Genomic DNA, 115,343 nt, shown 5'->3' with positions numbered 1-115,343 from the left:
ACCTGGACACCGGTCAGGGGGTGCTGCACGGCAGCTTGCTGTTGCCGCAACAGGATACCCCGCCTCCGGTGGTGCTGATCATCGCCGGCTCCGGCCCTACCGACCGCGATGGCAACAACCCCGCCTCCGGGCGCATCGACAACCTCAAGCGCCTGGCCCTGCTGCTGGCCGGCGAGCACATCGCCAGTGTGCGCTACGACAAGCGCGGCGTGGCCGCCAGCCAACCGGCCACGCCCGACGAGCGCGACCTCAGCGTCGAACGCTACGTGGCCGACGTCGTCGCCTGGGGCCAGGCATTGCGCCATGACCCTCGCTTTGGCCCGTTGATCCTGGTCGGCCATAGCGAAGGCGCACTGATCGCCAGCCTGGCCGCCGAGCAGGCCGGCGCCAGCGCAGTGATCACCCTGGCCGGTAGTGGCCGCCCGGTGGCGCAGGTGTTGCGCGAGCAACTGGCCCAACGCTTGCCCCCTGCGCAACTGAACGCCGCCGTGGCGCTGATCGACAGGTTGCAGGCGGGGCAGACCAGCCTGGACGTGCCGGCGCCCCTGCGCCAGGTATTCCGCCCCAGCGTGCAGCCGTACCTGATCTCGCTGCTGCGCCAGGACCCGGCGGCAGCCTTTGCCCACCTCAAGGTGCCCGCGCTGATCGTCCAGGGCCGCAATGACGTGCAAGTCGAAGTGGCCGACGCCGAGCGCCTCAAGGCCGCCAAGCCCGATGCCGAGCTGGCGCTGATCGACGGCATGAACCACGTGTTGCGCATCAGCCCCCGAGATATCCGCCAGCAACGCGACAGCTACCTCAACCCGGAACTGCCCCTGGCGCGCGAGCTGGGTGAACGGATCGTCGCCTTCATCCACCAGTTGCCACCGACCTGAGGGTTCGATCACCGACAATACTCAGGTCTTGGCCCGAGCTGCCGATAATGCAGCTATGAAGGTCGTGATCACGGCGCCAAGGCCCGCTGAACACCTGGCCGCCGTGCACTTGAGGATTGTCCCGATGACCGATGCCCCCGCCGCCGAGGCGACAGAAGAACAAGCCCCGGACAGCGCTCCCCAGCCCTGGGCGGACCTTGCCGCCGAACACTTCCAGCTGCTGCGCCTGGCGCCGCTGCCGACCGACCGCAACAGCGGCGCACGGCCCCTGCGCTTCGTCCAGTTCGGCTACGCCGAGCGTCACGACAAGGCCCACAGCCTGCTGCGCATGGAAATCCGCCTGCCCGGGCAGAAAGTGCGCAAGGAACAGAACCAGCTGGACATCCGCGTCGACCACGAACAGCGCCTGGTGCGCATCGGCAGCGACAGTGGCCTGCAACTCGAACCGCTGAACCGCGGTCTCGGCCGCTTCCTGCTGGCCCAGGCGGTGCAGTGGTTGCAACAACGTTGCTCGCACTACCGGGTCGAAGGCATGAGCTTGCCGAACAAGGATGCGCTCAACGAGGACACTCGCCTGCGCCGCGACCACGTGCTGGCCAGCGTCGGCCTGGCCGTGGAATACGCCGATGGCCAGTTGCTCAAGGGGCGAGTGGTGGAAACCGCGGTGGGCCAGCTCAAGGGTGGCTGGAACACCGAGAAGGTCCAGCGCGTCGATATCATCGAGGCGGCCGGCATGCTGCAGCAGGCCGAGCAGAACCTGATGGAGAAGGAAGCCCAGTTGCGCGAGCGTGACGAGCGCGTGGCCAAGTACCGTCGCGAGGACAGCGGCTTGCGCTTCACCATCACCTGCCTGGTGGCCTTCGCGGTGTTCCAGGCGGGGCTATTGATCTGGATCGCCACCCGCTGATTGTTCGCCGGCAAGCCGGCTCCTACAGAAAATACCGCGTAGGAGCCGGCTTGCCGGCGAAAGGGCTGCAAAGCAGCCCCATTCAAATCACACCCGCGACTTGAACAGATCCTGGTGCTTCCGGCACTGCTCGGCGGTCAGCATGAACACCCCGTGGCCGCCACGCTCGAACTCCAGCCAGGCGAAGTCCACTTCAGGGTACAGCGCCTCGACGTGCACCTGGCTGTTGCCCACCTCGACGATCAGCAGGCCCTTCTCGGTCAGGTGCTCGGCCGCTTCGGCCAGCATCCGCCGCACCAGGTCCAGGCCATCATTGCCGCAGGCCAGGCCCAGCTCGGGCTCATGGTGGTACTCGGCCGGCATGTCGTCGAAATCCTCGGCGTCGACATAGGGCGGGTTGGACAGGATCAGGTCGAAGCGCTGCCCCGGCAAGCCGCCGAAACCATCGCCCTGCACGGTGTAGACACGTTGTTCCAGGCCATGGCGCTCGATGTTCTGGTTGGCCACTTCCAGCGCATCGAAGGACAGGTCGGCCAGCACCACCTCGGCGTCCTGGAACACATCGGCGGCGACGATGCCGATGCAACCGGAACCGGTGCACAGGTCGAGAATGCGCGCCGGCTCCGCCGCCAGCCACGGCTCGAAACGCTTTTCGATCAACTCGCCAATGGGTGAGCGAGGCACCAGCACGCGCTCGTCGACGATGAACGACATGCCGCAGAACCACGCCTCGCCCAGCAGGTAGGCGGTGGGCACGCGCTCTTCGATGCGGCGCTTGAGCAGGTGCTGCAGGCGTACCCGTTCATCGTCCTCCAGCTGGCAGTCCAGGTAGCTGTCGGCCACCTCCCACGGCAGGTGCACCGAACCGAGCACCAGCAGCCGGGCCTCGTCCCAGGCATTGTCGGCGCCGTGGCCGAAGAACAGCTCGTGCTCATGGAAGCGGCTGACCGCCCAGCGGATATGGTCGCGCAGGGTGCGCAGGCGGGATGTGATCACGGGGTACTCCTTTTCAGACAGGACAAAAGTCTAACAGCCCACACCACACATTTGTTTTCTCCGATGGCCGAATGGATAGCCCCAGGCCAGTAACCATGCCGCCTGCAATGTCAACCATTCACATTGACGCCAAGGCGAGGGAGAATAGGTATACAAAAGCCCTATCCAAGGAGCCCTTGATGTCCTCCGTTCCAACCACGATGTTCCGCCTCACTGGCCGCGATTACCCGCCGGCCAAGCTGGGCCAAGCCAGCCTGATCGTCATCGATGCGCAAAAGGAGTACCTGAGCGGTCCGCTGGCGCTGTCGGGCATGGACGAGGCCGTGGCGAACATCGCCAGGTTGCTCGACGCCGCCCGCAAGGCCAACCGTCCGATCATCCACGTCCGCCACCTCGGTACCGTCGGCGGTCGCTTCGACCCGCAGGGCCCGGGGGGTGAGTTCATCCCCGGCCTGGAGCCGCTGGAGGGCGAAGTCGTCATTGAAAAACGCATGCCCAACGCGTTCAAGAACACCAAGCTGCATGAAACGCTGCAGGCGTTCGGCCCGCTTGACCTGATCGTCTGCGGCTTCATGAGCCACTCGAGCGTCAGCACCACCGTGCGCCGCGCCAAGGACTATGGTTATCGCTGCACCCTGGTGGAAGATGCCTCGGCAACCCGTGACCTTGCCCTCAAGGATACGGTGATCCCCGCTGCGCAGATCCACCAGTGCGAAATGGCCGTGATGGCCGACAACTTCGCCTGCGTCGCCCCCACCGCCAGCCTGGTCTGACCGAGACCGTCCGGCGGACGGGCGGAACCCAAGGACAGCCCGCAGGTCGAAATCCGGATCAGCGTTACAAAGATCCAGAGGACTTCGAATGAAGCTCAAAGGCCGTTTCGATGCCAAGCGCCTGCGCCAGCGCGAACCGAGCAACTGGGGCGCGCGCCTGGGCGCCGCCTTCTCGGTGCTGCTCGCGACACTGGGCATCCTCCTCGCCATGGCCGGCGTCGCCGGCCTGCTGGGCAACTACCCCGCCCTTGCCGAACTCAATGCCAACCGACCGCTGGCGGCGACGCTCGCGGTGGTCGGCATCGTGCTGCTGTACTTCGGTGTACGCGGCTGGCGGCGCAGCCGCATTCGCCTGCGCCGCGGGCACGGGTTGAACCTGGCGCCACACTTGATGAAAAAGCACGACTGACCTGTTGAGCATCAGGGCCCTCTGTAGGAGCGGCTTCAGCCGCGATGCAGCCAGCGCTGTGTCCGGCACCCGCTTCGCGGGTGATCGCGGCTAAAGCCGCTCCTACAGAGGCGTGGAAACTCAATAGATTGTGTTTGCCCGCACGAGCAACCCAAGGCTTCACTCCGACGGCCAGTCGCGTAAACTACGCCGCCCACGTGGAGGCACCATGCAAGACGACGATTTTTCCCTCTTCCGCAGTGAAGTGCGCGGGGTCAAACCGATCCAGCACGATCGCGCCGAGGTCGGCAAACCCAAGGCCGACCGCAAGCAGTTGGCCGGCCTGCGCCAGGCAGCAACCATCCGCAGCGATCAGCCATTGGTCGTCGACGGCCTGTCCGACCAGTTCATCATCGATGTCGGCGCCGAAGACGAACTGATGTGGCGCCGCGACGGCGTGCAGGAAGGCCAGATCCGCAAGCTCAAGCTCGGCCAGATCGCCTTCGAGGGCAGCCTCGACCTGCACGGCATGAGCGTCGAGAAGGCGCGCGAAACCCTGTGGGACTTCATCGCCGAAGCCAACAAGCTCGAAGTGCGCTGCGTGCGCGTGACCCACGGCAAGGCCGCGCGCATCGATGGCAAGCGCCCGATGATCAAGAGCCACGTCAACACCTGGCTGCGCCAACACCCGCAAGTGCTCGGCTTCGCCTCCTGCCAGGCCCGCCACGGCGGCACCGGCGCGCTGTACGTCATGCTCAAGCGAACCATGCTCGAAGGCCGCGACGAATGACATCGCGCTTGCAGCGCCGTGCTTGGCGCCGTACCCTTCGTCTTTGCGAAATTTTCCACAGGTAGATCCATGTCCCTGGAACAGAACTACACCGAGATCCTCAGCCAGCTGGGCGAGGACGTCTCCCGCGAAGGCCTGCTCGACACGCCGAAACGGGCTGCGAAGGCCATGAAATACCTTTGCCGCGGTTATGAACAGACCCTGGAAGAAGTGACCAACGGCGCGCTGTTCAGCTCCGACAACAGCGAAATGGTGCTGGTCCGCGACATCGAGCTTTACTCGATGTGCGAACACCACATGCTGCCGTTCATCGGCAAGGCCCATGTCGCCTACCTCCCCCAGGGCAAGGTGCTCGGCCTGTCGAAGGTCGCGCGGATCGTCGACATGTTCGCCCGTCGCCTGCAGATCCAGGAAAACCTCAGCCGCCAGATCGCCGAGGCCGTCCAGCAGGTGACCGGCGCCGCGGGCGTGGCCGTGGTCATCGAAGCCAAGCACATGTGCATGATGATGCGCGGCGTCGAGAAGCAGAACTCGACCATGCTCACCTCGGTGATGCTCGGCGAGTTCCGCGAGAATGCCTCCACCCGCGGCGAGTTCCTCAGCCTGATCAAGTGATCGGCCTGTGATCCGGAGCCGACCCATTGGGGTCGGCTTTTTCTTTTCAGGAGTTGCCCATGATCGTCAAAGCCCTGCGGGTCGGCCTCGGCCAGCTCATCGTGTTCGCTGACTGGATCAGCCGCCCGGCCAAGAAAAAGCGCGATGCCACGGCCCAGGCCGGTGTCGAACAGCAGGCCAAAGGCCTCGCGCTGTACCAGTTCCATGCCTGCCCGTTCTGCGTCAAGACCCGCCGCACCCTGCACCGGCTCAATGTGCCGGTGACGCTGCGTGATGCGAAGAACGACCCGCAGCACCGCCAGGCGCTGCTCGAAGGCGGTGGCCGGGTGAAAGTGCCGTGCCTGCGCATCGAGGAAGGCGACAAAGTCACCTGGATGTACGAGTCCAAGGACATCATCGCCTACCTGGACAAACGCTTCGCCGCGATCTGACAACACGTTGGCCCTGTTCGCCGGCAAGCCGACTCCTACAGATATCGTGTAGGAGCCGGCTTGCCGGCGAACAGGGCCCGTGCTCAACTCACCAGAGGCACATGCCGCGGATGGCTCGCCACCCGCTCCAGCCAGGCTCTCACCGCCGGGTAATCCGCCAGGTCGAACCCGCCCTGATGTGCCACATGGGTGTAGGCGTACAACGCCACATCGGCAATCGAATACTGGTCCCCGACCAGGTAGGGCGTCATCTGCAACTGCCGCTCCATCACCTTGAGCGCCTTGTACCCGCCCTTGTGCAGCTTGCGATACTCCTCGATGCGCTCGTCCGGCAGCCCCAGGTAGAACTGGATGAAACGCGCCACGGCAATATACGGCTCATGGCTGTACTGCTCGAAGAACTGCCACTGCAGCACCTGGGTACGCAAGCGCGGTTCGCTGGGCAGGAACTCGCTGCCGTCGGCCAGGAAGTTGAGAATCGCGTTGGACTCCCACAAGCAGGTGCCATCCTCCAGTTGCAGCACCGGCACCTTGCCGTTGGGGTTCATGGCCAGGAACTCGGGGGTCTCGGTCTCGCCCTTGAGAATATCCACCGAATGCCACTCACACGGGCGGTCAAGCAGGCTGAGCATCAGCTTGACCTTGTAGCAGTTGCCCGACTGGTAATCCCCATAGACCTTGTACATCGCCCCCTCCCCTTTCACGCAGTTGCCTATCCGAGACCAATAGTTGGCGACTGTACGGTTAAATGCAATGGCTGCTGTATGGCAAGAATCGCCCCATGACGCGGTAGCCTGCAAAAAATGCTTACACCTGTACAAGGAATTACTCCATGACCGATGCTACCTCCGCGCGCCTGCGGCCGCTGGCGGACAGCTCTCCGTCGGCGGTGGTCGCCGGCTTCATCGCCATGCTCACCGGCTACACCAGCTCGCTGGTGCTGATGTTCCAGGCCGGCCAGGCGGCGGGGCTCACCAGCGCGCAGATCTCATCGTGGATCTGGGCACTGTCGATCGGCATGGCGGCGTGCAGCATCGGCCTGTCGCTGCGTTATCGCACACCTATCACGGTGGCCTGGTCGACGCCCGGCGCGGCGCTGCTGATCACCAGCCTGGGTGGGGTCAGCTACAGCGAGGCCATCGGCGCCTACATCACCTGCGCCGTGCTGGTGCTGATCTGTGGACTGACCGGCAGCTTCGAGCGCCTGGTCAGGCGAATCCCCGCCTCGCTGGCCTCGGCATTGCTGGCCGGCATCCTGTTCAAGATCGGCAGCGAGATCTTCGTCGCCGCGCAGCACCGCACCCTGCTGGTGCTGGGCATGTTCTTCAGTTACCTGCTGGTCAAACGCCTGTCGCCACGCTATTGCGTGCTCGCCGCGCTGCTGGTCGGCACGGCGCTGTCCGGTGCCCTGGGGTTGCTGGACTTCAGCGGTTTCCAACTGGAAATCGCCACGCCGGTGTGGACGGCCCCGAGCTTCTCGCTGGCGGCGACCATCAGCATCGGCATCCCGCTGTTCGTCGTGGCCATGACCTCGCAGAACATGCCAGGGGTCGCCGTGCTGCGCGCCGACGGTTACCAGGTGCCCGCATCGCCCCTGATCTCGGCCACCGGATTCGCCTCGTTGCTGCTGGCACCGTTCGGCTCCCACGGCATCAACCTGGCGGCGATCAGCGCGGCGATCTGCACCGGCCCGCATGCCCATGAAGACCCGGCCAAGCGCTATACCGCGGCGGTCTGGTGCGGGATCTTCTATGGCGTGGCCGGCACCTTTGGCGCCACCCTGGCGGCGCTGTTCGGCGCGCTGCCCAAGGAGCTGGTGCTGTCGATCGCCGCCCTGGCGCTGTTCGGCTCGATCATGAACGGCCTGAGCGTGGCCATGGGCGAGGCCCGGGAACGTGAGGCGGCGCTGATCACGTTCATGGTAACGGCGTCGGGCTTCACCCTGTTCTCGATCGGCTCGGCGTTCTGGGGGATCGTGGCGGGGGTGTTGACCCTGCTGATCCTGAGCCCGCGCAAGGGTTGAAGCAGCAGTTCGCCGGCAAGCCGGCTCCTACGGGCCTGGGACACGCCCCCCCAATGTTGGACCTCTTGTCCAACGATTTGTAGGAGCCGGCTTGCCGGCGAACCGTGCCTTGCGAGACCTCACAAGCGAAAATGCCCCACCATCCCCTTCAAGTCATCCCCCAGCCGGGCCAGCGCGACACTTGACCGGGCGTTGTCCTCCATGGCCAAGGCCGCCTGATCGGCACTCCCTCGAATCTGCGTGACACTGCGGCTGATCTCCTCGGCCACCGAACTCTGCTGCTCGGCGGCCGCGGCAATCTGCTGGTTCATCTGCTGGATCAGCGACACCGCCGCGGCGATGCTGCCAAGGGCACTCTCGGTCTGCAGCGTATCGACCACCGCCAGACGCACCAGCTCGGTGCTGCCACGAATCTGCGCCACCGACTGCTGGGCGTTGCCGCGCAGGCTGGCCACCAGGCGCTCGATCTCCTCGGTGGATTGCTGCGTGCGCCGGGCCAACGCCCGCACTTCGTCAGCCACAACGGCAAAACCGCGGCCCTGCTCACCCGCCCTGGCCGCCTCGATGGCGGCGTTCAGCGCCAACAGGTTGGTCTGTTCGGCGACACTCTTGATCACCTCCAGCACATTACCGATGGTGTGAATCTCGGCACTGAGGCTGTCAATGCCGTTGCTGGCCGTTTCAGCCGCCGCCGCCAACTGCTCGATTCGCTGCATGCTCTGGCGCACCACCTGCTGCCCTGAGCCGACTTTGTCATCAGCGGCCTGCGCGGCTTGCGCCGCTTGCTCGGCATTGCGCGCCACATCGTGCACCGTGGCGGTCATCTGCTGCATGGCAGTGGCCACCTGCTCGGTTTCGTCCTTCTGGCTGCCGACCTCGCGGTTGGTCTGCTCGGTGACCGCCGACAATGCCTGGGCGCTGCCGGCCAGTTGCTCGATCCCCTGCTGCAAGCCACTCACCACGCCAGACAAGCCTTCGGCCATCTGTTGCATGGCCTGCAACAGTTGCCCCACTTCATCCTTGCGCGGCGGCTCCGCTTCGATGCCCAGCTCACCTGAGGCAATACGCCGGGCCCGGGCGATCACCCGCTTGAGCGGTGCGACCACGGCACGGGTAATCAACCAGGCGGCCAGCACCCCAACCAGCAACGCCAGGGCGGTGGCGACCGCGATGGCCACGACATTGCGCGCCAGCTCGCCCTGCATCGCCTGCTCCTGGGCCGCGTACGCCTGGTCGACCTGCGCCGTGGCCTGCTCGGCCCTGGCTTGCAACTGGGCCTTGATGCCCTGCTCCTGGCTCAACAGGTCGGTGTACTCGTTGAGTTTCTCGGAAAAACTGGCGATATGCCCGGCCACTTCGCCGAGCACGCTCTGGTAACCCGCGTCACTGACCGCGCCCTTGAGCTGCGCGACCAGGCTTGCCGCCTCGACCGTCTGGGCAATTCGCCCCTGGCCAGCCTCGACGCCTTTGCGGCTCTGGTCCAGGCGTACCCGGGCTTCGTCCATGGCCTGCAACATCAACCGTGAGACCTGCCCCACCTGGCTCGCCTGCTCGAGAAATTCCGCCCCTTGCTGCCCTTGGGACTGCTTGAGGGTGTAGCTGCCGTCATCGGCCAGGCCCGCCTGAAGCACATCGAGGTTGTTGGCCACGCTGGACACCGACCAACTGGCCATGTCCAGCGCCAGTTCCTTGGCCTGCACCGCCTGGACGAATTGATCGAACACCTGGCCGTAGGCGGACAGGTCTGCTTGCGCAGACGCCAGTGCTGGCACGCCCTGGGCCCGCTCCAGCAGGTTTTTCAGCCCGCCGCGCAAGGCCTCGGCCTCCTTGATGTCCGAACGCAGGGCAAATGCTTGCTCATGCTGGCGCAGCCTCGACAGCTCGGCGTTGAACTGCGCCATCTGCCGAAGCCCGTCGAAGCGCTGGCCGATACTGGTCAGCGCATACACGCCGATCACCGCCACCACCAGCGTCAGCAGCAGAACCAACGCGAAACCCAGGCCAAGCTTGCGGGCCATGCCCAGGTTGGCCAGTACACCGTGCCTGGTTGCCACCATCACCGTTACCTCTCGCATTGCCGGACTGTTCCGAACGACAAGAGTGACAATGGCATCGACGCCCTCACAAGAGCTGAGCGACGCAATGGTGTCAAATAGCTATGAACGTGTCGTTTTCAGATTGCTGAAGGTCGCCCGGCGTGCCGGAAGAAGCGCTGGGCGCGGACATCCTGCCCATAGGCGACATTGATCCGTAACCAGTCGCTTGCACGCCCTTGCGGATCGAAGGCACTGCCCGGCGTCAACAGCACGCCCTGCTTCAGCGCCAGTTGCTCCAGCTCGGCGAAATCGCGTCCGGGCGAGCGAGCCCAGACGAACATGCCGCCGAAAGGCTCGCAGAACAGCTCCCAGCCACAGGCCTCCAGTTGCCCAAGCGTCTTCGCCATGTGCTGCCCGAGGCGCACGCGCAAACGCTGGATGCTCTTGCGATAGCTGCCATTGGCAAGCATCTGCCCGACCACCTGCTCGGCGAAGCGCGAGGTACCGATGCTGCTGACCATTTTCAGTTCGGCCAGGCGAGCCACCAGTGGCTCTTCAGCCACCAGGTAACCGACCCGCAGCGAGCTGCTGAGGGTCTTGGAAAAACTGCCCAGGTAAATGACCCGCTGCTCACTGTCGAGGGTCGCCAGGCGCGTCGCCGCGCCATCCTGGAAGTCGGCGTAGAGGTCGTCCTCGATGATCCTTACATCATGCTCGCGCGCCAGTTCCAGCAGGCGGTAGGCCACTTTGGGAGTCAGGCTGGACCCTGTGGGGTTCTGGTACAGACTGTTGGTGAACAGGCATCGCGGCCGGTGTTCGGCCAGTAGGCGCTCGAGCACCGCCAGGTCAGGCCCAGTGGCCGTGCGCGGCACTTCGAGCATATTGACCTGATGCAGACGCAGCAGGTTATACAGGTTGTAATAGCCGGGACGCTCCACCAGCACCGTATCACCGGGTGCCAGCAGGGTGCGCACCAGCAGGTCGAGGGCATGACTGGCCCCCTGGGTGGTCAGGATATGCTCAGGTGAAGCCGCAATGTCGAGCTTCGCCAAGCCTTTATGCAACTGCAAGCGCAGACTGGCCAGCCCCAACGGCGGGCAGTAGTCGAACAAGGCCTCCGGCGCGCCACGGCTAACCTGGCGCACCGCCTGGGACAGTTCAGCCTCGGCACGCCAGGCCACCGGCAGCCAGCCACATCCCAGCTTGAGCAATTCGTCGTGCCCCTCACGAAACTGCCGCCAGCGACCGTCGATGCCCTCGCCCCAGGCCACACCCACATCTGCCTGCAGTCCCGGCTTGCGCTCGGCCACAAAAAAGCCGGTTCCGTGGCGCGCTTCCAGCCAGCCGCCGGCGACCAACCGATCGTAAGCCTCTATCACGCAGGACGCGCTCACCCCATGGTCCCGTGCCAGGGCACGGATCGAGGGTAGACGCGCGCCGGGACGCAGGCGCTGCTGCTCGACCCAGGCCTGCAATTGCTCGGTCAGTTGCTGGACCAACGGCGAAGGGTGAAGCCGGTCGAGTTCGAGGCGCATGGCAAGTGTTCGCTATTTTCAAGCAAACAGTTAATCACAAATGCGCCGCGTGTGTGCCTTGTCGAAGACAGGCCACGACCTCGAAGCTGCACCGGACACTCCCCCACGGATGCTTGCGATGCCCTCTCGTCATGCCCCGGCCTTGCTGGCCTTTGCCCTTTGCCTGATCACCCTTGCGGTGAACCTTCAGGCCCCCCTGTACATCGCCTACGCCGACTTGTCCGGACGAGGCGCGGCCGCCACCGCCATGGCCTTTTCTGGCTATGTGCTCGGCGTGCTGCCGGTTTTACTGGCCCTTGGCGGCCTCGCCGACCGGGTCGGCCGACGCCCGCTGATTCTCGTGGCCCTGGGGCTTTCGATGATTGCCACCCTGATCATGCTGCTGGCACCCGGCCTGGAAACCTTGGGCGTCGCGCGCCTGTTCCTGGGGCTGGGTACCGGCCTGGCCTCGGCCACGGCGACCGCCTACATGGGCGAGTTGATGGCGCCCGAGCTCGGCAGCCGCGCGGCCAACTGGGTCACCGCCAGCACATCCCTGGGCTTTGGCCTGGGGGCGGCACTGACCAGCCTGTTCCTGTTGCACGGCCCCACGCTCAAGCCTGGCAGCTTCCACCTGCAACTGGTACTGGCTGCAGTCGCCCTGCTACTGGTCTGGCGTCTGCCTGACCCTCGCCCGGCGCAGCGCGGCGCCATGCTGCGCCTACCCTTCTACCCCACAGGGAGCCTGGCCTATGGCTTTGCGATCCTGCTGGCCTGGGCCTGTGTCGGCCTGGTCATCGCCTTGCTGCCGGGCATCCTGCGCGCGCATGGCCTGAGCGCCTGGTCGGGCTTCTCGACGTTCTGCGTGATCAGCTGCGGCCTGTTGTTCCAGCCCATCGCCCGCCGCCTTTCCAGCACTCGGGCGACGCTGCTGGGGTTGTCGATCCTGCCATGCAGCTATGGGTTGCTAGCCTGGGGCGCGGCAAGCGGTAACCTGGCCGGCGTACTGATCGGCGCGGTCACCGCCAGCAGTGCTTGCTACGGCTTCATCTATCTGGGCGGACTGGCCGCAGTGAATCAGCTGGCGGGCCAGGAAAAGACCCGTGCCAGCGCCGGATTCTTCCTGCTGGCCTACCTGGGCTTCAGCCTGCCGGTGATCCTCACGGGCCTGCTAAGCGACCACCTGGGGGCCAACAGCGCATTGCTACTGTTTGGCATTGGCTTGGCCAGCGGCTGCCTGCTGGTTGCCCTGCAACTCCATAAAAGCTTGCGCATGCCAAGGCAATTGCAGGCCTGAATTCAGATGGCCAATGCCCCACCATCGACCGTCAAGCTATGCCCGGTCGTGAACGCGGCACCATCGCTGCATAGATAGAGCACTGCACTGGCGATCTCCTCGACCTTGCCGATGCGCCCGACCGGGTGCATCGCCGCAGCGAACTCGGCCTTGCGCGGGTCCGCTTCATAGGCACGGCGGAACATGTCGGTGTCGATGACCGCCGGGCATACCGCGTTGACCCTGATGCCTTTCTTGGCGTACTCGATGGCTGCCGACTTGGTCAGGCCGATCACCGCGTGCTTGGAGGCCGCATAGATGCTCATCTTCGGCGCCGCCGACAACCCCGCCACCGACGCGGTGTTCACGATCGCCCCACCGCCTTGGGCCAACAACAGGGGCAACTGGTACTTCATGCACAACCAGACGCCCTTGACGTTGACCCCCATGATCGCGTCGAACTCCGCCTCGCTGCCTTCGGCCAGCCGGCCTTTCTCGATCTCGATGCCAGCGTTGTTGAAGGCATAGTCAAGCCGACCGTAGGCCGCGACAATCCTTTCATGCAGCTGCCGCACGTCGCTGTCGCGGGTCACGTCACAGGCCACGAACAGCGCCTCACCGCCCGCCTGGCGAATCTGCGCCACCGTGGCCTCGCCACCCACCGCATCGAGATCGGCTACCACCACCTTCAGGCCTTCTGCCGCAAAAGCCTGGGCGGTCGCCCGGCCAATACCCGCAGCACCGCCGGTAACCAGTGCGACCTGGCCGGAGAACGTCATGCCCATCATTGGCTCCTTCTGGAAACTGGATTCGAGCCTGAGTCTAGTCAGCCTGCCGACCGGCAGGGCAGCATCATCAGGGCTACGGTTGGACTACTATCGTTCGCGGTGATCTTGCGTGACGCAGGACAGGATCGCAGCCGATCATCCTGCCCCGACTACCCCACTTCAGGAGATATCGTCATGTCCACCAGCAACCGCCGTTTCCTGCTAGCCAAGCGCCCGGTCGGCGCCGTGCGTCGCGAAGACTTCACCTATGAGGAGGTCGCCACCGAGCAACCCGCCGAGGGCGAGGTACTGGTGAAGAACCTGTACTTGTCACTGGACCCCGCGATGCGCGGCTGGATGAACGAGGGCAAGTCCTATATCGCACCCGTGGCCCTTGGCCAGGTGATGCGTGCCCTGGGGGTCGGCGAGGTGGTTGCCTCCAGGCATCCGGACTTCAAGGTCGGCGACCATGTGAACGGTGCGCTGGGCGTGCAGGACTACTACACCGGTAATCCTCAGGGCCTGTACAAGATCGACCCCAGGCTCGCCCCCCTGCCCCGCTATCTCTCCGCGTTGGGCATGACCGGCATGACCGCTTACTTCGCCCTGCTCGATGTCGGCCAGCCCAAGGCCGGCGAGACGGTGGTGATTTCAGGCGCCGCCGGCGCAGTCGGCAGTATTGCCGGGCAGATTGCCAAGCTGAAGGGTTGCCGGGTGATCGGGATTGCCGGCGGTGCGCAGAAATGCCAATACCTCAAGGATGAGCTGGGCTTCGACGGTGTCATCGACTACAAGGCCGAAGACGTGCTGTCCGGCCTCAAGCGCGAATGCCCCGACGGCGTGGATGTGTACTTCGACAACGTCGGCGGCGATATTCTGGATGCCGTGCTTTCGCGCCTGAATTTCAAGGCCCGGGTGGTGATCTGCGGCGCCATCAGCCAATACAACAACAAGGAGGCGGTGAAGGGGCCGGCAAACTACCTGTCGCTTCTGGTGAACCGTGCACGCATGGAAGGCTTCGTGGTCATGGACTACGTCAAGGAGTATGGCAAGGCTGCGCAGGAGATGGCCGGGTGGCTGGCCAACGGCAAGGTCAAGAGCAAGGAGGACGTGGTAGAGGGGCTGGAGACCTTCCCGGAAACCCTGCTCAAGCTGTTCAGCGGAGAGAATTTCGGCAAGTTGGTGCTGAAGGTCTGAGGGCTTCGGGGCTGCGAGCACTCTGTAGGAGCGGCTTTAGCCGCGATTCAGGCAACGCGGTGTCTGGCACCCGCTTCGCGGTTGATCGCGGCTAAAGCCGCTCCTACAGAGCTCGTGACAAATCAATGGGTTCTGTTTGGCCCCGGCCCTTTCGGATCAGCCGCGGATCTCGGCCACCACGGCAGCCAAAGCTTTGGCCGGATCCGCCGCCTGGCTGATCGGGCGGCCGATCACCAGGTAATCGGAACCGGCATCCAGAGCCTGGCGTGGGGTCAGAATGCGACGCTGATCATCCTGGGCACTGCCCGCCGGACGAATACCAGGCGTAACCAGTTGCAACGAAGGATGTGCAGCCTTCAACGCCGGAGCTTCCAGCGCAGAGCACACCAGACCGTCCATGCCAGCCTTCTGTGCCAGCGCCGCCAGGCGCAGGACCTGCTCCTGCGGGTCGACATCCAGGCCAATACCGGCCAGGTCCTCGCGCTCCATGCTGGTCAGCACGGTCACGCCAATCAGCAGCGGCTGTGGGCCGCTACGCTTGGCCAGCTCCTCACGGCAAGCCGACATCATGCGCAGGCCGCCGGAGCAATGCACGTTGACCATCCATACACCCATCTCCGCCGCAGCCTTTACCGCCATGGCCGTGGTGTTGGGGATGTCGTGGAACTTGAGGTCGAGGAACACTTCAAAACCCTTGGCGCAGAGGGTTTCGACGATTCCAGATGCGCTGCTGGTGAACAGCTCCTTGCCGACCTTGACCCGGCACAGCGCCGGATCGAGCTGGTCAGCCAACTTCAGGGCGGCGTCACGGGTGGGGAAATCCAGGGCGACGATAAGGGGCGTCTGGCAGGCGGACATGGGCAGGGTCTCTTGGCAAGTCTTGAACGGCGCGCATTGTAAACGAAGTGGCGGGGCCTTTGGGGGCCATGGATCAGACGATTTGGCCCACAGCCCGCACCACACCTATAATTGATTCCAGCGCTTCGCTCCGGGGCGATGGGTTCCACGAGAGCAAGGAGAATGTCCATGCCTTGGTATGCCTGGTTGATTCTGATCATAGCCCTTGGCTCGATCATTGGTGGTTTGCTGCTGCTGCGGGATACGGCAAAGAAATTACCTCTCACCGAAGAGCAGTTGAAAAAAATCCACGAACGTAATGCAGAAATGGACGCGAAGGACGCTCAGGACCGCTAACGGTGACGACACCGGCGAACAAGCAGCCGGTGTCGGACCTGGTTATTCCACCATCATCTTGTCGCGATTGCGCTCAAGCAGTGCCTTGCCGATACCCTTGATCTCCAGCAATTCGTCCACTGATGTGAACGGCCCGTTGGCCTCGCGATATTCGACGATGGCCTGGGCTTTGTCCTTGCCGATCCCTGAGAGCTGGCGTTGCAATGTCTCACGATCAGCCTGGTTAAGATCAACTCGAGCCATTTGCTCGATGCTTGGTGTCGTTAACGACACCGTGGGCAGCGGATCAGTCGAGATAACGGGAGCGGCGTTCGAGGATAATGACCAGCCCGCGAGCAGGGGCAGTAGCAAGTAGGTCAGGACGGTATTGCGCATATGGGTATTTCTCCTGGTAGACAACATTCAGATGCAGCGTTTCCCTCGCTGCAAGCTGAACGTTAGTCAGCGCACGAGCACCTGACAAACCAACAAATGCTTGGAAATATTGCAAAACGGCCACCTCAAGGGTGGCCGCTTGTCGCGCATGCTTCAGGAGCGCGGATCCAACCGCTGTTGCTGGTAGATCCAGTCGACAATGTCACCATCCGGCGAATAACCACTGACCGTTTCACGCAACAACTGCCGAACCCGCCCATAATCGTCTTGAGCCATGGCGTCGAGCAACTCGCTCAGACGCTCCTTGAGTACGTCCCATGGCAGGAAATCCTCTTCGGCGCTCATGATCATTGGATGGCGAGTAGCAATGACATTGTCGCCGATCAGCAACTCCTCGTATAACTTCTCACCCGGGCGCAAGCCTGTGAACTCGATCGCGATATCACCATGCGGGTTGCGCTCGGAGCGCGCGCTCAACCCCGACAGGTGAATCATCTTCTCCGCCAGCTCGACTATCTTCACCGGCTCCCCCATGTCCAGCACAAACACATCCCCCCCTCGCCCCATCGAACCCGCCTGGATCACCAGTTGCGCCGCCTCGGGAATGGTCATGAAATAACGAGTGATCTTTGGATGGGTCACCGTCAGCGGGCCACCGCTCTTGATCTGCTTGTGGAACAGCGGAATCACCGAGCCGGAAGAACCCAGCACATTGCCGAAGCGCACCATAGTGAAACGCGTCTTGTTTACCCGCGAGACATTCCCCGCCTCACCGAACATCACGGGCGCCATTTCACGGCTCAGGGCCTGCAAAACCATTTCCGAGAGGCGCTTGGTGCTACCCATGACGTTGGTAGGGCGCACCGCCTTGTCTGTGGAAATCAACACAAAGTTGGCGACACCGGCCTGGAGTGCAGCCTGAGCGGTATTGAGCGTACCGATGACATTGTTGATCACGCCTTCGGCGATGTTGTGCTCGACCATCGGCACGTGCTTGTAGGCCGCGGCATGGTAAACGGTGTCCACGCGCCAGGTCTTCATGACATCGAACAGCTGGGCCTGATTGCGTACGGAGCCCAGGATCGGTAGCAGACTTATGGACAACGCCTCGCGACTTACTCGCTGTTCGAGCTCCGACATGATGCTGTAGAGGTTGAACTCACTGTGTTCCAACAACAGCAATACCTTGGGCGACTGCATCAGGATCTGCCGACATAGCTCCGACCCGATCGAGCCTCCGGCACCGGTAACCAGCACCACCTGCCCCCTGATGCAATGCTCCAGCAGGTCATCCTGAGCGGGTACCGGATCACGGCCCAGCAGGTCGGCGATGTCGACTTCCTGAATATCGTCTACCTTGACCCGGCCACTGGCCAAATCCATGAATCCAGGGACACTGCGCACATGCAACGGGAAGCCTTCGAGATAACCAAGAATTTCCCGGCGCCGGGCGCGAGTCGCCGATGGAATCGCCAACAGTATCTCCTGGGCTCCTGTCACATCGATCATTTTCTGGATATGACGTGGTTTGTAGACCTGCAGCCCGGAAATAATGCGATCAGCGATAGTCTCGTCATCATCGATGAACGCCACGGGACGCATCAACTTGCCAATTCTCAGAGCCGCAATCAGCTGGTTGCCCGCAGCGCCAGCACCGTAGACAGCGACCCTTGGCAGCCCATCGTCGCGGTTGGCGAACGGCACGTGTTGAGCGGCGGAGAACCAGTCACCGAGAAAATACTGACGCATGGCCAAGCGAAGCCCACCCACCATGATCAGGCTCAACCACCAATAGTTGAAAATGACCGAGCGTGGTACAAGGTTCTGGTGATTGCTGTACCAATAGACGAACAACCCCAGGATCAACGCAGACAGGCTGACCGCCTTGATGATCGTAACCAGGGCATCGTTGCCAAAATAGCGCATCACTGCCCGGTACATACCGAATCGAATAAACAGGGGAATCGCCACGACAGGGGCTGCGACGAACAGCCAGCCATGATCCAGCAACGGGTTGGCAAGGTCGTCGATTCCCAACCGCACCAGAAATGCCAACCACAGCGCCCCCCAGACGAGGATGATGTCTGTCAGCACCTGAAGCAGGCGTTTCTGCCGACGGGGAAGCCCCAGCAGCCCTCTGCGCAACGTGTCAATCATCCCTTCAACCCCACCAGAATCCCTGAGTCTGCTTTTCCTGAGTACATACTTACGGCTACGCCTTCACAGCGCAGGCCATGACCTCGCGCAGTACGCTGCAGCTCTTCTCAACTTCCGCCTCAGTCAATGTCGGATGCACCAGGAACATCACACTGGTCTCTCCCAGCTCGCGAGCCATCGGCAGTGGCTGCTCCGGTCGCCAGCCAGTGCCATCGAAGGCTTTTTCGAGATAGACCTCTGAGCAGGACCCGGAGTAGCACGGCACACCGCGGGCGACAATCTCGTTGATGATGCGGTCGCGCGACCAGTCAAAACGTAGCGCCTCAGGTTCTACAAAGACATAGCATTTGTAGGCAGCATGGACGATGCCGTCACCAGGGGACGGCACCCGCAGGCCTGGCAGATCACGGGCCGTATTCCAGATCGCGTCGGCATTGCGCAGCCGCGCCTGATGCCAGGCCTGCATGTGGCGCAGTTGGATACGACCGATTGCCCCCTGCATCTCGAGCATGCGCCAGTTAGTACCAAAGCTCTCGTGCAGCCAGCGGAAGCCCGGCGCATGCTCACGCTCATAGACCGCTGCCCAGCTCTTGCCGTGATCCTTGAAGGCCCACATGTCGGCCCACAGTGTGCGGTCGTTGGTGGTGACCATGCCACCCTCGCCCCCGGTGGTCATGATCTTGTCCTGGCAGAAAGACCAGGCGCCAACGTGGCCAATCGAGCCAACCGAACGCCCTTTGTAGGTCGCTCCATGGGCCTGGGCACAATCTTCGATCACCTTGATATCGTGACGCTCAGCCAGCGCCATGATCGGATCCATATCGCAAGGCCAGCCTGCCAAGTGCACACAGATGACGCCGCGCGTGCGCGGGGTCAACACGCGCTCGATGGTTTCGGCAGTGATGTTCTGGGTATTGCGGTCGACCTCGGCGAACACCGGTATCGCACCGGCGTTGACAATACTCGAGACCGAGGCGAGGAAAGTGCGTGGGGTAACGATGACTTCGTCACCCTTGCCGATGCCCAGGGCTTTCAGGGCCAGATCCAGAGCCACCGTACCGTTGGCCAGGGCAATGGCATACTCGGTACCTGCCCAGGTGGCGAATTCCTTCTCGAACTCGCGGCACTCCTGGCCAGTCCAGTAGTTGACCTTGTTGGAGAGCACCACGCTGCGAACAGCCTCGGCCTCTTCTTCACTGAACGATGGCCAAGGAGAAAATGGAGTATTCAACACGGCTTATACCTGCTATCCAGAATTTTTTATCGATGCCGCCCGAGAACGCCCGAGGACGCCAGTTTCCCTGCATCCGGCATCACTGCTCACTACTTGCTGACGAGCGCGCGCGCGGGAACGCCGGCGACTGTCATGTTATCAGAGATATCGTCCACTACAGCGGCCCCGGCTGCGATCATGACCTGAGCGCCGATGCGAATCTGCTGGCGAACACAGGCACCGATGCCAATCCAGCTTTCGTCCCCGACACTCACTGTACCGGCCAACCTGGCTCCGGGGCTGACATGTACGCAATGCCCCAGCCGGCAGTCATGGTCGATGCTGCAACCGGTGTTGAGGATAGCGCCTTCACCCACCTCGGCGAACGGATTGACCACCGCCGTGGCAAGCACCACGCTGCCGGCACCAACGCTGGCATGCCGGCTGACTACGGCCGCAGGGTGAATGATGGTGGCGAGCACCGCACCGGCATCCTGGAGTTTCGTCATTTTCTGCCGTCGCACCGCATTATTGCCAATAGCGACCACTACACCTGTGAACTCGGCGGCACAAGCAAGCAGCCGCGCGCTATCGCCCACCACCGGCCAGGCCCCATTGACCGTGACATGCGGCCAGGCATCGTCGAAGAACTCGATGCAGCTCCAGCCCGAGAGCTGCGCCGCATCGGCCACTACCTTGCCATGGCCACTGGCCCCCAGAATCGCCAGGCGGCTCATTTTCGCGATCCGGTGAATTTAGACATGGTCACTTCGCCTTCAGCACTGATGCCGTCGCGCACCACCACTTTCCTGATCGTAAGGAAGATGATCTTCAAATCGAGCCATAATGAGCGGTTGTCGACATACCACACATCGAGCTTGAACTTCTCTTCCCAGCTCAACGCATTACGTCCGTTGATCTGCGCCCACCCGGTAACACCTGGGCGCACTTCGTGGCGGCGAACCTGTTCGTCGTCATACAGTGGCACATACTCCATCAACAGCGGCCGCGGTCCGACCAGGCTCATATCTCCCTTGATCACGTTCCAGAGCTCCGGAAGCTCATCAAGGCTGCTTGAGCGCAGAAAGGTGCCGAACGGTGTCATGCGCTGGTCGTCGGGTAGCGGGTTGCCTTGGCTATCCATGGCATCGCGCATGGTACGGAACTTGACCATCTCGAACGGCTTTCCGTCGAGCCCCGGGCGTACCTGGCGAAACAACACTGGGGACCCCAGGCGGCGTCGGATCAACAGCGCCACTATGGCAATCACTGGCGACAGGATGAGTAATCCCAGACTGGCAGCCACTACATCAAACAATCGCTTCAAAATTGCAGTTCCTAACTCGGGTTTACCATTGCTACGCGGGCAATGCCTACTGTTTGCCCAGACGACGGAAGTGCTCGCCAAAACGCGCCACTCCCACCTTCAGCGACAGATGTTGCTGGTAGTAAGCCCTCCCCTTCTCCCCCATCTGCAGACGTGCATCGGCATCCAGGCTCGCCAGCTCAAGCATTGCGTCGGCCAGCGATTGTGCATTCTCCCATTGCGCGACCACACCACAGCCAGAATCGCGCACCAGATCCGCCGCATCCCCTTCGACAGCCATCAGCATAGGCTTGCCTGCGGCCATGTAAGCCTGGGTCTTGGACGGAATGGTGATACTGAACAATGGATCTCGCTTGAGGTGCACCATCAATGCATCGGCGTTGGCCAGGTAGGCCCCAACCTCTGTCATCGGCACGCCCGGCAGGAACACGACATTGTCCAGCAGACGCTCTCGAACCAGTGCCTGCAGGCGCGGAACCTCGACACCTCCACCAAGGAACACAAGGGTGACATTGGCAGCCCTGGCCTGGAGCAGGCTTGCTGCCTCGATCACTGCGTCCAGCGCCTGGGCCTTGCCCATGTTGCCGGCGAACAATACGCGAAAACTGCCGTCGTCCGGGAAACCTGCCGGCCGGGGGGCTTGCGGCGTGCTGATAGTGTCTTCGGCACACCAGTTGTAGATGATGTCGATTTTCTGTGCCGGCACGCCACGCTCGATCAGCAGACGCTTGAACCCTGGCGACAACACCACGACTTGATCAACCCGGCGATAAACCCAGTCGCAAATTCGGCTGACCAGCGCCAACGCCTTCTCATTGGAGAACATGCCGGTCGCCCGCAACGTATCAGGCCACATGTCCTGAATGTCGTAGACCACCGGAACACGACGAAACAGTCGAATGAGCGCAGCGCTCATGCCCACGGTCAGCGGCGGGTGGTAGGCATAGATCACGTCGGGACGACGCGCACCGAACAGTCCATAGAACAGGCTCGTCGCCGCGAAGCTGGCATAGTTCAGTATTCGACCGATACCGCTCTGCCCATGGCTGGGGTAGAGCGGCAGCCGGGTGACCTTGACACCATCGATCACCTCCCGCTGCAGCAGCCGTACCTTGTAACCCGGGTACAACTTACCCCCCGGATAGTTCGGGAAGCCAGTCACCACTTCCACATCGAAGCCCTGGGCCAGCAGTTCACGGGCAAAGACGATACCCTTGAAAGTCGGCTCGGGATCGAACCATTGGGTCAGCAGAAGGACACGAACAGTCATGGCCGATCAGTACCTTCTCCAGACAGTCCGCATCACGTAGTCACGGTAGCTGTGGATAATCCGTACCACCTTTTCCGAGACGTTCGGCATGCTGTAGTCCTCGACCAGGCGCAGGCCACGGACTTGGCCGCGCGGCTGGCTTTCCAGCAGTGCCAGCCCCTGGAGCACGCGCTCGATGTCCAGACCAGCCATCATCACAGCGGCTTCCTCCATACCCTCAGGACGCTCATGGGCCTCACGCAGGTTCAACGCCGGGAAGTTCAGGATCGACGATTCTTCATTGATGGTACCGCTGTCGGACAACACCGCCTTCGACTCCAGTTGCAGCTTGTTGTAGTCGGTAAACCCGAGCGGCTTGAGCAGGCGAACGTTGCCGTGGAACGTGATACCCAATGCGTCGACGCGCTTCTGGGTGCGCGGATGGGTCGAAACGATTACCGGCATGTCGTACTTCTCGGCCACGGTGTTGAGCACATCCACCAGCTTGAGGAAGTTATTGTCGGAGTCGATGTTCTCTTCGCGGTGGGCACTGACCACGAAGAAACGACCAGCCTCCAGGCCGAGACGCTGCAATACGTCGGAGGCATCGATGGACGGGCGATAGTGATTGAGCACTTCGAACATCGGGCTGCCGGTCTTGATTACCATGTCTGGCGACAATCCTTCGCGCAGCAGGTAGTCGCGGGCAATGGTGCTGTAGGTCAGGTTGATATCAGCGGTATGATCGACGATGCGACGATTGATCTCCTCAGGCACTCGCATGTCGAAGCAGCGGTTTCCAGCTTCCATATGGAAGGTCGGAATCTTTCGACGCTTGGCCGGAATCACCGCCATGCAACTGTTGGTATCGCCCAGTACCAGCAAAGCCTCTGGCGAGACTTCGGCCAGCACTTTGTCAACCGCGATGATCACATTCCCGATGGTCTCGGCACCGGTGGCACCGGCTGCATTGAGGAAGTGGTCCGGTTTGCGAATGCCGAGGTCCTGAAAGAATATCTCGTTCAATTCGTAGTCATAATTCTGCCCGGTGTGGACCAGGACGTGCTCACAATGCTGGTCCAGAGCCGCCATCACACGCGACAGACGGATGATTTCCGGACGGGTGCCAACGACCGTGACAACCTTCAACTTTTTCATTTCGATTCCTTGTGCGCTGGACGTTCAGGCATTCAACGGCTTGGCGTAGGTGTCGGGAAGCTCGCGATCAAAGATCTCGTTGGCCCACAGCATGACAACCATTTCCTCGTCACCAACGTTGGTGATGTCGTGGGTCCAACCGGGAACCGTTTCGACGATGACCGGTTTTGCACCGCAGGTCTGCAGTTCGTAGAACTCGCCGGACACCATGTGCCGGAAGCGGAAGTTCGCCGTACCCTTGATGACCAGGAATTTTTCGGTCTTGGTGTGGTGGTAGTGCCCGCCACGGGTCACGCCAGGGTGAGCGGTGAAGTACGAGAACTGGCCGCTGTCGCCCGTCTTGAGCATTTCGACGAACACACCACGCTCATCACCGTACCTGGGCACTTCGTAGGTGAAGCGCTCCTGCGGAAGATAGCTGACATAGGTGGAGTACAACGCGCGGATGAATCCGGTACCCACCGGCTCGGTGATCAGGCTCTTGCGGCTGTCACGGAACGCGTGCAGGTGCTCGGCGATTTCGCCAACACTGGCAGTGTACTGCGGCTGTACCTCAACGAATGCTTCGCCTGCATGTTCACCACGCATTACTTCAAGGAAACAGCGAACCACGTCGTCAATGTAAACCAGGTTGATACGCGCAGCTGGGTCGTTGACCTGGATCGGCAGGTCGCGGGCGATGTTGTGACAGAAAGTGGCTACCGCCGAGTTGTAATTCGGGCGCGCCCACTTGCCGAACACGTTCGGCAGGCGGAACAGGTATACCGGCGAGCCGGTCTGTGCCTGCAACTCCTGCAACAGGCCCTCGGCACCTCGCTTGCTGACGCCATAAACATTGTCAGCTGCGGCCTGGGTCGACGAGGTATACAGCAACGGAACATGGCGACCAGCGACGCGCACGGCATCAGCCAGCGCACGGGTGAGATCGACGTTGCCGGTGGTGAATTCCTGCGGATCCTGCGGGCGATTGATACCGGCCAAGTGAAAGATGAAGTCGGCCTTGCCGACTTTTTCAGCCAGCGTGGCCACATCGTCGTTGCGGATGAACGTATCGATGACGATACCCTTGAGCTCGCGCAGGTGTACCAGCAGGTTCTTGCCAATGAAGCCATCAGCACCGGTGATCAGGACATTCATCGATCACTCCTCCGGAACAGCGTGTTCACCACGCTGGATAGCCTGCATGAACTCCAGCTTGAGCAGCAGGCGCTGCATGCCCTCGACGTCGAGACGCTCGGTGTTGTGGGAGTTGTAATCTTCGGTACGGGAGATCTTCTCCTCGCCCTGCTCGACGAACTTGGCGTAGTTCAGGTCGCGCAGGTCTGGCGGTATGCGGAAGTAGTCGCCCATGTCTTCGGCACAGGCCATCTCTTCACGGCTGAGCAGGGCCTCGTACAGCTTCTCGCCGTGTCGGGTGCCAATGACTTGAATCGGATGCTCCGGTTTACCGACCAGGCGAGTAAGTGCTTCGGCCAGGGTTTGCACAGTGGCGGCGGGTGCTTTTTGCACGAACAGGTCACCGTTTTCACCATGCTCGAAGGCAAACAGCACCAGGTCGACAGCGTCGGACAGCGTCATCATGAACCGGGTCATGCTCGGGTCGGTCAGTGTCAGTGCCTTGCCTGCACGGATCTGGTCGATGAACAAAGGAATCACCGAGCCACGTGAAGCCATGACATTGCCATAGCGAGTACCACAAATGACGGTACGGCTGCTGTCGACGTTACGCGACTTGGCGACCATCACCTTTTCCATCATCGCTTTGGAAATACCCATGGCATTGATGGGATAGACGGCCTTGTCAGTGCTCAGGCAGACCACGCGCTTGACACCATTCTGGATGGCGGCCTCAAGCACGTTCTCGGTACCCAGCACGTTGGTTTTCACCGCTTCGAGAGGGTGAAACTCGCACGAAGGCACTTGCTTGAGCGCCGCGGCGTGGTAGATGTAGTCAACACCGCGAGTGGCATTCAGGATGCTCTGGTAATCACGCACATCACCAATGTAGAACTTCAGCTTGCTACTGGCATAGCGCTTGCGCATGTCGTCCTGTTTTTTCTCATCACGACTGAAGATGCGAATTTCGCCGATATCGGTATTGAGAAAACGCTTGAGCACGGCGTTGCCAAATGAACCCGTACCGCCAGTGATGAGGAGTGTTTTGCCGGTAAACATAAGAAATCCTAAGGTCGGAGCCCTACACCTTCAACGAGGCTGCAGTGCCGAAAAGATGATGTCGTCCTTTTGCTGGGTGCTCGGGTAGCTGATCAGGACTGCCCGATACGGCCCCTTGAAGACGAAGAAGCTACCTGCTGAGACGCCAACAACGCCACACTTCGCGATGACCTTGTGCATGTCGTCGAGCGAGCCGCCACCGCCCAGGATAGTGATCGGAATTTTCACAGACTGACGCAATTTGGCCGCCAGCTCCACGTCGTAGCCCTTCATCCGACCATCGTTGTCGATCGAGTTGATGACGATCTCGCCGGCACCCAACTCCGCCATTTGCACGGCAACGTCCAGCACCGAGCGCTTGGTATTACGCGTACCATTATGAGTCCAGACGTCCTGGGTGCTCCCCAGCAAGCGCTTCTTGTGATCCAGCACGACTACCACGCTTTGCCGTCCAACCTCCTCGGCAATACGCGTTACCAACAGCGGATCCTCCAGTGCTGCCGAACTGATCGCGACTTTCTCCACCCCGAGGCTGATAATCCTTCTCGCCTGCTCGGGCGTACGAACCCCTCCCCCATAGCAAAGCGGCATACGGCACTCGGCGGCCAGGTTCGCAATCTGCTTGTAATTGGGCTCCACGCCATTCATGGAAGCATCTATGTCAAGCACTATGAGTTCGTCAGCTTCCTTCTCATTAAAAATCTTGACGGCATTGATTGGATCGCCAACGTACTTTGCGTCCTTGAAACGCACAGTCTTGACCAAACCACTGTCTTGGATCAAAAGGCAAGGGATTATTCTCGGCCTGAGCATGTCATATTTCCGCGAAGTTCTTCAGAAGATTGGAGCCGTAGTGATGGCTCTTCTCTGGATGGAACTGGACTCCCATGATGTTTCCTTGTGCGACCGCACAATGGAAGTCCTGGCCATAGGAGGCAGAAGCAGCAACGCTGCTTGTCTCCATGCATTCGAAGTAGAAGGAATGCAGGAAGTAGAACCTGGCGTCATTCTCCATTCCCTTGAACAATCCGACACCCGGTCTCGGCCGGACATCATTCCAGCCCATGTGCGGCAACGGTAGATCCTTCAGGCCTGCTGCTGACGAAAAGGATTTCACGGTACCATCGATCCAGCCAAGGCCGGGCAATGTGCCCTCATCACTGCTTTTCGCCAATATCTGCATGCCCACACAGATCCCCAACACCGGCACTTTTCGTTCGGTAACCATTTCTTCCAGTGCGGGCCTCATGCCAGAAGCATTCAAACGCTCCATGGCATGATCAAATGCACCCACGCCCGGCAGGATCAAACGTTCGGCGCCGCGCAGGCCATCTGCACTGCTGGCCACATTCACCGGTATATGCAGACGCTTGTACATGTTGACGAAGGCATGGATATTGCCCAGTCCGTAATCGATGATAGTGATCATCTGAAAAGCCTTCTCTCCAAGCCCAGTGCGCTCATGACCCTTGAACCAACGCCTATCAGGAAACGCTTGTTGCGGTAGTCGTGATACGTCTTGTTGGTGCCGTTGAAGATTTCTTGCAACTGCTCGACCGTCAAGTCCAGCTTGTTGGCAACGTACTCAAATTCACTGGTAAGGAATTTCTCGTCCAGTTCCGGCTTGGAAATACGCTCGAGTGCGGCGTCCCGAGTCATTTGCCCCGTCATGATCAGGCTGGAAAAATGTGCACGACGCTTCTCGTACCCAAATTTGCGCGGCATCCAGTAGTCTTCGTAAAAGCGAGTGAAGCGTGACTCGTGGTGCTTGTGCTGGAAGCGCTTCCAGCCAAACCGCTGTTCCAGCGTGTCTTCGGCTTCTTTCTTGATGTACGGTACCAGGTTCAACGGTTTGACCACTTGCATCCCCAGCAGACGCTGGTAAAGCACCTTGTAGACCAGAATATCGGTCAACGGGAATGATTTCAGTGGGCGAGAGCCGAAACGGGTGTGAATATCCTTGAACAGCGTCTTGTCGATCCCTGGGTAACCGCCCCACTCCTCCGGTTCCCGGCAGCACTCAGTAGAGTAGTTAGCGCCCGTCAGGACGTACTTGATACGGTGCTGGCGGGCAAATTTGTAAAGCCCCGAGAAGAAGGCCGCATCCTGCGGCAGATCCTGGTCGGCAATCTGGGAACGAAGAAACGCGACCTGAAGGTCCTTCATCTCCTCCCAGTTGACTACCTCGGTATACAGGTCCAGGCCAAGCCCATCGACCAGCTTCTCGATGTTGCCAACCGCCTGGTCGGTGTTCCAACCCGCATCCACATGGAAAAGCAACGGGCGCAGCCCCATCTTCTCCTTGGCGACATAAGCCGCATAGGAGCTGTCCAGCCCTCCACTCAGACCGATGATGCAGTCGAAGTCCTTCCCTCGACCATGTGCCTTGATTTTCTCGGCCATCGCCATGAGCTCGGCTTCCCCACGCTGGTCGGTGTGCCAGTTTGGCTTGATCGTGCTCTGAAAGTTGTTGCAATAGTCGCAGACCCCATGCGCATCGAACGTGATCCTGGGGTCACGCGTGTCCATGATGCACTGGGTACAAATCTGGTAGTGGGCCATATCAATTCCGTGGTTAAACCAAGAGGCGCTTCGCCATGCGGCGATAGTCTAAAAGGTCCGATGCGATTTCCAAAGAACGCTGTGACATTTGGCGCAGAATCAGCGGGTCCGTCTCGATCGCGATGAATGCCTCCTGCAGCTGGGCCTGCCCCGTGACAGCCCAGCCGTTACCCTTAACAAAGGGCTCATGGCTGGGGACGTCGGCGACGATGACCGGCCTGCGGGCGCAAAGGCTCATCTGCATGGTTGCAGACTGACTCCCCGGCTGAACGTAGACATCAGCGGCGCACAATAGCCGATACAGCTCATCAGCGGTTTTCCAACCCAGTGCCTGAACCCTTGGATCCGCAGCCGAGAGTGCAGCCACCTCGTTCGCGACGGAGTCATGCACTTTACCGACGATGAAGAAACGAAAATCCTCGTTCCGGGTAGAGGCAAACGCGGTAAGGCTCTCGACGAGCTTCTTCTTGGCGTCAAACTTACCCGATTGCAGGAATACAATATTCTGCGCGCTCAAGCCCAGCGCAGCCCTGGCCTCACTGCGGTTGGCCCCATATTCCTCATCGCTGGCAATATGCCCACCCAGTGGGAAGAATTCCATCTCCTGGACTGGTATACCGTACTGATTGCGGCAAAACTCGATTGTCTCAAGCGAGATGCACAGGACCTTGTCGATCCAGGGCAAGGCACGTCGAATAATCGGCCGGTAGTAGTAGCGATGTAGCAGTTTAGACAGCGCCCCTACGGCGCTGTTGTTGGCATCCTCATGACTGTCGACATACAGACGGACATGAGGGTTGGCCCGTTTATAACGCGCGACTGTATGAAGCTCCCATCCACAGAGCCCGTGAAAAACCATGACATCGGGGGCGAACTTTTCCAGAAGGCTGGCAAGCGCGGTGTGTATCCTCAGTTTTTTCTTGACAAAAAACGGGAACGGCCCGGCATACGGAAGCCGGATAACAGTAGCCCCATCAGTCCCCACGTACTCTCCTGGGTTGATATAACCCAGTGACAAGTTATCAACGTAAGTCTCGGTGGACGCGACGACGAGAACGTCATGCCCTGCTGCCACATGCTCGCGCACCAATTCATTCTCTTGGTAACGATAGCCGTCAATATAAAAGCAGGACAGGCAAAGGTGCAGAATCTTCATAGTAACCCTTGACTTTTCAAAAACCCTTCAGGGTCGGTGAATAACGCAGCACTTTCTGTCAACTTCTCGTCCGAGTATTCCCACCAACGGCTCGCCAACAAGCCCTCGATGATCGCCTCCGGGAAACGATATCGTATCAGCCGAGCAGGGTTTCCCGCATAGATCGCGTAAGGCGGTACATCTTTTGTAACTACACTGCCCATACCAATGACAGCACCGGTTCCGATCGTCACGCCGCCCTTGATGTAAACCCCTTCACCGATCCACACATCATCCCCAATGGTGGTCACCGGTTCCCAACGATAGTCATGGCGAGAGAACTTTTTCTTGATGCTTTCCTTATGCGCAAGAAATACCGGACTGGTCGAGACGTATTCAATCGGATGGCGCGCACCACCAACCACAACGCGACTAGCAATGGAACAGAAACTTCCGACAGACACGCGTATAAACGAGCAGTCATAACCACAAAATGAGTGATTACCGAAATTACTTGCAATCACGGTACATCCCGACTCGATTTTGGAGGTACTCGGAATTTCCGAGTCAACTCGCGCAACCCCTCTCGCCTTCTTGACGAGCCTCGAGTAGATATATCCAATCATTGAACCCTCCCCCCGGCAAAGCGAAATCTGTATTTATCCACCCACAGAAGCAACACCCACAATGCGCCACCAAAGGAGGTCATCATGGTAAAAAGTGAACCGTTTGCACTAATAAAGGCCAGCGGAAACAAGGCGGTGAGCAGAAACAATCTGTTCCACCCCCTGGACACCTTGTCAAGCACCAGCAACCAGGCGCTATAGAGCATGCACACCAGGAAAACACCCGCACTTCCCCACGCCGCAACACCGTCGGTGGCAATGAACCCCGCATTGGACTGGCTCTCGATGCCCAACACTCGCTCTGCCAAAATCTTGCCCAGCGCAGGCCATTTCTCATCTGCCGCATAGGCTGCAGGGACATCGATCATGCTGCCGATCACGGACACGTGTGACCAGTGGGTGAAGCCTTGCTCTGAAAACAGATCAAAGTACTGAGTCACGAACAACCCTGGAATCGCGATGAGCCGCATGAAAATGTACAAGCCTAACTGGGACAGAACACCAACATCCTGGAAAAACAACGAAATCATCGTCACCAACAACGCCCCGAGCAGAAAGAGCCCGGATGCGCTCGCCACCCCATACCCGAACGTACGAAAGGCTCTGGCCACACCCCAGAGCATTACAGGTAACAAGATGACCGTCCGTTCAGCCGTGATCATGTAAGTAAAAACAAATCCAACCAAGCCCAACGCAAATAAAAAATATTTTCGATACAACAATCCATAGACAAACAAGATCGGCGAGAAGAAGTACGCCAAGTACACTTGGCAATAGCCAATGAACAATGATGTCGCCGCCCCCTTCTCGCGCTGAGCATAAATCTCATTCAGGCCAGAAAAATAAATGACGTCTCGATAGACACTGTACAGGCTCACAAAGCAAACCAGGCCACCTACGACAGCGATAGAAATCATGAGACGGGAGGGTGGCATACTCGTATCGGGGAGTGCCTTGCCCGACCGGACAAGCAATGAACATATAAATACACCCAGCGCAAACGAGAGAAACAGGAAAAAATACCGATCTAACGCGTCAGCCCTATTCAGCGTGCCAATCACCAACGCCGGCACATAAACAAAAAACATCAAGGCATATATAAATAACGATGATACCCTATTGAAACGAAGCGGCATCGAGGTAGCAGGCAACACCAACAGCCCCACCATCACCATTATGCTCAAAGGATCATAAGATGGGGCATTAAAACCCCAAAAAGCATGTTCAACCGACAGGTAGCACTCTTGCCCAAGCATGATCGACAAGGCATATAACAGAATGGAGGAGATCAAGATCAAGCGCGCCATCGGCACTCGATAGAGACCACGCAACGAGTCCAGTTTTTGACGCATAACATTCATGTCCTACCTACCCCAATATGCGACTGTAGAGCCTGCGCTCTTCAACACTTTGAAGATTGGAGTTATGCCAGAGCAAGGTGAAATTACCACCCACTGCCTTGCAGGCGTCCCGCAACCCCATACTTAACTGGTAAGCCTCTTCTTCCGCCAATCCCAGGTAGCTGCTACTGAGCAACGTAACATCCATGACAATCAGCGGACGAATGCGCAGGTTCAAAGGCCGCAGCGCGACCGGATCAAAGGCCTGATATTCGTGGCATGTCCCGCAGCGGAAACCTGGCAGCTCTGCATAGCCCAACGTGCTGTCATAGGCCATTCCCGCTTGCTCCCAGGCATTCAAGGTAATCGGATGCCGCCAGCGGAGGAAGTGCATACGCCCACCCCATTGCGCTTGGAGGACGCCCTCCTCAGCACAGACCTGCCGCAGGCGAGCAGCTTCCAACTCAAGCGCATCAGGCGAAAGGAACGTGCCATAACTAGGGTGCAACCCTATTTCATGCCCACGCCCATGAATCTCCCGTAACAATGAACGCATGGCGGGATGCTCGATCTCGTAATCGGCATCTTTCCCTGGGTCGGTTCGCCCACAAATAAAATAGAACGCACTGACCATGCCGCGCCGTTCCGACTCGGCCATTAACCAGTCAAACGTATTGCTCGGATCCAGGGTGCTGATACGTCGTCGGCTGGCCAACTTCAGCCATGGCGCTCTCAGGGCAGCGAGCGGGTTTTTACGCCGCAGCAGGTCCCCCCCCATGGCCCTGATCAACCCCTTGAAGGAACGAAAAGCATAACGACTGGGCTCGTCCACATCATGCGAGACAAGCACCGTGAACGGACGCTGGCTGACCGTAACGTCCCATTGCCGGCAAATCATCTGCCCGAGCAGCGCCAACCACTCATCAACGATCGGGCGATCATGATAACCCTGCTGAAATGCGTGAGATGCGCGTGCAGGAAATCGACCATGCTCATCCATCACGCCAGACGTCACTTCCTCGCACCGCGCAAGCATCCAATAGACGAAACCCAACACGTCATAATCGACGTCCATTCCTTCCGGAGTCTGGACGATCAGCGGCGAACGCAAGGACGATACGCCGGGCGCTTTCAACTCATCGAGCCAGACAGGTTGCCAACCTTCTTCTTTGGCAGGCCAAGAGGCCACCGGAATACTGCCCGCAAGGTCCGAATCATTGACCGCAAAATCAATGCAACCTGGCCGCCCCGGCAGGGACAGGTGGAGCCTGCCTCCCTGCCGCGTCAACACTACCTCCAGGCCAAAACGCTCACCGAGCAGTGACTCCAGCCATCGCAAGATCGCCAGATTCGGCCAACCATGGCCGGCCATCACGTGCGCGCCCTCAAGTCCTGAAGGAAGAAATACCCCTTCAGCAGCCACGAGTTGGTCTTGGTGACGGAGAAGTATGGCACTTGGGTTGCGCCAAAGCCGCGAAAGAACCGCTCAACAGGCTCGATCATCGAACCTTCAAAATCGAACGCTTTCGTCACGGCGCTGGCCCTCTTGATGGCTTCCCACATGCAAAGACTGGTCGCGCCACTATTGCGCAACTCCGGGTCACCGCCCCCCATCAGGTAATAGGCACTGTGCTCATCCCAGACGATATACACACCCGCATGCCGTCGCCCCTCTGCATCTTCAGCAATCAGAATAGTCCTGCAGCCTCGCTCAGCGCATGCAGCATCAATACGTCTGACCAAGTCCTCGGTATAGGGGAGTTGCATGCCTTGGCGCTGGAACACGAGATTGTTCAGTTTTAGGAACTCATCGACCCCTAGATCATCTCGCACACGAAGATTGAACCGTCCTTCTGCTTTCCTGACTTCTCTGCGCACGTTTTCCTGAAGATGATCCCATAAAACATCAGTACTCGAAAGATCTTCCAGCACATAGGTGTAACGGGTTGTTTGCTTGAAACCAGCCCAATAGAAGGGAAGCCAGTTTGTCTTGGCATGTGACCAATTGGAGTCAAAATAGGCGAAGCGCCGCGCAAGAATTGTTTCCGCCAAATCCGCCAGGACATCCTTTTCGTAGGCCAAGCGTTTTGACATCTTGCCTTCGACTGGTCGAATCCAAGGCCCCAGATGCTGAGTCAACGAAGGCATAGCCAACAAGGTGAAAATGCCTTTCTTCTTCAAAACAAAAGGCATACTCCCTAGCACGACACCTTTCTTTTCACAAAAAACAACATCCCAGGCATCCCCTGCGACAGCATCAAGCCACCACGACTGGCTGAATAATGGAACAGTGGATTCAGCCTCACAAAGTTGACGATACCGCTCTCGCAAAGATGTCACTTATTGTCTCCAAGACTGCAAACCATGTAATGGTTCTCAACATTATTCGATGCGTGGGTTTCTACGATTTCGAATCCAGATTTCAACGCAGACAGAAGCGACGCGGGATTGTCCTGAGCAATCCTGGTCGAAATACCGGCCAACCCATTGCGCTTGAAGTGCCCCTTGGCGGCAATACGCATTTTGGTTGCCAACCCCAAACCGCGGCAGGCTTCGGAAACGCCTATAAACCCCTCATGCACCGTTGCCTCTGAAACGTCCCGAGCATTGAAATAGAAAAGTTCAATACCCACGATCTCACGATGGGCGTTTTCGATAACGAGAAGCAATTTGCGGTAGGATAAGAGCCCGATAACCAGACGCAGCCAAGACAACCGCCCCTCTGGATTGAGCTCACGATAGATTCGGCGCACGCTGGAAAAATCACGCCACTTGAATCCCCTCAGAATAAACGGGCCTTCCACCGAAGCAGGGATCGCCCTGAATGCCACGGCAGCTCGCAGTTCCGCAAACAAAGAAATACAAAGTTCCTTAACGTTCTTAATATTCATGCCTCCACCTCAGTGCCAGCCCTTGGCCAGTCGATAGGACAAAACACCATTGACGGCGTACATGAAGCTATAGCTGGCGGAGTAGCAATACAAGCCAACTTCAACGCTATCAAACACAAAGGCCATGACGAACGAAAGCCCTGTCAATAGAAAGAGCCCACTCTGCCAAAGCAAGTCGAGGCGCTGCCGCTGAGCCAGCATATACATTGAACTCAACGGACTGGTTATAAACTGAAAGAAAAACATAGGCGTGAGGACTCTAGCATAATCCCCCGACACCCTCCATTGCTCGCCAAACACAAGCGCAAACAAACTAGGTGCAACGAGGAAAAACACAATGAACGCGGGAACAGCGATGCTCAACAATCGCTTGAATGTGCCTACGTAAATCTCTCGACACTGCCCATGCTCAGCATACATCCGCCCAGCCTGCTGCCTGAATACATCGCCAATCGCACTTGCCACAATGCTCATGGGCGCCCCCACAACACGTTGTGTCAACATGAAAAACCCAGAGACGCTACTGGTAAAAAGTGCACCCAGGACGATAACCGGCGCCTGGAAGGATGCCATATTCAAACTGTGGGCAACAATGAGGTATTTCGGAAAGTCGACATAGCGCCTTGCGACCGCTCGCAAAAGAGGAGCGCGGCAGCGCCGGAACACGCGCCCGTCTGAACGCCGGACCCTCAAAAGGAGAAAAGCAAACGCAGAAAAATGCCCGACAACACCTCCACCCAACAGCCCAAATACTCCGCCTCCCAGAGGTCCGGCACCGACCTGAACAGTGGACATCGAGATACTTTGTGAAATACGCGCCATCGCCATCGGACGATAGTAACCGATTCGATTGCACCAATAATTGAGCGCTTGATAGCCGGCCATGAACGCGACACTCACAGGCACCCAATAAAATATCTGATAGTGATCAGACATATTACAGAGTTTTGCAATATCACGCCCAAACAGCAAAACAACCAGGAAAATGACTACGCAAAAAACCAATGACACGGCAAGCGCCAAAAGGGTTATAGCCGCGCCACTTCTATCACGCCTGGGCACCATAATTGCCAGCTCATAGCGCCCCGTGGCGAGCACCGCCAGGATGGACACGAGCGCCAGATAAAATGCAAAAACACCAAACTCCTGAGGTGAGTACATGCGCGTCAGCACTGGGCTAACCAGAACGGGCACCGCTTGCGCAAAGGTGGTGCCCGTCATCAAGGTAAGCACATTACGAGCAAACGAGGACTTGGGAATAAGCGCCTTGATCACTGAAGGCTTTTCCCAACCTGTTCCACGATGAAATCCTGCTGTTCCTGACTCAGGTATGGGTGCATCGGCAAGCTCACAACTTGCTCTGCAATCTGATCCCCGACCGGCAGCGACTTACTGGTGTCAGCGACGGCAGGCTGGCGATTCAGAGGGATAGGATAATGCACTACAGTTGGGACACCCAATGCTTTCATATTGCACTGGAAGGCATCACGATTTTCAACTCGAAGTGTATATTGAGCATAAGCGCTCTGGCACCGAGGGTCGACGAAAGGAATATTCATCCCCATGGACTCAAAGCGCCGATCATATTCACGAGCCACTCGCAGGCGATGATCGAGTTCCTCATCGAAAATTGCGAGTTTCTCGAGCAGAATCGCAGCCTGGAGAGTATCCAGGCGACTATTTACGCCGACCCGGACATGGTGATATCGCCGATCCTGACCGTGCCGGGCAATTTGACGAATAATCAGCGCCAAATCGTCATCGTTGGTGAATATCGCACCACCATCACCATAGCAACCCAACGGCTTACTTGGGAAGAAACTGGTACAGGCGATGGTACTCAAGTTACAGGAGCGTACACCATTATAAACCCCACCAAAGCTCTGGGCGGCGTCCTCAATTACGGGCAAGCCATACTTCTCGGCAATCGCGTTAATCGCTTCGAAATCTGCACACTGCCCATACAACGAAACGGGGATGATTGCCTTAGTGCGCGGTGTAATCGCAGCCTCTAGCAACGCCGGGGCCAAGTTGTAAGTTTTCGGATCGACGTCAACATATACTGGTTTTGCCCCCAGGAGCGCCACAGTCTCGGCAGTAGCGATGTAAGTAAAACCAGGAGTGATAACCTCATCGCCAGGCCCGATACCCAACGCCATCTGGGCAATTTGCAGCGCGTCCGTGCCATTGGCACAGGTGATGCAGTGCTTCGCACCCACATACTGCGCCAATGCTGACTCCAACTCGGAAACTTCAGGCCCCAGAATATATTGCCCATGAGCAAGGACCCGCTGGATTGCCAAGTCCAAGGCAGGCTGCAAACGCTGCTGTTGAGCCTTCAGGTCGATAAACTCAATCATGCTGCTCTCCTTGTTTAATTACACGCCCATTAGAAAGAACATAGCGCATGCCAGAGTGTATACACTGAACCTGACCCTCACCGGTCAAGGGCAGGTTCAACTGCTCTCCGTACTCACTCATCCAGCCAATCTGCCGAGCGGGCACTCCGACCATCAGGGCATAGGGCGGCACATCCTTATTAACTACCGCCCCCGCCCCGACAAAGGCGAACTCACCAATAGTTACACCACACACGATCGTGCAGTTGGCACCGAGCGTTGCCCCACGCATGACCAGCGTATTACGGTACTCATTTTTTCGCTCAATCAGGGAACGAGGGTTGTAGACATTGGTAAACACCATGCTCGGCCCGCAAAACACGCCTTCTTCAAGCGTCACATTATCATAGACCGAGACATTGTTTTGTATCTTGCAGTTATCACCAATGATCACTTTGTTCCCAACGAACACGTTTTGCCCGAGAGAGACACCCTTGCCAATAACAGCGCCAGCACAAACATGAACGAAGTGCCAAATCCTTGAGCCTTCACCAATCTGCGCACCAGGATCAACTATTGCGCTCGGATGCTTGTCGTACATAAGCTTTTCCATCATTTGATAGGCCCAATCAGCTTTGCCAGGGTTGGACCGGCCATTTCTCCATAACGAAACGCACCGACCTCATTTAGGTGATGATTATCCAGATACATCAGCACGCCATGCTCATAGGGTGCATCCTTAAAAAATCCTGAATCTGAGAAGTCCAGAAACTCTGCGCCCGCGACTTGCCCCACCACGCCCGCAATAGTCCGATTGGAGGACCGCCAGCTTCTTTCCTGTTCAGGCGCCAGCTCCAAACCCAAGGCCGCAAAGCGCTTCATCCGCTGGACATTAACCTCGAACATTGGAATTTGAGCCAGGACGACCACGCGCTTGCCCTGGCCAGACATTGCACTCAAAAACCGGGAAAGAGCGTCCACAAATGCCTGGCTCTGGGACTGCCATTGCCACATGCCCGCGACAAAAATCGTATCCACTTGATCCAGAAGTGGCAGGACCGCCTGAATTTGAGTTTCACAATCATGCTGGGAATAACTGGGGATGCGCTCAACATCGAAACCCGGAATGGGCACACAGTTGCTGGCACTGACAACTTTTACTGAAAAGCCCTGCTGCTTGCCCGCTGCATCGAAGAAGTAGTTCAACTGTGCCGCATGGCTATCACCAATGACCAAAGCCTGCACTGCTCGCGCCGGGTCACCGCGAGTGCACAGGCCAACCATCTGTCCGTGGCAGATTTGCTCCGCTGGCGCGTAACGAGTCAACGCCACAGGCAATGGTTTATCGATCTGACTATTCAATACCGGCGCGAAGCCAAACATTGCGATCACGGCTACCACCGCAACAGCGCAGATACGCTGCCACGCTCCCGGCCTGCGCAGCGGAACTTCAATAAAGTAGTAAGACAGGCAAGCAAGCCACAGCGTCAAGACGAAAAACAAGAGCAGTTGCAGCATGCTCAAGTGATAGTTGCCGCTCCAGTATCGAATGAAGGCCAGAACCGGCCAATGCCACAGATACAGGGAGTATGAAATGGCCCCCAACCAGACCAGTACAGGTGCAGATATCCAAGCAGAAACGCGACTTTTTCTGGCGGCAATCAACATGGCGGTAGCAACGCATGGCAACAGCGCAAGCCCTCCTGGAAAATGTCCGGCCTCCAATAAAAAGAAGCAACAGAACAATGAGAGCAAGGCGAGCCCCGCAATCACATTGGCTTTCCGCACCGTCCAAGCCTCACCCAGCGAGGAAATTGCCAGACAAGCCCCCACCATGAATTCGGGGACCCTGGATAGCAGTGAGAAATAAACACGCGCCTGCTCACCCGGCAGACTCAATCGATACTCAGCCTGCAGCGTGAACCCCAATGCAATCGCGGCCAGTGCCGGCAACCACCAGCGGCGCGGGATGAGCACGATCAAGCATGGCATCAACAGATAGAATTGCATCTCGATGGCCAGTGACCACGTATGCAAGAGCGGAAGTTCGTGCGCCGCCGGAGCGAAATAGCTGCCGAACTCGGAGAAATAGTGATTGGAAGAAAACAATAGCGCGTATTTCAGACTTTCTGAAAAGACTTTGAAATCTTGGCCAATAAAAAATACAGCGGCCGTCACACCCACCAGCATCGCCATCGCCAGAAAGGCTGGCACGATACGACGGACTCGTCCCCAATAGAAATCGAGCCAGAAGCGCTTGCCTTCATGACGCATTATGATCGGCGTAATAATAAACCCAGAGATGACAAAAAACATGTCAACGCCTAGGAAACCGGCAGGCAGCCACTGTTTATCAACATGGAACAATATCACGGCAAGCACGGCGATCGCGCGCAGCCCCTGCACATCATAGCGATAGCTGCCATGCAGGATTGCATTGATTGGCTGTGCGGTCCGAAGCTGACCATTGCTGAACACGTTTATATTCACCACTCAAACCCACAGCCAATCACTATACATTACCGACCTTCAACCAAACGTGCCGAGCATTCGCCTCAGCCTCTCAGCGAGGCCAGCATCGGATGAGCCTGATCCGCAGACGCGACTTGAATTGGCGCAGAACGAATATATTCCACGGTTTCAACGCAATGCCGTGCGTCCTCGATCCCATAGCCCCGCCCCGCCAGAATTTCTTTATAGCTGGTGGTATGCAAGTCAGTGAAACCTTCGGAAAACTCGATTTCCTGCCCGTCCACGGTGATCGAGCGATAGGTCGGCTTCTTGCCTTTCACCGAGTCAGGAAGGTCATTGGCATCGATCGAAAGGAACCACTTTACCCGCGCCTTTTCATACTCGAGGTAGCCCGCCGCCTTGTAATCATTTGCATAGTGAACAACATTATTCACCAGCCGCCCGAATACAAAGTGCAACATATCGTAGAAGTGAACGCCGATATTGGTGGCCACGCCAAACGATTTACGCGGATCGCCTTTCCAGCTTTCCATGTACCATTTGCCGCGCGACGTAATATAGGTCAGCTCGACTTCATGCTTAGCTGCCTGTTTCTGCTCGGCCACCTTTTCCTTAAGATCGAGTATCGCCTGATGATGCCGCAACTGCAGAATATTAAACACCCGCCTACCCGTTTCCCGCTCAACTTCAGCGAGTTCATCAAGCGCCGCGGCACTGGGCACCAACGGCTTCTCGCATATCACGTCACACCCCAGGCGCAAACCAGCGGCGATATGGGATTGATGGAGGTAGTTTGGCGAGCACACAGCCACGTAGTCCAAGGCTGTCGCCGGATCGCGGCGCAGACGGTAAGCATGCTCGAGGAACCGCTCGAACTCGGTAAAGAATTCACTTTGTGGGGAGATGCTATCAATGATCCCGACAGAATCATTGATATCATAGCCCGAAACCAGTTCGTTCCCGGTGTCTTTGATTGCACGCATATGTCGAGGCGCGATGTAACCGGCCGCACCAATCAACGCAAACTTCTTCATCATTCTATCCTTGGCAACTGGGCGGAAACCCGCCCAGAAACATTGTCAGGCTTTAATAATATGAGCTGCTGGCTGCCGATACTTGCCACGGCTATCCACGATCAACTTGCAGTTGTCACTGATCAGTTTGTAATCAAACTTATCGTGATCTGTAGCAAGCACGACGGCATCGAAGCGCGCCAAATTCTGTGCCGTTACTGGCTCACTGCTCAATGTAAAATGATGCTCCCGCATTTTCGGGAAAACGGGAACATGGGGGTCGCTATAGGCGATATCGCAACCTTTGGCTTCCAACAGCTCCATGATCTCCACAGAGGGAGACTCTCGCATGTCATCCACGTTTTTTTTGTAAGCGATGCCAAGCACAAGCACCTTGCTTCCCTTGAGCGGCTTGCCTTGATCATTGAGGCCATCCATGAGCTTGCCGACAACGTACTCAGGCATCGCCTGGTTGACCTCACCGGAAAGTTCGATGAAACGAGTGTGCAACCCATACTCACGAGCCTTCCATGTCAGGTAGAAGGGATCGATAGGAATGCAGTGACCGCCCAACCCCGGGCCAGGGTAGTATGCGGTGAAGCCAAAGGGCTTGGTCGCCGCAGCATCGACAACTTCGAAGATGTCGATACCCATGCGGTCAGCGACAATCTTCATTTCGTTGACCAGGCCGATGTTCACCGCACGGTGGATATTCTCCAGCAGCTTGGTCATCTCCGCTGCCTTCGTGGAACTGACTGGAACCACGCGATCAATCGCCTGTTCGTACAGCGCGATACCCACTTCAAGGCAGGCAGGCGTATGGCCACCAATCACCTTGGGGATCGTCCTCGTTTCAAAATCAGGATTACCTGGATCTTCACGCTCAGGTGAGTAGACGAGGAAAATGTCTTCACCAACGACCAGCCCACTTTCCTGAATACGCGGGAGCAACTCTTCTTCCGTGGTACCTGGATAAGTAGTGCTTTCCAGAGAAATCACTTGCCCGCTACGGACATAAGGTTTCAGTGCATCAGTGGTGTTGATGACGAAACTCATATCGGGTTCGCGATATTTATTCAGCGGCGTCGGAACGCAGAGAATTAACGCATCGCACTCAGAAGCGCGAGAGAAGTCTGTGGTCGCCTCGAAGCCCGACTGGCGCGCGGCAAGTACTTTCTCGGCAGCGATATGCTCAATGTAACTCTGCCCGGCATTGAGGCGCTCTACCTTGCTTTCATCAATATCGATACCCAGCACATTGTAGCCGATAGCGTTATAACGAAGCATCAGCGGCAAGCCAACGTAACCGAGCCCAACAATTCCGAGCTTCGCTCGCTTACTTTTAAACTTCTCTACGCTGACCTGCTTCTGCAGCGACATCCTTATTCTCCAAAGTTAAGAACCGACCCAATTTTAAGCATCGACTTCCAGCACCAAAATCACTCAAAGGCCTCTGAAAATCCGCAAGACGGGAACGCACCGCCCCCTGTGCACCAGTGATGCGATCATACCCGCTGCCTGCTCAAGTAGCTACATTCGGCTAGGGCAACGCAAACCACTCCACTTGATGGCAATATGAGGTCACCCGCCCCCGCCACACACATCAACGGCTCACGCCAAGCGCCTGCGTGCCACCTGGCGATATCGTACTACGCCTACTTTCCTACACAGCTCTCGCCAACAGTGGACGCAAGACCAACATGTAACGCAAAGCCGCAATCAGAAGCCCTAGCACAAAGCCCGCCACCGCCCCCATCATGACGAACACCTTGAAGTCCGGCTTGACGGGACGTAACGGCTCTACTGCCAGACGATCTACACTGACGAGCTGCAAGGCGCTCATATCCGTGCGAATAAGACTCAGCCTACTTCGCTCAGCCCGCACCTGCTCGACATCCCTTAGAAACAGCTCTTCGTTCTCACGCCCCTTGAGAATCTGAACCTTCCGGTTAGTTTCCAGGATGGCAAGCTTTTCTCGAATCTGTGCAATACGAGGTTCACTGAAGTCGTCAGAGGTGCGCTTGCTGAGCGCTCGCTGCTCCGCCTCCAGCGCGTCCGTACCCATGAAATATAGCGGGATGAGCTGATTATTGATTTCCGTGCGAATGACATTCCCCCCGGCACCCACACTGCCCTCCTCCAGGCTAGAAGGTGTTGAGGGTCGCTTCAGCCCCAACGAGCGCGCAATAGAAATCGCTTCACCGAGCTCGGCGATACGATTCTCACGACGCAACTTCAGCTGGAGGCGCAAGCCTCGCAACTCATCGGAGAGCTGAGCGCGGCTGAGCGCATCGGCCTCGAGTAACACAGCGATCTGCTGCTGCTTGTCAGTCGAATACATTTCCCGTGCGTTTTCCAACTTCGCGTCCGCTACTTGAATACGGTTCTGCACAAGAGTCTGTAAATCTTCAGCAATCCGCCGCCGTTCACGATCAATGGCGTATTGCACCAAACCATTGAGAACAGACTTACCATCCAGACCGGCTGGATATTGCATATCCATGCGAATGAATGCCTTGGAAGCATCCCCCTCCTTAATGACTGGTGCCGTTAGCTGAAGGGCATTGGAATTAAACTTCTCAAAGGCCTGCTCAAGCGTAAAGCCAGGCTCCATCATGGATGCCTGCAACGCTGAATTAGAGCGAAAATAGCCCAGTCGCGTGTCATACGACTCCAGCGACACCGCCAGCCGTTTCAATGCCTCATCCGGTGGTAAATGGTATATTTTTGTTAGATTTAACTCGTCCAGGCCATTCAAGGAGGCCGGGCGCAAAACCGTGCTGACTTGATACACAGGTGTCATTTTGAGCGAGTAGATGCCGGCGATCAGCGCACAAAGGACTGTAACAACTCCGATCAATTTCGCCTGGCGCCAGAACGACTGGAGCAACGCAAGTAAATCGACGTCATCATGATTGGCTGAGGATGGAATAGGGACGATGCTGGTCACGGCACACCTGCCTGCTGGAGAGGGGGGGAGGGAACAGGAAAGGCAGCCACGTCATCTGGCCACCCCCACTCAGTGGAACTTCCATGCCCCGGCACACACTGAAAAAGGCAGTATTGTGACAGCTGCCTTATCAAAGTGCCAGCACCCCCTCCGCCCGACTAGCGCCGACGAAGGCCTCGCAAATTCCGCAACAAGGCGAGCATAACGCCCAATGCGATACCAGCGACCACCCCAAATGCCACAATGACCCCCTTTCTGGGCTTCACAGCCCGATCCGGAGACTCGACGGGGCCGTCCTGCCGGTAAACCCGCACTCGGTCAGTGTCAACATGAACCGAACGGTAGAAATCCAGGAACTGTTGACGCTGACGAAGGCCAGGTACAAACGGATCATCGCTCACCCTGTCGCGCAAGTTCTCGATTTCAGCGAGCAGCGCCTTGCTCCCCCGCATATAGGTAAGCGAGTCCTTCATATTGGCGGAAAACTCACCGGACAAGGCATTCGAAATGATCGGCGGCCGCTCCAAACCGATTGATCGAGCTATTCGCAAGGCTTCAGTCAATTGAATGATCCTATCCTCGCGCTGTTTGCGTGCTTCATCACGCGCCGCAGCGATTTCACGCTCGAGATTACTGGACTTCATCGCGGCTTCAGCCTTGAGGTCCTCGGTGATTTCATGCGTCCCTAGCTGCCCAGCCATCTCAATGTAACGAACCGCCCAATCCGCCGCCAACCGAGGATCTGGCAGGTCAACCTTCACAAAGAATCGAGGCAAAGCATCCTTGGAGAGCCCCCCCAGCGTGAGCAGGCCTTCAAAACGAGCATAGAGCTCATCCTGCGACCCTTTGCGCTCCCCCGGAGACAAGCTTGGGAGATAGACACCCTGGAAAAACTCCCGACGCAACGACTCCGACTGCAGGTGATGCAGATAAACGCCATACACCTCTTTGACAGTAAGCATATTGAGCCCGGAGTCCCCTCCTCGCCCATAGTTGAGTGGAGAAATGTCATTTTGCGCGGGCGGTTGCACGATCACCCTGGCCTCGTAAACAGGTGTCGCACGCAGGGCGTAGGCCAGCGCTAGACCGATGACCACAATCATCACAACGACAATCAACAACCTCTGCTTCCACAACCCTTCCACTAGTTCAAACAGATCAATCTCATCACCAGCACTCAGGCGCTCACGTTCACTGCGCATTTATTCTATTTTTCCTTGGGTCTGATTTTTAGCCTAGCCCCCGAGAGCCCAACAAGACTTAAGCTCTCTTCGCTCAACCCGAAGAGTAGCCAGCATTCCCCAGCCTCGGGTAGAGGCAACGCTCAATTGGCACCAGGCGAGTGTAGAAAGCACCCAGTTGTATTGGTTCCCCTACAACGACCAGCGGTACAAATCCCACCAGATATTTGTTGCTCAATTGCGGCAATCCCTGAAAAAGGCCTCCGCCCCTCCCCTGAACACCACGCACTCGTAATCGGAGTCGCCAGAGGGAGTGCTGACGCCCACTTTCTACCCCCTAGACAAGCCCCTCCCCACATGAGCCACCACGACCGCTTAGGCCCGCGCACTCATTACTCACCCACTGACAATCCAAAGGCAATAGGGCAATATGGACTTCAAGAAGTACCAAAGGGCGCCCAGGAGGGTACGCAGCCAATCTGGACAGGAAACCTCTGCGCACCAGCAAAAACGCCTGCAAGAAAGCCGAGCAGTAAAAACGGGATCGCGAACACCACACCGCACAATAAAGGGGTGCGGCCGAACCCATCAGAAGAGACAGTAAGCTCGAGCAACATTGACACCGAAAAGCCCCCTCGCGCCGGCCGCCCGAGCGATAAACGCCCCTCGACTCACCCGCCCACTGAAACAGAGGACAAGGGCATCGCCCAGAAACCTTCTTTAACGGGCGGACGCACGGAGCTTGTGCCTACCAGATAGCACTCCATAAACACCCAGCAGCGGGCCTACAGCCAGCCCGAAAACCAATGCCGCAAGAACCAGCACTGCAATCGGCATTGTCGGTGCAGCCCAACCAAAAATCTTCAGCGAAACAGCCTGTTGGTTCTCCAGGACGAAGAACAACACCAACGCCGCCAACAACAGCACGAACAGCACTACCAGGGCGCGCTTGAGGTTACGCATCAGGATGGACCCTCTCTCGTTCAGATAGGCGCATCTTCTTCCTCATTGACCCGATCACGCAACTCCTTGCCGGGTTTGAAGTGAGGCACATACTTGCCCTCAAGACTGACCGACTGTCCAGTCTTGGGGTTTCGCCCCACCCGCGGCGCACGATAGTGCAATGAAAAACTGCCAAAACCGCGAATTTCGATACGATCTCCAGTCGCCAAGCACTGCGACATCTGCTCAAGCATGGTCTTGATGGCCAACTCCACATCCTTGGACGAGAGCAGCCCCTGATGGGTGACAATTCGTTCGATCAGCTCCGACTTCGTCATATTTTTCCCTTCGTTATCAAGCAGCTAGATCATTGCTTAATCAGTTTGTAGCACGCCCCGGGAGATTTGAACAGGGCGGTTCTTGACTTAACAAAAAAATTCAAGAAGAGGACTACAAGCCTGAAGGAATGCTCCTGCCTAGGCCGAGAGTTTTTCGACACAAACACATGACAACCACCAAAACGAAGCAACAGCTCTAAAGAGCGACTCCCCCCCCTCTCGAGGCAAGAGCCGCCTCGAAACAAGGGAGCATCGGGCCCTGCAAGTCAAAAAAAAGGGCGACCCGAGGGTCGCCCTTTTTACCGATCAAACAGAACTCAGTTCTGCTTGGCCATTGCTTCGCGCAGCAGCGCAGCCATGGTGGTATCGGCAGCCGCTTCCGGAGCGTTTTTCAGGCTCTGGATGGCTTCACGCTCTTCAGCGTCGTCCTTCGATTTGATGGACAGGCTGATGACGCGGGACTTGCGGTCGACGCTGATGATCTTGGCTTCGATCTCTTCGCCTTCCTTCAGCACGTTGCGAGCGTCTTCAACGCGGTCACGGCTGATTTCGGAAGCTTTCAGAGTAGCCTCGATGTCGTCGCCCAGGGTAACGATGGCGCCTTTGGCGTCAACTTCCTTGACGATACCTTTGACGATCGCGCCCTTGTCGTTCAGAGCAACGAAGTTGGAGAACGGATCGTCTTCCAGTTGCTTGATACCCAGGGAGATACGCTCGCGCTCTGGGTCAACCGACAGGATGACGGTTTCCAGCTCGTCGCCCTTCTTGAAGCGACGCACGGCTTCTTCGCCAGCTTCGTTCCAGGAGATGTCCGACAGGTGAACCAGACCGTCGATACCGCCGTCCAGGCCAATGAAGATACCGAAGTCGGTGATCGACTTGATGGTACCGGTGATCTTGTCACCCTTGTTGAACTGGCCGGAGAAGTCTTCCCATGGGTTCGATTTGCACTGCTTGATACCCAGGGAGATACGACGACGCTCTTCGTCGATGTCCAGAACCATGACTTCCACTTCGTCGCCAACCTGAACGACTTTCGACGGGTGGATGTTCTTGTTGGTCCAGTCCATTTCGGAAACGTGCACCAGGCCTTCAACGCCTTCTTCCAGCTCAGCGAAGCAGCCGTAGTCGGTCAGGTTGGTGACGCGCGCCATGACGCGAGTGCTCTCTGGGTAGCGGGCTTTGATAGCAACCCATGGGTCTTCGCCCAGTTGCTTCAGACCCAGCGAAACGCGGTTGCGCTCGCGATCGTACTTCAGGACCTTGACGTCGATCTCGTCACCAACGTTGACGATCTCGGACGGGTGCTTGATACGCTTCCAGGCCATGTCGGTGATGTGCAGCAGACCATCGACGCCGCCCAGGTCGACGAACGCACCGTAGTCGGTGAGGTTCTTGACGATACCCTTGACCTGCTGGCCTTCCTGCAGCGATTCCAGCAGAGCTTCGCGCTCGGCGCTGTTTTCGGCTTCCAGGACGCTGCGACGGGAAACGACAACGTTGTTGCGCTTCTGGTCCAGCTTGATGACCTTGAATTCCAGCTCTTTGCCTTCCAGGTGGGTGGTGTCGCGCACTGGGCGGACATCAACCAGGGAGCCCGGCAGGAACGCACGGATGCCGTTAACGTCGACAGTGAAGCCGCCCTTAACCTTACCGTTGATAACGCCCTTGACCACTTCTTCGGCAGCGAAAGCAGCTTCCAGAACAATCCAGCACTCGGCGCGCTTGGCTTTTTCACGGGACAGCTTGGTTTCGCCAAAGCCGTCTTCGACCGCATCCAGCGCAACGTGAACTTCGTCACCGACCTTGATGGACAGCTCGCCAGCTTCGTTGATGAACTGCTCGAGCGGGATGACGCCCTCGGACTTCAGGCCAGCGTGAACGGTAACCCAGTCGCCGTCGATGTCGACAACGATACCGGTGATGATGGCACCCGGCTGAAGATTGAGGGTTTTCAGGCTTTCTTCAAAGAGTTCTGCAAAGCTTTCGCTCATTTTAATTCCTGTAGATTCGGGCGAAACAGACGCCCATAGCCACATTCCAGACAATGTGGGTTTCGTTTAAGTAAAGAAAAGCCGGCAGGACGTTGACTGGTGCCCCTGCCTGCTCTCCTCTCCATCAGATGAGGTCGCGCAGCGCGAGCTCGCTTCTGATGCGTTGCAGCACCTGCTCGATGGACAGCTCCGTGGAATCCAGCTGAATCGCATCGGCCGCCGGCTTGAGCGGGGCCACTGCGCGCTGGGTGTCACGCTCATCGCGCGCACGGATCTCATCTAGCAGACTTGACAGACTAACATCTTCCCCCTTCCCCTTCAACTGCAGGTAGCGTCGGCGAGCACGCTCCTCTGCGCTGGCGGTGAGGAAGACTTTCAAGGGGGCGTCCGGGAACACCACAGTCCCCATATCACGGCCATCGGCAATCAGACCGGGCGCCTCACGGAAGGCGCGCTGGCGTTGCAGCAATGCTTCGCGGACCGCAGGCAACGAGGCGACCATCGAAGCGCCGGCACCTACAGTCTCGGTGCGGATGACATTGCTGACATCCTCGCCTTCAAGAATGATCTGCTGCAGCTTGCCCGGCTCGGCGGCGATGAACTGCACATCCAGATGAGCGGCCAGGGCCTTGAGCAACTCTTCGTTGGTCAGGTCGACACCGTGGTTACTGGCGTTGAACGCCAGCAACCGGTACAGGGCGCCGGAGTCGAGCAAACGCCAACCCAGCTCACGGGCCAGCAGGCCCGCGACAGTGCCTTTGCCCGAGCCGCTAGGCCCGTCAATGGTGATGACCGGTGCTTGCGAACTCACGACTTGCCCTCTTCGGCAACACGAATACCGACTTCGGCGCACAGCGCCAGGAAATTCGGGAACGATGTGGCGACGTTGGCGCAATCATGAATGACAATCGGCGCACTGGCGCGCAGAGAAGCAATGCTGAAGGCCATGGCGATACGGTGATCACCGTGACCGTGCACTTCACCGCCACCGATCTGGCCACCATCGATGATGATGCCATCCGGGGTCGGCTCGCACTTCACGCCCAAGGCGATCAGACCATCCGCCATCACCTGGATGCGGTCCGACTCCTTCACCCGCAGCTCTTCAGCACCACGCAGCACGGTACGCCCTTCGGCGCAGGCCGCGGCGACGAACAGCACTGGGAACTCATCGATGGCCAGTGGCACCAGGTGCTCGGGGATCTCGATACCCTTGAGCTTCGCCCCGCGCACGCGCAGGTCCGCCACAGGCTCGCCACCGACTTCACGCTGGTTTTCCAGGGTAATGTCGCCGCCCATCAGGCGCAGGATGTCGATCACGCCGGTGCGGGTCGGGTTGATACCGACGTGCTCCAGGACCAGTTCGGAACCTTCGGCGATGGACGCTGCCACCAGGAAGAATGCCGAGGAGGAAATGTCCGCCGGCACTTCGATGCGGGTGGCGGTCAGCTTACCGCCGGACTGCAAGGAAGCGACCGGACCATTCGACTCAACCGCATAGCCGAAGCCACGCAGCATGCGCTCGGTATGGTCGCGGGTCGGCGCAGGCTCGGTGACGGTGGTGGTGCCCTCGGCGTACAGGCCGGCGAGCAACAGGCAGGATTTGACCTGGGCACTGGCCATCGGCAGCGTGTAGTTCAGCGCCTTGAGCTTGTGGCCACCACGAATGGTCAGTGGCGGACGGCCTTCAGGACCGGTCTCGACCACCGCGCCCATTTCACGCAGCGGATTGGCTACGCGGTTCATCGGGCGCTTGGACAGCGAGGCATCGCCGGTCATGGTGGTGTCGAACGGCTGCGCCGCCAGCAGGCCGGACAGCAGGCGCATCGAGGTGCCGGAATTGCCGACGTACAGCGGCCCGGGTGGCGGCTTGAGGCCGTGCAGACCAACACCATGAATGGTCACGCGACCATGGTGCGGGCCTTCGATGACCACGCCCATGTCGCGGAAGGCCTGCAGGGTAGCCAGGGCGTCCTCGCCCTCAAGGAAACCTTCCACCTCGGTGGTGCCTTCGGCCAGCGAGCCGAGCATGATCGAGCGATGCGAGATCGATTTGTCGCCTGGTACGCGAATCCGTCCGGACACGCGGCCACCAGGTTGGGCCAGGAAAATCAGGTCGTTGGCGTTCATAGCGTCCACATAGGCCCGGCGGGCCAGGATTTTACTGAAATGCTCGCGGGCAACCCGGGCGCGGGTGAAAACACCCAGCAGCTGGTGCCCGTCCCCAGCATCGACCGCGTCGCGCAAGGCGCCGAGGTCGCTGCGAAATGTATCGAGGGTGCGCAGGACAGCCTCGCGGTTGGCGAGGAAGATGTCGTGCCACATGATCGGGTCGCTGCCGGCGATTCTCGTGAAATCGCGGAAGCCCCCCGCAGCGTACCGGAAGATCTCCAGGTTTTCATTGCGCTTGGCCAGCGAGTCGACCAGACCGAAGGCCAACAGGTGCGGCAAGTGACTGGTCGCGGCCAACACTTCGTCGTGGCGTTCGACCGACATATGCTCGACGTCGGCATCCAGCGCGCGCCACAAACGATCGACCAGGGCCAATGCCTGCGGGTCGGTTTCCGGCAACGGCGTGAGGATCACCTTGTGGCGGCGGAACAATGCCGCATTGGAAGCTTCCACGCCACTCTGCTCGGAACCCGCGATCGGATGTCCCGGCACGAAGCGCAGCAGCCGCTCGGCGAAGGACTCGCGAGCAGCACGCACCACGTTGCCCTTGGCACTGCCCACATCAGTGACCACCGCGCCGCCCAGGTCAAGCTGAGCCAGGCGAGCCAGAAGTTTCTCCATGGCCAGGATCGGTACTGCCAACTGAATGACATCGGCGCCGACACAGGCGGCTGCGAGGTCTTCCTCGCAGCGATCGACCACGCCCAGCGCTACGGCCTGCTTGCGCGACTCGGCATCGAGATCGACACCAACCACTTCGCGGCACAGGCCGCTTTCGCGCAGGCCCTTGGCGAACGAGCCGCCGATCAGACCGAGGCCGACCACGACCAGGCGACCGATAAGCGGTGCGGATTGTTTTGTTACAACATCAACCACGAGTGCGAACCCTGTTCAGAAATCTAGGCAATCTGCGAGACCCATTGGGGCTGCCTTGCAGCCCATCGCCGGCAAGCCGGCTCCTACAGAGACAGCGCAGATCCGTAGGAGCCGGCTTGCCGGCGATGGGCCGCAAAGCGGCCCCCACAGACAAGATCAAAGCACCGCCTTCGGATAGGAGCCCAGCACCTTCAGCGCCACGGCCTCCTGGCTGATCTGCTCCAGGACCGCCTTGATCAACGGATCGCGGTGGTGACCGACGAAGTCGATGAAGAACACGTAGGTCCATTTACCACTACGCGACGGACGGGTTTCGATGCGAGTGAGGTCGATGCCGTTTTCATGGAACGGCACGAGCAGCTCATGCAGCGCCCCCGGCTTGTTGCTCATGGAGACGATGATCGAGGTCTTGTCGTCGCCGGTCGGCGGCACTTCCTGGCTGCCGATCATGAGGAAGCGCGTGGAGTTGTCCGGGCGGTCCTCGATCTTCTCGGCCAGACGGGTCAGGCCATACAGGTTGGCCGCCATGTCGCCGGCGATCGCCGCCGAGTTCCACTCGCCCTTGACCCGCTTGGCCGCCTCGGCGTTGCTGGACACCGCCACGCGCTCGACGTTCGGATAGTGGGCGTCCAGCCACTTGCGGCACTGGGCCAGCGACTGGGCATGGGAGTAGATGCGGGTGATGCTGTCGGTCTTGGTGTTCTCACCCACCAACAGGTGGTGGTGGATACGCAGCTCGACTTCGCCACAGATCACCATGTCGTGCTCGAGGAAGCTGTCCAGCGTATGGCTGACCGCACCCTCGGTGGAGTTCTCCACCGGCACCACGCCGAAGTTGACGGCACCGGCCGCCACCTCGCGGAACACCTCGTCGATGGCCGCCATCGGGCGGCTGACCACGGCATGGCCGAAATGCTTCATGGCCGCCGCCTGGGTGAAGGTGCCCTCGGGGCCGAGGTAGGCGATCTTGAGCGGCTCTTCCAGGGCCAGGCAGGAAGACATGATTTCACGGAACAGCCGCGCCATCTCTTCGTTGTCCAACGGCCCCTTGTTGCGCTCCATGACGCGCTTGAGCACCGCTGCCTCGCGCTCGGGGCGGTAGAACACCGGCTTCTCGCCTTCGGCGAGGGTGGCGGTCTTGACCTTGGCGACTTCCTGGGCGCAACGGGCGCGCTCGCTGATCAGCTCGAGGATCTTCTCGTCGAGGCTGTCGATGCGAACGCGCAGCGCCTTGAGTTCCTGATCGGACATCAAGCGTGCTCCTTCTCGAACTCGGCCATGTAGCCGACCAGGGCTTCGACAGCCTCCAGACCCAAGGCGTTGTAGATCGAGGCGCGCATGCCGCCAACCGAACGATGCCCCTTGAGGTTCAGCAGGCCGCGGGCATCAGCGCCCGCGAGGAAGGCCTTGTCCAGGCGCTCGTCGGCCAGGCGGAACGGCACGTTCATCCACGAACGGGCGTTGTGGCTGATCGGGTTGGTGTAGAACTCGCTGGCGTCGATGAAACCGTACAGGCGGTCTTTCTTCGCGCGGTTGCGCTGCTCCATCGCCTCGACGCCACCCTGCTCCTTGAGCCACTCGAACACCAGGCCCGAGAGGTACCAGGAGTAGGTGGCCGGGGTGTTGTACATCGAGCCGTTGTCAGCCGAGACCTTGTAGTCGAGCATGGTCGGGCAACTGCTGCGGGCGCGCCCCAGCAGGTCTTCGCGCACGATCACCACCACCAGGCCGCTGGGGCCGATGTTCTTCTGCGCACCGGCGTAGATCAGGCCGTACTGGGAGACGTCGATCGGGCGCGAGAGGATGTCCGAGGACATATCGACCACCAGCGGTACGTCACCGGCCTCGGGCACCCAGTCGAACTGCAGGCCGCCGATGGTCTCGTTGGACGCATAGTGCAGGTAGGCGGCGTTCTTGCTCAGCTGCCATTCGTTCTGGCCAGGGATCGCCAGGTAATCGTATGCCTTGGCGCTGGCAGCAACGTTGACGCTACCGAAGCGACGTGCTTCCTCGATGGCTTTTTTCGACCAGATACCGGTCTCGACGTAATCAGCGACGCCGTTTTCCGGCAGCAGGTTCAGCGGAATCTCGGCGAACTGCTGGCTGGCACCACCCTGCAGGAACAGCACCTTGTAGTTGGAGGGGACGGACAGCAGATCGCGCAGGTCCTGTTCGGCCTTTTCGGCGATGGCCACGTAGTCGTCGCTGCGATGGCTCATTTCCATCACCGACAGACCCTTGCCGCGCCAGTCCAGCATTTCGGCCTGGGCACGCTGCAGGACAGCATCAGGAAGCGCGGCCGGGCCTGCGCAGAAGTTAAAGGCTCGTTTGCTCACATCCACTCTCGCTCTGCCAAATAGAACAAATCGTAACTTGCAGGCTCGCCAAGCCCTGTAGGAGCGGCCTTGCGCCGCGAAAGGGCTGCGAAGCAGCCCCCAGATCATACTGTGCCGCTAATATTCCGGGGCCGCCACGCGGCCCTTTCGCGGCACAAGGCCGCTCCTACAAAGGGCCGGCGTTGCCTGTTCCAATCAGTCAAACGGGGCGACCTTGGTCGCCCCGCTCGGGTTGTTGCTTCACTTATTCCTGAGGCGCCTCTTCAGCACCCGCGTCGTCCTCGCCCACCGCATCGAGCGGGGCGCCCTCCTCGTCCGTTTCGATCAGCTCGTCGAGCTCTTCCTCGGATGGCTCCTGGACACGCTCCACGCCGACCAATGTCTCGTCGGTGGCCAGCTTGATCAGCGTAACACCCTGGGTGTTACGGCCCAGGCTGGACACTTCGCCAACCCGCGTGCGCACCAAAGTACCCTGATCGGAGATCAGCATGATCTCTTCGCCTTCCTGCACCTGGATAGCGCCGGTCAGCAGGCCGTTGCGCCCCTTGGTGCCCATGGCGATCACACCTTGGCCACCACGACCACGACGCGGGAACTTCGACAGCGGAGTACGCTTGCCGAAGCCGCGCTCGGAGGCGGTAAGGATTTGCGCGCCAGACTCCGGAATCAGCATGGAAATGATGCGCTGCCCCTTGCCCAGCTTCATGCCACGCACGCCACGGGCGGTACGGCCCATTTCGCGCACCACGCTCTCGGCGAAGCGGATCACCTTGCCGGCGTCGGAGAACATCATGACTTCCTTGGCACCGTCGGTGATAGCAGCGGCGATCAAGGTGTCACCCTCCTTGAGCTTCAAGGCGATCAGGCCATTGGAGCGCGGACGAGCGAACTGCACCAGCGGGGTCTTCTTGACGGTACCGGAGGCAGTGGCCATGAAGATGTAGGCGCCGGTAGGCTCGGCAGCCCACTCTGGCGTGTCGCCGTCTTCCTCGTCGACTTCCTCGACCTCGACCAGCTCACCCTCGATCACACCGTCGTCACCGTCTTCCAGCTCTTCTTCCGGATCGGCGTGCTGCTGCAGGGCTTCCAGGTCGATCTGCAGCATGGCGGTGATGCGCTCACCCTCCTCCAGCGGCAGCAGGTTGACCAGCGGACGGCCACGGGCGGCGCGGGAGGCCTCGGGAATGTCATACGTCTTGAGCCAGTACACCTTACCCTTGCTGGAGAACAGCAGGAGCGTCGCATGGCTGTTGGCGACCAGCAGGTGTTCGATGTAGTCCTCGTCCTTCACGCCGGTCGCCGACTTGCCCTTGCCGCCACGGCGCTGGGCCTGGTAGGCGGACAACGGTTGCGTCTTGGCGTAGCCGCCGTGGGAGATGGTCACCACGCGCTCTTCTTCGGGGATCATGTCCCCGTAGTTGAGGTCGTGACGGGCATCGAGGATTTCGGTGCGACGGGCATCGCCGTACTCGGCACGGATCGCTTCGAGCTCTTCGCGGATCACTTCCATCAGGCGCTCGGCGCTGCTGAGGATGCGGATCAGTTCACCGATCTGCTCCAGGATTTCCTGGTACTCAGCCAGCAGCTTCTCATGCTCCAGGCCGGTCAGGCGGTGCAGACGCAGGTCGAGGATGGCCTGGGCCTGTTCCGGCGACAGGTAGTACTTGCCTTCACGCAGACCATACTGCTCCGGCAGGTCTTCCGGGCGGCAGGAGTCGGCGCCAGCGCGCTCGACCATCACCTGCACGGCGCTGGATTCCCAGGCGGTGCTGACCAGGGCTTCCTTGGCCTCGGACGGCGTCGGCGAAGCCTTGATCAGGGCGATGACCGGATCGATGTTGGACAGCGCAACGGCCTGACCTTCGAGAATGTGACCGCGCTCACGGGCCTTGCGCAGCTCGAACACGGTACGACGCGTCACTACCTCACGGCGGTGACGGACGAACGCTTCGAGCAAGTCCTTCAGGTTCAGCAGGCGCGGACGACCGTCGATCAGGGCGACGATGTTGATGCCGAACACGCTCTGCAGCTGAGTCTGCTGGTAGAGGTTGTTGAGCACCACCTCCGGCACCTCGCCGCGACGCAGCTCGATGACGATGCGCATGCCGTCCTTGTCGGACTCATCGCGCAGCTCGGTGATGCCTTCGATCTTCTTCTCCTTGACCAGCTCGGCGATCTTCTCGATCAGACGCGCCTTGTTCAGCTGGTAAGGGAGCTCGGTAACGACGATCTGCTGGCGGCCACCGACCTTGTCGATGTCTTCGATTTCCGAACGGGCGCGCATATAAATGCGGCCACGGCCGGTGCGATAGGCCTCGATGATGCCCTGACGACCGTTGATCAGGCCTGCTGTCGGGAAGTCCGGGCCCGGGATGAACTGCATCAGCTCATCGACCGTGATGTCGGAATTATCGATCAGCGCCAGGCAACCATCGATCACTTCGCCCAGGTTGTGCGGCGGGATGTTGGTGGCCATGCCCACGGCGATACCGCTGGAACCGTTGACCAGCAGGTTGGGGATCTTGGTCGGCATGACCGCCGGGATCTGCTCGGTACCGTCGTAGTTGGGCACCCAGTCGACGGTTTCTTTATGCAGGTCGGCCAGCAGCTCGTGGGCCAGCTTGGACATGCGCACTTCGGTGTATCGCATGGCCGCGGCGTTGTCGCCGTCCACCGAACCGAAGTTGCCCTGGCCATCGACCAGCAGGTAGCGCAGCGAGAACGGCTGCGCCATGCGCACGATGGTGTCGTACACGGCAGTGTCGCCGTGCGGGTGGTACTTACCGATCACGTCACCGACCACACGGGCGGATTTCTTGTACGGCTTGTTCCAGTCGTTGCCCAGCTCGCTCATCGCATAGAGAACGCGACGATGCACGGGCTTCAAGCCGTCACGCGCATCGGGCAGCGCTCGCCCGACAATCACGCTCATCGCGTAGTCGAGGTAAGACTGTCTCAGTTCGTCTTCGATATTGACCGGGAGGATTTCTTTGGCCAGTTCGCCCATGAGAAGCCTGATTCCTTTTTCTGGTGAAACTTCGCCTGGTCCCTCGTAGGACGAACGAAGCTCGCCGCCGCTGCGTGAAGGGAAGCGACGACATACGACAAATCAATGAGTTGTGCCATGGATCTGCGCAATGAAGGCCGCTGCAAAGAACGGCCTTGGAAACTGCCGGATGGTATCACAAACGCTGGACGCATGGGAGATGCGGCAGGTTGCCATGCAGCACCATCCGAATGAATTGAAAAACGCCTCAGTGGAGGCGTTTGCGACACATCAGCTGGGCGATTTTCGCCGCATCCGGGCGTTCGACCACGCCCTTTTCGGTAACGATCACGTCGATCAGGTCGGCTGGCGTGACATCGACCACCGGGTTGTACACCTCGACATCGGCCGTGACTTGGATACCCGCCACTTCCAGCAACTCTTCCACGCCGCGCGTCTCCAGCGGGATATCCTCGCCCGTGGCCAGGTTCAGGTCGATGCTGCTGCTGGGCGCCACCACCATGAAGCGCAGCCCGTGATGCATGGCCGCCACCGCTATCTGGTAGGTGCCGATCTTCGCCGCCACGTCGCCATTGGCGGCGATGCAGTCGGCGCCGACCACCACCCAACTGATGCCCTTGGTTTTCATCAGGTGCCCTGCCGCCGCATCGGCAACCACGGTCACTGGCACGCCGTCGGCGGCCAGCTCCCACGCGGTCAGCCGCGACCCTTGCAGCCACGGACGGGATTCACAGGCATAAACCTGCTCGACCATCCCCTCCAGCGTGGCGGCGCGAATCACCCCCAAGGCGGTGCCAAAGCCACCGGTAGCCAGTGCCCCGGCGTTGCCATGGGTGAGCAGGGCCTGCTCGCTGCCTTGGTGCTTGCGGATCTGCTCCACACCGAACTGGGCCATGGTCAGGTTGGCTTCACGATCACTTTCATGGATGGCGATCGCCTCGGCCTCCATGACTGCCAGCACATCCTCGCCTGGACGCAGGCGCTGCAGGCGCTCACGCATGCGATTGAGCGCCCAGAACAGGTTGGCAGGCGTGGGGCGCGCCTCGCCCAGCGCCAGGAAGTCCTCTTCCAGGGACTCCTCCCACCCCTCGCCTTCGGCCAGGCGCTGACGCAACGCCAGCACCAGCCCATAGGCGGCGCTAATGCCGATTGCCGGAGCGCCGCGCACCACCATGTCGCTGATCGCCTCGGCCACCTGCGCCACACTGGTGCAAGTCAGCCAGCACTGCTCCAATGGCAGCAGGCGCTGGTCGAGCAGGTGCAGCGCGCCATCGTGCCATTCGATGCCCGTCACCGTCTCCGCCGCCATCAGTTGCTCGCGCATCGCCTCTCCCCGTCGCCCTGGCATCAAAAGGCGGCGATTATAGCGACCCTCAGCCGCGGCCGCTCGGGTATACTGCGCGTTTAACCGAACCGACCCTGGTATATACCGCGCATGTCTTCCTCCATGCCCCCCCTTGACCTGTTGCTGGCACCGCGCTGGCTGGTACCCGTGGAGCCGGCTGGCGTGGTGCTGGAACATCATGCGCTGGGCATCCGCGATGGCCAGATCGCCTGGCTCGGGCCGCGTGAGCGCGCCCCATTGGCAAAACAGGTGCGGGAGCTCCCCGATTGCCTGCTCACCCCCGGCCTGGTCAATGCTCACGGCCATGCCGCCATGTCGTTGTTCCGGGGGCTGGCCGACGACCTGCCGCTGATGACCTGGCTCGAGGAGCACATCTGGCCGGCCGAAGGGCGCTGGGTCGATGAAGCCTTCGTGCGCGACGGCACGGACCTTGCCATTGCTGAACAGCTCAAGGGCGGCATCACCTGTTTCGCCGACATGTACTTCTTCCCCCGCGAAGCCTGCGACCGCGTGCACCGCAGTGGCATCCGCGCGCAAATCGACGCCCCCCTGCTGGACTTCCCCATCCCCGGCGCCCGCACACCGGAAGAAGGCCTGCACCTGGCCATCGAGCTGTTCGGCGACCTGCGCCACCACCCGCGTATCACTGTCGCCCTTGGCCCGCATGCCCCCTATACCGTCAGTGACGCGAACCTGGAGAAGATACGCATCATCGCCGACCAGCTCGACGCGCCCGTGCACATGCATATCCACGAGACCGCCAGCGAAATCGAGCAGGCCCTCAAGGATAACGGCGAGCGCCCACTGGCCCGCCTCGCCCGCCTGGGCCTGCTCGGCCCCAACCTGCAGGCGGTGCACATGACCCAGGTCAGCGACGAGGATCTGGCGCTGCTGGTAGAAAGCAACACCAGCGTGGTCCACTGCCCCGAATCCAACCTCAAGCTGGCCAGCGGCTTCTGCCCGGTGGAGCGCCTGTGGCAGGCCGGTGTGAATGTGGCGGTCGGCACCGACGGCGCCGCCAGCAACAACGACCTCGACCTGCTCGGCGAGACCCGTACCGCCGCCCTGCTGGCCAAGGCGGTCGCAGGTACGGCCACGGCGCTGGACGCCCATCGCGCCCTGCGCATGGCCACGCTCAATGGCGCCCGGGCACTGGGATTGGAGGCCATCACCGGCTCGCTGGAAGTAGGCAAGGCCGCCGACCTGGTCGCCTTCGACCTCTCCGGCCTGCAGCAGCAACCGGTGCACGACCCGGTCTCGCAACTGATCTACGCCACCGGCCGCGATTGCGTGAAAGACGTCTGGGTCGCCGGCCATGTTCTGGTTCAAGACCGCCGCCTGACGCAGATGGACGAAGCCGCGCTGGCCAGCACGGCCCGCGCCTGGGGAGCCCGCATCGGCGGGCGCAACGAATAACCGGCCGGCAGCCACGGCTGCCGCCCTGTAGCACTTTCATCGAAGATTCAGAGGACTGTTCACATGAGCAACGTCGACCACGCCGAAATCGCCAAGTTCGAGGCCCTGGCCCATCGCTGGTGGGACCGCGAGAGCGAGTTCAAGCCGCTGCACGACATCAACCCGCTGCGGGTCAACTGGATCGACGAGCGCGTGAGCCTGGCCGGCAAGAAGGTCCTGGACGTCGGTTGCGGCGGCGGCATCCTCAGCGAGGCGATGGCCCAGCGCGGCGCCACCGTCACCGGCATCGACATGGGCGAGGCGCCGCTGGCAGTAGCCCAACTGCACCAGCTGGAATCCGGCGTGGACGTCGAATACCGGCAGATCACCGCCGAGGCCCTGGCCGAGGAGATGCCCGAACAGTTCGACGTGGTCACCTGCCTGGAAATGCTCGAACACGTGCCCGACCCGTCGTCGGTGATCCGCGCCTGCTACCGCATGGTCAAGCCGGGCGGCCAGGTGTTCTTCTCGACCATCAACCGCAATCCGAAAGCCTACCTGCTGGCCATCATCGGCGCCGAGTACATCCTCAAGATGCTGCCGCGCGGCACCCATGACTTCAAGAAATTCATCCGCCCTTCGGAGCTGGGCGCCTGGAGCCGCGTCGCCGGGCTTGAAGTGAAGGACATCATCGGCCTCACGTACAACCCGTTGACCAAGCACTACAAGCTGAGCAACGACGTCGACGTCAACTACATGATCCAGACCCTGCGCGAGGAATGAGCATGCGCCTGCGAGCAGTACTCTTCGACATGGACGGCACCCTGCTGGACACGGCGCCGGACTTTATCGCCATCTGCCAGGCAATGCTCACCGACCGCGGCCTGCCGACCATCGACGATGCACGCATCCGTGACGTGATTTCCGGTGGTGCCCGGGCCATGGTCGCCGCGACCTTCGCCATGGACCCGGACGCGGAAGGCTTCGAGGCCCTGCGCCTGGAGTTCCTCGAGCGCTATCAGCGTGATTGTGCGGTGCACAGCAAACTGTTCGACGGCATGCCGGAACTGCTGGCCGACATCGAGAAAGGCAACCTGCTGTGGGGCGTGGTCACCAACAAGCCGGTGCGCTTTGCCGAGCCGATCATGCAACGCCTGGGCCTGGCCGAGCGCTCGGCACTGCTGATCTGCCCCGACCACGTGAAAAACAGCAAGCCCGACCCCGAGCCGTTGATCCTGGCCTGCAAGACCCTCGACCTCGACCCGGCCAGCGTGCTGTTCGTCGGTGACGATCTGCGTGATATCGAGTCCGGCCGCGACGCCGGCACCCGCACCGCAGCCGTGCGCTATGGCTATATTCATCCAGAGGACAACCCCAACAACTGGGGCGCCGACGTGGTGGTGGACCACCCGCTGGAACTGCGCAAGGTGATCGACAGCGCGCTGTGTGGCTGCTGACTTTCAGCGGCAAGCTACATGCTTCAAGCTGCAAGAGCCGACAGGCATCACGCCAACTCACTCTTGTTGCTTGTAGCTTGTAGCTTGCAGCTCTCACTCAAGGATCTGACATGTTCGACTACACCGCCCGCCCCGACCTGCTAAAGGGCCGGATCATCCTCGTCACCGGCGCCGGCCGCGGCATCGGCGCCGCCGCTGCCAAAGCCTATGCAACATTGGGCGCCACCGTGCTGCTACTGGGCAAGACCGAGGCCAACCTCAACGAGGTGTACGACCAGATCGAAGCCGCCGGCCACCCGCAGCCCGTGGTGATCCCGTTCAACCTGGAAACCGCCCTGCCCCACCAGTACGACGAACTGGCGGTGATGATCGAGGAGCAGTTCGGGCGCCTCGACGGCTTGCTCAACAACGCGTCGATCATCGGCCCCCGTACACCGCTGGAGCAGTTGTCCGGCGACAATTTCATGCGTGTGATGCATATCAACGTCAACGCCACCTTCATGCTCACCAGCACCCTGCTGCCGCTGCTCAAGCTGTCGGAGGACGCCTCGGTGGTGTTCACCTCCAGCAGCGTCGGGCGCAAGGGCCGGGCCTACTGGGGCGCCTATGGCGTTTCGAAGTTCGCCACCGAAGGGCTGATGCAGACCCTCGCCGATGAGCTCGAAGGTGTCGCGCCGGTACGCGCCAACAGCATCAACCCGGGCGCCACGCGCACGGCGATGCGGGCCCAGGCGTATCCGAGCGAAAACCCGCAGAACAACCCGCTACCCGAAGAGATCATGCCGGTGTACCTGTACCTGATGGGGCCGGACAGCAAGGATGTGAACGGGCAGGCGCTGAACGCGCAATAAGGGCCTGTTCGCCGGCAAGCCGGCTCCTACGAGATTGACCTTGCAGGAGCCGGCTTGCCGGCGAACGTTCTCAGCCTGCCGCCAGTGCCGGGCGCACCCGCCCCTGCTGACGCCCTTCCAGCTGCATGCAACGCTCCAGGAACAGGAACATGCAGTCGTAGCTCTTGCAGATCGACCTGCGCAGCTCGGTGCGCAACCCCAGCGTGGGGTTCTCGCCGGCCAGGGTGCAGATGATCTCCAACGCCTCCCACGGGTGGGCATCGTCGTACTGGGCGTGCATCTTCAGCCACTTCATCGCGCGCTTGCGGGTTTCCTCGGGGAAGCCTTGGGCGTAGGTATCAGTCGAGCAGACCACCGCCGACCATTCGCCCGTGGCGCCTTCGATGGCGTAGTTGGTGGCCGCCATCGAGATGGCCAGCGACTCGGTGGCGCATACCCGCCAGCACCAGTCGTTCAGGCCATTGAGCTCGGGCGGCACTTCCTGGGCCTGCAGCTCGTGCAGGTGAATGCCATGGGCCTGGCACCAGTGCACCCAGTAGTCGGCATGGTTGAGTTCGACGCGGATGTTGCGCATCAGCCAGCGCCGCGCCATATCCTCTCCAGGATGGCGGGCATAACGGGTCTTGGTGAGGTTGTGGGCCATGTACAACGAAAACTGTTCGACCACCGGCCAGCCACCTATCAGGTACTGGCGGATGGTGGCCGGCCGCAGCTGGCCATCGCGCAGGCGCTGATAGAACTCGTGCTCGACTACTCGGCGCTTGCTTTCGCGGCAATCCTCGATCAGTTGCTGGGCCCAATCCGGATAACTGGCCGGATCCATCAATGGTCCGATCCTTACGAACGCGTCAATCACTGTCAGCTCCTTGATTCCCTGTGATGACCGGGCAAAGTTCAGCGAAAGGTCCCCGGCGCCCGGTGCAGCAGGGGCCTCGCGGCAATCCGTTGGCGCTGCAGGCTGTCGCAGGTGAAGACCTGCGGGCGTTCGATGAGGTAGCCCTGGGCATAGTCCACGCCGATCTCCTGCAACGCCTGCTCGATCAACGGCGTCTCGACGAACTCGGCGATGGTCCGCTTGCCCATGACGTGGCCGATGTGATTGATCACTTCGACCATCGCCCGGTTGATCGGGTCATCGAGCATGTCCTTGACGAAACTTCCGTCGATCTTCAGGAAGTCTACAGGCAAATGCTTCAAATAGGCGAATGACGACATTCCGGCACAGAAGTCATCCAGGGAGAATTTACAGCCCAGCGCCTTCAATTCATTGATGAATCGAATCGCACTGCCCAGATTGGCGATCGCGCTGGTTTCGGTAATTTCAAAACAAATCAGCCAGGGTGGGATGGAAAACTCCTCGAACAGCCGCTGCAGGTACTCGAGGAACTTGTCATCGCCGATGCTCGACCCCGACAGGTTGATCGCACACATCGCCAGCGGCCCTTCACGGCCTTCGTCCAGGCACTGGCGCACCACCTGGAACACACTGCGCACCACCCAACGATCGAGGGCGGTCATGAGGCCATAGCGTTCGGCGGCGGGGATGAAACTGTCCGGCAGGATGGTGCGACCGTTTTCGTCGTGCAGGCGCAGCAGGATCTCGAGATGCCCAGCGCCTTCGTGTGGCCGCAGGGGGGCAATTTCCTGGGCATAGAGGCAGAAGCGGTTTTCTTCCAGGGCCACGTGCAGGCGCTGGATCCAGGCCATCTCGCCGAAACGCATGGACAGCTCGCTGTCGTCGGCATGGTACACCTGGACCCGGTTGCGGCCTTTTTCCTTGGCCATGTAGCAAGCCATGTCGGCGGCGCGCAGCGAGGCTTCCAGGGTGCCGGGCGGCTGGGCAATATGCACCAGGCCAATGCTGACCGTGGTAACGAAGGGCCGCCCCTTCCAGACGAAATGCAGGCTTTGCACCGCTTGGCGCAGGTGCTCGGCGATGCGCTCGGCCTGGTCCGGCGGGCAGTTCTCCAGCAGCACGCCGAACTCGTCACCGCCCAGTCGGGCCAGTGTGTCGCCCTCGCGCAGACCGGATTGCAGCACTGCACAGATATGCCGCAGCAACTCGTCGCCGGCGGCATGCCCACAGGTGTCATTGACCAACTTGAACTGATCGAGGTCGAGGAACATCAGCGAATGGCGCCCAGCCTGGCGCGCCAGGGCATTGAGCGCCTGCTCCAGGCGATACTCGAACTCGCGCCGGTTGGCCAGGCCGGTGAGCGCGTCATGGGTGGCCTGCCAGGACAGGTTGGCGATGTACTGGCGCTCCTGGGTCATGTCGTGCAGCACCACGACGATGCCGCTGACCTGCCCTTCGGTGAGGATGGGCGACCCCACCAGGTTGACCGACACGGTACTGCCGTCCAGGCGCTGGATCAGCCGGGCGTGCTCGGCACCACCCTTGAGGCTGCCACTAAGCACCTGCTCGACCAACGTGCGGCTGTCGCTTTCGGCGTTCTCGTCGAGCAGGCTGAACAGGGCCGCCAGGGGCAGCCCCTGCGCCTGGGCGGCCTGCCAATGGGTCAACTGCTCAGCGGCCGGATTCATATAGGCGATACAGCCGTCGACATCGGCAGTGATCACGGCGTCACCGATCGACTCGAGGGTGATCTGCGCCCGCTCCTTCTCCTCCTGCAAGGCGATGGCGAAGGCCTGGCGCTGGGCCAGCAACTTGCTCGAGCGCCGCCAGGCCATGGCGATCAGGAACAGCGCCGTGGCCAGGTTGGTGAGCATGAGTACCTTGAGCAGTACCCGCGAGCCTTCGCCCAGCGCATCGCTGAACGCCTTGGCGGCCGGCGTCACGCCATCGTTGATGGCAACGATATGCGCCTTCCAGTCCAGCACCTGCCGCGCCTCGACGCCACCGGCGTTGAAGCCGTCGCGCATCTGCACGGCCAGCACATCGAGCTGGCGCAGGTAGTCGTCACCCACATCCCAGAGATCGATGGCCGTTTCCATGTAGCTGATATGGCGGAAATTGCGGTAGAACCAGATGATCCGGGCGACATCGTCGGGGTGGTTGCCGCCCTGCAGGATACCCGCGCGCGCAGCCTCGAGGTCCGGCTCGGGGCGATCCAGGGCCAGGCGCAGGTCATGGTCGCCTTTCGGTACGAGGATGGCTCGCTGGTAGCGCTCGAACGTCCGCGGATCACGGTCTTCGGCGTAGAGGCTCAGATAGTAGATGGCGTCTTTCTGCGCCTTGGACCACAAGCTCTCGCCTGCCACATAGGCGCGCATGGCGGACAATGCATAGAGGCTCAGGCTGCCCAGCAGCACCTGGAAGACCACAACGGCGACGAAAGGCCAGATGATACCCAGCAGCCTTGGTGCCTCGAGCGTCCGATTTCCCTTCATGTGGTCCCTGTCACTGCGGCAGATAAGGCACGAATCGACCTAGACAAGCACAGCGTAGGCCATTTGCCATGAGGCAGCGACAAGCTACAAGCCACAAGCCGCAAGAAAAAACAAAGTTGCCCTCACTTGTAGCTTGCAGCTTGAAACTTGCAGCTGTTTTTCTCAAGTCTGCTGCAAATGCCCGTACAGCTTGGCGTACAACCCACCTTCGGCGATCAGTTGCTGGTGACCGCCATCCTCGGCCACGTGCCCGCCGTCGAACACCAGCACCCGGTCGGCCTGCTTCACCGCCGAAAGGCGGTGGGCAATGATCAGGGTGGTGCGGCCGCTGAGGAAACGTGCCAAGGCCTGGTGCAGGTTGTACTCGGTGGCCGCGTCCAGTGCCGAGGTGGCTTCGTCGAGGATGACCACCTTGGGCTCGGCCAGCACCATGCGGGCAATCGCCAATCGCTGACGCTGGCCGCCGGACAGACGCACCCCTGAGCGCCCGACCACGCTGTCCAGCCTCTGGGGCAAGGCGGCGATGGTGGCATCCAGCTGGGCGATGCGCAGCGCCTGCCAGCAGGCTTCGTCGCTGCAGTCACGGCCCATGGTGAGGTTGGCGCGCACGCTGTCGTTGAACAGCGACGGGTGCTGCAGCACCACCGCGACGTTCTCGCGCAGCGTCTCCAGGCCAATCTCCTGCAGGCTGGCGCCACCAAAACGAATGGTCCCGGCCTGGGCGCTGTACAACCCCAGCAGCAACTGCACCAGGGTGCTCTTGCCACCACCACTGGCGCCGACGATGGCCACCTTCTCGCCCGGGGCAATGGACAGGTTGAGCTGGTCGAGTACGGGTTCTTCCGCGTAGGCAAAACGCAGGTCGCGCACTTCAAGCCCCACCGTCTCGCGCCCGGCGAACGGATCGCTGGCCGCCGGATACTGTGGCTCGTCGGCACGCGCCAGCAGCTCATTGAGCCGGCTGAGCGCCCCACCTGCCGCGTAGTAGGCGTATTGCAGGTTCAACAGCTGCTCCACCGGGCCAATCATGAACCACAGGTAGCTGAACACCGCCAGCATCTGGCCGATGGACAGGTCGGAGAACAGCACGGTAAGCATGGCCGCGGCGCGGAAGATATCGATACCGAACTGGAACAGCAGGCCACTGGCGCGGCCACTGGCATCGCTCTTCCACTGCGAGGCCACGGCATAGTCACGCACCTCGCGGGCGCGCAGGCCCAGGCGCCCGAGGAAATACCCCTGGCGGTTGCCGGCACGGATTTCCTGGATGGCGTCCAACGTTTCGGTCAGCGCCTGGGTGAAACGTGCGGTACTGTCGTTCTCAAGCTTCTTCAGGTGCTTGACGCGCTTGCCCAACTGCACGGTGAAGTAGATCACCAGTGGGTTGAACAGCAGGATCAGCAATGCCAGCTGCCAGTGCATCCAGATCAGGATCGCGGCGGTGCCGGTCAGCGTCAGTACGGCCACCAGGAAGCGGCTGAGGGTTTCACCGACGAATTTGTCGAGGGTATCCAGGTCGGTAACCAGATGGGTGGTCACCGTGCCGCTGCCCAGGCTCTCGTATTCCTTGAGGGAAATACGCTTGAGCCGCTCGATCAGGCGAATGCGCAGGCGGTAGACGATATCCTTGGCCAGCCCGGCGAACAGCTTGGCCTGGACCACATTGAACGCCAGCGCGGCCAAACGCAGGCCCAGGGTGGCGCACAGCATCAGGCCGATGTAGCCAGCCGCGACCTGCCAGCCGGCAGGCAGGAAGTTGTTCATCCACTTCAGCGCGGCGTCGCCATGCCCCAGCAGCACTTCGTCCACCAGCAGCGGCAGCAGCAGCGGGATCGGCACGCTGCACAGGGCCGCGAGCACGGCCACCAGGTTGGCGGTCCACAGGGCTTTCCTGTGTTGCAGGGCCAGGCGGCGGATTTCCGCCCAGCTCAGGCGATCAGGCACGGCAGGGGGCTTCCCTGGCACAGGGTCTGGCGACCCTGGCAGATCAAGCACAGGTGGCCTGCTGCAGCCAGCGGCCGAGCAAGGGCTGCAGGCTTTCCAGCGGCTGGTAGCCGTTGGTCAGCAGTGCCAGTTGGCCATTGCGCTCGGCGAGCAGCGTGGGGAAACCGGCGATACCCAGGTCCTGCACCCAGGCAAAATCGGCGCTGGTGGCGGCCCGGGTGTCATGGCTGGCAAAACGGTGCGCGAACGGCTCACGGTCGTATCCGGCCTGCTCGGCCAGGTCCACCAGTTGCGGGGCACGGGTGACGTCGACGCCCTGCTCGTAGAACGAACGCTGGATCAGCTTGAGCAAACGCCAGGCGCGCTGGTCATCCAGCTCCCGCGCCGCGACCAGCGCGCGGCACGCAGGTTCGGTGTCATAGACGAAACCGTCGGGCATCGCGCCTTCGAAGCGGAACGGCTGCCCGGTGGCATCATGCACGGCCTGCCAATGCTCGAGGATGTACTTGCGGGTCGAGGCGTCCAGGGCGCTGCCGCCGCTGCGCAGGCCGCCCGGCACCAGCCGGGTGCCGACCCCGGCCTCACGGGCCTGGGCGATCAATGCCTCGGCCACCGGAGCGAAACCCCAGCACCAGGAGCACATCGGGTCCATCACATAGAGCAGGCGTGCGGACATGCATCAAGCCTCGGCTTTGTAGTTGTAGCCGATCGGGTGCGGTTGGTTGCGCGCCTTGGCCAGCTCGATCTGCTTCTGGCGGTCGATGGCGCTGCGCCGGGTCTTCTCGCTCAGGGTGTCCCAGCAATGCGGGCAGCTCACGCCTGGCGAATAGTGCTCCGACTCCCGGTCCTTCACATCGATCGGGTGGCGGCAGGCATGGCACTGGTCGTACTCGCCCTCGCTCAGGTCGTGACGCACGGTGACCCGGTTGTCGAAGACGAAGCAGTCGCCGTCCCAGAGGCTTTCTTCCTGGGCTACTTCCTCGAAGTATTTCAGGATGCCGCCTTTGAGATGATAGACGGCTTCGAAGCCCTCACCGAGCATGTAGCTGGACGCTTTCTCACAGCGGATGCCGCCGGTGCAGAACATGGCCACCTTCTTGTGCTTGCTCGGGTCGAAGTTGGCCTTGATGTAGTCGGGGAACTCGCGGAAGGTTTCGGTCTTCGGGTCGACGGCGCCCTTGAAGGTGCCGATGGCCACTTCGTAGTCGTTGCGGGTGTCGATCAGCAGCACTTCCGGGTCGCTGATCAGGGCGTTCCAGTCTTTCGGGTCGACATAGGTGCCCACCGCCTTGTTCGGGTCCACGCCCGGCACGCCCAGGGTGACGATCTCTTTCTTGAGCTTGACCTTGGTGCGGTAGAACGGCTGCTCGTCGCAGTACGACTCTTTATGGTCGACATCCACCAGGCGCGGGTCGTTGCGCAGCCAGGCGAGCAGCGCATCGATGCCTTCGCGGGTGGCCGACACGGTGCCGTTGATGCCTTCATTGGCCAGCAACAGGGTGCCTTTGACGCCGTTGTCGGTCATGGCCTTGAGCAGGGGCTCGCGCAGTTCGACGTAGTCTTCCAGGGTGACGAACTTGTACAACGCCGCCACGACGATCGGTTGGGACATGGATGTGCATCTCCAGGTGGTTGCCCTCGTAAGGGGCGGACCGGGTTTGACAAAAGCAAGGGGGCTGCTGCGCAGCCCATCGCCGGCAAGCCGGCTCCTACAGGTTTTGTAGAAGCTGGCTTGCCGGCGATGGGCCGCGCGGCGGCCCCCAAGGGAATGACGCGGATTGTACCAGAACGACGGAAAGGATTCAGTGCCCGCCGCCGGCGCACACCGGCGAGGCTGGCGCCACACCGACCGCCGCCCATTCTTCGGGCGTGTAGGTATGGATGGCCAGGGCGTGGATCTCGCCCATCAGCTCACCCATGGTGGCGTAGACCTTCTGGTGGCGCTTGACGCTGTTCAGCCCGGCGAACTGCTCGCTGACCAGCACCGCCTTGTAGTGCGTTTCCTGGCCACGGCTGTGCATGTGGCTCTCGTTGTGCACTTCGAGGTGCTGGGTGCCCAGTGGCGCCAGTTGCTGCTCGATGCGTTGCTGCATGCTCATCGCGTCAGGCTCACTTCTTCGCTGGCGCCTTGCCGGCGTTCGGGTCGAGTTCCTTGGTCATGTCGTCGAGCAACTTGTTCACCACCGGCACGGCCGGCTCCAGGCTTTGCTGGGTCAGTTGGGCCGATTGCTGGGTGACTTTAGGCATTTCGCGCAGGACTTTCTTGCCCAGCGGCGACTCGTAGAACTTGACCAGGTCGTTCAGCTCGCCTTCGGTGAAGGTAGCGGTGTACAGGTCGACCATCTTCGGTTTGAGCTTCTTCCAGCCAATGGCGTTGTCCAGGGCGGCGTTGGCCTTGGCCTGGTAGCTATCGAGGACGGACTTCTTGGCGGCTGGCGCCTTGGTTTGTTCGAAACGCTGGGCGAACATCTGCTGGACCTGCATGTACACCGGGGTGCCCAGCTTGTCGGCATTGGCCAGGGTCAGGAATTTCTCGGCGGCAGCATTGTGGCTGGGGGTTGCGGCGAGTACCTGGCCGCTGGCGCAGACCAGGGCAACGGCGGCACAGAGGACACGAAGACGGGTCATTGCATTTCCTTCAAGAAAGAGAGGCGAGCACCTCAGAGTAGAGCATTCTGCGCCGTGGTGGCGAAGTGCTCAAGTGGCACGACAAACGATGGAACCGCGCTGTCGAATCAGGGCCTAAACTGCGATTTCGGACTACAAAGGAGTGAGCGCAGCATGAGCCGTATCGAGACAGACAGCCTGGGCCCGGTCGAAGTTCCGGAGGACGCCTACTGGGGTGCGCAGACCCAGCGTTCGCTGATCAACTTCGCCATCGGCAAGGAGCGCATGCCGCTCGCGGTGCTGCATGCCCTGGCGTTGATCAAGAAAGCGGCGGCGCGGGTCAACGATCGCAACGGCGACCTGCCCGCCGACATCGCCCGGCTGATCGAACAGGCTGCCGATGAAGTGCTGGATGGCGAACATGACGACCAGTTCCCGTTGGTGGTCTGGCAGACCGGCAGCGGCACCCAGAGCAACATGAACGTCAACGAAGTGATCGCCGGGCGCGCCAATGAACTGGCCGGCAAGGGTCGCGGCGGCAAGACGCCAGTACACCCCAACGACCACGTCAACCGTTCACAGAGTTCCAACGACTGCTTCCCCACCGCCATGCATATCGCTGCCGCCCAGGCGGTGCATGAGAAGCTGTTGCCCGCGATAAACGAACTCGCTTCAGGATTGAAGGAGCTGTCGGAGCGCCACAAGGATCTGGTCAAAACTGGCCGCACACACATGATGGATGCCACCCCCATCACCTTTGGCCAGGAGGTGTCGGCGTTCGTCGCCCAGCTCGACTACGCCCAGCGCGCCATCCGCGCGACCCTGCCGGCGGTCTGCGAACTGGCCCAGGGCGGCACCGCCGTGGGCACCGGGCTCAATGCACCGCACGGTTTCGCCGAAGCCATCGCCGCCGAACTGGCCGCCCTGTCCGGCCTGCCGTTCGTGACCGCGCCGAACAAGTTCGCCGCCCTCGCCGGCCACGAGCCGCTGACCAGCCTGGCGGGCGCGCTGAAAACCCTGGCCGTGGCGTTGATGAAGATTGCCAACGACTTGCGCCTGCTGGGTTCGGGCCCGCGCGCCGGGCTTGCCGAAGTACGCCTGCCGGCCAACGAGCCCGGCAGTTCGATCATGCCCGGTAAGGTCAACCCGACCCAATGCGAGGCCTTGTCGATGCTGGCCTGCCAGGTGCTGGGCAACGACGCGGCGATCGGCTTCGCCGCGAGCCAGGGGCATTTGCAGTTGAACGTGTTCAAGCCGGTGATCATCCACAATTTGCTGCAGTCGATCGAACTGCTGGCCGATGGCTGCCACAACTTCCAGCAGCATTGCGTGGCCGGGATCGAGCCGGATGCCGGGCAGATGGCGGCGCACCTGGAGCGCGGGCTGATGCTGGTGACGGCGCTGAACCCGCACATCGGTTATGACAAGGCGGCGGAAATCGCCAAAAAGGCCTACAGCGAAGGCAAGACCCTGCGGGAGGCGGCGCTGGAGCTGAAGTACCTGACCAACGAGCAGTTCGACCAATGGGTGCGGCCGGAGAACATGCTGGCGCCAGGGGGCAAGGGCTGATCTGCTGGTTCGCCGGCAAGCCGGCTCCTACAGGGATCGCTTCCGTAGGCGCCGGCTTGCCGGCGAACCGATCAACGCAGCACTTCTGCCCGCCTCGCCTTCCACCCCGCCACCAGCGATGGCCCCAATGCCACCAGCGCCGAACCCAGCACCACCGTCACCGCGCCCACATACCCCAGGCCATTGATATCCTCGGCCTGCACATGCTCCGGCCACACCCAGGCCGCCGATGCCACGGCGACAAAGGTCACCAGCGGCGTCAGCGCCAGCGTGGCACTCACCCGCGAGGCCTCCCAATGCGCCAACGCCTCGGCGAACGCACCATAGGCCACCAGGGTGTTGAGGCAGCAGGCCAGCAGCAGCCAGCCCTGCACCGGGCTCAGTTGCAGCGCCTCCAGTGGATGCACCCAGGGCGTGAGCAGCAGCGCGCAGCACAGGTAGATCACCATCATCACCTGCTGCGAGTTCCACACCGTCAGCAATTGCTTCTGGCTCAGGGCGTAGAACACCCAGATGCTGGTGGCGAGGATGATGGTCAGCACACCGGTGGTGTAGGTGCCGAGCGATGTGAACAGCTCCTCCAGGCGCTGGTTGAAGAACAACCCGAAGCCTGCCAGCAACACCAGCAACCCCAGGCCCTGCCCGAGGCTGAAGCGTTCCTTGAACACGAATACGCTGGCCACCAGCAACAGTACCGGCCCGAGCTGTACCACCAGTTGCGCCGTACCGGGGCTGAGCAGGTTGAGCCCGACCAGGTACAGCACATAGTTGCCGACCAGACCACCCACCGCGACCGCCACCAGCCCCTTGCCCTTGAGGCCCAGGTGCCTGAACGACGGTAGCCGCCGATTGGCCGCCAGCCAGGCGAACAGCAGGCCACCCGAAACGCTCAGGCGGTACCAGGTGACCGTCACCGGGTCCATCACCTGCAGCACCTGTTTGAGCTTGATCGGCAGGATGCCCCAGAGAAACGCGGTCATCAGGGCCAGCGACAGGCCGTAAGCCCAGCGGCCGGAAGAAATGTGCATGGTGTCCTCGATCAGGCCGGTAGCGGGAGAAGTGCAGTCTAAGGGCTTGGCGGGGGGAACGTGGCGGGAAAAGATTTCATCAGGTCATTCCCTGAGTGCATGTCTGATTGCCCCAGCCGGGCTGACACCGTCTTGTAGGAGCGGCCTTGCGCCGCGAAAGGGCCGCAAAGCGGCCCTCTGGGCTGCTCGGTTTACACATGGACGGGGCCGCTACGCGGCCCTTTCGCGGCACAAGGCCGCTCCTACTTCTTGGCGAACGCCGCCTCCAGGGCCTCGTTGATCGTGCGCAGCACCTTCACCCGTGCCCAGCGCTTGTCGTTGGCCTCCACCAGGGTCCACGGCGCGATCTCGGTACTGGTGCGGTCGACCATGTCGCCCACCGCCTCCGCGTACACATCCCACTTGTCACGGTTGCGCCAGTCTTCCTCGGTGATCTTGTAGCGCTTGAACGGGATCTGTTCACGCTCCTCGAACCGCTCGAGCTGGGTCTGCTGGTCGATGGCCAACCAGAACTTGACGACCACCACGCCGGCATTGCGCAACTGTTCCTCGAAATCGTTGATCTCGCCGTAGGCGCGCATCCAGTCGGCTGGGCTGCAAAAGCCCTCGACCCGCTCCACCAGCACCCGGCCATACCAGGAGCGGTCGAAGACGGTGAATTTGCCGCGCGCCGGGATGTGCCGCCAGAACCGCCAGAGGTACGGCTGGGCACGTTCTTCCTCGGTGGGCGCGGCAATCGGCACGATGCGGTACTGGCGCGGGTCCAGCGCTGCCGCCACGCGGCGAATGGCCCCGCCCTTGCCAGCAGCGTCGTTGCCTTCGAACACCGCCACCAGCGCATGCCGGCGCATGTGCTTGTTACGCAGAAGCCCCGCCAGGCGCGCCTGCTCGGTGACCAGTTGCTCCTCGTAGTCGCGCTTGTCCAGGCGCTTGCTCAGGTCGAGCGCGCCCAGCAGGCTCTTCTGGTCGATGCTGCGCCCCAGCGGTGCGACGTTGCCCTGGTGCTTGAGCGGCTTGTTGGCCAGCGCCGCCTGCAAACTCTCCAGCAGGATGCGCCCCACCGCCAGGCTGCGGTAATGCGGGTCGACGCCCTCGATCACGTGCCAGGGCGCATAGTCGCGGCTGGTGCGGCGCAGCACACGCTCGCCGAAGCGCACAAAACGGTCGTAGGTTTCCGATTGCTGCCAGTCCAGCGGGCTGATGCGCCAGTTGTGCAGCGGGTCTTGCTTGAGCGCCTTGAGCCGCGCCTTCATCTGCTTCTTCGACAGGTGGAACCAGAACTTGATGATCAGCGCGCCCTCGTCGCAGAGCATCTGCTCCAGGCGCTCGGCACCGGCGATGGCCTGGTCGAGCACGGCGTCCTTGAACTGCCCATGCACGCGGCCTTCGAGCATCTGGCTGTACCAGTTGCCGAAGAACACGCCCATGCGCCCCTTCGGTGGTAGCGCCCGCCAGTAGCGCCAGGCCGGCGGGCGGGCCAGCTCTTCATCGGTCTGCTGGTCAAAAGTGCGCACCTCGATCAGCCGCGGGTCCATCCATTCGTTGAGCAGCTTGACCGTCTCGCCCTTGCCGGCGCCCTCGATGCCGTTGATCAGCACAATCACCGGAAACCGCGACTGCTGCTTGAGTTCGTATTGGGCTTCGAGCAGCGCCTCGCGCAGGGCGGGGACTTCTGCTTCATACGTTTCCTTGTCAATGCTATGACCGATTTCCGCGGATTCGAACATGGATGGCTCCCTCATTGGATAAGCAAGACTAGCGGAAATGTACTTCGCCTGTACCGGCCCTTTCGCCGGCAAGCCGGCTCCTACAAGGGGCACGCCGGCCAAGGATGGGCAGGTACAACCTGCGCAAATGCCACGGATGACATAAAATCCGCCCATCCGCTGCAACCGAGCCAACCATGTCCACCCTTCTTCAGCATGCCCAGATCGACTGGGACGACCAGGGCCGCCCCCACTCGCGGCAATACGACGATGTCTATTTCGCCATCAATGAGGGCATCGACGAGACCCTGCACGTGTTCATCGAGCAGAACCATCTGCGCCAGCGCTTCGCTGAACTGACGCCGCACGACTGCCTGGTGATCGGCGAGACGGGCTTTGGCACCGGCATGAACTTCTTCTGCGCCTGGCAACTGTTCGCCGAACTGGCCCCGGCCGGGGCACGCCTGCACTTCGTCAGCGTCGAGAAGTACCCGCTGAGCCGCGACGACCTCGCCCGCGCCACGCAGCTTTGGCCAGAGCTGGCTGCTTTCACCCAGCCGTTGCTCGAGCAGTACGTGGCGATCCATCCAGGTTTCCAGCAGTTCAGCCTCGATGGCGGCCGAGTCACCCTGACCCTGATGATCGGCGATGCGCTGGAGCAGTTGCCGCAGCTCGACGCCCGTATCGACGCCTGGTTCCTCGATGGTTTCGCCCCGGCGAAGAACCCCGACATGCGGACGCCCGAGCTGTTCACCCAGCTGGCCCGCCTGTCGTGGCCGGGGACCACGCTGGGTACCTTCACCACCACCGGTTGGGTGCGTCGCTCGCTGATCGAAGCCGGCTTCAGCATGAAAAAAGTGCCGGGCATCGGCAAGAAATGGGAAGTGATGCACGGCGTCTATACCGGTGGCCAGGCCGCACCCGCCGCGCCCTGGTATGCACGCCCGGCTGGCCTGGCGGGCCCGCGCGAAGCACTGGTGATCGGCGCCGGCCTGGCCGGCAGCGCCACGGCCAGGAGCCTGGCCGAGCGTGGCTGGCAGGTCAGCGTGCTGGAGCGCCACGCCACCCCGGCCCAGGAAGCCTCGGGCAACCCGCAGGGCGTGCTGTACCTCAAGCTATCCGCCCATGGCACCGCGCTGTCGCAGATGATCCTCTCGGGCTTTGGCTACACCCGCCGCTGGCTCGAACACCTGCAGCGCGGCCAGGACTGGGATGCCTGCGGTGTGCTGCAACTGGCCTTCGACGATCAGGAAGCCGCACGCCAGGCCAAGCTGGCGGCTGCATTCGATGAAAGCCTGCTACAGCGGCTTGAACGTGACCAATCCGAGGCCGTGGCCGGCATCGCCCTGGCCAGTGGCGGCCTGTTCTATCCCGAAGGCGGCTGGGTGCATCCACCTGCCTTGTGCCAGGCGCAGCTCGGGCATCCGAATATTCGCCTGCTCAACCACCACGAGGTGATCGAACTGCGCAAGGCCGATGGCCTGTGGCAGGCCTGGGATGGCGAGCGCCTGCTGGCCAGCGCGCCGCTGGTGGTGCTGGCCGGTGCCGCCGATGTGCGGCGCTTCCCAGCCTGCGCCGAGCTGCCGCTCAAGCGTATCCGCGGGCAGATCACCCGCCTGCCGGCTACCGAGGCCAGCCGCGCCCTGCGCACGGTGGTCTGCGCCGACGGCTATGTCGCGCCGCCGCGTGGCGACGAGCACACCCTCGGGGCCAGCTTCGACTTCCACAACGAAGACCTCACACCGACCACCGCGGAGCACCAGGGCAACCTCGGGCTGCTGGAGGATATCTCCACCGACCTGGCCACACGCCTGGGTGCCGCCGAACTTGATGCCGAACAGCTCGAAGGGCGCGCGGCTTTTCGCTGCACCAGCCCCGACTACCTGCCCATTGTCGGGCCGGTCGCGGATATCCAGGCGTTCAACACGACCTATTCCATGCTGGCCAAGGATGCGCGACAGGTGCCGGATATCGCCTGCCCATGGCTGGATGGGCTGTACATCAACAGCGGGCATGGATCGCGCGGGTTGGTCACGGCACCGTTGTCGGGCGAGCTGATCGCGGCGTGGGTCTGCGGCGAACCGTTGCCGGTGCCCAGGGCCGTTGCCGAGGCGTGCCATCCTAACCGCTTTGCCTTGCGCCGCCTGATTCGCGGCAAGTAACGGATTGTTCGCCGGTTGGGCGATTCAATACGACCACTGTAGGAGCGGCTTTAGCCGCGATCACCCGCGTAGCGGGTGCCTGCCTCCGCGGTGGCTTCATCGCGGCTGAAGCCGCTCCTACAGAGAAAAAGGCAAACTGCCACCACGCTATATAACAGATCGATATAAAACTCTCGCAACTCACCCATGTCCTTCACTAGGTGCCCGGAATAAAGGGCACACCTCCCCAACGGCAAAACCGGTAAGGACTTATGTGCGGATTAGCAGGAGAGTTACGTTTCACCCCCATCGACCAGGCCCCACGCCCGGCGGACCTCGCCGCCGTGGAGCGCATCACCCACCACCTGGCGCCACGCGGCCCCGACGCCTGGGGCTTCCATAGCCAGGGCCCGATCGCCCTCGGCCACCGCCGGCTGAAGATCATGGACCTGTCCGATGGCTCGGCCCAGCCCATGGTCGACACGCCCCTGGGGCTGTCGCTGGCCTTCAACGGCGCCATCTACAACTTCCCCGAACTGCGCCAGGAGCTTCAGGCCCTGGGCTACCACTTTCACTCGGACGGCGACACCGAAGTGCTGCTCAAGGGCTACCACGCCTGGGGCGCGGCGCTGCTGCCCAAGCTCAACGGCATGTTCGCCCTGGCCATCTGGGAACGCGACAACCAGCGCCTGTTCCTGGCCCGCGACCGTCTCGGCGTCAAGCCGCTGTACCTGTCGCGCAACGGCGAACGCCTGCGCTTCGCCTCGACATTGCCGGCGCTGCTCAAGGGCGGCGATATCGACGCGATGATCGACCCGGTGGCGCTCAACCACTACCTCAACTTCCACGCCGTGGTCCCCGCGCCACGCACCCTGCTGGCCAATGTGCAGAAGCTCGAACCCGGCACCTGGATGCGTATCGACCACCACGGTGAAGTCGAGCGCCAGGCCTGGTGGCAATTGCACTACGGCCCGAACCCGGATGAGCGCGAACTTGACCTCGAAGGCTGGACCACCCGAGTGCTCGATACCACGCGCGACGCCGTGGCGGTCCGCCAGCGCGCGGCGGTGGATGTCGGCGTGCTGCTGTCCGGCGGCGTCGACTCCAGCCTGTTGGTCGGCCTGCTGCGCGAAACCGGGGTGGACGACCTGTCGACCTTCTCCATCGGCTTCGAGGATGCTGGTGGCGAGCGCGGTGACGAGTTCCAGTACTCCGACCTGATCGCCCGCCATTACGGCACCCGCCATCATCAACTGCGCATCGACGAACGCGAGATCATCGAACAGTTGCCGGCAGCGTTTCGTGCCATGAGCGAACCGATGGTCAGCCACGACTGCATCGCCTTCTACCTGCTCTCGCGGGAAGTGGCGAAACACTGCAAGGGCGTGCAGAGCGGCCAAGGCGCCGACGAGCTGTTCGCCGGCTATCACTGGTACCCGCAGGTCGACGGCGCCAAAGACGCATTCGGCGCCTACCGCGCCGCCTTCTTCGACCGCAGCCACGACGAATACCGCGAGACCGTGCAAGCGCCCTGGCTGCTGGAGAGCGATGCCGCGGGTGACTTCGTGCGCGAGCACTTCGCCCGCCCAGGTGCGCCCGATGCGGTGGACAAGGCCCTGCGCCTGGACAGCACGGTGATGCTGGTGGACGACCCGGTCAAGCGCGTGGACAACATGACCATGGCCTGGGGCCTGGAGGCGCGCACGCCTTTCCTGGACTACCGCCTGGTGGAGCTGTCGGCACGGATCCCGGCGTGCTTCAAGCTACCCGATGGCGGCAAGCAGGTGCTTAAGCAGGCAGCGCGGCGGGTCATCCCCCATGAAGTGATCGACCGCAAGAAGGGCTACTTCCCGGTCCCCGGCCTCAAGCATCTGCAAGGCGCGACCCTGGACTGGGTACGCGATCTGCTGACCGACCCCAGCCAGGACCGCGGCCTGTTCAACCCGGCAATGCTCGACCGCTTGCTGAGCAACCCGCACGGCCAGCTCACCCCGCTGCGCGGCTCCAAGCTGTGGCAGCTGGCCGCCTTGAACCTGTGGCTCAGCGAGCAAGGAATCTGATCGATGAAAGCGCATGAAATCGCCTACGGTCAGCGCTTGCTGCGCGGCCAGGCGCCGTCCTACGAGCGCCTGCAGGCGCGCCTGGCCGGTGACGGCAATCAACCTCACGATCAACCACGCGCGGTGCACTGTGGCTGGGGACGGTTGCTGATCGGGCACACCTATCCCGACCCGGTCAGCCTTGCCGAGGCCCTGCTGGAAGAACAGACCGGCGAGCGCGACATCGCCCTGTACGTGGCCGCTCCCCAGCAAGTGCTGGCTCAAGCGCCGCAACAGCTGTTCCTCGACCCGTCCGACACCCTGCGCCTGTGGTTCACCGATTACCGCCCCGCGCAACGGGTGTTCCGCGGCTTCCGCATCCGCCGCGCGCAAGGCGCCGCCGACTGGCAGGCGATCAACACGCTGTACCAGGCGCGCGGCATGTTGCCGGTCGATCCTGAGTTGCTCACCCCGCGCCACCTTGGCGGCCCGGTGTACTGGTTGGCCGAGGATGAAGACAGCAACGCAGTGATCGGCAGTGTCATGGGCCTGGACCATCACAAGGCCTTCGACGACCCCGAGCATGGCTGCAGCCTTTGGTGCCTGGCCGTCGACCCGCACGGCACGCGCCCGGGCGTCGGCGAGGTGCTGGTCCGCCATCTGGTCGAACACTACCTGAGCCGGGGCCTGGCCTACCTCGACCTCTCGGTGCTGCACGACAATCGCCAGGCCAAGCGCTTGTACCACAAGCTCGGTTTTCGCAACCTGCCGACGTTCGCGATCAAGCGCAAGAATGGCATCAACCAGCCGCTGTTCCTCGGGCCGGGGCCGGAGGCCGGGCTCAACCCCTATGCCCGGATCATCGTCGACGAGGCACTGCGCCGCGGCATCGATGTGCAGGTGGACGATGCCGCCAGCGGCCTGTTCACCCTGAGCCTGGGCGGGCGACGCATTCGCTGCCGCGAATCGCTCAGCGACCTGACCAGCGCCGTGACCATGACCCTCTGCCAGGACAAGTGCCTGACACGCAAGGTGCTGCACGCTGCCGGTCTGCAAGTACCGGCGCAACAACTGGCGGGCGCCGCCGACGACAACCAGGCGTTCCTCGACGAACATGGCGCGGTAGTGGTCAAGCCGGTGGACGGCGAACAAGGCCAGGGGGTAGCGGTGAACCTGAGCCGAATCGACGAACTCGACCAGGCCATCGAGCAGGCGCGGCGCTTCGACAGCCGCGTGTTGCTGGAGAGTTTTCACCCAGGCAGCGACTTGCGCATCCTGGTGATCGGCTACGAAGTGGTGGCCGCCGCCATCCGCCACCCGGCACAGGTGATTGGCGACGGCAGGCACAACCTCCACGCGCTGATCGACGCCCAGAGCCGCAGGCGCCAGGCCGCCACGGGTGGCGAGAGCCGCATCCCGCTGGACGACGAGACCGAGCGCACACTCAAGGCCGCGGGCCTGGGCTACCACCATGTGCTGCCGGCCGGGCAGCGCCTGGCCGTGCGACGCACCGCCAACCTGCACACCGGCGGCACGCTGGAGGACGTCACCGCACGCCTGCACCCGGTGCTGGCCGATGCCGCCGTGCGCGCCGCCCGCGCGCTGGAGATCCCGGTGGTGGGGCTGGATTTCATGGTTCGCGATGCCGAGCATCCGGACTACGTGATCATCGAAGCCAACGAGCGCGCAGGGTTGGCCAATCATGAGCCACAGCCCACCGCCGAACGATTCGTCGACCTGCTGTTTCCCCATAGCCGGCCATTGGTATGAACCCGTGCCGGCCTCTTCGCGGGCAAACCCGCTCCCACCCTGATGATCGGCACCGTACCTGTAGGAGCCGGCTTTGCCGGCGAAAGGGCCAGCAAACACGACACAAAGCCCAAGGAGCATTCCATGCCTGCATGCCCCCCCGAACCCGACCTCGACTACCTGAAGAAGGTTCTGCTGGAGATGCTCGCCATCCCCAGCCCCACCGGCTTCACCGACACCATCGTGCGCTATGTGGCCGAGCGCCTGGACGAACTTGGCATCCCCTACGAGCTCACCCGCCGCGGTACCATCCGCGCTACCCTGAAGGGCCGCCAGAGCTCGCCCGACCGTGCCGTTTCGGCGCACCTGGACACCATCGGCGCCAGCGTGCGCCAGTTGCAGGACAACGGTCGCCTGGCCCTGGCCCCGGTGGGCTGCTGGTCGAGCCGCTTCGCCGAAGGCAGCCGGGTCAGCGTGTTCACCGACACCGGCGTATTTCGCGGCAGCGTGCTGCCATTGATGGCCAGTGGGCACGCGTTCAATACCGCCATCGACCAGATGCCGATCAGTTGGGAGCACGTAGAGGTGCGCCTGGACGCCTACTGCGCCACCCGCGCCGACTGCGAGGCGCTGGGTATCGCCATCGGTGACTGCGTGGCGTTCGACCCGCTGCCGGAATTCACCGAAAGCGGCCATATCAGCGCCCGCCACCTGGACGACAAGGCTGGCGTGGCGGCCTTGCTGGCGGCGCTCAAAGCCGTGGTGGAAAGTGATCGCCAGCCGCTGATCGACTGCCACCCGCTGTTCACCATCACCGAGGAAACCGGCTCCGGTGCCGCGGCCGCCCTGCCTTGGGATGTCAGCGAGTTCGTTGGCATCGACATCGCCCCGGTGGCGCCGGGGCAAGCCTCCAGCGAGCATGCGGTGAGCGTGGCCATGCAGGATTCGTCCGGCCCTTACGACTACCACCTGTCACGCCACTTGCTGAAGCTTGCCGGTGACCAGGGCCTGCCCGTGCGCCGCGACCTGTTCCGCTACTACTTCAGCGATGCCCACTCGGCAGTTACCGCCGGGCACGATATCCGCACTGCCCTGGTGGCCTTCGGCTGCGATGCCACCCACGGTTACGAACGTACCCATATCGACAGCCTGGCCGCGCTCAGCCGTCTGCTCTCGGGCTACTTGCTCAGCCCGCCGGTGTTCGCCAGCGACTCGCAGCCGGCCAATGCCTCGCTGGAGCGCTTCAGCCACCAGCTGGAGCACGATGCGCAGATGGAGAGCGAAACACGGGTACCGGCGGTGGACAGCCTGGTGGGTAACAAGGGCTGACACGATTTCTGTAGGAGCGGCTTCAGCCGCGATCGCCCGCGAAGCGGGTGCAAGACACCGCGTTGCCTGCATCGCGGCTGAAGCCGCTCCTACATCCCTGCACTACACGATAACCGCCGATTTCACGTAGCATGGGCATCTTCCTACAAACGTCCCTCAGACCATGCTGATCCCCTACGACCAACTCGAAGCCGAAACCCTGACCCGCCTGATCGAGGACTTCGTCACCCGCGACGGCACCGACAACGGCGACGACACGCCCCTGGAAACCCGCGTACTGCGCGTGCGCCAGGCACTGGCCAAGGGCCAGGCGTTCATCCTGTTCGACGTGGAAAGCCAGCAATGCCAGCTACTGGCCAGGCATGACGTGCCCCGCGAGCTGCTGGGCTGACGCCCATCAGGCTTGCTGCTTCACCTGGGCCAACGCCTTGATCCGCTTGTACACCTCAACCCGGTGCACCTCGACATGACGAGGGGCCTGGATGCCGAAGCGCACCTGGCCGTTTTCCACCGCCATCACCTGAATCTTGATGTCATCGGCGATGATGATCACCTCGCCGATCTCGCGTCCGATTACCAGCATGCTCCGATCCTCTAGCTACAGGGAAAATCGGAGACTGCTCCCAGCCTTTTGCCTACACAATCGTTCGCCAGACAAATAGACCTGTCCTACCTGCGCCAGTAAAAAATCCTACAAAAACGCCGCTCAATTTCCGCTTCTGCGTGACTTCGCCCGCATCTTGACAGCCATGTCCGCCATCTCGTCGTAGAGACGCTGCGGTGCCTGGCACTTGAGCTGCCAGGCTTGGCGCCCAGCCTCATGGGGCAGGATCAGGAACTCGCCCGCCGCCACTCGACCATGAATGTACTCGGCGATGTCGGCGGCACTGATGGGCGAACCCTCCAGCAATTTGCCGACCTGTGCCTTCATTGCCGGGTCCGGCCCACGAAACGAGTCAAGCAGGTTGGTCTGGAAGAACGACGGGCAGACCACATGCACCGCGACCTCCGACTGGCGCAGTTCCACCAGCAGGCTTTCCGACAGCGCCAGCACGCCAGCCTTGGCCACGTTGTAGTTGCTCATGCCCGGCCCTTGCATCAAAGCGGCCATGGAGGCGATGTTGATGATCCGCCCCTTGCTGCGTTCGAGCAGCGGCAGGAAGGCCTTGCACCCCTTGACCACGCCCATCAGGTTGACCGCGATCTGCCAGTCCCAGTCCTCCAGCGACAACTCGGCGAAGAAACCGCCCGAGGCGACCCCGGCATTGTTGACGATCACGTCGATGCCACCGAACTTTTCCTCGCAGGCCTGGGCCAGGGCCCTGAGCTGGCTATAGTCGCGCACATCGCAGCGCTGAACGAAACCGTCGCCACCTACCTCGCGCACGTGCTCCAGGGTCTCGCGCAACCCGGCCTCGTTGACATCGGCCAAAGCCAGGCGCCAGCCGTCACGTGCCCAGCGCAGGGCAATCTCACGGCCAAGGCCGGAACCGGCGCCAGTGATCATCATTCGGTTGTGCATGGGGAAGTCGGGTCCTGATCGGTGGGAGTGGGCTGGAGTCTAGCCACAACCCAGGGGGCGGCGGTGCGGCATCAGGATGCTGAATACGGGGGTATCGGGACCTTCGCTGGCGGCTTGCCGGCATGACGATTGAATCTTTGCTCAACTGCGACGGTCGCAATCAGTAAGCGGCCAGCTTTGCGAGGCCCTTGACCCTCAACCACGCAAGGACTCCACCATGACCACGATCCTCATCATCATCCTGATCCTGTTGCTGATTGGCGGCTTACCGGTCTTCCCGCACTCGCGCAGCTGGGGCTATGGCCCTTCGGGCATCGTCGGCGTGGTGCTGGTGGTTCTGCTGGTGTTGCTGCTGCTCGGCAGAATATGACCGCCGGCTTGCCTGCCCTGAATGCGCTGCCTCCAGGGCAGGCAAGCGCCACGTTCAACTGCCGCCCTGGTGGTAGCAAGCCTGGTAGCGACGCAGCACGATCTCCAGTCGCTGAACCTCGAGCCCCAGCATGCGCAGGCTGCCAGCCATGGTGTTGATCCTGGCAGGTACCGTGACGCTTTGCTCCTCGATCAATTGGCAGGCCTCTATCAGTGCCTGCGCCTTGATCATCCGCACAGCCCCCTTGATCCGATGGGCGAGTAGCCGCATCCCCTGCAGGTCACGGTGCCGCGCACAGTGAAGCAGAAGCCTGGCATCATGGCGGTTGGTGTCGATCAGCATCTGCAGCAAGCTGACCAGCACCTTGGGCTCGCCAGCGGCCAAACGCTCGAGTTCAGCCATCTCCAGCCCCACCATACCCAGCATTCGAGCGCTGCCACAATTCAAGAGCGCTTGCAATTGGGTCACCGACAACGGTTTCGCCAGGCACCCATCCATCCCCGCCACGAAACAACGCTGCGCGTCCATTTTCCGTTGCCGGGCGGTGACCCCGAGTATCAGCGAGGGGCACAATTGCCGGCGTACCTCATGCAGGCGCAATGCGCGAGCCAGCCTGCAGCCATCCATGTTCGGCATGTTGCAATCGCTGAACACCACATCGAAGGGGGATGCCAGGTAAAGGCGCAACGCCTGGCGACCGTCGTCGACGACGGTGGCGTCATGCCCCAGGCGCAAGAGTTGAAGCTTGAACAACAGGCGACTGGCCGGGTGCCCGTCCACCACCAGCACGTTCAGACGTCTGGTACCTGGCTGCGGCTGAAGGGGGAAGCGTGACTCTGACAAGGGGCGCTCAATTGGAATGGCAGGCGTAGATACAACCCTATCCGTCTACCACTACCCTGTTGCGCCTGCCGATGCCAGCTATCCTGATCCGGCATCGGTACATGAAAGCCTGAAGCACTGGGCCCTACCAGCGCTGGCCTGCGCCGTCAGCAGGCGATCTGGCGAGGGTGACGACAGGCGTGATTGCCCCAGCCAGTGGATGCATCAGACCAACCCATTGCGCCGCGCGATGTCCGCCATGTCGATGACCGAAGCCACCTTGAGTTTTTCGATCAGGCGGACCTTGTAGGTGCTGATGGTCTTGTTGCTGAGCAGCATGGCCTCGCCAATGGCCTTGTTGCTCATGCCCCGCGCCAGGTGCTGCAGGATGATCAGCTCCCGGTTGGTGAGGCTGGCCAGCGCCTGGGCTTCATCCGCCTCCAGGTCGCGCCGGTTGACGGAGCTCAGGGCGACCTCCGGGAAGTAGGTGTAGCCCGACAATACCGTCATCACGGCCTTGCCGAGGGTCTGCAAGTCCTCGGTCTTGGACACGAACCCGGAGGCGCCTGCCTTCATGCAGCGCAACGAGAAGTTCTCGGTCAGTTGCGAGGTCAGCACCACCACTTTGGCCGGACGCTGCATGGCGTTGATCCGGGTGATCACCTCCAGGCCGTCGAGGCCTGGTATGAGCAAGTCGAGGATGACCACATCGGGCAGGCACTCACGGGCCAGCACGACAGCATCGATGCCGTTGTCCGCCTCCGCGACCACCTCCAGGCGCTCCTGGCGCAGCAGCATGCACACCGTGGCGCGGATGAAAGGGTGATCGTCGACCACCAGCGCTCTATACATGGGAGTCCTCCGCACGCGCGCGGCCAAGCCTAGGGTTCAGCATCGAACACGACCGTGGCCAAGCCGCTGTAGGTGCTCCCGGGATAGGCGAGCATACCGGTCACATCGTCACGCCCCACTGCGAAGTGCAACAGCCCGGGGCGGTTGAGGGTGGGCATGACCGATTCGAATTCAAGCGCCGCGGCCCTGCCGCTGGGTAGCGCCAAACGTTGCACTGCACCGCCGCGGTGCTGGATGCCAGCCGGCAAGCTCAGCGCCACCTCCACCGGCACCTCATGGCCACTGCCATTGCGGATGCCACAATCCGCCCTCGCATAATGCTGGCAGAGCTTGTAGACCTTGAACGGGCCAGTGGACCAAAGCCGGAAAGGCAGGTCGCGATAGAGCCCCTGGGGCGCCCCCCGGCCAGCCAGCCAGGCGCTCCAGCCCCCCTTGGGTTCCAGGACCGCACGCTCGGAGCCTGGGGCAAACTCGAAGACGAACGCATGCTGGACATCCAGCACGAAGTTCAGGGTCAGGTTGTCGCCACTGAGTGCGGTAACGCCGTTGCCGAAGTCGAAATCGCCACCCGGGCCGATGCTGTAGGTGACGCTGCCGCGGTAGATACCCGCCCGCAAACGATACGGGGGCGGGATGTCCAATGCGTATGACATGCCCATCTCGGTGATCTCCGAGACATCCACATGGCCGGCTGGCGCCCACGAGTAGCGGGTCCAGCAGGGTGTTGGCGCGCTGGGCTGGACAACACCCGTATGAAAACGGATGGTGTTCGTCGAGTGGGAGGTCAAGGTAGTCCAGCCATTGCAGCCACCCGAGATGCTGCCCATGTTCGGGCTGTAGCTGACGTTGCGGGACACGGTCTTCTGGCTGATGCTCTCGAACTGGAACGTCATGCGCCGGGACTCGCCGGTCTGGTCGTGATACACATCCACCTCCCGGCGCCCGGGAAACTGCAGGTAGAACCGATCACGCAGGTCCGCCGCGTCCTGGCGGCTGCGCTTGACGTAACTGATCGGTATCTCCACGGTGGAAGTCCCGTTGCACAGCGAGGCCCAGTGTTGGCACAGCCTGGCGGGTGGGGTGGTGTTGTCGAAGCGCCCCGAGCCGCCGCCCAGGTACTGCGCGGAAATGGTGGCCTCCAACCCGAGGGCGAACGGTGCGCAAAGTGACAGTACGGCTGCCAGGCCCTGCCTGGCCCACGCGGCGACGACAGTCATCCCTCCACCACCTTGTGCTGCTTGCGCCCCCCCTCATGCAGCTCGAACTGGTGCACCTTGTCGGCATCCCCGGTGAACTGCCGGCTGCGCCCGGGCAACAGGTGGTGCTTGGTCGCCTGCTCGCACGCCTCTCCCGCCGTGCGGCACTGGCGGAAATGGTCGAGCACCACGGTGGCGTTGCCTTGGTTTGTGACTTCCAACTGCCCCGCACGGCGTTGGATCGGGGTCTCGTAACGCGCCTGGGCCGGGCGCACGAACAATAGCGAGCCATAACCGGCCAGCAGGTTGACCCCGGCCTTGAGGCTGTCACGGTAGCGCTCGGCCTCCTGCGCATCTACCGCGAAGCCATCGCCGGCCTCTGGCAGCACCGGTACGAAGCGCAGGCGGAAGTAGCGTTCCTGTTCCCGCGGCCCGCGGTACAGCAGGCGCACTGCCTGCATGCCTTGGGCCGGGACGATCAGGCGTGCCGGGCTGGCCACCAGGCCACGCTGCTCCAGCGGCAGGCCATCGGTGTCGACCTCGCGGGCGTTGCCATCGGCGTCGTAGACCAGCTCGGCGACGGTGATCTTGACGAAGGCCGTGGTGTCCCCGCCGTTGCGCACCCGCTTCAAAAGCGTGCTGCGATCACTGTCGAGATAGTCGTACAAGGCGCCGACGTTGAGCTCGGGGGCGGCGTTGAGGCCCAGGGGCATGGCCAGCAGCGCCAGGGCGATCAGGCGTGAAAGGGTCATGATGTCAGTCTCCGTGCGTGCATGACGAGAGTATTGAAGCGATGCTTTGGCTGGCTATGGCACAAGCTGCCAGGCATTTCCGAAAGCCGGGTCGGACGCCTCCCAAACAGATGTTTCGAGCCTGCAATGACCTGCGCCGCCGGGCCGCCGCCACGTCGCTCAACCACGCCCTTTCTCCAGGCCGCGGCCACTGTCGGCCAGGCTGTCCGGTGCACACACCTGGTCGCCGGCCAGGATCACCTCGCCTTCGCGCTCCAGACGCGCCAGGTCCAGGTTCAACAGGCACACGGCGGCGCCTTGCCGGCGGATCTCCAGGGAGGGTGCCGACTCGCTCATTTCCACCGCGAAGAATCCATCCGCCTCGCTGACACTGCGGCTGGCGTGGTTGATCACCTGTGCCCCGCGGATTGGCTGGCCGTGGGTGTCGAACAGGCGCCCCAGCACGGTGACCGTGCGCAGCACCCGCAACTGGCGATAGGCGACACCGCCACGGTTGAGGTGGTAGTCCAGGCTCGATGGCTGGATCACTGCGGCGGTGGCGTCATGCCCCTCGAAATCGAACTGCACATGCCCGGCCCGGTAGGCCGTCACCGGCACAACGTTGCGCCCTGGGCGCAAACTGGCACTGCTGCCATGGTGGTCGTCGGCGCGCAGTTCGAGGCCAGGCAGATCGGTCTCGACATCGACGATCAGGCCCGCCTGGTAAGGCAGGTACTGGCCGCTCACGGCCCCTTTGCCCTCACCGACGGCGACCAGGCTCTGCAGGTTCAGGCCGCCATTGAAGTCACCGTTGTAGGAGGAGCGCTGGAAGTAGGCGTCGCCATTGAGTGCCTGTGATTCGAACTGGGTGTCGCCCCCCAGGCCCACGCCGTAGCGATCGGCGCTGGCGATCACACCGACGCTGCGCAGTGGCCCGATGTCAACGTCCTGCTGGTAGCCCAGCGAGGTGTTAAGGTCGCGTCCGCCCTCGCGCGAGGTACGGCTACCGACACTGGCCGACAGCCTTCGGCCGCCACCGCCCAGGCTCATGCTGAGCGCCAGGTTGACACCCCGGCTGCGTGCCTCGCCCGTGCCTTCGGTGCCGGGCCGATCGAACAGCGACAGGCGCCAGTTGGCGTCCGAGCCGAGCAGCTTGCCGTAGTAGGACCAGCCGACATCGACACCAGTGCCCTGGCTGGCACCGCTGCTGTGCGAAACACGCAGGCTTGCGGTGTTGCGCGGGTCGAGACGATGGTTGAGCGACAACGACGACTGGGTCTGACGCTGCGGGAAACGATTCTCGCGGCCGCTGTCGGTAGGTGCGAGCCAGGTGCGACCATGGCTGGCCACCAGCGAACCGCTACCAAAGGTGTGGATCGCCTGCACATCGAAGCCGTTGCCGTGGCCCTGGGCCTGGAACAGGTTGGCGTACAGCTTGAACCGGTCGGCCACGTCCCAGTCCAGCGACGTGCCGTATTGCATGGCAGCGTCGATATGCTGCGCGGACAGCCCGACGATTGCCCGCGGATGCAGCAGGTAGTTGCCCAGCACACCGGCACTGAGGCTGCGCTCATGGTCGTTGCGCCAGTTGCTCAGCATACTGGTCTGGCGCCCGAGATAGACGTTGTAGCGCCAGGGCGCATCGGTGCTGCGCCAGTTGCTGGGCTTGTAGATGAACGCCTGGGTGCGCGAGGACACCTGACCGTCCTCCACCAGGCGCACTTCCACCTCATAGATGCCGCCGGGCAGGACCTTGGTGTCCAGGGTCTGCAGGCCCGGTTGCACCGGTTGACTGTTGATCAGCACGCCATTGCGATAGATCTCCGCCACCGCGGGCCGATCGGGGGTGACGTAGATCGGCGTGGCGCTGGGGGCACCGTTGTCGATGGCCAGGCCATCGCTGCTGCCGAACATCAGCCCCATGGTGGTGTCGGGGCTGGCGCCCATCAGCCGAGGCTGGCGGGTGAGGCCCTGGGCGCTGGGCGTGAAGTAACCCAGGCGATAGAAATGCTCCTCGACCAGACGTTCGCCATACAACTGGTCGACCCGGTAGCGGGTGCCCTGCTGGCTGTCGCTGCCACGGTCGAGCTGGCCATCGGCCAGGGCTGTCCAGTGGCCGACGCTGCCCTGCCCCTGCAATGCATAACGGCCGCTGGTGCCACGCCCATCCTCCACCAGGTTGAGCTGGTTGCGCAGCAACAGCCCATAGCTGCCCTGCTCGGGCGTGCGGTGAAAACGCTCGTCCTGGCCCACCGCCTCGGCCTGGTTGGTGAGCAGGGACAGTTGCGAATTGACCAGGCTGTAGTGCAAGGCGCGCAAGCCGTCTGGACAATCACTGCGGCAATCACCCAGCGCACGCCCGTCGCCCAGACGTTCGCGCCAGCGCCGGCGCAGGCTTTCCGGTTCGCGGCTGTCCTGGGTGTCGGTAAATTCGATCAGTTGAACGTGCTGGTCACGGGTCAATACCACCATGGCGTCGCCCAGGTAGCGACCATCCAGGTCGACCCGCACGGCCAGCGGCACATCGTAGAAATGCGCCTCGAAATCGCGCGGTAGCCCTTCGATGGCGCCCAGGGTCGAGCCCAGGGTGGGCGGCACCGCCAGGCAGGCGGCCAAAGGCAACCAACGTCGCAGCACCACGAAAAAGGAATGAGTGATCGGCATGAGCATCGCTTGCAGGCAATACCCTCCCGGCCCCTGGCAGCCGCCAGGAGCAAGGAGGGGCAACAACGGATGGGGTTATCGAACGGCGTGGTGCCTCAGGGCGCGGCCGTCTCGAAGATCATGCTGACCAGGCCCTGGTAGTTGCCTGGCTCATAGCCACCAACGGGAGCGGCCTGGGCAGCCACCTCGAAGCCAATGATTGCGCCTGGGGCAGCCTGGGCGGCGCTTAGCACCTCCGACGGCGTGGTTTGCAGCATGGTGTCGCCGACCTTGACGTCCAGGCCGATGTTGCTGGTGCCGCTGGCGATCACGGCGGGCGAGACCAGGTAGGCGCTGATCGGGCCAACGGTGCTCTTGACCTGCAGTTCCTTGCGGATGGGTTCGAGCTTGGCCTGGTACGAGTTCCAGGCCATCTCCTGCGGGTCGTTCATCCAGTTGCCGCCCACCGGCTCGACGAAGAAGGCGTCGGTCGGTACCTGGGCGATCACCTGGACCTGCTTTTCGATCGGGTCGACGGCAAAGGCCGAACCGACGCAGAGCATAGCCAGGGGAAGGGCGAGTAACGTACGTTTCACGAATCTGATCTCCTTGAAGTGGTCAATGCCGAACCGGTCGTTCCCGGCCGGCGAGGAGAATTATCCGTGGCGTCCCCGTGGTGATTGATTAGGACCGTTCCGAGTGGCCCTAGGAAATTTCCCAGGACGCTGAATGCAGCCTGTGGGGCTATAGGGGCTGTGGTCCACTGTTGGGCTTCAGCCGTGATGCTGGCATCGCGGCGCATGGCACCCGCTGTGCGGGTGAGCGCGGCTGAAGCCGCTCCTACAGTGGTCAGGCCCAATCGATGAGCGCCAGGGCGCCACTCAAAGTTCGGCGTCGAACACCACCGTCACCTGCCCCTGGTAGGTGGTGCCCGCATGGCGGGTCATCTCCCCCACCGCTTCCCGACCCACCTGGAAATGCACTTGCCCTGGATGATTGGCCAGCAGTTGCTGTGGCTCGAACACCGGAGCCCCCACCGCGCCGGTGGTCAGCTGGATGCGCCGTGCCGCATCACCGCCATGCTGGACATTGCCCGGCAATGACAGCCCGACTTCCACCGGTACCGAATGATTCGACGCATTGCGGATGCCGCAATGCTCGCCGATGTCGTACTCGCAGCGCTTGTAGACCTTGAACGGCCCTGTGGACCAGATCCGGAAAGGTAGGTCACGTTCAAGCCTCGGCGGTACACCTCGTCCCCCCAGGTAGGCCTGCCAGCCTCCTGGCGGTTCCAGCACGGCACGCTCGGAGCCTGGAGGAAAACGCAGGTACAGGTCATGCCGAACGTCCAGTTCGAGGTGCACCGTGAGCATGGCGTTATTGAAGTTCGTGGCATTGTTGCCAAACGCGAAGTCACCATCGCCCCCCACCGTGAACTGCGTACTGCCTTTGTACGTCCCTTGGGGCATACCGATGGGCCGTGGCATGATCAATCTGTAGGTCGCACCGGCCAGGCCAACCTCGCTTTCCACCTGTTCTCCCACCCCACCATCGCTGGAGTCGCTGTAGCACGGCTGTGGAGCCTGCGGATTGTTGATGGACCAGACAAAGCGCCCATAGGCGCCCCAGTTGCGGCTGATACTGGCGGCCAGCATGCAGCCACCTTCCATGTCGAATATCGGCACCCCCGGTGTGCCTTTGGTGCGCTCGAGCTGCAGGCTGAACTGTTCGAACGCAAGGGTGACTGGATAACTGTCGAGTGTCGATTGGTTGACTACGGTCACGGTCCGCTGGGCGGGAAGCCTGACAAAGAAACGGTCTCGTGGATCTGTCGCCCCTTTGCTCGTCGTCTTCAGAAAACTGAGGGGCAGGTCCACCGTGTCATTCCGGCATATCGAAGGCCATTGCCCGCAAAAGTCGGCCTGGGGGGTCGTGTTCTCGAACTGCCCTGCGGCATCGCCCACATAACGCGCCGACAGCGTCACATCCGATGCCCAGGCAGGGGGCGGGCCACTGGCAGCCAAGCCCAGTATGCTCAACAGGAACACCCTGGCATGATTCATCCGGTTTTTTCTCCTTGCGCCATGAAGTTGGGACAAGGATTCTTCACCTGCATACTGCGCCCGTACTTCGGACCGCTCCGAACCACGCTCGGAATTTTCCCAGTTACAGGCAACCCGCTTTGGAAACAACGACGCCCCGGCAAGCCGGGGCGTCGTTCAGGCAGTACAACCTATCAGTGAGAAACCGCCCCACTGGCCCCCAGGCCGGTCTGCGAACGCACGAACTGCGGGAAGAACAGCGCCCGCTCGTCCTCGGCGGCCTTGGACTTGTCGGTGACCGAGAAGAACCAGATGCCGGCGAAGGCGATGATCATCGAGAACAGCGCCGGGTACTCGTACGGGTAGATGGCTTTCTCGTGACCGAGGATCTGCACCCAGATGGTCGGCCCGAGGATCATCAGGCCCACCGCGCTCACCAGGCCCATCCAGCCGCCGATCATGGCGCCGCGGGTGGTCAGTTTCTTCCAGTACATCGAGAGCAGCAGCACCGGGAAGTTGCAGCTGGCGGCGATGGAGAAGGCCAGGCCGACCATGAAGGCGATGTTCTGCTTCTCGAACAGAATCCCTAAGCCGATCGCCAGCACGCCCAGGGCGACAGTGGTGATCTTCGACACGCGGATCTCATCCTTGTCGTTGGCCTTGCCCTTGCGCCAGACGCTGGCGTACAGGTCATGGGACACCGCCGAGGCACCGGCCAGGGTCAGGCCGGCGACCACCGCCAGGATGGTGGCGAAGGCCACCGCCGAGATGAAGCCGAGGAACACGCTGCCGCCCACGGCATCGGCCAGGTGCACCGCCGCCATGTTGTTGCCGCCGATCAGGGCGCCGGCGGCATCCTTGAAGTCCGGGTTGGTGCTGACCAGCAGGATCGCGCCAAAACCGATGATGAAGGTCAGGATGTAGAAGTAGCCGATGAAACCGGTGGCATAGAGCACGCTCTTGCGGGCTTCCTTGGCATCGCTGACGGTGAAGAAGCGCATCAGGATATGCGGCAGGCCAGCGGTACCGAACATCAGTGCCAGGCCAAGGGAGAATGCCGAGATCGGGTCCTTGACCAGGCCGCCCGGGCTCATGATCGCCTCACCCTTGGCGTGCACCTTGATTGCCTCGGAGAACAGGGTGTTGAAGTCGAACCCTACGTGCTTCATCACCATCAGTGCCATGAAGCTGGCACCGGACAGCAGCAGCACCGCCTTGATGATCTGCACCCAGGTGGTGGCCAGCATGCCGCCGAACAGCACGTACAGGCACATCAGGATACCGACGAGGATCACCGCCACATGGTAGTCCAGGCCGAACAGCAGCTCGATGAGCTTGCCGGCCCCCACCATCTGGGCGATCAGGTAGAACGCCACCACCACCAGCGAACCGGAGGCCGACAGGGTGCGGATTTCCTTCTGCCCGAGGCGATACGAGGCCACGTCGGCGAAGGTGTACTTGCCCAGGTTGCGCAGGCGTTCGGCGATCAGGAACAGGATGATCGGCCAGCCAACCAGGAAGCCGATGGAGTAGATCAGGCCGTCGTAGCCGGAGGTGAACACCAGTGCGGAAATGCCCAGGAACGAGGCCGCCGACATGTAGTCACCGGCGATCGCCAGGCCGTTCTGGAAGCCGGTGATCTTGCCCCCGGCCGCATAGTAGTCGGCGGCCGACTTGTTGCGCTTGGAGGCCCAGTAGGTGATGCCCAGGGTGAAGGCGACGAAGGCCACGAACATGGCGATCGCCGCGACGTTCAGCGGCTGTTTCTGCACCTCGCCGGTCAGGGCATCGGCGGCCCACACGGCGGGTGCGAAAACGCCGCAGGCCAGGACGGCCATGGTTTTCATGTGACGGATCATTGCTTGGCCTCCTCGAGGATCGCCTTGTTCAACTGATCGAACTCGCCGTTGGCGCGGCGCACATAGATGGCCGTGAGCACGAACGCCGAGAGGATCAGGCCGACGCCCAGGGGAATGCCCCAGGTGATCGACGAGCCGGGGCTGAGCTTGCTGCCCAGCACGTGCGGGCCATAGGCGATGAGGAGGATGAAGGCGCAGTAGAGGCCGAGCATGATCGCCGAGAGAATCCAGGCGAAGCGCTCGCGTTTGCTGACCAGTTCCTTGAAGCGCGGACTGTTCTGTATCGATTGATAAATGCTGTCGTTCATTGTTTTTGTCCTAGCAGCACAGAGTAGGGAGAACCCGACTCCAACTTTATGCTGCCGTTGGACGCCAACCAGACGACCTTAGTCTTAGATGCAACGGTGTTTTACAGATTCCGCAACAACCGTTCACCCTGTAGGAGCGGCTTTAGCCGCGATGTGAGCTTCGCAGTGCCAGGCACCCGCTTCGCGGGTGATCGCGGCTGAAGCCGCTCCTACAGCGGTCGTATCGGATCAATGGGCCAAATCGAGCTACTTGCCGGTCCACTCCTTGACCCGCTCCGGGTGCTTGGCCACCCAGTCCTTGGCCGCCGCCTCGGGCTTGGCACCTTCCTGGATCGCCAGCATCACCTCGCCGATCTCGTCCTTGGACTGCCACTGGAATTTCTTCAGGAATTCGGCCACTTCCGGCGCCTTGCCCGCGAGCTCCTTGCTGCCGATGCTGTTGACCGTCTCGGCCGCGCCATACACGCCCTTGGGATCCTCGAGGAACTTCAGCTTCCACTTGGCGAACATCCAGTGCGGCACCCAGCCGGTCACGGCGATGGATTGATTCTTGGCGTAGGAACGTCCCAGTTCGGCGGTCATCGCCGCACCGGAACTGGCGGTCAGCTTGTAACCGGTCAGGTCGTAGTCCTTGATCGCCTGCTCGGTCTTGAGCATCACTCCGGAGCCTGCGTCGATGCCGACGATCTTCTGCTTGAAGCTCTGGTCGGTCTTGAGGTCCTCGATGCTGTTGGCCTTGACGTACTCGGGGACGATCAGGCCGATCTTGGCGTCCTTGAAGTTGGGCCCGTAGTCGACGACGCTGTCCTTGTTCTTCGCCCAGTACTCGCCATGGGTGACCGGCAGCCAGGCCGAGAGCATGGCGTCGAGCTTGCCGGTGGCCACGCCCTGCCACATGATCCCGGTGGCCACGGCCTGCAGCTTCACGTCATAGCCGAGCTTCTGCCTGATGACTTCGGCGGCCACGTTGGTGGTCGCCACGCTGTCGGACCAACCATCCACGTAACCGATGCTCACTTCTTTGGCCATTGCCTGCGCAGTGCTCATGGCCAATACCAGGGCGGTGCCCACCCCCAGGAAACGTCGCATACTCATCAAAGCATCCCCTCGTCAGGTCTTGGAGATTGCATCATCGACCTGCCCCGGCGCGCGACCTGCTCTGTCAGCGACCTCCAGCGAACGATCAGCGACAGCACTGTGCCATTAACGTCATCGCGTGATAGCGGTCTGCGCGATCCTTGCATGCCAAAGGCTTGGCGCCGGGCTACTATCACAGCCTTTGGCCGGTCTGTACCGGCCCTTTCGCCGGCAAGGCCGGCTCCTACAGGGGAACGTGACCACCCGATGCTCCGCACGACCTACCTGCTCGCCTGCCTGCTTGCCTTAACCTGCCTGGGTGCCCTCTGGTACGGCCTGGGCAAACCGGTGCACCTGCCCGATGCGGCCAGCCCGACGCACAAGCTGCAGTGCGCCTCCTACACCCCGTTCGACAAGGACCAGTCGCCGTTCGACCAGCCGTTCCGCCTGCGCCCGGCGCGCATGGACGCCGACCTCGCATTGCTGGCCGAGCGCTTCCAGTGCATCCGCACCTACTCGATGACCGGCCTGGAGGCGATCCCGGCGCTGGCGCGCAAGCATGGTTTGAAGGTGATGCTGGGTGCCTGGGTCAATGCCAACCCGGTGGACACCGACAAGGAAATCGACCTGCTGGTCGCCGCAGCCAATGCCAACCCGGATGTGGTCAGCGCGGTGATCGTCGGTAACGAGGCGCTGCTGCGCAAGGAAGTGACCGGCGAGCGCCTGGCGGCACTGATAGGCAAGGTGAAAAGCCAGGTCAGCGTGCCGGTGACCTACGCCGACGTCTGGGAGTTCTGGCTGCAGCACCCGCAGGTGGCACCGGCGGTGGACTTCCTCACCATCCACCTGCTGCCTTACTGGGAGGACGACCCACGCGGTATCGACGCGGCCCTGGCCCATGTAGCTGAAGTTCGCCAGGTGTTCGGCAACCGTTTCGCGCCCAAGGATATCCTGATCGGCGAGACCGGCTGGCCCAGCGAGGGCCGCCAGCGCGAAACGGCCGTGCCCAGCAGGGTCAACGAAGCGCGCTTCATTCGCGGGTTCGTGGCCCAGGCCGAAGCCAATGGCTGGCACTACAACCTGATCGAAGCCTTCGACCAACCATGGAAGCGCGCCAGCGAGGGTGCGGTGGGCGGATTCTGGGGCCTGTACGACGCCGACCGCCAGGACAAGAGTGTACTCGAAGGGCCGGTGAGCAACCTGGCGCTGTGGCCGCAATGGTTGCTGGCCAGCGTGCTGTTGATGCTGGCCACCCTGGCCCTGGCCGGGCGCCCGGCCACTGCTCGTGCTGCCCTGTTGCTGCCACTACTGGCGGCCTTGGGCGCCGGTAGCCTGGGGCTGTGGGGCGAACTGATGCGCACCAACGCCCGTTTTGCCGGGGAATGGTTGTGGGCCGTGGCCCTGGCTGGGCTGAACCTGCTGGTACTGGCCCAAGGCGCGCTGGCCCTGGCCCGTCGCGAGGGGTGGCGCCAGCGGTGGTTCACCTGGCTCGAGCGCCATGGCGGCACGTGGTTGCTGGCGGCGGGGTTCGCTGCGGCAGTGAGCATGCTGGCGATGGTGTTCGACCCGCGCTATCGCAGCTTCCCCAGTGCGGCGCTGCTGCTGCCGGCAGTGGTGTACCTGCTGCGGCCGGTGGCTGCACGGCGGGCGGAAGTCGCGCTGCTGGCGTTCATCATCGGCGCGGGCATTGCGCCGCAGCTGTTCCAGGAGGGGCTAAGCAATCAGCAGGCCTGGGGCTGGGCGGTGGTCAGCGTGATGATGACCGGGGCATTGTGGCGCAGCCTGCGGTTGCGCTCGACGTGAAGCTCGCCGGCAAGGCCGGCTCCTACGGGTCCGCGCGCACCCGTAGGAGCCGGCTTTGCCGGCGAACGCGTCATCAACCGCCCGGCACTTGCCGAACCAGGCGCAACCCCGCCAGCACCACCGTGAACACCGCGATGCTTGCGGTATAGAGCACCAGCGCCGGAACCCCGCATACCAAGGCCAGCACCGCCAGCCCCCCCCCCAACCTTGCAGGAAGCAGTTGGGCAAGCAACGCCAGCCCCAATCCGGCCCAGGCAATCACCTGGAAATGAATCGCCAACCCCAGCAGCGAGCGCACCTGGCATTGCCACTGCTCGCCCGGCACGCTGCACAGCCCCACCCAACGGGCATCCTCCATCAACTCGTAGCGCACGCCATAACTGGCGGCCAGCCACAGGGCCAGGAACAGCAGCAAGGCAACGACCGAAAGCGACCGCGACATCCCGTTCTCCAATAGCGGTAATCGAAACGCCGCATGATCGCCCAAGGCCCGATGTAAGGCAAAATCACCCGCCTGCAGCTATGTTGCACAAGACAAACATTGCCCGGCGCGGCAACATCTGGCGCGACAAAGGTATGAACGGCGGCAACTTTGCTCCGCCAACCGTGGTCCTAGCCTGCGTCTTGATTGCACGACCTTGCGTTTTCCTGGGGGACTTCATGCTTCGACCTTTGCGCCTCGCCGCCCTGCTTGGCGGCCTGCTCATGGCTGCGGCCGCCCTGGCACGGGACATCGACGCCGCGAGCTACGGCTTTCCGCTGACCAACCCGTTCGAGGCGACCATCGCCACCACACCGCCGGACCATCGCCCGACGCTGCCCAGCGACGACGACATCAACCAGGCCGACTACAGCCTGACGCTGCGCCCTGAGCGCGAATTCACCCTGCCCGACAATTTCTGGTCGGTGAAGAAACTGCGCTATCGCCTGGCCAGGCAGGACCACGAGGCGCCGCTGATCTTCCTGATCGCCGGTACCGGCGCGCCCTACTCCAGCAGCATCAACGAATACCTGAAGAAGCTGTTCTACCAGGCCGGCTACCATGTGGTGCAGCTGTCCTCGCCCACCAGCTGGGACTTCATGAGCGCCGCCTCGCGCTTCGCCACCCCTGGAGTGACCAGCGAAGACGCCAAGGACCTGTACCGGGTCATGCAGGCGGTGCGCGCGCAACACCCGCGCCTGCCGATCAGCGAGTACTACCTCACCGGCTACAGCCTGGGGGCGCTGGACGCAGCGTTCGTCAGCAAGCTGGACGAAACCCGCCAGAGCTTCAAGTTCAAGCGCGTGCTGCTGCTCAACCCGCCGGTCAACCTGTACACCTCGGTCACCAACCTGGACAAGCTGGTGCAGACCCGGGTCAAGGGCATCGACAAGAGCACCACCTTCTACGAGCTGATGCTGGAAAAGCTCACCCGCTACTTCCAGGAAAAGGGCTATATCGACCTCAATGACGCGCTGCTGTATGACTTCCAGAGGTCCCGTGAGCACCTGTCCAACGAACAGATGGCCATGCTCATCGGCACGTCGTTCCGCTTCTCGGCGGCCGACATCGCCTTCACCTCCGACCTGATCAACCGACGCGGCCTGATCATCCCGCCGAAGCTGCCGATCACCGAGGGCAGCAGCCTGGAGCCGTTCTTCAAGCGTGCCCTGCAATGCGACTTCGACTGCTACATCACCGAGCAGGTGATCCCGATGTGGCGTGCACGCACCGATGGCAACAGCGTGTTGCAGTTGATCGACCAGGTCAGCCTGTACGCCCTGGAAGACTACCTGCGCGACAGCCCCAAGATCGCCGTGATGCACAACGCCGACGACGTGATCCTCGGCCCCGGCGATATCGGTTTCCTGCGCCGGGTGTTCGGCGACCGTCTCACGCTCTACCCCCATGGCGGCCATTGCGGCAACCTCAACTACCGCGTCAACAGCGACGCCATGCTGGAGTTCTTCCGTGGTTAACAGACTGCTGCTCGTCACCGCCCTGCTCGCCAGCGGCTGCGCCCTGGCCGAGGAGACCGCGCCGCGTGCCAGCGTGGTCGAGTCCGAAACCATCGGCACCCTTTCGGCGGAACCCGACGGTTTCCTCGACCCGCTGCGCGAACTGAAATTCAACCCGGGCCTGGACCAGCGCGAATTCGAGCGCTCGACCCTGGCCGCGCTGAACGTGTACGACCCGCTGGAGTCGATGAACCGGCGCATCTATCACTTCAACTACCGCTTCGACGAGTGGGTGTTCCTGCCGGTGGTCAACGGTTACCGCTACGTCACGCCGGGCTTCGTGCGCAGCGGCGTCAGCAACTTCTTCAGCAACCTGGGGGATGTGCCCAACCTGTTCAACAGCGTGCTGCAGCTCAAGCCCAGACGCTCGGCGGAAATCACCGCGCGGTTGATGTTCAACACGATCATTGGTGTTGGCGGATTGTGGGACCCGGCCACCAAGATGGGGTTGCCGAAACAGAACGAGGACTTTGGCCAGACCCTGGGCGTCTATGGCGTGCCGGAAGGACCGTACATCATGCTGCCGATCCTGGGGCCTTCGAACCTGCGCGACACCACCGGGCTGGTGGTGGACTACGTGGGTGAGCGGGAGCTCAACTTCCTCAACATGGCCGAGGCTTCCGAGGAGCACCCCGAGCTCACCCTGCTGCGCGTCATCGACCGGCGCTACACCAACAACTTCCGCTACGGGCAGACCAACTCGCCGTTCGAGTACGAGAAGCTGCGCTACGTGTACACCCAGGCGCGCAAGCTGCAGATCGCCGAGTAGCAACTGCTCGCTGTAAGAGCGGCTTCAGCCGCGATCCGGGCAACGCGGTGCCAGCACCCGCTGCGCGGGTGATCGCGGCTGAAGCCGCTCCTACACAGGCGAACCGGTCACCCCGCCAAGCCCAGAAACTGTGTCAGCTCGCGTTTCTTCGCCAGCGCATCCTTGCGCCCCAGCTCGATCAACTCGCTGCAATAGCTCGCCTCGAACAGCAGGTAGCTCAGCACCCCCGCCCCACTGGTTTTGGTCGCCCCCGGCCCGCGCAGGAACAGGCGCAACGCCGCCGGCAACTCGCGCCGGTGCCGGGCGGCGATCTCGTCCAGCGGCTGGCTGGGCGCCACCACCAGCACTTCGATCGGCGCCAGGCCGAGACGCCGGGTGTCCAGGTGTGTGGGCAGCAGGTGGCTGAGGTGGTTGAGACGCTGCAGCAGCTCGATATCATCCTCGAGGCTGTCGATGAAGGTGCTGTTGAGCATGTGCCCGCCGATCTGCGCCAGGCTCGGCTGCTGGCCGCTGAACACGCGCGGGGTCGGCAACGGTGGTGCCGGCCGCTGGGGGTTGCCGCTGACCCCCACCACCAGCACGCGGCTGGCGCCCAGGTGCAACGCCGGGCTGATCGGCGCCGACTGGCGCACCGCGCCATCGCCGAAGTACTCCTCGCCCAGCCGTACCGGGGCGAACAGCAGCGGGATCGCCGAGCTGGCCAGTAGATGATCGATGGTCAGCGGCGTCGGCATGCCGATGCGGCGGTGGCGCAGCCAGGGTTCGATGGTGTCGCGGCCCTGGTAGAAGGTCACGGCCTGGCCCGACTCGTAGCCGAAGGCGGTGATGGCGACGGCGCGCAACTGGTTGGCCGCCAGGGAGTGGCCGATGCCGTCGAGGTCGAGGTGCTTGTGCAACAGGGCGCGCAACGGGCGGCTGTCGAGCAGCGCCACCGGCACATGGCTGCCCAGCCCCAGCAGGCTGTGCCCGACGAAGCGGCTGGCCTGGCGGATGACCCCTGGCCAGTCGCTGCGTACCACCTGATGGCTGTGAAAGTGCTGCCAGAAGGTGGTGAGGTGCTGCACCGACTCGGCGAAGCGCGTGGCACCGCTGGCCAGCTTGACGGCATTGATGGCGCCCGCCGACGTGCCGACGATCACAGGGAACGGGTTGGGCGCGCCGGGCGGCAGCAGTTCGGCGATACCGGCGAGCACGCCGACCTGGTAGGCGGCGCGGGCACCGCCGCCAGAGAGGATCAGGCCGGTGGTCGAGGTCATTGCTCCTCCCTGGATCTTCGCCCGTTCGCCGGCAATCCAGCCCCTACGCTGCCCCTGTAGGAGCCGGCTTGCCGGCGAACGGGCCGGACCATTCAGCGTGCTTTCTTGTCGTACAAACGCGGCTCACCTTCGGGCCGCGACTTGAAGCGCCGGTGCGCCCACAGGTATTGCTCGGGGCACTCACGCAACACACCCTCGACCCACTGGTTGATGCGCAGGCAATCAGCCTCCTCGGTCTCACCGGGGAAGCCTTCGAGCGGCGGGTGCACCACCAGACGATAGCCGCTGCCATCGTCCAGGCGCTTCTGGGTGAACGGAATCACCCGGGCCTTGCCCAGGCGGGCGAACTTGGTGGTCGCGGTGACGGTGGCGGCCGGGATGCCGAACAGCGGCACGAAGATGCTCTGCTTGATGCCGTAGTCCTGGTCCGGGGCATACCAGATCGCCCGCCCCTTGCGCAGCAGCTTGAGCATGCCGCGCACATCGTCGCGCTCCACCGCCAGCGAGTCGAGGTTGTGCCGCTCGCGGCCACGGCGCTGGATGAAGTCGAACACCGCGTTGCCGTGCTCGCGGTACATGCCGTCGATGGTGTGGACCTGCCCCAGCAACGCGGCACCGATCTCCAGGGTGGTGAAATGCACGGCCATGAGAATGGCGCCCTCGCCTTCAGTTTGGGCGGCCTGCAGGTGCTCGATGCCCTCGATATGGGCCAGACGCGCTAACCGGGCCTTTGGCCACCACCAGCTCATGGCCATTTCGAAGAAGGCGATGCCGGTGGAGGCGAAGTTTTCCTTGAGCAGGCGCTGCCGTTCGTCGCCGGACAGTTCAGGGAAACACAGTTCGAGGTTGCGCGCGGCGATGCGCCGACGCTCGCCGGCCACCCGGTACATCACCGCGCCCAGGGCGCGCCCCAGCGCCAGCAGGGCCCGGTACGGCAGCTGGGCGACCAGCCACAGCAGGCCCAGGCCCAGCCACAGGCCCCAGAATCGTGGGTGAAGGAAAGAGGATCGAAAACGCGGGCGTTCCATTGAAGCTTCCGGCAAGACATGAGCCCGGCATTCTACATCGGTTGCGGGCAAACGGTCTTATCGCTATAAGTCAGGGCACTTTTCTCGCAACAAGCCGTCTATGCAGACCATGAGCCCCAACCAGACACCCGACAACGCCCCCGTGTTCCAGCTCAAGGGCAGCATGCTTGCCATCACCGTGCTGGAACTGGCGCGCAACGACCTCGAATCCCTCGACCGCCAGCTGGCGGCGAAGGTGGCGCAGGCGCCGAATTTCTTCAGCAACACGCCGCTGGTGCTGGCCCTGGACAAGTTGCCGGCTGACGAAGGCGCCATCGACCTGCCCGGGCTGATGCGCATCTGCCGCCACCATGGCCTGCGCACCCTGGCGATTCGCGCCAGCCGCATCGAGGACATCGCCGCGGCGATTGCCATCGACCTGCCGGTGCTGCCACCGTCGGGTGCCCGCGAACGCCCGCTGGAACCAGAGCCTGAGGTGAAGAAACCCGAGCCAGAGCCCACCCCGCCACCAGCGCCGGCCGAACCCGAGGTGCGCCCGACGCGCATCATCACCTCGCCCGTGCGCGGCGGCCAGCAGATCTACGCCCAGGGCGGCGACCTGGTGGTCACCGGCTCCGTCAGCCCGGGCGCGGAACTTCTCGCCGACGGCAACATCCATGTGTACGGCGCCATGCGCGGCCGCGCCCTGGCAGGGATCAAGGGCAACACCAAGGCGCGCATCTTCTGCCAGCAGATGACCGCGGAAATGGTCTCCATCGCCGGCCAGTACAAGGTCTGCGAAGACCTGCGCCGCGACCCGCTGTGGGGCTCGGGCGTCCAAGTCAGCCTGTCCGGCGACGTGTTGAACATCACCCGTCTTTAACGGATACTTGCCGGCATTTTTAGCGCAACTTTTTTCACGTTGCCGTTTTTCGTATTTGCAGGGACCTGCGTCCCGATTATTTAGGGGTGAAACACCTTGGCCAAGATTCTCGTCGTCACTTCCGGCAAGGGGGGTGTGGGCAAGACCACCACCAGCGCCGCCATCGGTACCGGCCTCGCACTGCGTGGCTACAAGACGGTCATCGTCGACTTCGACGTCGGCCTGCGTAACCTCGACCTGATCATGGGCTGCGAACGCCGCGTGGTGTACGACTTCGTCAACGTGGTCAACGGTGAAGCCAACCTGCAGCAGGCCCTGATCAAGGACAAACGCCTCGAGAACCTGTTCGTGCTGGCCGCCAGCCAGACCCGCGACAAGGACGCCCTGACGCAAGAAGGCGTCGAGAAGGTCCTGATGGAGCTCAAGGAGCAGTTCGACTACGTCATCTGCGACTCGCCGGCCGGTATCGAGAAGGGTGCGCACCTGGCCATGTACTTCGCCGACGAAGCCATCGTCGTGACCAACCCCGAAGTGTCGTCGGTACGTGACTCCGACCGCATGCTGGGCATCCTGTCGAGCAAGTCGCGTCGCTCCGAGAACGGCGAAGAGCCGATCAAGGAACACCTGCTGATCACCCGTTATCACCCTGAGCGCGTCGAAAAGGGCGAAATGCTCAGCATTGCCGACGTCGAAGAGATCCTGGCGATCAAGCTCAAGGGTGTGATTCCCGAGTCGCAAGCCGTTCTCAAGGCCTCCAACCAAGGCATCCCGGTCATCCTTGACGACCAGAGCGATGCCGGCCAGGCGTACAGTGACACCGTCGACCGTCTGCTGGGCAAAGAGAAGCCCCTGCGGTTCATCGACGTGCAGAAGCAAGGATTCTTTGCGCGTCTGTTTGGAGGCAAGTAAACCATGAACCTTTTTGACTTCTTTCGTGGCAGGCAGAAACAGACCAGCGCGTCGGTAGCGAAAGAGCGTCTACAGATCATCGTGGCGCACGAGCGCGGCCAGCGCAGCACCCCGGACTACCTGCCGGCTCTGCAGAAAGAGCTGGTCGAGGTGATCCGCAAGTACGTCAACATCGGCAACGACGACGTGCAGGTGGCGCTGGAGAACCAGGGCAGCTGCTCGATCCTCGAGCTGAACATCACCCTGCCTGAGCGCTGATCCAGCGCCTTTTGGCCATCCTGGGGCTGCTTCGCAGCCCTTTCGCGGCACAAGGCCGCTCCTACAGAGGTTTCGCGATCCCTGTAGGAGCGGCCTTGTGCCGCGAAAGGGCCGCAAGGCGGCCCCAAATGTCTATTACAGAGAACCTGCAATGCCGCTGTCGAACATCCAGATCCTTCACGAAGACGCCGCCATCCTGGTGATCAACAAACCGACCCTGCTGTTGTCGGTGCCAGGCCGCGCCGAGGACAACAAGGACTGCCTGATCACCCGCCTGCAGGAAAACGGCTACCCCGACGCCCTGATCGTCCATCGCCTGGACTGGGAAACTTCGGGGATCATCCTGCTGGCCCGCGATGCCGACAGCCACCGCGAGCTGTCGCGCCAGTTCCACGACCGCGAGACGGAAAAGGCCTACACCGCGCTGTGCTGGGGCCAACCGGCGCTGGACAGCGGCAGCATCGACCTGCCACTGCGCTACGACCCGCCCACCAAGCCACGGCATGTGGTCGACCACGAGCAGGGCAAGCACGCCCTGACCTTCTGGCGCATCGTCGAACGCTGCGGCGATCATTGCCGGGTCGAGCTGACGCCGATCACCGGGCGTTCGCACCAATTGCGCGTGCACATGCTGTCGATCGGTCACCCACTGCTAGGGGATCGGCTGTACGCCAACCCCGAGGCGCTGGCCGCCCATGAACGGCTGTGCCTGCATGCGTCGATGCTGAGCTTCACCCATCCGGTATCTGGCGAACGCCTGAAATTCGAGTGCCCGGCACCGTTTTGAAGTTGTTCGCCGGCAAGCCGGCTCCTACAGAGTGCCCGTTGTAGGAGCCGGCTTGCCGGCGAACAGGCTGACACAATTTGTCGAGTAATTACGCTAAACTCGCGCCACTGCTGTCTGGAGTGACTTATGCGCGACGCCCTGAATGCCGGCCTGATCGAATTCCTCAAGGCCTCCCCGACGCCCTTCCACGCCACCGCCAGCCTCGTGCAACGCCTCGAGGCCGCCGGCTACCAGCGCCTGGACGAGCGCGACAGCTGGGCCACGGTGCCTGGCGGTCGCTACTACGTGACCCGCAACGATTCCTCGATCATCGCCATCAAGCTGGGCAAGCTCTCGCCGCTGCTGGGTGGTATCCGCATGGTCGGCGCCCACACCGACAGCCCCTGCCTGCGGGTCAAGCCGCAGCCCGAGCTGCAGCGCCAGGGCTTCCTGCAACTGGGCGTGGAAGTGTACGGCGGCGCCCTGCTCGCCCCCTGGTTCGACCGCGACCTGTCGCTGGCCGGCCGGGTCACCTTCCGCCGTGACGGCAAGGTGGAAAGCCAGCTGATCGACTTCAAGCTGCCGATCGCGGTGATCCCGAACCTGGCGATCCACCTCAACCGCACTGCCAACGAAGGCTGGCAGATCAACCCGCAGACCGAGCTGCCGCCGATCCTGGCGCAAGTGGCTGGTGACGAACGTATCGACTTCCGCGCCCTGCTCACCGAGCAACTGGCCCGCGAGCACGACCTCAACGCCGACGTGGTGCTCGATTACGAGCTGAGCTTCTACGACACCCAAGACGCCGCGCTGATCGGCCTGAACGGCGACTTCATCGCCGCCGCCCGCCTGGACAACCTGCTGTCGTGCTATGCCGGCCTGCAGGCTCTGCTTGCCGCCGATAGCGACGAAACCTGCGTGCTGGTGTGCAACGACCACGAAGAAGTCGGCTCCTGCTCGGCCTGCGGCGCCGACGGCCCGATGCTCGAACAGACCCTGCAGCGCCTGCTGCCGGACGGCGACGACTACGTGCGCGCGATCCAGCGCTCGCTGATGGTTTCGGCCGACAACGCCCACGGCGTGCACCCCAACTACGCCGACAAGCACGACGGTAACCACGGGCCCAAGCTCAACGCCGGCCCCGTGATCAAGGTCAACAATAACCAGCGCTACGCCACCAACAGCGAGACCGCCGGCTTCTTCCGCCACCTGTGCATGGCCGAAGAGGTGCCGGTGCAGAGCTTCGTGGTACGCAGCGACATGGGTTGCGGCTCGACCATCGGCCCGATCACCGCCAGCCACCTGGGCGTGCGCACCGTCGATATCGGCCTGCCGACCTTCGCCATGCACTCGATTCGTGAACTGTGCGGCAGCCATGACCTGGCGCACCTGGTGAAGGTGCTCACCGCCTTCTACCGCAGCCGTGAACTGCCTTGAGGCCACAAGCCATTGATTCTGTGAGACCTCTGTAGGAGCGGCTTGAGCCGCGATCACCCGCAAGGCGGGTGCCAGCCACCGCGTTGCCTGCATCGCGGCTAAAGCCGCTCCTACAGCGAACATGCCCCGGGTCAACGCCCTGGCGCCGCAACCCGCTATGCTTAGGGCATGCCCTGAAGCAAAAGGATCGCCGTCCATGTCATCACCCTTCCTCTCCCTGTTCGTGCCCGTCTTCCTGTTCCTGATGCTGCTGACCATCGGTTTCAGCCTGCGCGAGCGCAACATCGGCGTGCTGATGATGTGGATTGGCACCCTGGGCATCTTCGGCCTCACCTGCTGGAAGATCCTCGAGAAACTCCCCACATAAAGCTCTACACTCGGGCAATCGTTTGACCTGAGGTAGATTTCCCGGTGCCTGCATTCCTGCGCTGCCTGACCCTTCTGTTGTTCCTGTTCGTCACCCCGGCCCATGCCGCCGGCCTGCCGGGCCTGCTCGGTTCGAGCGCGCCCAGCCAGCCCGAGGCCAGCGAACCCCTGGGCAAATCCCTGGACGAAGTGATCAAGAACCTGGAAAACGACCAGCAGCGGGCCAAACTGCTGGCCGACCTGAAGAAACTGCGCGACGCCAGCAAACAATCGCAGCCCACCGTCGAGCAAGGCGTGCTCGGGCTGATCGGCGGCGCCCTGCATGACTTCGAGCAACAGTTCAGCGGCGAAGCCAGCCCATTCAACCGCTGGTCGCTGGAGATCAGCCAGGCGCGTGACGAACTGACCGCGTTGGTGGTGCCGGTGCACCAATGGCCGGCGATGCTGTTCGGTTTCGCCGCGATCATCGCGGTGTGGAGCCTGCTGGCCTATGCCTTCAATTGGGTCGGCCACCAATTGCGGGTACGCTTCGGCCTGAGCGAGGAACTGCCCCAGCACCCGCGCACCTGGGACCTGGTGCGCTTCGCCCTGCGCAAGCTTGGCCCCTGGCTGGTGGCCCTCATCTTCACCGTCTACCTGAGCTTTGCCCTGCCCTCCTCCTTGGGCAAGTCCATGGCCATGGTCCTGGCCTACGCCCTGGTGGTCGGCACGCTGTTCTCGGCCATCTGCGTGATCGCCTTCTCCCTGCTCGACGGCCCGCACCGCCGCCGCGCCTTGCACATCCTGCGCCACCAGGCGTTCCGCCCGCTGTGGATGATCGGCAGCTTCGCCGCGTTCGGCGAGGCGATGAGCGACCCGCGCCTGACCACTGCCCTGGGCAGCCACCTGGCCCATGCCCTGGCAACCCTCGCCAACGTCATCGCCGCGGTGTGCACGGGGCTGTTCATCCTGCGTTTCCGCCGCCCGATCGCCCACCTGATCCGCAACCAGCCGCTGGCCCGGCGCCTGACCCGGCGCACCCTGAGCGACACCATCGAGATCCTCGGCAGCTTCTGGTACATCCCGGCGCTGATCCTGGTGGCGATCTCGCTATTCGCCACCTTCGTCTCCGCCGGCGACACCAGCACCGCCCTGCGCCAGTCGCTGATGTGCACCGTGCTGGTGGTGGTGTGCATGGTGCTCAACGGCCTGGTGCGCCGCCACGCCGCCAACCCCAAGCGCGCCAACAAGCGCCAGGCGGTGTACACCGAGCGCCTGCGCAATTTCGGCTATGTGCTGGTGCACCTGTTCATCTGGCTGGCGTTCATCGAGCTGGGCCTGCGCGTGTGGGGCCGCTCGATGATCAGCTTCGCCGAGGGCGACGGCCATGAAGTGAGCCTGCGCCTGCTGGGCCTGGCCGGCACGCTGATCGTCGCCTGGCTGGTGTGGATCCTCGCCGACACCGCCGTGCACCACGCCCTGGTACGCTCGCGCCGGGGCCTGGCCAACGCCCGGGCGCAGACCATGATGCCGCTGATCCGCAACGTGATGTTCGTGGTGATCTTCATCATCGCGGTGATCGTCGCCCTGGCCAACATGGGCATGAACGTCACCCCGCTGCTGGCCGGCGCCGGTGTCATCGGCCTGGCCATCGGTTTCGGCGCACAGTCGCTGGTGGCCGACCTGATCACCGGGCTGTTCATCATCATCGAGGATTCGCTGGCCATCGACGACTACGTCGACGTCGGCGGCCACCTGGGCACGGTGGAGGGGCTGACCATCCGCACCGTGCGCCTGCGGGATATCGACGGCATCGTCCACACCATCCCGTTCAGCGAGATCAAAAGCATCAAGAACTACTCGCGGGAGTTCGGCTACGCGATCTTCCGCGTGGCCATCCCCCACAGCATGAACATCGACCAGGCCATCACGCTGATCCGCGAGGTGGGTCAGAAGCTGCGCAACGACCCGCTGATGCGCCGCAACATCTGGTCGCCACTGGAGTTGCAGGGGGTGGAGAGCTTCGAGTCGGGGTCGGCGATCCTGCGGGCGCGGTTCAAGACCGCGCCGATCAAGCAGTGGGAAGTGTCGCGGGCGTTCAACCTGGCGTTGAAGCGCCAGCTGGATGAAGCCGGGCTGGACCTGGCGACGCCACGGTTGTCGGTGCAGGTGGTGACCGCTGGCGGTGGCGCGATGGGCGACGCGAACTGAAGCCTGTTCCCTGTAGGAGCGGCTTCAGCCGCGATCACCCGCAAAGCGGGTGCCAGCAACCGCGTCGCCTGCATCGCGGCTGAAGCCGCTCCTACAAAAAAGAACGCCTTAACCCACCTCGGCGCGGATGCGGATCGCGTCATGCCGCCAATACTCCAGGTCACAATCGATCAGATGCCCATGCTGGTCACTGTTGACCCGGGTGATATGCAACCCCGGACTGCCCGCCGACATCTTCAACGCGCTGGCCGCCGCCACCGGCAACGCCGTCGGCAGGATCTCGAAGCACACCTGCCCGTACTGAATCCCATACTCCCGTGCATAGATCTCGGTCAGCGAACGCGCCAGGTCCCGTTCAAGTATCCCCGGGAAGTAACGCGGATTGAGGTAGTGCTCGGCATACAGCACCGCCCGCCCATCGATGCGCCGCAGGCGGCAGATGCACACCACGCTGGACAACGCCGGCAGGCGCAACCGGGCGCAGATCGCCGCCGGTGCCGGCTGCAGCCGCGCCGAGAGCAGCTCGGTGCACGGCTCGCGCCCCTGGTCACGGACCATCGCGTGGAAGTGGCTACGCTGGATCAGGTCATAGGTCAGCCGCTCCGGAGCGACGAACCAGCCGCGCCGCTCCTCCCTGTAGATCAGGCCCTGCGCCTCCAGTTGCACCAGCGCCTCGCGCAGGGTGATGCGCGTGGTGTCGAACACCTCGCTGAGCTTGCGTTCGGCCGGCAGCTTGCCGCCCGGTGCCAGCAGGCCATGTTCGATCTGTTCCTGCAGGGCCTGGCAGATGGCTGTTACCGCGCGCGGTGGCGTCGCTTGCATCAAAGGTTACCTATCTGGACTAGTCCAGCCCCATGACAGGGCATTCGGAGAATAGTGCAAGCCTAGGCACAGCTGATGAACATCCTGTGACAAAGCCTCGAACCTCACCTGCCAGATTCGGGCCAGCCCCCGTAAATCCTGGCCTTGCGATGTGGTCTACGCTGTATTTCCAGGGCCGTCGCCGCCCGTGGGGGCGCCTGCCTTACATCAAACTGTCACGCAACGGGCCTACCTTGGCTCAAGGTTTGCTGACCTAGACCAACGGTTCGCAAGCGCAGGTCCATTCATAACAACGAATGCAAGGCACCCACCAAAGGAGCTTCGGATGAAAAAGTTGTTCATGGCGTCACTGCTCGGTTCGGCCATCGCTTTTTGCACCACGGCCATGGCCGATGACCTCAAGGCCCTTGAAGACGCCGCCCGCAAGGAAGGCACGGTCAACAGCGTGGGCATGCCCGATGCCTGGGCCAACTGGAAAGGTACCTGGGAGGACCTGGCGAAGAAGTACGGCCTCAAGCACAGCGACACCGACATGAGCTCGGCCCAGGAAATCGCCAAGTTCGACGCGGAAAAGGACAACGCCAGCGCCGACATCGGTGACGTTGGTGCCGCCTTCGGCCCGATCGCCACCACCAAGGGTGTGACGCAGCCGTACAAACCCAGCACCTGGGAGCAGGTCCCGGCGTGGGCCAAGGACAAGGAAGGCCACTGGGCGCTGGCCTATACCGGCACCATCGCCTTCATCATCAACAAGGACCTGGTCAAGGAAGGCGAGCGCCCCGCCAGCTGGCACGATCTGGAGAAGGGCAAGTACAAGGTCGCCATCGGTGACGTCGGCACGGCCGCCCAGGCCGCCAACGGCGTGCTCGCCGCCGCCATCGCCTACAAGGGCGACGAGAGCAACATCGAGCCGGGCCTGCAGCTGTTCACCAAGCTGGCCCAGCAGAAGCGCCTGTCACTGGCCAACCCGACCATCCAGACCCTCGAGAAGGGCGAGGTGGAAGTCGGCGTGGTGTGGGACTTCAACGGCCTGAGCTACCGCGACCAGATCGACCCGAAGCGCTTTGAAGTGCTGATCCCGTCGGACGGTTCGGTCACCTCCGGCTACACCACCATCATCAACAAGTACGCCAAGCACCCGAACGCCGCCAAACTGGCCCGCGAGTACATCTTCAGCGACGCCGGCCAGACCAACCTGGCCATCGGCCACGCCCGTCCGATCCGCGCCGAGCACCTGAAGCTGCCGGCGGACGTGCAGGCCAAGCTGCTGCCCAACGAGCAGTACAAGGCCGCCCAACCGATCAAGAACGCCGAAACCTGGGAAGCGACCTCCAAGGCCCTGCCGCAGAAGTGGCAGGAGCAAGTGATCATCGAGATGGAATGAGGCAGCTTCAAGCCGCAAGTTTCAAGCTGCAAGCCAAAGCAGGCAGATGATATGCCCGCTTCATCTTGCAGCTTGAAGCTTGCAGCTTGTAGCTCCATGTAGGAGCCACCATGCAACACAACGTCATCCTGGTCCTGCTCGACGGCCTCAACCACCAGGTCGCGCACCACGCCATGGGCCACCTGCACGCCTACGTCGAGGCCGACCGCGCCGCGCTGTATCGCGTCGAATGTGAACTGCCGTCGCTGTCGCGGCCGCTGTACGAATGCATCCTCACCGGCGTGCCGCCCATCGACAGCGGCATCGTGCACAACAACGTCAACCGCCTGTCCAACCAGCGCAGCGTGTTCCACTATGCCCGCGAGGCGGGCCTGGGCACCGCAGCGGCGGCCTATCACTGGATGAGCGAGCTGTACAACCGCTCGCCCTTCGACCCGCTGCGCGACCGCCACACCCACGCGCCGAAGCTACCTATCCAGCACGGTCTTTTCTATTACGCCGACCACTACCCCGATTCGCACCTGCTGGCCGACGCCGAGTACCTGCGCCGCCGCCACGCACCGAACTTCCTGCTGGTGCACCCGATGAACATCGACGACGCCGGCCACCGCCATGGTCTGGACAGCAGCCAGTACCGCAACGCCGCCCGCAGCGCCGACATCTTGCTGGCCGACTACCTGCCGCGCTGGCTGGAAGAGGGCTACCAGGTGCTGGTCACCGCCGACCACGGCATGAACAACGACCGTTCGCACAACGGCCTGCTGGCCGAGGAGCGCGAAGTGCCGCTGTTCGTCTTCGGCGAAGCGTTCAGCCTCGACCCCGCGGCCAAGCCATTGCAGACCGAACTGTGCGGCACGATCTGCGAATTGCTCGGCGCGCCCCACGACAAGCCGGTCTGCCGGGAGCTGCTCAAGTGAATGCAAGCCATCGCGGCCGCTACCTGGCCCTGCTCTGCCTGCTGCCGTTCGCCGTATTCTTCTTCATTTTCCAGGTCGCGCCGCTGGCCTGGGTCGCCCTCAACAGCCTGCAGAGCGAAAGCGGCTGGGGCCTGGCCAACTTCAGCAAGATCTTCGCCTCGAAGTTCTACCTGCAAGCCCTGCAGCGCAGCCTGGAGATCAGCTTCTGGTCGAGCCTGTTCGGTATCGTCATCGCCACGCTGGGCGCCTATTCGTTGCGCCGGGTCGACTCGAAGCTGCGCGACTTCGTCAGCGCCTTCGCCAACATGACCAGCAACTTCGCCGGCGTGCCGCTGGCGTTCGCCTTCATCATCCTGCTGGGCTTCAACGGCGCACTGACGCTGCTGCTCAAGCAGATGGGGCTGCTCGGTGACTTCAGTATCTATTCCAAGACCGGCCTGATCCTGGTCTACACCTACTTCCAGATCCCCCTGGGCGTGCTGCTGCTCTACCCCGCCTTCGACGCCCTGCGCGAAGACTGGCGCGAATCCGCCGCGCTGCTGGGCGCCAGCCACTGGCAATTCTGGCGGCATATCGGCCTGCCGGTGCTCACCCCGGCACTGCTGGGCACGTTCGTCATCCTGCTGGCCAACGCCCTGGGCGCCTACGCCACCGTCTACGCCCTGACCACCGGCAACTTCAACGTGCTACCGATCCGCATCGCCGGGCTGGTGGCCGGCGACATCAGCCTCGACCCGAACCTGGCCAGTGCCCTGGCGATGGTGCTGGTGGGGTTGATGACCGTGGTCACGGTGGTCCATCAATGGCTGCTCAAGAGGAGCTACCATGCGCGCTGAACACAACGCAGGCGGGCTCTACCACCGGGTGGTGGTGTACCTGCTGTTCCTGATCCTGCTGCTGCCGCTGGCCGGTACCCTGCTCTACTCACTGGCCACCAGCTGGTCGGCGACCCTGCTGCCCAGCGGCCTGACCTTCAAGTGGTATGTCGCACTCTGGAGCGAACCGCGCTTCCTCGCCGCCTTCGGCCAGTCGCTGCTGGTGTGCGTGGGCGCGCTGCTGCTGTCGGTGGTGCTGATCCTGCCGCTGTTGTTTGTGGTGCATTACCACTTCCCGAAACTCGACGCGCTGATGAACGTGCTGATCCTGCTGCCGTTCGCGGTGCCGCCGGTGGTGTCGTCGGTGGGCCTGCTGCAGCTGTACGGCAGCGGCCCGATGGCCATGGTCGGCACACCCTGGATCCTGATCGGCTGCTACTTCACCATCGCCCTGCCGTTCATGTACCGGGCCATCACCAACAACCTGCAGGCCATCAACCTGCGCGACCTGATGGACGCCGCCCAACTGCTGGGCGCCAGCACCTGGCAGGCCGCCTTCCTGGTGGTGCTGCCCAACCTGCGCAAGGGCCTGATGGTGGCGCTGCTGCTGTCATTCTCGTTCCTGTTCGGCGAATTCGTGTTCGCCAACCTGCTGGTGGGCACCCGCTATGAAACCCTGCAGGTGTACCTGAACAACATGCGCAACAGCAGCGGCCACTTCAACAGCGCCCTGGTGATCTCCTACTTCGCCTTCGTGCTGGTGCTGACCTGGGTCGCCAACCGCTTGAACAAGGACAAGACCTGACATGAGCTTCGTCAGCGTACAGAAACTGCAAAAGAGCTACGCCGGCAGCCCGGTGTTCGAGAACATCGACTGCCAGATCGAGCGCGGCGAGTTCGTCACCCTGCTCGGCCCCTCCGGCTGCGGCAAGTCCACCCTGCTGCGCTGCATCGCCGGGCTGACGCCGGTGGACCACGGGCGGATCCTGCTCGATGGCCAGGACATCGTCCCGCTCAGCCCGCAGAAGCGCGGGATCGGCATGGTGTTCCAGAGCTACGCGTTGTTCCCCAACATGACCGTGGAACAGAACGTCGCCTTCGGCCTGCGCATGCAGAAGGTCAAGGCTGACGAGAGCCAGGCGCGGGTGCGCGAGGTGCTCGATCTGGTGGAGCTGGGCAGCTTTGCCGGGCGTTACCCGCATCAACTGTCCGGTGGCCAATGCCAGCGCGTGGCCCTGGCACGTTCACTGGTCACCCGTCCGCGCCTGCTGCTGCTCGACGAGCCGCTGTCGGCACTGGATGCGCGTATCCGCAAGCACCTGCGCGAGCAGATCCGCGCGATCCAGCGCGAGCTGGGGCTGACCACCATCTTCGTCACCCACGACCAGGAAGAAGCGCTGACCATGTCAGACCGCATCGTCCTGATGAACCAGGGGCGCATCGTCCAGAGCGGCGACGCCGAGACCCTCTACACCGCCCCCGTCGACCTGTTCGCCGCGGGCTTTATCGGCAACTACAACCTGCTCGACGCCGACAGCGCCAGCCGCCTGCTGCAACGCCCGGTGGCCAGCCGCCTGGCCATCCGCCCGGAGTCCATCACCTTAGGTTTGAACGGCGAACTGGACGGCGAAGTGCGCAGCCACAGCCTGCTCGGCAACGTCATCCGCTATCGGGTCAAGGTCCGCGATGTGGAGCTGGTGGTCGACGTGCTCAACCGTTCGGCGGCCGACCTGCACGCCGACGGCCAGCGGGTATCCTTGTCGATCGACCCCACGGCGCTACGGGAAGTAGCCTAAGGAGCATCAACGCATGGCACTGGCAATTTTCGATCTGGACGAAACCCTCATCCATGGCGACTGTGCGTCGCTGTGGAGCGCGCAGATGGCCCGGCTGGGCTGGGTCGACGGCAAGGCGTTTCTCAAGCGCGACCATGAGCTGATGGCGGCCTACGGCAAGGGCCACCTGGCCATGGAGGACTACATGGCCTTCAGCCTGGAGCCCATTGCCGGGCGCACGCTGGAAGAAGTCGAGCACCTGGTCGAGCCCTGGGTGGAAGATGTGATCGAGCCGATCATCTATGGCGACGCCTGCCGCTGCATCGCCGAGCACCGCAAGCGTGGCGACCGGATCCTGATCATCTCGGCGAGCGGCACGCACCTGGTGGGGCCGATCGCGGCACGCCTGGGCGTGGATGAGTACCTGGCGATCGAGCTGGAGGCGGTGAACGGGGTGTTTACCGGCAAGACCCACGGCGTGTTGACCTACCGTGAAGGCAAGATCACCCGGTTGCTGGAGTGGCTGGACCAGGAGCAGGAGAACCTGGAGGGGGCGAGTTTCTATTCCGATTCAAGGAACGACTTGCCGTTGTTGCTGAAGGTGGATCATCCGCATGTGGTGAATCCGGATTCGGTATTGCGCGAACATGCCGAGATCAATGGCTGGCCGATCCTGAGCTGGTCGTGACACCGCTGTTCGCCGGCAAAGCCGGCTCCTACACCGAACCTGTAGGAGCCGGCTTGCCGGCGAACAGGCTCAACTCAGGCTCGGATCAATCACCATCACCAACTTGCCCGATACCTGGTTGCTCTCAAGCTCGGCATAGGCCGCCTGGGCGAACTCAATCGGATAGGTATCGACCAGCTGCGGCGACAACCGCCCCTCGCTGAACAGCGGCCACACCTGTTGCTGCAGCTCACGCAACAAGTCGGCCTTGAACCCATCGTCCCGGTTGCGCAGGGTCGACCCGGTGATCTCCAGGCGCTTGCCCAGCACCTGCGCCAGGTCCAGCTCGAACTTGCGACCGCTCATCAAACCAATGATCACCCAACGCCCATCGCGGGCCAGCACCTTGAGGTTCAACTGCCCGTAACCGGCGCCCACCGGGTCGAGGATCACATCGAACGGCCCAAGCTGCTCCAGTTCATCGAGGTTGGCGTTGCGCACCACGCCACCCGCCGCGCCCAGGCCCTGACAGTAGGCCAGGCGCTCGGGCGAACCCACGCTGACCCACACCGGGCTACCGAAAGCCTTGCACAGCTGGATCGCCGCCGAGCCCACGCCACTGGCGCCGGCATGCACCAGCACCTTCTCGCCAGCCTTCAGACCACCGAGCTGGAAGATGTTCAACCAGGCCGTGGCATACACCTCGGGCAGCGCCGCCGCCTCGTGCAGGCTCAGGCCCTCGGGCACTGGCAGCACATGACGGGCATCGACCACCACTTCCTCGGCCATGGCCCCGCTGGCCAGCAGCGCACACACCCGGTCGCCCACGCGCCAGTCTGCGCCGGCACCGACTTCCTCGACCACGCCGGCACATTCCAGGCCCATGTAAGGGCTGGCGCCTGGCGGCGGCGGATACAGCCCCTTCATCTGCAACAGGTCGGCGCGGTTCAGCCCTGCAGCAGCCACGCGAATACGTACCTGCCCCGCGTCACAGGCCGGACGATCGGCCTCGACCCAGGCCACATGTCCGTCAACGCCTTGCAATGCCTTCACAGTGCCTCCATAGTTGAATCATATGACTGAGCCTGGGCGAGCACGTCCCAGGCTTTTTGCAGTATGCGTCCGGTTTCATGGAACCGGCGAACGGAAAAGACGGCCTACTATGCGTGATCAATTGCCTCCACGTCGAATCAGCATGAAGCATTTCCTCCCCAGCACCACCCTCGCCCTGGTGATTGGGCTCGGCAGCCTCGCGCTCGGTGGCAATGCGGCCGCCGCCAACAAGTGGGACAGCCTGCAGCCGGACCGCGACGAGGTCGTCGCCAGCCTCAACATCGTCGAGCTGCTCAAGCGTCACCACTACAGCAAGCCGCCACTGGACGACGCCCGTTCGGTCATCATCTATGACAGCTACATCAAGCTGCTCGACCCTTCGCGCAGCTACTTCACCGCGGCTGACATCGCCGAATTCGACAAGTGGAAAACCCAGTTCGACGATTTCCTCAAGAGCGGCAACCTCGAACCCGGCTTCACCATCTACAAGCGCTACCTGGACCGCGTGAAGCAGCGCCTGGACTTCGCCCTGGCTGAGCTCAACAAAGGCGTCGACAAGATCGATTTCACGGTGAAGGAAGACCTGCTGGTCGACCGCAAGGACGCCCCGTGGATGAAGAACCAGGCCGAGCTCGACGACCTGTGGCGCAAACGCGTCAAGGACGAGGTGCTGCGCCAGAAGATCTCCGGCAAGGAGCTCAAGCAGGTCCAGGAAACCCTCACCA

105 protein-coding genes and 2 pseudogenes (2 of these 107 cut by a window edge) are annotated in these 115,343 nt (G+C 62.0%); 39 read left to right on the top strand and 68 right to left on the bottom strand.

The features are described 5' to 3' along the window. Positions 1–875 carry the 3' portion of an alpha/beta hydrolase gene (locus NGM28_RS13990; RefSeq protein WP_240065792.1) on the top strand. 85 nt of this gene lie to the left of the window's left edge, so only the last 875 of its 960 coding nucleotides appear in the window; its start codon lies beyond the left edge, outside the window; its stop codon occupies positions 873–875. Positions 876–999: 124 nt separating this feature from the next. Then, entirely contained in the window at positions 1,000–1,782 is a 783-nt protein-coding gene (locus NGM28_RS13985; protein ID WP_240065791.1) for a hypothetical protein, read from the top strand. An 87-nt stretch (positions 1,783–1,869) separates the two neighbouring features. Here the strand turns inward: NGM28_RS13985 and prmB are convergent, their stop codons facing one another. After that, positions 1,870–2,778, bottom strand: a complete 909-nt coding sequence (gene prmB, locus NGM28_RS13980; protein WP_240065790.1) for a 50S ribosomal protein L3 N(5)-glutamine methyltransferase — start codon at positions 2,776–2,778, stop codon at positions 1,870–1,872. Between the two features lie 179 nt (positions 2,779–2,957). On the opposite strand from prmB, the gene NGM28_RS13975 reads away from it, so the two are divergent. The 5 genes from NGM28_RS13975 (at position 2,958) to NGM28_RS13955 (ending at position 5,775) form a co-directional block, all read left to right on the top strand. After that, positions 2,958–3,551 (top strand): cysteine hydrolase family protein, encoded by a 594-nt coding sequence (locus tag NGM28_RS13975; RefSeq protein WP_213660086.1) that lies wholly within the window; start codon positions 2,958–2,960, stop codon positions 3,549–3,551. Positions 3,552–3,639: 88 nt separating this feature from the next. Then, positions 3,640–3,960: a hypothetical protein gene (locus tag NGM28_RS13970; RefSeq protein WP_240065789.1), complete on the top strand. Its 321-nt coding sequence runs from the start codon at positions 3,640–3,642 to the stop codon at positions 3,958–3,960. A 208-nt stretch (positions 3,961–4,168) separates the two neighbouring features. Further along, on the top strand, positions 4,169–4,729 hold the full coding sequence (locus tag NGM28_RS13965; RefSeq protein WP_252090529.1) for a Smr/MutS family protein: 561 nt from the start codon (positions 4,169–4,171) through the stop codon (positions 4,727–4,729). Positions 4,730–4,798: 69 nt separating this feature from the next. Next, a complete protein-coding gene (folE, locus tag NGM28_RS13960; RefSeq protein ID WP_240065787.1) occupies positions 4,799–5,344 on the top strand; it encodes a GTP cyclohydrolase I FolE in 546 nt (181 codons plus the stop codon). 59 nt (positions 5,345–5,403) lie between these two features. Next, positions 5,404–5,775 (top strand): glutaredoxin family protein, encoded by a 372-nt coding sequence (locus NGM28_RS13955; RefSeq protein ID WP_240065786.1) that lies wholly within the window; start codon positions 5,404–5,406, stop codon positions 5,773–5,775. Between the two features lie 83 nt (positions 5,776–5,858). On the opposite strand, the gene NGM28_RS13950 is transcribed toward NGM28_RS13955, so the two are convergent. Continuing rightward, a complete protein-coding gene (locus tag NGM28_RS13950) occupies positions 5,859–6,461 on the bottom strand; it encodes a glutathione S-transferase family protein (RefSeq protein ID WP_252090528.1) in 603 nt (200 codons plus the stop codon). Positions 6,462–6,607: 146 nt separating this feature from the next. Here NGM28_RS13950 and NGM28_RS13945 point away from each other — a divergent pair, with 146 nt between their 5' ends. Then, positions 6,608–7,798 (top strand): benzoate/H(+) symporter BenE family transporter, encoded by a 1,191-nt coding sequence (locus tag NGM28_RS13945; protein WP_252090527.1) that lies wholly within the window; start codon positions 6,608–6,610, stop codon positions 7,796–7,798. A gap of 119 nt (positions 7,799–7,917) precedes the next feature. Here the strand turns inward: NGM28_RS13945 and NGM28_RS28990 are convergent. The 3 genes and pseudogenes from NGM28_RS28990 to NGM28_RS13935 all read right to left on the bottom strand — a co-directional run. Beyond that, positions 7,918–8,514, bottom strand: a pseudogene (locus tag NGM28_RS28990) (methyl-accepting chemotaxis protein); the annotation flags it as partial. Between the two features lie 261 nt (positions 8,515–8,775). After that, positions 8,776–9,003 (bottom strand): annotated as a pseudogene (locus NGM28_RS28985) (HAMP domain-containing protein); the annotation flags it as partial. Positions 9,004–9,971: 968 nt separating this feature from the next. Then, complete coding sequence (locus tag NGM28_RS13935; protein WP_240065988.1) at positions 9,972–11,369, bottom strand: aminotransferase-like domain-containing protein; 1,398 nt, start codon at positions 11,367–11,369, stop codon at positions 9,972–9,974. A 118-nt stretch (positions 11,370–11,487) separates the two neighbouring features. Between NGM28_RS13935 and NGM28_RS13930 the strand changes: the two genes are divergently transcribed. Next, complete coding sequence (locus NGM28_RS13930) at positions 11,488–12,645, top strand: MFS transporter (protein WP_252090525.1); 1,158 nt, start codon at positions 11,488–11,490, stop codon at positions 12,643–12,645. A 2-nt stretch (positions 12,646–12,647) separates the two neighbouring features. Here NGM28_RS13930 and NGM28_RS13925 read toward each other — a convergent pair whose 3' ends face one another. After that, entirely contained in the window at positions 12,648–13,409 is a 762-nt protein-coding gene (locus NGM28_RS13925; protein ID WP_240065986.1) for an SDR family oxidoreductase, read from the bottom strand. Positions 13,410–13,586: 177 nt separating this feature from the next. Here NGM28_RS13925 and NGM28_RS13920 point away from each other — a divergent pair, with 177 nt between their 5' ends. Beyond that, complete coding sequence (locus tag NGM28_RS13920) at positions 13,587–14,588, top strand: NADP-dependent oxidoreductase (RefSeq protein ID WP_240065985.1); 1,002 nt, start codon at positions 13,587–13,589, stop codon at positions 14,586–14,588. A 156-nt stretch (positions 14,589–14,744) separates the two neighbouring features. Here the strand turns inward: NGM28_RS13920 and pyrF are convergent, their stop codons facing one another. After that, positions 14,745–15,446: an orotidine-5'-phosphate decarboxylase gene (gene pyrF, locus NGM28_RS13915; RefSeq protein ID WP_213660076.1), complete on the bottom strand. Its 702-nt coding sequence runs from the start codon at positions 15,444–15,446 to the stop codon at positions 14,745–14,747. 168 nt (positions 15,447–15,614) lie between these two features. On the opposite strand from pyrF, the gene NGM28_RS13910 reads away from it, so the two are divergent. Further along, on the top strand, positions 15,615–15,782 hold the full coding sequence (locus NGM28_RS13910; RefSeq protein WP_240065984.1) for a DUF2897 family protein: 168 nt from the start codon (positions 15,615–15,617) through the stop codon (positions 15,780–15,782). 42 nt (positions 15,783–15,824) lie between these two features. Here the strand turns inward: NGM28_RS13910 and NGM28_RS13905 are convergent, their stop codons facing one another. The 35 genes from NGM28_RS13905 to mtnA form a co-directional block, all read right to left on the bottom strand. Further along, entirely contained in the window at positions 15,825–16,157 is a 333-nt protein-coding gene (locus tag NGM28_RS13905; protein ID WP_240065983.1) for a ComEA family DNA-binding protein, read from the bottom strand. A gap of 153 nt (positions 16,158–16,310) precedes the next feature. Then, entirely contained in the window at positions 16,311–18,314 is a 2,004-nt protein-coding gene (locus NGM28_RS13900; RefSeq protein ID WP_240065982.1) for a polysaccharide biosynthesis protein, read from the bottom strand. Positions 18,315–18,369: 55 nt separating this feature from the next. Next, positions 18,370–19,548 (bottom strand): DegT/DnrJ/EryC1/StrS family aminotransferase, encoded by a 1,179-nt coding sequence (locus tag NGM28_RS13895; RefSeq protein ID WP_240065981.1) that lies wholly within the window; start codon positions 19,546–19,548, stop codon positions 18,370–18,372. Positions 19,549–19,637: 89 nt separating this feature from the next. Continuing rightward, the gene (locus tag NGM28_RS13890) at positions 19,638–20,264 is read right to left on the bottom strand and encodes an acetyltransferase (RefSeq protein ID WP_252090524.1); all 627 of its coding nucleotides are present in this window, start codon (positions 20,262–20,264) and stop codon (positions 19,638–19,640) included. Then, on the bottom strand, positions 20,261–20,857 hold the full coding sequence (locus NGM28_RS13885) for a sugar transferase (RefSeq protein WP_252090551.1): 597 nt from the start codon (positions 20,855–20,857) through the stop codon (positions 20,261–20,263). Before NGM28_RS13885 ends, NGM28_RS13890 begins: the two co-directional genes overlap by 4 nt. Before the next feature lie 43 nt (positions 20,858–20,900). Continuing rightward, positions 20,901–22,124, bottom strand: a complete 1,224-nt coding sequence (locus tag NGM28_RS13880) for a glycosyltransferase family 4 protein (protein WP_252090523.1) — start codon at positions 22,122–22,124, stop codon at positions 20,901–20,903. A gap of 6 nt (positions 22,125–22,130) precedes the next feature. After that, positions 22,131–23,261: a non-hydrolyzing UDP-N-acetylglucosamine 2-epimerase gene (gene wecB, locus NGM28_RS13875; RefSeq protein ID WP_240065978.1), complete on the bottom strand. Its 1,131-nt coding sequence runs from the start codon at positions 23,259–23,261 to the stop codon at positions 22,131–22,133. A gap of 24 nt (positions 23,262–23,285) precedes the next feature. Continuing rightward, positions 23,286–24,398: a UDP-2-acetamido-2,6-beta-L-arabino-hexul-4-ose reductase gene (gene wbjC, locus NGM28_RS13870; protein WP_252090522.1), complete on the bottom strand. Its 1,113-nt coding sequence runs from the start codon at positions 24,396–24,398 to the stop codon at positions 23,286–23,288. 3 nt (positions 24,399–24,401) lie between these two features. Continuing rightward, positions 24,402–25,436 carry a polysaccharide biosynthesis protein gene (locus NGM28_RS13865; protein WP_213660067.1) on the bottom strand — a complete coding sequence of 345 codons (1,035 nt, stop codon included), beginning with the start codon at positions 25,434–25,436 and terminating at the stop codon, positions 24,402–24,404. A gap of 30 nt (positions 25,437–25,466) precedes the next feature. Next, positions 25,467–26,249 carry an AglZ/HisF2 family acetamidino modification protein gene (locus NGM28_RS13860; protein WP_275679354.1) on the bottom strand — a complete coding sequence of 261 codons (783 nt, stop codon included), beginning with the start codon at positions 26,247–26,249 and terminating at the stop codon, positions 25,467–25,469. A 1-nt stretch (position 26,250) separates the two neighbouring features. Beyond that, a complete protein-coding gene (gene hisH, locus NGM28_RS13855; RefSeq protein WP_240065975.1) occupies positions 26,251–26,865 on the bottom strand; it encodes an imidazole glycerol phosphate synthase subunit HisH in 615 nt (204 codons plus the stop codon). After that, the gene (locus tag NGM28_RS13850; RefSeq protein WP_240065974.1) at positions 26,862–27,998 is read right to left on the bottom strand and encodes an N-acetyl sugar amidotransferase; all 1,137 of its coding nucleotides are present in this window, start codon (positions 27,996–27,998) and stop codon (positions 26,862–26,864) included. The genes hisH and NGM28_RS13850 overlap by 4 nt, the downstream gene beginning before the upstream one ends. Positions 27,999–28,011: 13 nt before the next feature. Then, positions 28,012–29,154 (bottom strand): glycosyltransferase family 4 protein, encoded by a 1,143-nt coding sequence (locus NGM28_RS13845; RefSeq protein WP_240065973.1) that lies wholly within the window; start codon positions 29,152–29,154, stop codon positions 28,012–28,014. Next, positions 29,151–29,657 (bottom strand): CatB-related O-acetyltransferase, encoded by a 507-nt coding sequence (locus tag NGM28_RS28685; protein ID WP_353620521.1) that lies wholly within the window; start codon positions 29,655–29,657, stop codon positions 29,151–29,153. The genes NGM28_RS13845 and NGM28_RS28685 overlap by 4 nt, the downstream gene beginning before the upstream one ends. A gap of 98 nt (positions 29,658–29,755) precedes the next feature. Then, a complete protein-coding gene (locus NGM28_RS13835) occupies positions 29,756–31,111 on the bottom strand; it encodes a hypothetical protein (RefSeq protein WP_240065972.1) in 1,356 nt (451 codons plus the stop codon). 16 nt (positions 31,112–31,127) lie between these two features. Beyond that, positions 31,128–32,522, bottom strand: coding sequence for a polysaccharide deacetylase family protein (locus NGM28_RS13830; protein WP_252090521.1), 1,395 nt, complete (start codon positions 32,520–32,522; stop codon positions 31,128–31,130). Then, the gene (locus NGM28_RS13825; RefSeq protein ID WP_240065970.1) at positions 32,471–33,439 is read right to left on the bottom strand and encodes a GNAT family N-acetyltransferase; all 969 of its coding nucleotides are present in this window, start codon (positions 33,437–33,439) and stop codon (positions 32,471–32,473) included. The genes NGM28_RS13830 and NGM28_RS13825 overlap by 52 nt, the downstream gene beginning before the upstream one ends. Next, positions 33,436–33,990 (bottom strand): GNAT family N-acetyltransferase, encoded by a 555-nt coding sequence (locus NGM28_RS13820; RefSeq protein ID WP_240065969.1) that lies wholly within the window; start codon positions 33,988–33,990, stop codon positions 33,436–33,438. Before NGM28_RS13820 ends, NGM28_RS13825 begins: the two co-directional genes overlap by 4 nt. Before the next feature lie 9 nt (positions 33,991–33,999). Then, positions 34,000–35,265 carry a lipopolysaccharide biosynthesis protein gene (locus NGM28_RS13815; protein WP_252090520.1) on the bottom strand — a complete coding sequence of 422 codons (1,266 nt, stop codon included), beginning with the start codon at positions 35,263–35,265 and terminating at the stop codon, positions 34,000–34,002. Further along, positions 35,262–36,350 carry a DegT/DnrJ/EryC1/StrS family aminotransferase gene (locus NGM28_RS13810; RefSeq protein WP_240065967.1) on the bottom strand — a complete coding sequence of 363 codons (1,089 nt, stop codon included), beginning with the start codon at positions 36,348–36,350 and terminating at the stop codon, positions 35,262–35,264. Before NGM28_RS13810 ends, NGM28_RS13815 begins: the two co-directional genes overlap by 4 nt. Next, entirely contained in the window at positions 36,343–36,942 is a 600-nt protein-coding gene (locus NGM28_RS13805) for an acyltransferase (RefSeq protein ID WP_286088999.1), read from the bottom strand. Before NGM28_RS13805 ends, NGM28_RS13810 begins: the two co-directional genes overlap by 8 nt. Further along, positions 36,942–38,807: an acyltransferase family protein gene (locus tag NGM28_RS13800; RefSeq protein WP_252090518.1), complete on the bottom strand. Its 1,866-nt coding sequence runs from the start codon at positions 38,805–38,807 to the stop codon at positions 36,942–36,944. The genes NGM28_RS13805 and NGM28_RS13800 overlap by 1 nt, the downstream gene beginning before the upstream one ends. A 77-nt stretch (positions 38,808–38,884) precedes the next feature. After that, positions 38,885–39,835, bottom strand: a complete 951-nt coding sequence (locus NGM28_RS13795) for a Gfo/Idh/MocA family oxidoreductase (protein ID WP_240065964.1) — start codon at positions 39,833–39,835, stop codon at positions 38,885–38,887. Positions 39,836–39,880: 45 nt separating this feature from the next. Further along, complete coding sequence (gene wbpA, locus NGM28_RS13790) at positions 39,881–41,194, bottom strand: UDP-N-acetyl-D-glucosamine 6-dehydrogenase (protein WP_252090517.1); 1,314 nt, start codon at positions 41,192–41,194, stop codon at positions 39,881–39,883. A gap of 283 nt (positions 41,195–41,477) precedes the next feature. Continuing rightward, positions 41,478–42,764 (bottom strand): Wzz/FepE/Etk N-terminal domain-containing protein, encoded by a 1,287-nt coding sequence (locus NGM28_RS13785; RefSeq protein WP_252090516.1) that lies wholly within the window; start codon positions 42,762–42,764, stop codon positions 41,478–41,480. A gap of 158 nt (positions 42,765–42,922) precedes the next feature. Next, positions 42,923–43,966 carry an LPS O-antigen chain length determinant protein WzzB gene (locus NGM28_RS13780; RefSeq protein ID WP_240065961.1) on the bottom strand — a complete coding sequence of 348 codons (1,044 nt, stop codon included), beginning with the start codon at positions 43,964–43,966 and terminating at the stop codon, positions 42,923–42,925. Between the two features lie 699 nt (positions 43,967–44,665). After that, a complete protein-coding gene (locus NGM28_RS13775) occupies positions 44,666–44,908 on the bottom strand; it encodes a LapA family protein (protein WP_240065960.1) in 243 nt (80 codons plus the stop codon). 20 nt (positions 44,909–44,928) lie between these two features. Beyond that, positions 44,929–45,225 carry an integration host factor subunit beta gene (ihfB, locus tag NGM28_RS13770; protein ID WP_240065959.1) on the bottom strand — a complete coding sequence of 99 codons (297 nt, stop codon included), beginning with the start codon at positions 45,223–45,225 and terminating at the stop codon, positions 44,929–44,931. 317 nt (positions 45,226–45,542) lie between these two features. Beyond that, positions 45,543–47,219, bottom strand: a complete 1,677-nt coding sequence (gene rpsA / locus NGM28_RS13765; RefSeq protein ID WP_240065958.1) for a 30S ribosomal protein S1 — start codon at positions 47,217–47,219, stop codon at positions 45,543–45,545. Between the two features lie 124 nt (positions 47,220–47,343). Continuing rightward, positions 47,344–48,030, bottom strand: coding sequence for a (d)CMP kinase (gene cmk / locus NGM28_RS13760; RefSeq protein ID WP_011532775.1), 687 nt, complete (start codon positions 48,028–48,030; stop codon positions 47,344–47,346). Continuing rightward, the gene (locus NGM28_RS13755; RefSeq protein ID WP_252090515.1) at positions 48,027–50,267 is read right to left on the bottom strand and encodes a bifunctional prephenate dehydrogenase/3-phosphoshikimate 1-carboxyvinyltransferase; all 2,241 of its coding nucleotides are present in this window, start codon (positions 50,265–50,267) and stop codon (positions 48,027–48,029) included. The genes cmk and NGM28_RS13755 overlap by 4 nt, the downstream gene beginning before the upstream one ends. Before the next feature lie 156 nt (positions 50,268–50,423). Then, a complete protein-coding gene (gene pheA, locus NGM28_RS13750) occupies positions 50,424–51,518 on the bottom strand; it encodes a prephenate dehydratase (protein ID WP_011532773.1) in 1,095 nt (364 codons plus the stop codon). After that, entirely contained in the window at positions 51,518–52,603 is a 1,086-nt protein-coding gene (gene serC / locus NGM28_RS13745; RefSeq protein WP_240065956.1) for a 3-phosphoserine/phosphohydroxythreonine transaminase, read from the bottom strand. The genes pheA and serC overlap by 1 nt, the downstream gene beginning before the upstream one ends. 244 nt (positions 52,604–52,847) lie before the next feature. After that, on the bottom strand, positions 52,848–55,610 hold the full coding sequence (gene gyrA / locus NGM28_RS13740; protein ID WP_240065955.1) for a DNA gyrase subunit A: 2,763 nt from the start codon (positions 55,608–55,610) through the stop codon (positions 52,848–52,850). A gap of 247 nt (positions 55,611–55,857) precedes the next feature. After that, on the bottom strand, positions 55,858–56,934 hold the full coding sequence (gene mtnA / locus NGM28_RS13735) for an S-methyl-5-thioribose-1-phosphate isomerase (protein ID WP_252090514.1): 1,077 nt from the start codon (positions 56,932–56,934) through the stop codon (positions 55,858–55,860). A 123-nt stretch (positions 56,935–57,057) separates the two neighbouring features. Here mtnA and NGM28_RS13730 point away from each other — a divergent pair, with 123 nt between their 5' ends. The 4 genes from NGM28_RS13730 (at position 57,058) to NGM28_RS13715 (ending at position 60,658) form a co-directional block, all read left to right on the top strand. Next, positions 57,058–58,371, top strand: a complete 1,314-nt coding sequence (locus NGM28_RS13730; protein ID WP_502943854.1) for a TRZ/ATZ family hydrolase — start codon at positions 57,058–57,060, stop codon at positions 58,369–58,371. A gap of 63 nt (positions 58,372–58,434) precedes the next feature. After that, positions 58,435–59,133 carry a bifunctional 2-polyprenyl-6-hydroxyphenol methylase/3-demethylubiquinol 3-O-methyltransferase UbiG gene (gene ubiG / locus NGM28_RS13725; protein WP_011532768.1) on the top strand — a complete coding sequence of 233 codons (699 nt, stop codon included), beginning with the start codon at positions 58,435–58,437 and terminating at the stop codon, positions 59,131–59,133. Positions 59,134–59,135: 2 nt separating this feature from the next. Next, entirely contained in the window at positions 59,136–59,807 is a 672-nt protein-coding gene (gene mupP / locus NGM28_RS13720; RefSeq protein ID WP_011532767.1) for an N-acetylmuramic acid 6-phosphate phosphatase MupP, read from the top strand. Positions 59,808–59,917: 110 nt separating this feature from the next. Beyond that, a complete protein-coding gene (locus NGM28_RS13715; RefSeq protein ID WP_252090512.1) occupies positions 59,918–60,658 on the top strand; it encodes a YciK family oxidoreductase in 741 nt (246 codons plus the stop codon). Between the two features lie 70 nt (positions 60,659–60,728). Here the strand turns inward: NGM28_RS13715 and NGM28_RS13710 are convergent, their stop codons facing one another. The 7 genes from NGM28_RS13710 to NGM28_RS13680 all read right to left on the bottom strand — a co-directional run bounded on the left by NGM28_RS13710 (position 60,729) and on the right by NGM28_RS13680 (position 68,581). Continuing rightward, positions 60,729–61,514: an iron-containing redox enzyme family protein gene (locus NGM28_RS13710; protein WP_252090511.1), complete on the bottom strand. Its 786-nt coding sequence runs from the start codon at positions 61,512–61,514 to the stop codon at positions 60,729–60,731. A gap of 38 nt (positions 61,515–61,552) precedes the next feature. Next, on the bottom strand, positions 61,553–64,009 hold the full coding sequence (locus NGM28_RS13705) for an EAL domain-containing protein (protein ID WP_252090510.1): 2,457 nt from the start codon (positions 64,007–64,009) through the stop codon (positions 61,553–61,555). 162 nt (positions 64,010–64,171) lie between these two features. Then, complete coding sequence (locus NGM28_RS13700) at positions 64,172–66,004, bottom strand: ABC transporter ATP-binding protein (protein ID WP_252090509.1); 1,833 nt, start codon at positions 66,002–66,004, stop codon at positions 64,172–64,174. Further along, positions 65,997–66,629, bottom strand: a complete 633-nt coding sequence (locus tag NGM28_RS13695) for a DsbA family protein (protein WP_252090508.1) — start codon at positions 66,627–66,629, stop codon at positions 65,997–65,999. Before NGM28_RS13695 ends, NGM28_RS13700 begins: the two co-directional genes overlap by 8 nt. 3 nt (positions 66,630–66,632) lie before the next feature. After that, complete coding sequence (gene trhO, locus NGM28_RS13690; protein ID WP_252090507.1) at positions 66,633–67,565, bottom strand: oxygen-dependent tRNA uridine(34) hydroxylase TrhO; 933 nt, start codon at positions 67,563–67,565, stop codon at positions 66,633–66,635. Positions 67,566–67,755: 190 nt separating this feature from the next. After that, positions 67,756–68,052, bottom strand: coding sequence for a BolA family protein (locus NGM28_RS13685; protein ID WP_011532760.1), 297 nt, complete (start codon positions 68,050–68,052; stop codon positions 67,756–67,758). A gap of 10 nt (positions 68,053–68,062) precedes the next feature. Continuing rightward, on the bottom strand, positions 68,063–68,581 hold the full coding sequence (locus NGM28_RS13680; RefSeq protein ID WP_240065948.1) for a DUF2059 domain-containing protein: 519 nt from the start codon (positions 68,579–68,581) through the stop codon (positions 68,063–68,065). A gap of 153 nt (positions 68,582–68,734) precedes the next feature. On the opposite strand from NGM28_RS13680, the gene NGM28_RS13675 reads away from it, so the two are divergent. Then, complete coding sequence (locus NGM28_RS13675) at positions 68,735–70,129, top strand: class II fumarate hydratase (RefSeq protein WP_252090506.1); 1,395 nt, start codon at positions 68,735–68,737, stop codon at positions 70,127–70,129. Between the two features lie 71 nt (positions 70,130–70,200). Here the strand turns inward: NGM28_RS13675 and NGM28_RS13670 are convergent, their stop codons facing one another. Together NGM28_RS13670 and pap are read right to left on the bottom strand one after the other, a co-directional pair. Then, positions 70,201–71,157 (bottom strand): DMT family transporter, encoded by a 957-nt coding sequence (locus NGM28_RS13670; RefSeq protein WP_252090505.1) that lies wholly within the window; start codon positions 71,155–71,157, stop codon positions 70,201–70,203. A 242-nt stretch (positions 71,158–71,399) separates the two neighbouring features. Further along, on the bottom strand, positions 71,400–72,884 hold the full coding sequence (gene pap / locus NGM28_RS13665) for a polyphosphate:AMP phosphotransferase (protein WP_240065945.1): 1,485 nt from the start codon (positions 72,882–72,884) through the stop codon (positions 71,400–71,402). 176 nt (positions 72,885–73,060) lie between these two features. Here pap and mnmC point away from each other — a divergent pair, with 176 nt between their 5' ends. From mnmC to NGM28_RS13640, 5 genes are all read left to right on the top strand, one after another. Continuing rightward, a complete protein-coding gene (gene mnmC, locus NGM28_RS13660; protein WP_252090504.1) occupies positions 73,061–75,025 on the top strand; it encodes a bifunctional tRNA (5-methylaminomethyl-2-thiouridine)(34)-methyltransferase MnmC2/FAD-dependent 5-carboxymethylaminomethyl-2-thiouridine(34) oxidoreductase MnmC1 in 1,965 nt (654 codons plus the stop codon). A gap of 251 nt (positions 75,026–75,276) precedes the next feature. Further along, positions 75,277–77,064, top strand: a complete 1,788-nt coding sequence (locus NGM28_RS13655; RefSeq protein WP_252090503.1) for an N-acetylglutaminylglutamine amidotransferase — start codon at positions 75,277–75,279, stop codon at positions 77,062–77,064. A 3-nt stretch (positions 77,065–77,067) separates the two neighbouring features. After that, a complete protein-coding gene (ngg, locus tag NGM28_RS13650; RefSeq protein WP_252090502.1) occupies positions 77,068–78,813 on the top strand; it encodes an N-acetylglutaminylglutamine synthetase in 1,746 nt (581 codons plus the stop codon). A 123-nt stretch (positions 78,814–78,936) separates the two neighbouring features. Then, a complete protein-coding gene (locus tag NGM28_RS13645; RefSeq protein WP_240065941.1) occupies positions 78,937–80,121 on the top strand; it encodes an osmoprotectant NAGGN system M42 family peptidase in 1,185 nt (394 codons plus the stop codon). Positions 80,122–80,284: 163 nt separating this feature from the next. Next, positions 80,285–80,512 (top strand): YheU family protein, encoded by a 228-nt coding sequence (locus NGM28_RS13640; protein WP_240065940.1) that lies wholly within the window; start codon positions 80,285–80,287, stop codon positions 80,510–80,512. A gap of 6 nt (positions 80,513–80,518) precedes the next feature. Here NGM28_RS13640 and csrA read toward each other — a convergent pair whose 3' ends face one another. Both csrA and NGM28_RS13630 read right to left on the bottom strand, forming a co-directional pair. Continuing rightward, entirely contained in the window at positions 80,519–80,704 is a 186-nt protein-coding gene (gene csrA / locus NGM28_RS13635) for a carbon storage regulator CsrA (protein ID WP_240065939.1), read from the bottom strand. 123 nt (positions 80,705–80,827) lie between these two features. Further along, a complete protein-coding gene (locus NGM28_RS13630; protein WP_240065938.1) occupies positions 80,828–81,643 on the bottom strand; it encodes an SDR family oxidoreductase in 816 nt (271 codons plus the stop codon). Positions 81,644–81,860: 217 nt separating this feature from the next. On the opposite strand from NGM28_RS13630, the gene NGM28_RS13625 reads away from it, so the two are divergent. Further along, positions 81,861–82,013 (top strand): DUF3309 family protein, encoded by a 153-nt coding sequence (locus NGM28_RS13625; RefSeq protein WP_009682861.1) that lies wholly within the window; start codon positions 81,861–81,863, stop codon positions 82,011–82,013. A 54-nt stretch (positions 82,014–82,067) separates the two neighbouring features. Here the strand turns inward: NGM28_RS13625 and NGM28_RS13620 are convergent, their stop codons facing one another. The 10 genes from NGM28_RS13620 to NGM28_RS13575 all read right to left on the bottom strand — a co-directional run bounded on the left by NGM28_RS13620 (position 82,068) and on the right by NGM28_RS13575 (position 93,561). Further along, positions 82,068–82,856 carry a response regulator gene (locus NGM28_RS13620; RefSeq protein WP_252090501.1) on the bottom strand — a complete coding sequence of 263 codons (789 nt, stop codon included), beginning with the start codon at positions 82,854–82,856 and terminating at the stop codon, positions 82,068–82,070. A 204-nt stretch (positions 82,857–83,060) separates the two neighbouring features. Continuing rightward, positions 83,061–83,687 carry a response regulator transcription factor gene (locus NGM28_RS13615; protein WP_252090500.1) on the bottom strand — a complete coding sequence of 209 codons (627 nt, stop codon included), beginning with the start codon at positions 83,685–83,687 and terminating at the stop codon, positions 83,061–83,063. A 29-nt stretch (positions 83,688–83,716) separates the two neighbouring features. Continuing rightward, entirely contained in the window at positions 83,717–84,904 is a 1,188-nt protein-coding gene (locus NGM28_RS13610; RefSeq protein ID WP_252090499.1) for a hypothetical protein, read from the bottom strand. Further along, entirely contained in the window at positions 84,901–85,635 is a 735-nt protein-coding gene (locus NGM28_RS13605; RefSeq protein WP_252090498.1) for a fimbrial biogenesis chaperone, read from the bottom strand. Before NGM28_RS13605 ends, NGM28_RS13610 begins: the two co-directional genes overlap by 4 nt. Before the next feature lie 159 nt (positions 85,636–85,794). Then, entirely contained in the window at positions 85,795–88,278 is a 2,484-nt protein-coding gene (locus NGM28_RS13600) for a CS1-pili formation C-terminal domain-containing protein (protein ID WP_252090497.1), read from the bottom strand. A 95-nt stretch (positions 88,279–88,373) separates the two neighbouring features. Continuing rightward, a complete protein-coding gene (locus NGM28_RS13595) occupies positions 88,374–88,853 on the bottom strand; it encodes a CS1 type fimbrial major subunit (protein ID WP_252090496.1) in 480 nt (159 codons plus the stop codon). A gap of 285 nt (positions 88,854–89,138) precedes the next feature. Beyond that, positions 89,139–90,041, bottom strand: coding sequence for a hypothetical protein (locus NGM28_RS13590; protein ID WP_252090495.1), 903 nt, complete (start codon positions 90,039–90,041; stop codon positions 89,139–89,141). A gap of 452 nt (positions 90,042–90,493) precedes the next feature. Next, a complete protein-coding gene (locus NGM28_RS13585; RefSeq protein WP_430624217.1) occupies positions 90,494–92,146 on the bottom strand; it encodes a cation acetate symporter in 1,653 nt (550 codons plus the stop codon). A gap of 8 nt (positions 92,147–92,154) precedes the next feature. Continuing rightward, positions 92,155–92,466, bottom strand: coding sequence for a DUF485 domain-containing protein (locus tag NGM28_RS13580; protein WP_252090494.1), 312 nt, complete (start codon positions 92,464–92,466; stop codon positions 92,155–92,157). A gap of 246 nt (positions 92,467–92,712) precedes the next feature. Next, positions 92,713–93,561 carry a glycine betaine ABC transporter substrate-binding protein gene (locus NGM28_RS13575; protein WP_011532740.1) on the bottom strand — a complete coding sequence of 283 codons (849 nt, stop codon included), beginning with the start codon at positions 93,559–93,561 and terminating at the stop codon, positions 92,713–92,715. A gap of 249 nt (positions 93,562–93,810) precedes the next feature. On the opposite strand from NGM28_RS13575, the gene NGM28_RS13570 reads away from it, so the two are divergent. Then, a complete protein-coding gene (locus NGM28_RS13570) occupies positions 93,811–95,346 on the top strand; it encodes a glycoside hydrolase family 17 protein (RefSeq protein ID WP_252090493.1) in 1,536 nt (511 codons plus the stop codon). 73 nt (positions 95,347–95,419) lie between these two features. Here NGM28_RS13570 and NGM28_RS13565 read toward each other — a convergent pair whose 3' ends face one another. After that, positions 95,420–95,788 carry a hypothetical protein gene (locus NGM28_RS13565; protein ID WP_252090492.1) on the bottom strand — a complete coding sequence of 123 codons (369 nt, stop codon included), beginning with the start codon at positions 95,786–95,788 and terminating at the stop codon, positions 95,420–95,422. Positions 95,789–96,006: 218 nt separating this feature from the next. On the opposite strand from NGM28_RS13565, the gene mlaY reads away from it, so the two are divergent. After that, positions 96,007–97,305, top strand: a complete 1,299-nt coding sequence (gene mlaY / locus NGM28_RS13560) for a lipid asymmetry maintenance lipase MlaY (protein ID WP_240065926.1) — start codon at positions 96,007–96,009, stop codon at positions 97,303–97,305. Further along, positions 97,298–98,113 carry an MlaA family lipoprotein gene (locus NGM28_RS13555; protein ID WP_252090491.1) on the top strand — a complete coding sequence of 272 codons (816 nt, stop codon included), beginning with the start codon at positions 97,298–97,300 and terminating at the stop codon, positions 98,111–98,113. The genes mlaY and NGM28_RS13555 overlap by 8 nt, the downstream gene beginning before the upstream one ends. Before the next feature lie 107 nt (positions 98,114–98,220). On the opposite strand, the gene NGM28_RS13550 is transcribed toward NGM28_RS13555, so the two are convergent. Continuing rightward, the gene (locus NGM28_RS13550) at positions 98,221–99,369 is read right to left on the bottom strand and encodes a patatin-like phospholipase family protein (RefSeq protein WP_252090490.1); all 1,149 of its coding nucleotides are present in this window, start codon (positions 99,367–99,369) and stop codon (positions 98,221–98,223) included. Positions 99,370–99,461: 92 nt separating this feature from the next. Then, the gene (locus NGM28_RS13545; protein WP_252090489.1) at positions 99,462–100,397 is read right to left on the bottom strand and encodes a lipid A biosynthesis lauroyl acyltransferase; all 936 of its coding nucleotides are present in this window, start codon (positions 100,395–100,397) and stop codon (positions 99,462–99,464) included. A gap of 100 nt (positions 100,398–100,497) precedes the next feature. On the opposite strand from NGM28_RS13545, the gene minC reads away from it, so the two are divergent. The 7 genes from minC to NGM28_RS13510 all read left to right on the top strand — a co-directional run bounded on the left by minC (position 100,498) and on the right by NGM28_RS13510 (position 107,185). Next, positions 100,498–101,259, top strand: coding sequence for a septum site-determining protein MinC (minC, locus tag NGM28_RS13540; RefSeq protein ID WP_252090488.1), 762 nt, complete (start codon positions 100,498–100,500; stop codon positions 101,257–101,259). 96 nt (positions 101,260–101,355) lie between these two features. Then, positions 101,356–102,168 carry a septum site-determining protein MinD gene (gene minD / locus NGM28_RS13535; protein ID WP_050704578.1) on the top strand — a complete coding sequence of 271 codons (813 nt, stop codon included), beginning with the start codon at positions 101,356–101,358 and terminating at the stop codon, positions 102,166–102,168. 3 nt (positions 102,169–102,171) lie between these two features. Next, complete coding sequence (minE, locus tag NGM28_RS13530; protein WP_011532731.1) at positions 102,172–102,426, top strand: cell division topological specificity factor MinE; 255 nt, start codon at positions 102,172–102,174, stop codon at positions 102,424–102,426. 151 nt (positions 102,427–102,577) lie between these two features. After that, positions 102,578–103,213, top strand: a complete 636-nt coding sequence (locus NGM28_RS13525) for an RluA family pseudouridine synthase (protein ID WP_019472567.1) — start codon at positions 102,578–102,580, stop codon at positions 103,211–103,213. Positions 103,214–103,339: 126 nt separating this feature from the next. Then, positions 103,340–104,629 (top strand): M18 family aminopeptidase, encoded by a 1,290-nt coding sequence (locus NGM28_RS13520; RefSeq protein WP_240067079.1) that lies wholly within the window; start codon positions 103,340–103,342, stop codon positions 104,627–104,629. A 196-nt stretch (positions 104,630–104,825) separates the two neighbouring features. Continuing rightward, complete coding sequence (locus tag NGM28_RS13515) at positions 104,826–104,996, top strand: hypothetical protein (RefSeq protein WP_213660012.1); 171 nt, start codon at positions 104,826–104,828, stop codon at positions 104,994–104,996. Between the two features lie 44 nt (positions 104,997–105,040). Further along, entirely contained in the window at positions 105,041–107,185 is a 2,145-nt protein-coding gene (locus NGM28_RS13510) for a mechanosensitive ion channel family protein (protein WP_240067080.1), read from the top strand. 108 nt (positions 107,186–107,293) lie between these two features. Here the strand turns inward: NGM28_RS13510 and NGM28_RS13505 are convergent, their stop codons facing one another. Beyond that, positions 107,294–108,007 (bottom strand): UTRA domain-containing protein, encoded by a 714-nt coding sequence (locus NGM28_RS13505; protein ID WP_252090487.1) that lies wholly within the window; start codon positions 108,005–108,007, stop codon positions 107,294–107,296. Positions 108,008–108,332: 325 nt separating this feature from the next. Between NGM28_RS13505 and NGM28_RS13500 the strand changes: the two genes are divergently transcribed. The 6 genes from NGM28_RS13500 to NGM28_RS13475 all read left to right on the top strand — a co-directional run bounded on the left by NGM28_RS13500 (position 108,333) and on the right by NGM28_RS13475 (position 113,586). Further along, positions 108,333–109,391, top strand: a complete 1,059-nt coding sequence (locus NGM28_RS13500; protein WP_252090486.1) for an ABC transporter substrate-binding protein — start codon at positions 108,333–108,335, stop codon at positions 109,389–109,391. A gap of 110 nt (positions 109,392–109,501) precedes the next feature. Continuing rightward, complete coding sequence (locus NGM28_RS13495) at positions 109,502–110,308, top strand: alkaline phosphatase family protein (RefSeq protein WP_248919101.1); 807 nt, start codon at positions 109,502–109,504, stop codon at positions 110,306–110,308. After that, positions 110,305–111,144 (top strand): ABC transporter permease, encoded by an 840-nt coding sequence (locus NGM28_RS13490; RefSeq protein ID WP_252090485.1) that lies wholly within the window; start codon positions 110,305–110,307, stop codon positions 111,142–111,144. The genes NGM28_RS13495 and NGM28_RS13490 overlap by 4 nt, the downstream gene beginning before the upstream one ends. Continuing rightward, entirely contained in the window at positions 111,134–111,928 is a 795-nt protein-coding gene (locus tag NGM28_RS13485; protein WP_240067084.1) for an ABC transporter permease, read from the top strand. Before NGM28_RS13490 ends, NGM28_RS13485 begins: the two co-directional genes overlap by 11 nt. Position 111,929: 1 nt before the next feature. Beyond that, on the top strand, positions 111,930–112,919 hold the full coding sequence (locus NGM28_RS13480; protein ID WP_252090484.1) for an ABC transporter ATP-binding protein: 990 nt from the start codon (positions 111,930–111,932) through the stop codon (positions 112,917–112,919). Between the two features lie 13 nt (positions 112,920–112,932). Further along, positions 112,933–113,586 carry an HAD family hydrolase gene (locus NGM28_RS13475; RefSeq protein WP_252090483.1) on the top strand — a complete coding sequence of 218 codons (654 nt, stop codon included), beginning with the start codon at positions 112,933–112,935 and terminating at the stop codon, positions 113,584–113,586. A gap of 69 nt (positions 113,587–113,655) precedes the next feature. Here NGM28_RS13475 and NGM28_RS13470 read toward each other — a convergent pair whose 3' ends face one another. Next, positions 113,656–114,618, bottom strand: a complete 963-nt coding sequence (locus NGM28_RS13470) for an NAD(P)H-quinone oxidoreductase (RefSeq protein ID WP_252090482.1) — start codon at positions 114,616–114,618, stop codon at positions 113,656–113,658. Positions 114,619–114,760: 142 nt separating this feature from the next. Between NGM28_RS13470 and NGM28_RS13465 the strand changes: the two genes are divergently transcribed. After that, positions 114,761–115,343, top strand: partial view of a carboxy terminal-processing peptidase gene (locus NGM28_RS13465; RefSeq protein WP_252090481.1) — the start only. It continues 1,499 nt past the right edge of the window; only the first 583 of its 2,082 coding nucleotides appear in the window; the start codon lies at positions 114,761–114,763; its stop codon lies beyond the right edge, outside the window.

The organism is Pseudomonas sp. MWU13-3659 (assembly GCF_023757525.1).
In the GTDB taxonomy this organism is placed as follows: domain Bacteria; phylum Pseudomonadota; class Gammaproteobacteria; order Pseudomonadales; family Pseudomonadaceae; genus Aquipseudomonas; species Aquipseudomonas entomophila_E.
This window is presented reverse-complemented; position numbering and strand designations above follow the sequence as displayed.

Coding starts and splice junctions, on each gene's coding strand:
- NGM28_RS13985 (WP_240065791.1), top strand. CDS start 1,000: ATGACCGATGCCCCCGCCGCCGAGGCGACAGAAGAACAAGCCCCGGAC.
- NGM28_RS13975 (WP_213660086.1), top strand. CDS start 2,958: ATGTCCTCCGTTCCAACCACGATGTTCCGCCTCACTGGCCGCGATTAC.
- NGM28_RS13970 (WP_240065789.1), top strand. CDS start 3,640: ATGAAGCTCAAAGGCCGTTTCGATGCCAAGCGCCTGCGCCAGCGCGAA.
- NGM28_RS13965 (WP_252090529.1), top strand. CDS start 4,169: ATGCAAGACGACGATTTTTCCCTCTTCCGCAGTGAAGTGCGCGGGGTC.
- folE (WP_240065787.1), top strand. CDS start 4,799: ATGTCCCTGGAACAGAACTACACCGAGATCCTCAGCCAGCTGGGCGAG.
- NGM28_RS13955 (WP_240065786.1), top strand. CDS start 5,404: ATGATCGTCAAAGCCCTGCGGGTCGGCCTCGGCCAGCTCATCGTGTTC.
- NGM28_RS13950 (WP_252090528.1), bottom strand. CDS start 6,461: ATGTACAAGGTCTATGGGGATTACCAGTCGGGCAACTGCTACAAGGTC.
- NGM28_RS13945 (WP_252090527.1), top strand. CDS start 6,608: ATGACCGATGCTACCTCCGCGCGCCTGCGGCCGCTGGCGGACAGCTCT.
- NGM28_RS13935 (WP_240065988.1), bottom strand. CDS start 11,369: ATGCGCCTCGAACTCGACCGGCTTCACCCTTCGCCGTTGGTCCAGCAA.
- NGM28_RS13930 (WP_252090525.1), top strand. CDS start 11,488: ATGCCCTCTCGTCATGCCCCGGCCTTGCTGGCCTTTGCCCTTTGCCTG.
- NGM28_RS13925 (WP_240065986.1), bottom strand. CDS start 13,409: ATGGGCATGACGTTCTCCGGCCAGGTCGCACTGGTTACCGGCGGTGCT.
- NGM28_RS13920 (WP_240065985.1), top strand. CDS start 13,587: ATGTCCACCAGCAACCGCCGTTTCCTGCTAGCCAAGCGCCCGGTCGGC.
- pyrF (WP_213660076.1), bottom strand. CDS start 15,446: ATGTCCGCCTGCCAGACGCCCCTTATCGTCGCCCTGGATTTCCCCACC.
- NGM28_RS13910 (WP_240065984.1), top strand. CDS start 15,615: ATGCCTTGGTATGCCTGGTTGATTCTGATCATAGCCCTTGGCTCGATC.
- NGM28_RS13905 (WP_240065983.1), bottom strand. CDS start 16,157: ATGCGCAATACCGTCCTGACCTACTTGCTACTGCCCCTGCTCGCGGGC.
- NGM28_RS13900 (WP_240065982.1), bottom strand. CDS start 18,314: ATGATTGACACGTTGCGCAGAGGGCTGCTGGGGCTTCCCCGTCGGCAG.
- NGM28_RS13890 (WP_252090524.1), bottom strand. CDS start 20,264: ATGAGCCGCCTGGCGATTCTGGGGGCCAGTGGCCATGGCAAGGTAGTG.
- NGM28_RS13880 (WP_252090523.1), bottom strand. CDS start 22,124: ATGACTGTTCGTGTCCTTCTGCTGACCCAATGGTTCGATCCCGAGCCG.
- wecB (WP_240065978.1), bottom strand. CDS start 23,261: ATGAAAAAGTTGAAGGTTGTCACGGTCGTTGGCACCCGTCCGGAAATC.
- wbjC (WP_252090522.1), bottom strand. CDS start 24,398: ATGAATGTCCTGATCACCGGTGCTGATGGCTTCATTGGCAAGAACCTG.
- NGM28_RS13865 (WP_213660067.1), bottom strand. CDS start 25,436: ATGTTTACCGGCAAAACACTCCTCATCACTGGCGGTACGGGTTCATTT.
- NGM28_RS13860 (WP_275679354.1), bottom strand. CDS start 26,249: ATGCTCAGGCCGAGAATAATCCCTTGCCTTTTGATCCAAGACAGTGGT.
- hisH (WP_240065975.1), bottom strand. CDS start 26,865: ATGATCACTATCATCGATTACGGACTGGGCAATATCCATGCCTTCGTC.
- NGM28_RS13850 (WP_240065974.1), bottom strand. CDS start 27,998: ATGGCCCACTACCAGATTTGTACCCAGTGCATCATGGACACGCGTGAC.
- NGM28_RS13845 (WP_240065973.1), bottom strand. CDS start 29,154: ATGAAGATTCTGCACCTTTGCCTGTCCTGCTTTTATATTGACGGCTAT.
- NGM28_RS13835 (WP_240065972.1), bottom strand. CDS start 31,111: ATGCGTCAAAAACTGGACTCGTTGCGTGGTCTCTATCGAGTGCCGATG.
- NGM28_RS13820 (WP_240065969.1), bottom strand. CDS start 33,990: ATGAATATTAAGAACGTTAAGGAACTTTGTATTTCTTTGTTTGCGGAA.
- NGM28_RS13810 (WP_240065967.1), bottom strand. CDS start 36,350: ATGATTGAGTTTATCGACCTGAAGGCTCAACAGCAGCGTTTGCAGCCT.
- NGM28_RS13805 (WP_286088999.1), bottom strand. CDS start 36,942: ATGGAAAAGCTTATGTACGACAAGCATCCGAGCGCAATAGTTGATCCT.
- NGM28_RS13795 (WP_240065964.1), bottom strand. CDS start 39,835: ATGAAGAAGTTTGCGTTGATTGGTGCGGCCGGTTACATCGCGCCTCGA.
- wbpA (WP_252090517.1), bottom strand. CDS start 41,194: ATGTCGCTGCAGAAGCAGGTCAGCGTAGAGAAGTTTAAAAGTAAGCGA.
- NGM28_RS13780 (WP_240065961.1), bottom strand. CDS start 43,966: ATGCGCAGTGAACGTGAGCGCCTGAGTGCTGGTGATGAGATTGATCTG.
- NGM28_RS13775 (WP_240065960.1), bottom strand. CDS start 44,908: ATGCGTAACCTCAAGCGCGCCCTGGTAGTGCTGTTCGTGCTGTTGTTG.
- ihfB (WP_240065959.1), bottom strand. CDS start 45,225: ATGACGAAGTCGGAGCTGATCGAACGAATTGTCACCCATCAGGGGCTG.
- rpsA (WP_240065958.1), bottom strand. CDS start 47,219: ATGAGCGAAAGCTTTGCAGAACTCTTTGAAGAAAGCCTGAAAACCCTC.
- pheA (WP_011532773.1), bottom strand. CDS start 51,518: ATGTCCGATCAGGAACTCAAGGCGCTGCGCGTTCGCATCGACAGCCTC.
- gyrA (WP_240065955.1), bottom strand. CDS start 55,610: ATGGGCGAACTGGCCAAAGAAATCCTCCCGGTCAATATCGAAGACGAA.
- mtnA (WP_252090514.1), bottom strand. CDS start 56,934: ATGCGCGAGCAACTGATGGCGGCGGAGACGGTGACGGGCATCGAATGG.
- NGM28_RS13730 (WP_502943854.1), top strand. CDS start 57,058: ATGCCCCCCCTTGACCTGTTGCTGGCACCGCGCTGGCTGGTACCCGTG.
- ubiG (WP_011532768.1), top strand. CDS start 58,435: ATGAGCAACGTCGACCACGCCGAAATCGCCAAGTTCGAGGCCCTGGCC.
- mupP (WP_011532767.1), top strand. CDS start 59,136: ATGCGCCTGCGAGCAGTACTCTTCGACATGGACGGCACCCTGCTGGAC.
- NGM28_RS13715 (WP_252090512.1), top strand. CDS start 59,918: ATGTTCGACTACACCGCCCGCCCCGACCTGCTAAAGGGCCGGATCATC.
- NGM28_RS13705 (WP_252090510.1), bottom strand. CDS start 64,009: ATGAAGGGAAATCGGACGCTCGAGGCACCAAGGCTGCTGGGTATCATC.
- NGM28_RS13695 (WP_252090508.1), bottom strand. CDS start 66,629: ATGTCCGCACGCCTGCTCTATGTGATGGACCCGATGTGCTCCTGGTGC.
- trhO (WP_252090507.1), bottom strand. CDS start 67,565: ATGTCCCAACCGATCGTCGTGGCGGCGTTGTACAAGTTCGTCACCCTG.
- NGM28_RS13685 (WP_011532760.1), bottom strand. CDS start 68,052: ATGAGCATGCAGCAACGCATCGAGCAGCAACTGGCGCCACTGGGCACC.
- NGM28_RS13680 (WP_240065948.1), bottom strand. CDS start 68,581: ATGACCCGTCTTCGTGTCCTCTGTGCCGCCGTTGCCCTGGTCTGCGCC.
- NGM28_RS13675 (WP_252090506.1), top strand. CDS start 68,735: ATGAGCCGTATCGAGACAGACAGCCTGGGCCCGGTCGAAGTTCCGGAG.
- NGM28_RS13670 (WP_252090505.1), bottom strand. CDS start 71,157: ATGCACATTTCTTCCGGCCGCTGGGCTTACGGCCTGTCGCTGGCCCTG.
- pap (WP_240065945.1), bottom strand. CDS start 72,884: ATGTTCGAATCCGCGGAAATCGGTCATAGCATTGACAAGGAAACGTAT.
- mnmC (WP_252090504.1), top strand. CDS start 73,061: ATGTCCACCCTTCTTCAGCATGCCCAGATCGACTGGGACGACCAGGGC.
- NGM28_RS13655 (WP_252090503.1), top strand. CDS start 75,277: ATGTGCGGATTAGCAGGAGAGTTACGTTTCACCCCCATCGACCAGGCC.
- ngg (WP_252090502.1), top strand. CDS start 77,068: ATGAAAGCGCATGAAATCGCCTACGGTCAGCGCTTGCTGCGCGGCCAG.
- NGM28_RS13645 (WP_240065941.1), top strand. CDS start 78,937: ATGCCTGCATGCCCCCCCGAACCCGACCTCGACTACCTGAAGAAGGTT.
- NGM28_RS13640 (WP_240065940.1), top strand. CDS start 80,285: ATGCTGATCCCCTACGACCAACTCGAAGCCGAAACCCTGACCCGCCTG.
- csrA (WP_240065939.1), bottom strand. CDS start 80,704: ATGCTGGTAATCGGACGCGAGATCGGCGAGGTGATCATCATCGCCGAT.
- NGM28_RS13630 (WP_240065938.1), bottom strand. CDS start 81,643: ATGCACAACCGAATGATGATCACTGGCGCCGGTTCCGGCCTTGGCCGT.
- NGM28_RS13625 (WP_009682861.1), top strand. CDS start 81,861: ATGACCACGATCCTCATCATCATCCTGATCCTGTTGCTGATTGGCGGC.
- NGM28_RS13615 (WP_252090500.1), bottom strand. CDS start 83,687: ATGTATAGAGCGCTGGTGGTCGACGATCACCCTTTCATCCGCGCCACG.
- NGM28_RS13610 (WP_252090499.1), bottom strand. CDS start 84,904: ATGACTGTCGTCGCCGCGTGGGCCAGGCAGGGCCTGGCAGCCGTACTG.
- NGM28_RS13605 (WP_252090498.1), bottom strand. CDS start 85,635: ATGACCCTTTCACGCCTGATCGCCCTGGCGCTGCTGGCCATGCCCCTG.
- NGM28_RS13600 (WP_252090497.1), bottom strand. CDS start 88,278: ATGCCGATCACTCATTCCTTTTTCGTGGTGCTGCGACGTTGGTTGCCT.
- NGM28_RS13585 (WP_430624217.1), bottom strand. CDS start 92,146: ATGAAAACCATGGCCGTCCTGGCCTGCGGCGTTTTCGCACCCGCCGTG.
- NGM28_RS13580 (WP_252090494.1), bottom strand. CDS start 92,466: ATGAACGACAGCATTTATCAATCGATACAGAACAGTCCGCGCTTCAAG.
- NGM28_RS13575 (WP_011532740.1), bottom strand. CDS start 93,561: ATGAGTATGCGACGTTTCCTGGGGGTGGGCACCGCCCTGGTATTGGCC.
- NGM28_RS13570 (WP_252090493.1), top strand. CDS start 93,811: ATGCTCCGCACGACCTACCTGCTCGCCTGCCTGCTTGCCTTAACCTGC.
- NGM28_RS13565 (WP_252090492.1), bottom strand. CDS start 95,788: ATGTCGCGGTCGCTTTCGGTCGTTGCCTTGCTGCTGTTCCTGGCCCTG.
- mlaY (WP_240065926.1), top strand. CDS start 96,007: ATGCTTCGACCTTTGCGCCTCGCCGCCCTGCTTGGCGGCCTGCTCATG.
- NGM28_RS13550 (WP_252090490.1), bottom strand. CDS start 99,369: ATGACCTCGACCACCGGCCTGATCCTCTCTGGCGGCGGTGCCCGCGCC.
- NGM28_RS13545 (WP_252090489.1), bottom strand. CDS start 100,397: ATGGAACGCCCGCGTTTTCGATCCTCTTTCCTTCACCCACGATTCTGG.
- minC (WP_252090488.1), top strand. CDS start 100,498: ATGCAGACCATGAGCCCCAACCAGACACCCGACAACGCCCCCGTGTTC.
- minE (WP_011532731.1), top strand. CDS start 102,172: ATGAACCTTTTTGACTTCTTTCGTGGCAGGCAGAAACAGACCAGCGCG.
- NGM28_RS13525 (WP_019472567.1), top strand. CDS start 102,578: ATGCCGCTGTCGAACATCCAGATCCTTCACGAAGACGCCGCCATCCTG.
- NGM28_RS13520 (WP_240067079.1), top strand. CDS start 103,340: ATGCGCGACGCCCTGAATGCCGGCCTGATCGAATTCCTCAAGGCCTCC.
- NGM28_RS13515 (WP_213660012.1), top strand. CDS start 104,826: ATGTCATCACCCTTCCTCTCCCTGTTCGTGCCCGTCTTCCTGTTCCTG.
- NGM28_RS13505 (WP_252090487.1), bottom strand. CDS start 108,007: ATGCAAGCGACGCCACCGCGCGCGGTAACAGCCATCTGCCAGGCCCTG.
- NGM28_RS13500 (WP_252090486.1), top strand. CDS start 108,333: ATGAAAAAGTTGTTCATGGCGTCACTGCTCGGTTCGGCCATCGCTTTT.
- NGM28_RS13495 (WP_248919101.1), top strand. CDS start 109,502: ATGCAACACAACGTCATCCTGGTCCTGCTCGACGGCCTCAACCACCAG.
- NGM28_RS13485 (WP_240067084.1), top strand. CDS start 111,134: ATGCGCGCTGAACACAACGCAGGCGGGCTCTACCACCGGGTGGTGGTG.
- NGM28_RS13480 (WP_252090484.1), top strand. CDS start 111,930: ATGAGCTTCGTCAGCGTACAGAAACTGCAAAAGAGCTACGCCGGCAGC.
- NGM28_RS13475 (WP_252090483.1), top strand. CDS start 112,933: ATGGCACTGGCAATTTTCGATCTGGACGAAACCCTCATCCATGGCGAC.